This is a genomic window from Paenibacillus sp. UNC496MF (assembly GCF_900113915.1).
In the GTDB taxonomy this organism is placed as follows: domain Bacteria; phylum Bacillota; class Bacilli; order Paenibacillales; family Paenibacillaceae; genus Paenibacillus_Z; species Paenibacillus_Z artemisiicola.
On sequence record NZ_FORE01000004.1, the window covers coordinates 1 to 115343 of the forward strand.

103 protein-coding genes and 4 tRNA genes (1 of these 107 running past the window's edge) are annotated in these 115343 nt (G+C 62.9%); 91 read left to right on the top strand and 16 right to left on the bottom strand.

Going from position 1 to position 115343, the window contains the following annotated elements:
• Both BMZ79_RS00020 and cimA read right to left on the bottom strand, forming a co-directional pair.
• Nucleotides 1-277: transposase (locus BMZ79_RS00020; RefSeq protein WP_090635491.1), on the bottom strand; the 277-nt coding region annotated here is incomplete at its 3' end.
• 117 nt (nucleotides 278-394) lie between these two features.
• Nucleotides 395-2008 carry a citramalate synthase gene (cimA, locus tag BMZ79_RS00025; protein WP_090635493.1) on the bottom strand — a complete coding sequence of 538 codons (1614 nt, stop codon included), beginning with the start codon at nucleotides 2006-2008 and terminating at the stop codon, nucleotides 395-397.
• A 193-nt stretch (nucleotides 2009-2201) separates the two neighbouring features.
• Between cimA and BMZ79_RS00030 the strand changes: the two genes are divergently transcribed.
• The 8 genes from BMZ79_RS00030 (at nucleotide 2202) to BMZ79_RS00065 (ending at nucleotide 10093) form a co-directional block, all read left to right on the top strand.
• On the top strand, nucleotides 2202-3488 hold the full coding sequence (locus BMZ79_RS00030) for a DNA polymerase IV (RefSeq protein ID WP_090635494.1): 1287 nt from the start codon (nucleotides 2202-2204) through the stop codon (nucleotides 3486-3488).
• 72 nt (nucleotides 3489-3560) lie between these two features.
• On the top strand, nucleotides 3561-3797 hold the full coding sequence (locus BMZ79_RS00035; RefSeq protein WP_090635496.1) for a ferredoxin: 237 nt from the start codon (nucleotides 3561-3563) through the stop codon (nucleotides 3795-3797).
• Between the two features lie 340 nt (nucleotides 3798-4137).
• Entirely contained in the window at nucleotides 4138-5565 is a 1428-nt protein-coding gene (locus tag BMZ79_RS00040; protein WP_177221916.1) for a L,D-transpeptidase, read from the top strand.
• A 341-nt stretch (nucleotides 5566-5906) separates the two neighbouring features.
• A complete protein-coding gene (locus BMZ79_RS00045; RefSeq protein WP_090635499.1) occupies nucleotides 5907-7007 on the top strand; it encodes a quinone-dependent dihydroorotate dehydrogenase in 1101 nt (366 codons plus the stop codon).
• A gap of 15 nt (nucleotides 7008-7022) precedes the next feature.
• On the top strand, nucleotides 7023-7826 hold the full coding sequence (locus tag BMZ79_RS00050) for a GTP diphosphokinase (RefSeq protein WP_090635501.1): 804 nt from the start codon (nucleotides 7023-7025) through the stop codon (nucleotides 7824-7826).
• Complete coding sequence (locus BMZ79_RS34630; RefSeq protein ID WP_090635503.1) at nucleotides 7827-8285, top strand: DUF309 domain-containing protein; 459 nt, start codon at nucleotides 7827-7829, stop codon at nucleotides 8283-8285. It begins immediately after the preceding gene.
• Nucleotides 8286-8470: 185 nt separating this feature from the next.
• Complete coding sequence (locus BMZ79_RS00060) at nucleotides 8471-9244, top strand: pseudouridine synthase (protein WP_090635505.1); 774 nt, start codon at nucleotides 8471-8473, stop codon at nucleotides 9242-9244.
• A 48-nt stretch (nucleotides 9245-9292) separates the two neighbouring features.
• Nucleotides 9293-10093 carry a Cof-type HAD-IIB family hydrolase gene (locus tag BMZ79_RS00065; RefSeq protein WP_256252481.1) on the top strand — a complete coding sequence of 267 codons (801 nt, stop codon included), beginning with the start codon at nucleotides 9293-9295 and terminating at the stop codon, nucleotides 10091-10093.
• Nucleotides 10094-10225: 132 nt separating this feature from the next.
• Here BMZ79_RS00065 and BMZ79_RS00070 read toward each other — a convergent pair whose 3' ends face one another.
• Entirely contained in the window at nucleotides 10226-10321 is a 96-nt protein-coding gene (locus BMZ79_RS00070) for a dihydroorotate dehydrogenase (protein WP_090635507.1), read from the bottom strand.
• A gap of 252 nt (nucleotides 10322-10573) precedes the next feature.
• Between BMZ79_RS00070 and BMZ79_RS00075 the strand changes: the two genes are divergently transcribed.
• The 18 genes from BMZ79_RS00075 to queC all read left to right on the top strand — a co-directional run bounded on the left by BMZ79_RS00075 (nucleotide 10574) and on the right by queC (nucleotide 25235).
• On the top strand, nucleotides 10574-11176 hold the full coding sequence (locus tag BMZ79_RS00075) for a LysE family translocator (protein ID WP_090635508.1): 603 nt from the start codon (nucleotides 10574-10576) through the stop codon (nucleotides 11174-11176).
• Nucleotides 11177-11234: 58 nt separating this feature from the next.
• Nucleotides 11235-11819: a GNAT family N-acetyltransferase gene (locus BMZ79_RS00080; RefSeq protein WP_256252482.1), complete on the top strand. Its 585-nt coding sequence runs from the start codon at nucleotides 11235-11237 to the stop codon at nucleotides 11817-11819.
• A 125-nt stretch (nucleotides 11820-11944) separates the two neighbouring features.
• Nucleotides 11945-12442: a GNAT family N-acetyltransferase gene (locus BMZ79_RS00085; RefSeq protein WP_090635509.1), complete on the top strand. Its 498-nt coding sequence runs from the start codon at nucleotides 11945-11947 to the stop codon at nucleotides 12440-12442.
• Between the two features lie 18 nt (nucleotides 12443-12460).
• Nucleotides 12461-12940, top strand: coding sequence for a TcaA NTF2-like domain-containing protein (locus tag BMZ79_RS00090; protein WP_090635511.1), 480 nt, complete (start codon nucleotides 12461-12463; stop codon nucleotides 12938-12940).
• A gap of 100 nt (nucleotides 12941-13040) precedes the next feature.
• On the top strand, nucleotides 13041-13541 hold the full coding sequence (locus BMZ79_RS00095; protein ID WP_090635513.1) for a GNAT family N-acetyltransferase: 501 nt from the start codon (nucleotides 13041-13043) through the stop codon (nucleotides 13539-13541).
• A gap of 180 nt (nucleotides 13542-13721) precedes the next feature.
• Nucleotides 13722-14141 carry a VanZ family protein gene (locus tag BMZ79_RS00100; RefSeq protein ID WP_090635515.1) on the top strand — a complete coding sequence of 140 codons (420 nt, stop codon included), beginning with the start codon at nucleotides 13722-13724 and terminating at the stop codon, nucleotides 14139-14141.
• On the top strand, nucleotides 14138-14857 hold the full coding sequence (locus BMZ79_RS00105) for an HAD family hydrolase (protein ID WP_090635516.1): 720 nt from the start codon (nucleotides 14138-14140) through the stop codon (nucleotides 14855-14857). The genes BMZ79_RS00100 and BMZ79_RS00105 overlap by 4 nt, the downstream gene beginning before the upstream one ends.
• The gene (gene hisA / locus BMZ79_RS00110) at nucleotides 14854-15609 is read left to right on the top strand and encodes a phosphoribosylformimino-5-aminoimidazole carboxamide ribotide isomerase (protein ID WP_090635518.1); all 756 of its coding nucleotides are present in this window, start codon (nucleotides 14854-14856) and stop codon (nucleotides 15607-15609) included. The genes BMZ79_RS00105 and hisA overlap by 4 nt, the downstream gene beginning before the upstream one ends.
• A gap of 119 nt (nucleotides 15610-15728) precedes the next feature.
• Nucleotides 15729-16286, top strand: coding sequence for an AAA family ATPase (locus BMZ79_RS00115; RefSeq protein ID WP_090635519.1), 558 nt, complete (start codon nucleotides 15729-15731; stop codon nucleotides 16284-16286).
• 121 nt (nucleotides 16287-16407) lie between these two features.
• The gene (fdhA, locus tag BMZ79_RS00120; protein WP_090635521.1) at nucleotides 16408-17625 is read left to right on the top strand and encodes a formaldehyde dehydrogenase, glutathione-independent; all 1218 of its coding nucleotides are present in this window, start codon (nucleotides 16408-16410) and stop codon (nucleotides 17623-17625) included.
• A gap of 178 nt (nucleotides 17626-17803) precedes the next feature.
• Nucleotides 17804-18256 (top strand): GyrI-like domain-containing protein, encoded by a 453-nt coding sequence (locus BMZ79_RS00125; RefSeq protein WP_090635523.1) that lies wholly within the window; start codon nucleotides 17804-17806, stop codon nucleotides 18254-18256.
• 476 nt (nucleotides 18257-18732) lie between these two features.
• On the top strand, nucleotides 18733-20346 hold the full coding sequence (locus tag BMZ79_RS00130) for an extracellular solute-binding protein (protein WP_177221923.1): 1614 nt from the start codon (nucleotides 18733-18735) through the stop codon (nucleotides 20344-20346).
• A gap of 43 nt (nucleotides 20347-20389) precedes the next feature.
• Nucleotides 20390-21295 (top strand): ABC transporter permease, encoded by a 906-nt coding sequence (locus BMZ79_RS00135; protein WP_090635526.1) that lies wholly within the window; start codon nucleotides 20390-20392, stop codon nucleotides 21293-21295.
• Nucleotides 21296-21312: 17 nt separating this feature from the next.
• Nucleotides 21313-22194 carry a carbohydrate ABC transporter permease gene (locus tag BMZ79_RS00140; protein WP_090635528.1) on the top strand — a complete coding sequence of 294 codons (882 nt, stop codon included), beginning with the start codon at nucleotides 21313-21315 and terminating at the stop codon, nucleotides 22192-22194.
• A gap of 272 nt (nucleotides 22195-22466) precedes the next feature.
• Nucleotides 22467-23270: a PhzF family phenazine biosynthesis protein gene (locus tag BMZ79_RS00145; RefSeq protein ID WP_090635530.1), complete on the top strand. Its 804-nt coding sequence runs from the start codon at nucleotides 22467-22469 to the stop codon at nucleotides 23268-23270.
• A gap of 82 nt (nucleotides 23271-23352) precedes the next feature.
• Nucleotides 23353-23835, top strand: a complete 483-nt coding sequence (gene queD, locus BMZ79_RS00150) for a 6-carboxytetrahydropterin synthase QueD (protein ID WP_090635532.1) — start codon at nucleotides 23353-23355, stop codon at nucleotides 23833-23835.
• Nucleotides 23825-24535: a 7-carboxy-7-deazaguanine synthase QueE gene (locus BMZ79_RS00155; protein WP_090635533.1), complete on the top strand. Its 711-nt coding sequence runs from the start codon at nucleotides 23825-23827 to the stop codon at nucleotides 24533-24535. Before queD ends, BMZ79_RS00155 begins: the two co-directional genes overlap by 11 nt.
• A gap of 1 nt (nucleotide 24536) precedes the next feature.
• Nucleotides 24537-25235, top strand: a complete 699-nt coding sequence (gene queC, locus BMZ79_RS00160; protein ID WP_090635535.1) for a 7-cyano-7-deazaguanine synthase QueC — start codon at nucleotides 24537-24539, stop codon at nucleotides 25233-25235.
• Nucleotides 25236-25338: 103 nt separating this feature from the next.
• Here the strand turns inward: queC and BMZ79_RS00165 are convergent, their stop codons facing one another.
• Entirely contained in the window at nucleotides 25339-26532 is a 1194-nt protein-coding gene (locus BMZ79_RS00165; RefSeq protein WP_090635537.1) for a GGDEF domain-containing protein, read from the bottom strand.
• Nucleotides 26533-26676: 144 nt separating this feature from the next.
• On the opposite strand from BMZ79_RS00165, the gene BMZ79_RS00170 reads away from it, so the two are divergent.
• From BMZ79_RS00170 to BMZ79_RS00180, 3 genes are read left to right on the top strand one after another with little or no spacing between them, the layout of a single operon-like run.
• Entirely contained in the window at nucleotides 26677-27828 is a 1152-nt protein-coding gene (locus BMZ79_RS00170; protein WP_090635539.1) for a glycosyltransferase family 4 protein, read from the top strand.
• Between the two features lies 1 nt (nucleotide 27829).
• Nucleotides 27830-29182: a metallophosphoesterase family protein gene (locus BMZ79_RS00175; RefSeq protein WP_090635541.1), complete on the top strand. Its 1353-nt coding sequence runs from the start codon at nucleotides 27830-27832 to the stop codon at nucleotides 29180-29182.
• Nucleotides 29179-32493, top strand: a complete 3315-nt coding sequence (locus BMZ79_RS00180; RefSeq protein WP_090635542.1) for an AAA family ATPase — start codon at nucleotides 29179-29181, stop codon at nucleotides 32491-32493. The genes BMZ79_RS00175 and BMZ79_RS00180 overlap by 4 nt, the downstream gene beginning before the upstream one ends.
• 211 nt (nucleotides 32494-32704) lie before the next feature.
• Here the strand turns inward: BMZ79_RS00180 and BMZ79_RS00185 are convergent, their stop codons facing one another.
• Together BMZ79_RS00185 and BMZ79_RS00190 are read right to left on the bottom strand one after the other, a co-directional pair.
• A complete protein-coding gene (locus BMZ79_RS00185; protein ID WP_090635544.1) occupies nucleotides 32705-33745 on the bottom strand; it encodes a YkvI family membrane protein in 1041 nt (346 codons plus the stop codon).
• A 273-nt stretch (nucleotides 33746-34018) separates the two neighbouring features.
• Nucleotides 34019-34726, bottom strand: coding sequence for a hypothetical protein (locus tag BMZ79_RS00190; protein ID WP_090635545.1), 708 nt, complete (start codon nucleotides 34724-34726; stop codon nucleotides 34019-34021).
• Between the two features lie 177 nt (nucleotides 34727-34903).
• Between BMZ79_RS00190 and BMZ79_RS00195 the strand changes: the two genes are divergently transcribed.
• The 4 genes from BMZ79_RS00195 to BMZ79_RS00210 all read left to right on the top strand — a co-directional run bounded on the left by BMZ79_RS00195 (nucleotide 34904) and on the right by BMZ79_RS00210 (nucleotide 36484).
• Nucleotides 34904-35476 (top strand): xanthine phosphoribosyltransferase, encoded by a 573-nt coding sequence (locus BMZ79_RS00195; RefSeq protein WP_090635547.1) that lies wholly within the window; start codon nucleotides 34904-34906, stop codon nucleotides 35474-35476.
• A gap of 77 nt (nucleotides 35477-35553) precedes the next feature.
• Nucleotides 35554-35874: a hypothetical protein gene (locus BMZ79_RS00200; RefSeq protein WP_090635549.1), complete on the top strand. Its 321-nt coding sequence runs from the start codon at nucleotides 35554-35556 to the stop codon at nucleotides 35872-35874.
• Between the two features lie 128 nt (nucleotides 35875-36002).
• Nucleotides 36003-36212: a hypothetical protein gene (locus BMZ79_RS00205; protein WP_090635550.1), complete on the top strand. Its 210-nt coding sequence runs from the start codon at nucleotides 36003-36005 to the stop codon at nucleotides 36210-36212.
• Between the two features lie 185 nt (nucleotides 36213-36397).
• A tRNA-Leu gene (locus tag BMZ79_RS00210) sits at nucleotides 36398-36484 on the top strand.
• A gap of 134 nt (nucleotides 36485-36618) precedes the next feature.
• On the opposite strand, the gene BMZ79_RS00215 is transcribed toward BMZ79_RS00210, so the two are convergent.
• A complete protein-coding gene (locus BMZ79_RS00215) occupies nucleotides 36619-38229 on the bottom strand; it encodes a response regulator (RefSeq protein WP_177221925.1) in 1611 nt (536 codons plus the stop codon).
• Complete coding sequence (locus BMZ79_RS00220; RefSeq protein WP_177221927.1) at nucleotides 38204-40045, bottom strand: cache domain-containing sensor histidine kinase; 1842 nt, start codon at nucleotides 40043-40045, stop codon at nucleotides 38204-38206. Before BMZ79_RS00220 ends, BMZ79_RS00215 begins: the two co-directional genes overlap by 26 nt.
• Nucleotides 40046-40110: 65 nt before the next feature.
• Between BMZ79_RS00220 and BMZ79_RS00225 the strand changes: the two genes are divergently transcribed.
• From BMZ79_RS00225 to BMZ79_RS00350, 26 genes are all read left to right on the top strand, one after another.
• Nucleotides 40111-41571, top strand: a complete 1461-nt coding sequence (locus BMZ79_RS00225) for an ABC transporter substrate-binding protein (protein ID WP_090635554.1) — start codon at nucleotides 40111-40113, stop codon at nucleotides 41569-41571.
• 126 nt (nucleotides 41572-41697) lie between these two features.
• The gene (locus tag BMZ79_RS00230) at nucleotides 41698-47583 is read left to right on the top strand and encodes a sugar-binding protein (protein WP_090635556.1); all 5886 of its coding nucleotides are present in this window, start codon (nucleotides 41698-41700) and stop codon (nucleotides 47581-47583) included.
• A gap of 239 nt (nucleotides 47584-47822) precedes the next feature.
• Nucleotides 47823-49391 carry an ABC transporter substrate-binding protein gene (locus tag BMZ79_RS00235; protein ID WP_177221929.1) on the top strand — a complete coding sequence of 523 codons (1569 nt, stop codon included), beginning with the start codon at nucleotides 47823-47825 and terminating at the stop codon, nucleotides 49389-49391.
• 82 nt (nucleotides 49392-49473) lie between these two features.
• A complete protein-coding gene (locus BMZ79_RS00240; RefSeq protein ID WP_090635559.1) occupies nucleotides 49474-50397 on the top strand; it encodes an ABC transporter permease in 924 nt (307 codons plus the stop codon).
• 12 nt (nucleotides 50398-50409) lie between these two features.
• Complete coding sequence (locus BMZ79_RS00245) at nucleotides 50410-51366, top strand: carbohydrate ABC transporter permease (RefSeq protein WP_090635561.1); 957 nt, start codon at nucleotides 50410-50412, stop codon at nucleotides 51364-51366.
• 39 nt (nucleotides 51367-51405) lie between these two features.
• Nucleotides 51406-53478 (top strand): MGH1-like glycoside hydrolase domain-containing protein, encoded by a 2073-nt coding sequence (locus tag BMZ79_RS00250; RefSeq protein WP_090635563.1) that lies wholly within the window; start codon nucleotides 51406-51408, stop codon nucleotides 53476-53478.
• 85 nt (nucleotides 53479-53563) lie between these two features.
• Nucleotides 53564-53650: transfer RNA gene (locus BMZ79_RS00255), tRNA-Leu, on the top strand.
• 284 nt (nucleotides 53651-53934) lie between these two features.
• The gene (locus BMZ79_RS00260) at nucleotides 53935-55101 is read left to right on the top strand and encodes a cytochrome P450 (RefSeq protein WP_090637013.1); all 1167 of its coding nucleotides are present in this window, start codon (nucleotides 53935-53937) and stop codon (nucleotides 55099-55101) included.
• Nucleotides 55102-55373: 272 nt separating this feature from the next.
• Nucleotides 55374-56114 carry an N-acetylmuramoyl-L-alanine amidase family protein gene (locus tag BMZ79_RS00265; RefSeq protein ID WP_090635565.1) on the top strand — a complete coding sequence of 247 codons (741 nt, stop codon included), beginning with the start codon at nucleotides 55374-55376 and terminating at the stop codon, nucleotides 56112-56114.
• Between the two features lie 134 nt (nucleotides 56115-56248).
• Nucleotides 56249-56944 carry a response regulator transcription factor gene (locus BMZ79_RS00270; protein ID WP_090635566.1) on the top strand — a complete coding sequence of 232 codons (696 nt, stop codon included), beginning with the start codon at nucleotides 56249-56251 and terminating at the stop codon, nucleotides 56942-56944.
• Between the two features lie 4 nt (nucleotides 56945-56948).
• On the top strand, nucleotides 56949-58415 hold the full coding sequence (locus BMZ79_RS00275; RefSeq protein WP_090635568.1) for a sensor histidine kinase: 1467 nt from the start codon (nucleotides 56949-56951) through the stop codon (nucleotides 58413-58415).
• Nucleotides 58412-59626 carry a TolB family protein gene (locus tag BMZ79_RS00280; RefSeq protein ID WP_090635570.1) on the top strand — a complete coding sequence of 405 codons (1215 nt, stop codon included), beginning with the start codon at nucleotides 58412-58414 and terminating at the stop codon, nucleotides 59624-59626. The genes BMZ79_RS00275 and BMZ79_RS00280 overlap by 4 nt, the downstream gene beginning before the upstream one ends.
• A gap of 224 nt (nucleotides 59627-59850) precedes the next feature.
• On the top strand, nucleotides 59851-61296 hold the full coding sequence (locus BMZ79_RS00285; protein WP_090635572.1) for an ABC transporter substrate-binding protein: 1446 nt from the start codon (nucleotides 59851-59853) through the stop codon (nucleotides 61294-61296).
• A 25-nt stretch (nucleotides 61297-61321) separates the two neighbouring features.
• Nucleotides 61322-62776 carry an ABC transporter substrate-binding protein gene (locus BMZ79_RS00290; RefSeq protein ID WP_090635573.1) on the top strand — a complete coding sequence of 485 codons (1455 nt, stop codon included), beginning with the start codon at nucleotides 61322-61324 and terminating at the stop codon, nucleotides 62774-62776.
• Nucleotides 62769-63647, top strand: coding sequence for a carbohydrate ABC transporter permease (locus BMZ79_RS00295; protein WP_090635575.1), 879 nt, complete (start codon nucleotides 62769-62771; stop codon nucleotides 63645-63647). The genes BMZ79_RS00290 and BMZ79_RS00295 overlap by 8 nt, the downstream gene beginning before the upstream one ends.
• A gap of 16 nt (nucleotides 63648-63663) precedes the next feature.
• Nucleotides 63664-64542: a carbohydrate ABC transporter permease gene (locus tag BMZ79_RS00300; RefSeq protein ID WP_090635577.1), complete on the top strand. Its 879-nt coding sequence runs from the start codon at nucleotides 63664-63666 to the stop codon at nucleotides 64540-64542.
• 17 nt (nucleotides 64543-64559) lie between these two features.
• On the top strand, nucleotides 64560-65702 hold the full coding sequence (locus BMZ79_RS00305) for an efflux RND transporter periplasmic adaptor subunit (RefSeq protein WP_177221931.1): 1143 nt from the start codon (nucleotides 64560-64562) through the stop codon (nucleotides 65700-65702).
• Between the two features lie 108 nt (nucleotides 65703-65810).
• A tRNA-Leu gene (locus BMZ79_RS00310) sits at nucleotides 65811-65897 on the top strand.
• Nucleotides 65898-66121: 224 nt separating this feature from the next.
• Nucleotides 66122-67912, top strand: a complete 1791-nt coding sequence (locus BMZ79_RS00315; RefSeq protein ID WP_090635587.1) for a cache domain-containing sensor histidine kinase — start codon at nucleotides 66122-66124, stop codon at nucleotides 67910-67912.
• Nucleotides 67905-69323, top strand: coding sequence for a response regulator transcription factor (locus tag BMZ79_RS00320; protein WP_090635588.1), 1419 nt, complete (start codon nucleotides 67905-67907; stop codon nucleotides 69321-69323). The genes BMZ79_RS00315 and BMZ79_RS00320 overlap by 8 nt, the downstream gene beginning before the upstream one ends.
• A gap of 192 nt (nucleotides 69324-69515) precedes the next feature.
• Nucleotides 69516-70424 carry an ABC transporter permease gene (locus BMZ79_RS00325; protein ID WP_090635592.1) on the top strand — a complete coding sequence of 303 codons (909 nt, stop codon included), beginning with the start codon at nucleotides 69516-69518 and terminating at the stop codon, nucleotides 70422-70424.
• A complete protein-coding gene (locus tag BMZ79_RS00330) occupies nucleotides 70425-71057 on the top strand; it encodes a carbohydrate ABC transporter permease (protein ID WP_256252484.1) in 633 nt (210 codons plus the stop codon).
• Between the two features lie 281 nt (nucleotides 71058-71338).
• On the top strand, nucleotides 71339-73141 hold the full coding sequence (locus BMZ79_RS00335; RefSeq protein WP_090635593.1) for a right-handed parallel beta-helix repeat-containing protein: 1803 nt from the start codon (nucleotides 71339-71341) through the stop codon (nucleotides 73139-73141).
• Nucleotides 73142-73235: 94 nt separating this feature from the next.
• Nucleotides 73236-73790 carry an HAD family hydrolase gene (locus tag BMZ79_RS00340; RefSeq protein WP_090635600.1) on the top strand — a complete coding sequence of 185 codons (555 nt, stop codon included), beginning with the start codon at nucleotides 73236-73238 and terminating at the stop codon, nucleotides 73788-73790.
• A gap of 157 nt (nucleotides 73791-73947) precedes the next feature.
• A complete protein-coding gene (locus BMZ79_RS00345) occupies nucleotides 73948-74364 on the top strand; it encodes a hypothetical protein (RefSeq protein WP_090635602.1) in 417 nt (138 codons plus the stop codon).
• Nucleotides 74365-74507: 143 nt separating this feature from the next.
• Complete coding sequence (locus BMZ79_RS00350) at nucleotides 74508-75326, top strand: divergent polysaccharide deacetylase family protein (protein ID WP_090635603.1); 819 nt, start codon at nucleotides 74508-74510, stop codon at nucleotides 75324-75326.
• Here the strand turns inward: BMZ79_RS00350 and BMZ79_RS00355 are convergent.
• A complete protein-coding gene (locus tag BMZ79_RS00355; RefSeq protein WP_256252485.1) occupies nucleotides 75294-76019 on the bottom strand; it encodes an N-acetylmuramoyl-L-alanine amidase family protein in 726 nt (241 codons plus the stop codon). The two genes, BMZ79_RS00350 and BMZ79_RS00355, sit on opposite strands and share 33 nt — an antisense overlap.
• 148 nt (nucleotides 76020-76167) lie before the next feature.
• On the opposite strand from BMZ79_RS00355, the gene BMZ79_RS00360 reads away from it, so the two are divergent.
• Nucleotides 76168-76386, top strand: a complete 219-nt coding sequence (locus BMZ79_RS00360; protein WP_256252486.1) for a YqzE family protein — start codon at nucleotides 76168-76170, stop codon at nucleotides 76384-76386.
• A 45-nt stretch (nucleotides 76387-76431) separates the two neighbouring features.
• Here BMZ79_RS00360 and BMZ79_RS00365 read toward each other — a convergent pair whose 3' ends face one another.
• The 3 genes from BMZ79_RS00365 to BMZ79_RS00375 all read right to left on the bottom strand — a co-directional run bounded on the left by BMZ79_RS00365 (nucleotide 76432) and on the right by BMZ79_RS00375 (nucleotide 80262).
• Complete coding sequence (locus BMZ79_RS00365) at nucleotides 76432-77352, bottom strand: hypothetical protein (protein WP_143088856.1); 921 nt, start codon at nucleotides 77350-77352, stop codon at nucleotides 76432-76434.
• Nucleotides 77353-77500: 148 nt separating this feature from the next.
• Nucleotides 77501-78433 (bottom strand): YqhG family protein, encoded by a 933-nt coding sequence (locus BMZ79_RS00370; protein ID WP_090635609.1) that lies wholly within the window; start codon nucleotides 78431-78433, stop codon nucleotides 77501-77503.
• Nucleotides 78430-80262 (bottom strand): DEAD/DEAH box helicase, encoded by a 1833-nt coding sequence (locus tag BMZ79_RS00375; RefSeq protein ID WP_090635611.1) that lies wholly within the window; start codon nucleotides 80260-80262, stop codon nucleotides 78430-78432. The genes BMZ79_RS00370 and BMZ79_RS00375 overlap by 4 nt, the downstream gene beginning before the upstream one ends.
• A 366-nt stretch (nucleotides 80263-80628) precedes the next feature.
• Between BMZ79_RS00375 and BMZ79_RS00380 the strand changes: the two genes are divergently transcribed.
• From BMZ79_RS00380 to BMZ79_RS00410, 7 genes are all read left to right on the top strand, one after another.
• On the top strand, nucleotides 80629-81396 hold the full coding sequence (locus BMZ79_RS00380; RefSeq protein ID WP_090635612.1) for a hypothetical protein: 768 nt from the start codon (nucleotides 80629-80631) through the stop codon (nucleotides 81394-81396).
• 26 nt (nucleotides 81397-81422) lie between these two features.
• A complete protein-coding gene (locus BMZ79_RS00385; RefSeq protein WP_090635613.1) occupies nucleotides 81423-82217 on the top strand; it encodes a sugar phosphate isomerase/epimerase family protein in 795 nt (264 codons plus the stop codon).
• Between the two features lie 204 nt (nucleotides 82218-82421).
• Nucleotides 82422-83684: an alkaline phosphatase gene (locus BMZ79_RS00390; protein WP_090635614.1), complete on the top strand. Its 1263-nt coding sequence runs from the start codon at nucleotides 82422-82424 to the stop codon at nucleotides 83682-83684.
• Nucleotides 83685-83799: 115 nt separating this feature from the next.
• Nucleotides 83800-84567 (top strand): GNAT family N-acetyltransferase, encoded by a 768-nt coding sequence (locus BMZ79_RS00395; RefSeq protein WP_090635615.1) that lies wholly within the window; start codon nucleotides 83800-83802, stop codon nucleotides 84565-84567.
• A 34-nt stretch (nucleotides 84568-84601) separates the two neighbouring features.
• On the top strand, nucleotides 84602-85024 hold the full coding sequence (locus BMZ79_RS00400; RefSeq protein WP_090635616.1) for a DUF1284 domain-containing protein: 423 nt from the start codon (nucleotides 84602-84604) through the stop codon (nucleotides 85022-85024).
• Between the two features lie 224 nt (nucleotides 85025-85248).
• Complete coding sequence (locus BMZ79_RS00405) at nucleotides 85249-86151, top strand: cation diffusion facilitator family transporter (protein ID WP_090635620.1); 903 nt, start codon at nucleotides 85249-85251, stop codon at nucleotides 86149-86151.
• 165 nt (nucleotides 86152-86316) lie between these two features.
• A complete protein-coding gene (locus tag BMZ79_RS00410; RefSeq protein WP_090635621.1) occupies nucleotides 86317-87468 on the top strand; it encodes a hypothetical protein in 1152 nt (383 codons plus the stop codon).
• 197 nt (nucleotides 87469-87665) lie between these two features.
• Here the strand turns inward: BMZ79_RS00410 and BMZ79_RS00415 are convergent, their stop codons facing one another.
• On the bottom strand, nucleotides 87666-88505 hold the full coding sequence (locus BMZ79_RS00415) for an AraC family transcriptional regulator (protein ID WP_256252487.1): 840 nt from the start codon (nucleotides 88503-88505) through the stop codon (nucleotides 87666-87668).
• 189 nt (nucleotides 88506-88694) lie between these two features.
• Between BMZ79_RS00415 and BMZ79_RS00420 the strand changes: the two genes are divergently transcribed.
• Complete coding sequence (locus BMZ79_RS00420; RefSeq protein ID WP_090635622.1) at nucleotides 88695-90095, top strand: HEAT repeat domain-containing protein; 1401 nt, start codon at nucleotides 88695-88697, stop codon at nucleotides 90093-90095.
• Between the two features lie 122 nt (nucleotides 90096-90217).
• Here the strand turns inward: BMZ79_RS00420 and BMZ79_RS00425 are convergent, their stop codons facing one another.
• From BMZ79_RS00425 to BMZ79_RS00435, 3 genes are all read right to left on the bottom strand, one after another.
• Nucleotides 90218-91141 carry a ribokinase gene (locus tag BMZ79_RS00425; protein WP_256252488.1) on the bottom strand — a complete coding sequence of 308 codons (924 nt, stop codon included), beginning with the start codon at nucleotides 91139-91141 and terminating at the stop codon, nucleotides 90218-90220.
• Nucleotides 91142-91355: 214 nt separating this feature from the next.
• A tRNA-Pro gene (locus BMZ79_RS00430) sits at nucleotides 91356-91432 on the bottom strand.
• Nucleotides 91433-91478: 46 nt separating this feature from the next.
• The gene (locus tag BMZ79_RS00435; RefSeq protein ID WP_090635624.1) at nucleotides 91479-92030 is read right to left on the bottom strand and encodes a GNAT family protein; all 552 of its coding nucleotides are present in this window, start codon (nucleotides 92028-92030) and stop codon (nucleotides 91479-91481) included.
• Nucleotides 92031-92788: 758 nt separating this feature from the next.
• Between BMZ79_RS00435 and BMZ79_RS00440 the strand changes: the two genes are divergently transcribed.
• The 23 genes from BMZ79_RS00440 to BMZ79_RS00550 form a co-directional block, all read left to right on the top strand.
• Nucleotides 92789-93460 carry a PspA/IM30 family protein gene (locus BMZ79_RS00440; protein WP_090635626.1) on the top strand — a complete coding sequence of 224 codons (672 nt, stop codon included), beginning with the start codon at nucleotides 92789-92791 and terminating at the stop codon, nucleotides 93458-93460.
• Between the two features lie 158 nt (nucleotides 93461-93618).
• On the top strand, nucleotides 93619-94023 hold the full coding sequence (locus tag BMZ79_RS00445; RefSeq protein WP_090635628.1) for a DUF350 domain-containing protein: 405 nt from the start codon (nucleotides 93619-93621) through the stop codon (nucleotides 94021-94023).
• Nucleotides 94024-94049: 26 nt separating this feature from the next.
• The gene (locus BMZ79_RS00450; RefSeq protein ID WP_090635629.1) at nucleotides 94050-94556 is read left to right on the top strand and encodes a DUF4178 domain-containing protein; all 507 of its coding nucleotides are present in this window, start codon (nucleotides 94050-94052) and stop codon (nucleotides 94554-94556) included.
• A 15-nt stretch (nucleotides 94557-94571) separates the two neighbouring features.
• On the top strand, nucleotides 94572-95309 hold the full coding sequence (locus BMZ79_RS00455; RefSeq protein ID WP_090635635.1) for a DUF4247 domain-containing protein: 738 nt from the start codon (nucleotides 94572-94574) through the stop codon (nucleotides 95307-95309).
• Nucleotides 95310-95646: 337 nt separating this feature from the next.
• A complete protein-coding gene (gene lplT / locus BMZ79_RS00460; protein ID WP_090635637.1) occupies nucleotides 95647-96873 on the top strand; it encodes a lysophospholipid transporter LplT in 1227 nt (408 codons plus the stop codon).
• Nucleotides 96874-97204: 331 nt separating this feature from the next.
• Nucleotides 97205-97750, top strand: a complete 546-nt coding sequence (locus tag BMZ79_RS00465) for an acyltransferase (protein ID WP_090635639.1) — start codon at nucleotides 97205-97207, stop codon at nucleotides 97748-97750.
• 756 nt (nucleotides 97751-98506) lie between these two features.
• On the top strand, nucleotides 98507-99208 hold the full coding sequence (locus BMZ79_RS00470; RefSeq protein WP_177221933.1) for a sensor histidine kinase: 702 nt from the start codon (nucleotides 98507-98509) through the stop codon (nucleotides 99206-99208).
• A gap of 4 nt (nucleotides 99209-99212) precedes the next feature.
• On the top strand, nucleotides 99213-99881 hold the full coding sequence (locus tag BMZ79_RS00475; protein ID WP_090635649.1) for a response regulator: 669 nt from the start codon (nucleotides 99213-99215) through the stop codon (nucleotides 99879-99881).
• Nucleotides 99882-100133: 252 nt separating this feature from the next.
• Nucleotides 100134-100892, top strand: coding sequence for a YveK family protein (locus BMZ79_RS00480; RefSeq protein ID WP_177221935.1), 759 nt, complete (start codon nucleotides 100134-100136; stop codon nucleotides 100890-100892).
• Nucleotides 100873-101517 carry a CpsD/CapB family tyrosine-protein kinase gene (locus BMZ79_RS00485; RefSeq protein ID WP_090635653.1) on the top strand — a complete coding sequence of 215 codons (645 nt, stop codon included), beginning with the start codon at nucleotides 100873-100875 and terminating at the stop codon, nucleotides 101515-101517. Before BMZ79_RS00480 ends, BMZ79_RS00485 begins: the two co-directional genes overlap by 20 nt.
• A 272-nt stretch (nucleotides 101518-101789) precedes the next feature.
• Nucleotides 101790-102689, top strand: coding sequence for a UTP--glucose-1-phosphate uridylyltransferase GalU (galU, locus tag BMZ79_RS00490; protein ID WP_090635654.1), 900 nt, complete (start codon nucleotides 101790-101792; stop codon nucleotides 102687-102689).
• The gene (locus BMZ79_RS00495) at nucleotides 102673-103356 is read left to right on the top strand and encodes a sugar transferase (protein WP_090635656.1); all 684 of its coding nucleotides are present in this window, start codon (nucleotides 102673-102675) and stop codon (nucleotides 103354-103356) included. Before galU ends, BMZ79_RS00495 begins: the two co-directional genes overlap by 17 nt.
• 21 nt (nucleotides 103357-103377) lie before the next feature.
• A complete protein-coding gene (locus tag BMZ79_RS00500; RefSeq protein ID WP_090635657.1) occupies nucleotides 103378-104634 on the top strand; it encodes a glycosyltransferase in 1257 nt (418 codons plus the stop codon).
• Nucleotides 104635-104666: 32 nt separating this feature from the next.
• Entirely contained in the window at nucleotides 104667-105977 is a 1311-nt protein-coding gene (locus tag BMZ79_RS00505; RefSeq protein ID WP_090635659.1) for an O-antigen ligase family protein, read from the top strand.
• Nucleotides 105974-107191, top strand: coding sequence for a glycosyltransferase family 4 protein (locus BMZ79_RS00510; protein ID WP_090635660.1), 1218 nt, complete (start codon nucleotides 105974-105976; stop codon nucleotides 107189-107191). The genes BMZ79_RS00505 and BMZ79_RS00510 overlap by 4 nt, the downstream gene beginning before the upstream one ends.
• A 6-nt stretch (nucleotides 107192-107197) precedes the next feature.
• A complete protein-coding gene (locus BMZ79_RS00515) occupies nucleotides 107198-108241 on the top strand; it encodes a glycosyltransferase family 4 protein (protein ID WP_090635662.1) in 1044 nt (347 codons plus the stop codon).
• Nucleotides 108238-109125 carry a glycosyltransferase gene (locus tag BMZ79_RS00520; RefSeq protein ID WP_090635664.1) on the top strand — a complete coding sequence of 296 codons (888 nt, stop codon included), beginning with the start codon at nucleotides 108238-108240 and terminating at the stop codon, nucleotides 109123-109125. The genes BMZ79_RS00515 and BMZ79_RS00520 overlap by 4 nt, the downstream gene beginning before the upstream one ends.
• Before the next feature lie 30 nt (nucleotides 109126-109155).
• Nucleotides 109156-110499 (top strand): oligosaccharide flippase family protein, encoded by a 1344-nt coding sequence (locus tag BMZ79_RS00525; RefSeq protein ID WP_090635665.1) that lies wholly within the window; start codon nucleotides 109156-109158, stop codon nucleotides 110497-110499.
• Between the two features lie 19 nt (nucleotides 110500-110518).
• Entirely contained in the window at nucleotides 110519-111088 is a 570-nt protein-coding gene (locus tag BMZ79_RS35465; protein ID WP_305728336.1) for an acyltransferase, read from the top strand.
• Nucleotides 111089-111143: 55 nt separating this feature from the next.
• Nucleotides 111144-112100 (top strand): polysaccharide pyruvyl transferase family protein, encoded by a 957-nt coding sequence (locus BMZ79_RS00535; RefSeq protein ID WP_090635666.1) that lies wholly within the window; start codon nucleotides 111144-111146, stop codon nucleotides 112098-112100.
• A 17-nt stretch (nucleotides 112101-112117) separates the two neighbouring features.
• Nucleotides 112118-113488: a sugar phosphate nucleotidyltransferase gene (locus BMZ79_RS00540; RefSeq protein ID WP_090635668.1), complete on the top strand. Its 1371-nt coding sequence runs from the start codon at nucleotides 112118-112120 to the stop codon at nucleotides 113486-113488.
• A 114-nt stretch (nucleotides 113489-113602) separates the two neighbouring features.
• Nucleotides 113603-114943, top strand: coding sequence for a UDP-glucose dehydrogenase family protein (locus BMZ79_RS00545; protein ID WP_090635669.1), 1341 nt, complete (start codon nucleotides 113603-113605; stop codon nucleotides 114941-114943).
• Nucleotides 114944-114970: 27 nt separating this feature from the next.
• On the top strand, nucleotides 114971-115343 hold the 5' end (the start) of the coding sequence (locus tag BMZ79_RS00550) for a chitobiase/beta-hexosaminidase C-terminal domain-containing protein (RefSeq protein ID WP_256252489.1). The gene runs 2561 nt beyond the window's last position; only the first 373 of its 2934 coding nucleotides appear in the window; the start codon lies at nucleotides 114971-114973; its stop codon lies beyond the right edge, outside the window.

Genomic DNA, 115343 nt, shown 5'->3' on the forward strand with positions numbered 1-115343 from the left:
ACCGCTTTTTTAAGTACTCAATCTCCGCTCTTAGGTATGCCATTTCTTCCTCTACGCTGCCAAACTTTGTCTTCGGTTTACCCTTTCGCGAAGCTTCTTGTACGAAGGGCTGCCCTGCCCGATGTCGTTTGACCCATACCTCTACCTGCGTTTTGTTTTGTATTCCTAGACGCTTCGCGACCTCACGGTACGCCAAGTTGTCCTCCGTAACCAGCCTCACTGCTTCTAGTTTTAAATCTTCAGGATAACTTTTGTTCGTACGACCTATTTTCCCCATGAAAAATCCCCTCCGGCAAACAACTAGTAAGTTCATCTTAACAGATGTCTTTTTCTTGTTGTTTACCGTGAGGGGATAATACCACCCTTGGGCTCCGGCTTTTTGCGTCCGGTGCGGTTAATGATTAATGAGCCCGAGCTCTTCCCGGGGTTCGCCTAGCATTTCGATTTTGTTCTTGGTGAGCAAGGCGTAACGGATGCTGTCCACGAGCGCTTCCCAGCTCGCTTCGATGACGTTGCTCGAGACGCCGACCGTGCTCCACGTGCTCTTGAAATCGGTCGTCTCCATCAGCACGCGAACCTTGGCGGCCGTCGCGTCCTTCTCGTCGATCACGCGGACCTTGTAATCGGACAGGTGGAAATCGTTGATGCTCGGGTAGAATTGCTCCAGCGCTTTGCGCAGGGCGTTATTGAGCGCGTTGACCGGACCGTTGCCTTCGGCCGCCATGTAGACGGGTTGTCCGTCGACGTTCACTTTGACGATGGCTTCGGCGTTCATCGCGTGGCCGTTCGTCTTCTCGACGAGCATCTTGAGCGATTCCAGCTTGAAGATTTCCTTCATTTCGCCGAACGCGTCGCGAAGCAGCAGCTCGAGGGACGCATCGGCGCCTTCGAATTGATAGCCCTGGTGCTCGAGATCCTTGATCCGCTCCATGATGCGCTTCGTCTTCTCGTTGTTCGCGTTGATATCGAGGCCGAGCTCCTGCGCCTTGGAGATGATGTTGCTTTGTCCCGCGAGCTCGGAGACGAGCACCCGCTGCTTGTTGCCGACCAGCTCCGGCCGGATATGCTCGTACGTCTTGGAATCCTTCAAGATCGCGGACACGTGAATGCCGCCCTTGTGGGCGAACGCGGCGTTCCCGACGTATGGCTGGGCGACCGGCATGTGCACGTTCGCGATTTCGCTGATGTACCGCGCCGTCTGGGTCAGCGATTGAAGCTGCTCGCCGCTGACGCAGCGGTAATCCATCTTTAATTGAAGCGTCGGGATGATCGAACAGAGATTGGCGTTGCCGCACCGTTCGCCGTAGCCGTTGATGGTGCCCTGCACCTGCCGAGCGCCCGCTTGCACGGCGGCCAGCGTGTTGGCGACGGCGAGCTCGCAGTCGTTATGGGTATGGATGCCGATCGGAGCGCCGATCTCCGCGGCGACGCGGGAGACGATCGCATGAACCTCCGAAGGCAGCGTGCCGCCGTTCGTATCGCACAGGACGATCCAGTCGGCGCCCGCTTCATGGGCCTTGCGCAGCACGGCCAGCGCGTAATCCGGATTGTGCTTGTAGCCGTCGAAGAAATGCTCCGCGTCGAAAATCGCTTCTACGCCCTTCTGCTTCAGATACGCCAAAGAGTCGTAGATCATCGCCAGGTTCTCTTCGAGCGTCGTCTGCAGCGCCGTATGTACGTGAAAGTCCCACGACTTGCCGACGAGCGTGGCGGCCGGCACGCCGGATTCCACGATGCGCACCAGGCTGCTGTCCTGTTCGGCGGTGCTGTTCTTGCGCCGCGTGCTGCCGAAGGCGGTCAGCTTGGCGTTCAGCCGCAAGCCTTTCGCCCGCTGGAAGAATTCGATGTCCTTGCTGTTGCTGCCCGGATTTCCGCCTTCAATATAATGTACGCCTAACAAATCGAGCTTTTGGGCGATTTTGATTTTATCTTCTGCGGAAAGACTGATGCCCTCTCCCTGCGTACCGTCACGAAGCGTCGTGTCGAATATGGAGATCGTGTTTCCCATGAATGTAGAAGCCCCCTTCCTTTATCCCTTTAAAGCAATCATAATTTTATTATTATACCATTAGAAGAAGGGCGCGTAAACGTTCGCAGGACGAGCTTTCGGGCGGCAGGTTGACGTTCCGGCGGGACGATTGGTATGCTTGACGTACGATCATATGATCGCCTTATTCCAACCGGGAAGGATGAATGCCGCGATGACGAAGGAGCGGGATACGGCGCCTCCCAAACGCCGGGTCATTCTTCATTTGGACATGAACGCCTTTTATTGCTCCGTCCATGAAGCGGAGGAGCCGCACTTATATAAAGGAAAGGCGACGGCGGTCGCCGGCAGCGTGGAGCAGCGGCGGGGGATCATCGTGACGTCGTCGTACGCGGCGCGCGCGCAGGGCGTCAAGACGGGCATGACGGTGCGCGAAGGGCAGCGGCGCTGCCCGGATTTGATCCTGATCAAGCCCGATTTCAACTTGTACCGGACGTACTCCCGCGGCTTCATGTCGATCGCGAGGCAGTACACGCCGCTCGTGGAAGCCGTGTCGATCGACGAATGCTACCTCGACGTTACGGGTTCGTCGGCCTTCGGCGAGCCGCTGCAGATCGCGCGGGACATTCAGCAGCGGATCCGAACGGAATGGAACTTGCCCTGCTCGATCGGCGTCGCCCCGAACAAGCTGCTGGCCAAGATGGCGTCCGACATGCAGAAGCCGAACGGCTTCACCGTGCTGCGCATTCGCGACGTGCCGGAGCTGCTTTGGAGCAAGCCATGCGACACGCTCTTCGGCATCGGGCGCAAGACGGCGGACAAGCTGACGAAGCTGAACATCCGCACGATCGGGCAGCTCGCCGCGGCCGAAGAGGCGATGCTCGTCAAGCATTTCGGCGTCGTCGGCTCCTGGATGAAGGCGGCGTCGCACGGCTACGATTACGCGCCGGTCAACGCCGAGCGCGAACGGAACAAGTCGATCGGCCATACGACGACGCTGCCGAGGGACGTGACGGATCCCGAGGAGGCCCACCGCATCCTGCTCAATCTGGCGGACCAGACCGGCCGGCGGATGCGCCAACAGAAAATGATGGCGTCGACCATTCAAATCGTCATCCGGCGGCCGGACATGACGACGATCAACCGCTCGGTCACGCTGCCGGCCCCGACGGACGCCGCTTCCGACATCCACCGCGAGGCGTGCAAGCTGTTCGATAAGCATTGGAAGCGCGGAGAGCCGGCGCGCCTGCTCGGCATCACCCTTCAGAACCTGTCGCTGCAAGCGGAAACGGCCGTGCAGCTGGACTTGTTCAGCTACGGGGAACAGCCGAAAAAGGAGGCGCTGACGCGCGCGATGGACATGCTGCGGGACAAATTCGGAGAGGATGCGGTGCTCACCGCGGGCATGCTCGGGAACGATCCGTCCGCGTTAATTCGCAATAAACGAATTCGCGGGACATCCTTGCAAAGGGACGAGCATATGTTATATAGTGATGATTGAAGGTTGTATACTTGGGAAATGAAAGCACTTCCGTAAGTTTTTGAAACTTACCATTAATAGGAGGGAACCACGATGTCGAAGTTTACATGGGTTGAGAAAGATACGTGCATTGCTTGCGGAGCTTGCGGAGCAACGGCACCGGACATTTACGACTACGACGACGAAGGCTTGGCAGAGGTTATTTTCGGCAACGACGGTAACCACGGCAATACCGAAATTCCGGAAGACTTGTACGACGATCTGCAAGATGCGGCGGACGGTTGCCCGACGGACTCCATCAAAATCGCAGACACGGCTTTCAATAACTAATAGAGCGCGAACCGCGTAGAGCGGCCGGAGATCCCGTTTCCTGTTACGACAGGGGATGGGATCTTTCTCGTTTGAGGGGGAGGATAGGATCTTTATACTGAAATGATAGTGGCATTTACCGATTCTTGTACAGCTCCGCTAGAATAAACGGGAGTTTCCAATTCGCGAGGAATGGGGCGCATATGCGATGGCGGTCGCGCTCAGCGTCGTGCCGGCGAGTTGGAGACGGAATCCGACGCGAACAAGGCGCCTATTTCGGTGGAAAGAGCCGAGCGGATATTATCCGGGCGGCTCTTTTGCCGATATAGAAGCTGATGAACCCCAAGCAGGAGGGCCGCGAATGGATAACCACGACGATATGAATGACCTGAAGCGCTACGTGCAAAACCATCCTAATAACCGCATGGCCTGGTATTTGCTGGGCAAGCAATACGTGCAAGAGGGCAAGGAAGCGAAGGCGAACTACTGCTTCCTGCAGTCCGGCAGCGTCTACGACGCGTACGAGCGCAAGCAGCATCCGCTCGCGAACGAGCCGAAACAAATGATCGCGGCCTGGAACCGCAAGCGCGGCCGCCGCTTCTTGGCGCTGCGGACGGGCGGGGCGGCCGCGATTCTGCTGGCGCTGATGCTGGCGATCTCGCCGGGCGGCCCGAAGGACGAGGCCGATCCCGGGGACCCGGCCGCGGAGCCGGCGACGCTCTCCTCGGGCTTGGCGCCGGCGCCGGGTCAAGCCGCCGCGCCAGCCGGCCCGGAGGTCGTCGTCGTCAAGCCGGCCGACGGCGCCGGCGGCTTGCTCGACCAGGCGCTCGGCGCGCTGCTCGGCGGAGCCGCGCGGCCGCGCGAGGGCTTGGCCGCCGCGCTAGAGCCGGCCGGCGCTTGGCGCCTGTGGACGGGGAAGACGCGCCTGCTGGCGCAGACGGCGCGGCAGGGCCGCGGCGGCGCAGAGGTCGCGATGCTCGACGCGAGGGCGTGCGCCTGCGAGCCGGCCGACGCTTCGGCCGCGCGGGCGATCTACGCGCGCTGGAGCGCGCGGCAGGAGCAGTCCTGGACGCTCGCGAGCGCGATCGCGCATTACCGCGAGCGAACGAAGCGTTGGCCGACGTCGCTCGCCGACCTGGTCCGGCCGTATCCCGAGAATACGCTGTCGGGGACTACGAAGGAAATGAAAGCCATGTTCGAGCCGCTGCTGCGAGCAATGAAGGAGGAAGCCGCGGCGAGCGCGGATCCGGCAAACGGGGAGGCGAACGCCGCTTCAGGCGTGCCTGACGGCGGCGACGCCGCGAAGAGCGCAGCCTCTGCGGCCGGCGCTCCGGCCCCGCTGCCGGCCGGACCGCTCGCGATCGTGGTCGACAAGGACGCCCACCGGCTCGCCGTCGTGAGCGGCGACGTCATCGTCCGCAGCTATCCCGTCGGGCTCGGCGGGGCGAGGACGCCGGAAGGCGGTTTCGTCGTTCGCGAGAAGGTGCGCAGCCCGAAGGGGCGGACCCCCGGCGAGTTCGGCACCCGCGGCATGGCGCTGTCGGATACGGCATACGCGATTCACGGCACGAACGACGCGGACAGCATCGGCAAGGACGAGTCGCACGGCTGCATCCGGATGGCGCGGCAGGATATCGAGGAATTGTACGACCTCGTGCCCCTGGGGACGAGGGTCACGATAAAAAGCGGCGCCCTCCCCGCTGCCTCAGCGCCGGCCGCGGGGCGTTTCCGCCTGCAGCCGGCCGAGGACGAGACGAACCCCGCCGTGGTGTACGAGTGGCTTGATTAACCGGACCGCTTACTGGTCCACAATAAGAAGAACGGCCATGACGGCGACGATGACGACGAAGACCGATCCGATCCAGATGAGCGCTTTCTTGTTGACCTCTTCCTTTTGTTTCGTTTTCATGACGGGCGGTTTCTTTCTGGCGTGGCTCATGCGGATCAACCTTTCTCGGGAAATTAGGAATATGCCCTTATTGTAATCGTTTTCCGGCGCCGAAACAACCGCTTCGCGCGGCGCGAAAGGCGCTGCGGCAGGGCGCTAAGCGGGCGTTACTCTTTCTTTTTCGCCCCCGACTTGATAAACTGTTCGATAGAGCTTAAGACGCAGAACGGAGTGACTTCGACTTGTTGTACACGAAAATTGCAAAGCCTTATTTCTTCCGCATGGACGCCGAGAAAGCCCATCACATGGTGATCGACGGGCTGCATACGGCGCGGCGGGTGCCCGGCGTTCCCGCGGTGATGCGCGCCATGTACGGGGTAGCCGAAGCGAAGGAGCTGGAGACGAGCCTGTTCGGGCTGCGCTTCCCGCATCCGGTCGGCCTCGCGGCGGGACTGGACAAGAACGCGAAGGCCGTCGACATGTTCGCCAACATCGGCTTCGGATTCGCGGAGGTCGGCACGGTGACCCCGAAGGGACAAGCCGGCAACGAGCAGCCGCGGCTGTTCCGCCTGCCGAGCGACGAAGCGCTCGTCAACCGGATGGGCTTCAACAACGACGGCGCCGCCGCGATGGCGGAGCGGCTCGGCCGGTTGGGCCGGCACCGCATTCCGATCGCCGTCAACATCGGCAAGAACAAAACGACGCCGAACGAGCTCGCCCACGAGGATTACCGGGCCTGCTTGCGGCAGCTTTATACATACGGCGACTTTTTCGTCGTCAACATCAGCTCGCCGAACACGCCGGACCTGCGGGCGCTTCAGCACGGGGACGAGCTCAAGCTGCTCTTGTCGGCGGTCATGGAAGAGAGCGGCGCGCAGGCGGCGAAGAGCATGGCGGCTAGAAAGCCGGTGCTGGTCAAGATCGCGCCGGACATGACCGCGGAGCAGCTCGGGTATACCGTGGAGACGATCGTCGCGAGCGGCGTGGACGGCATCATCGCCACCAACACGACGATCGGCCGCGACGGTCTTCGCCATCCGAACGCCAAAGAAACCGGCGGCCTGAGCGGCAAGCCCCTTCGCGAGCGTTCGACGGAAATCGTGCGCGAGGCGTACCGGCTGACGGGCGGACGGCTGCCCATTATTGGCTCCGGCGGCATCTTTACGGCATCGGATGCATACGATAAAATTCGCGCGGGTGCAAGTCTTGTAGAAATTTATACGGCGCTCATCTACAGAGGGCCGGAGCTGCTCCGCGAACTGACGGAAGGACTCAAGGCATTATTGAAGAAAGACGGTTATACATCGATCGTGGAGGCCATTGGAGCAGATCATCGGTCTTAGACAGGAGGCGGCCGGATGGACGGAAGAGACTGGGGACTATTTTTGCAGCCATATGAGCAGGCAGTGGAAGAATTGAAGGTCAAATTGAAGACGCTCCGGACCGAACTGAAGAATCGGGAAGCGTACGCGCCGATCGAGTTCGTTACGGGGCGGGTCAAGAAGATTTCGAGCATTTTGGAGAAGGCCAAGCGGCTGTCGGTGCCGATGGAAAAGATCGATACCGGCATCGAGGACATCGCGGGCATCCGCATCATGTGCCAATTCGTCGACGACATTCACCGGGTCGCGGCGCTTATTCGTTCGCGCAAGGATCTGAAGCTGGTTTATGAGAAGGACTATATTACGAATTTCAAGGACAGCGGGTACCGCAGCTATCATATGATCGTCGAATATCCCGTTCAGACGGCCATCGGGCTCAAAAACGTGCTGGCGGAAATTCAAATCCGGACGCTGGCGATGAATTTTTGGGCGACGATCGAGCACTCGCTGAACTATAAGTATAAAGAAAGCCTGCCGGAGGACGTGCGCGACCGGCTGAAGAAAGCGGCGGAGGCGGCTTCGCAGCTCGATACCGAGATGTCGAGCATCCGCAACGAGATCTTGGACGCGCAGCGGGATTTCGAAGAGAAATCCAACATGTACTCGAGCGTGCTGAGCGACATTCAGGAGCTGTACTTCTTTCGGCGCGTCCGCGAGGCGGTTCAGTTCCAGCTGAAGTTCAACGAAGTGTGGGAGAAGGAAGACGCGTTCGCGATCCGCATGCTGTCCGACGAGATCAAGTCGGCGATCCAGCGCGCGAAGAAGGGCGGGTCGAACTGAATGGCTTCGGCGCCATCGTACGACGAGAAATTCGTCCGGTTCGTCGTGCTGTTCAACGTCGACGAGGATTACTTCGAATGCCACGAAGTCATGGAAGAGCTGTGGCTCGAGGAAGGCCGGAGCACGCTGTACCAAGGGCTGCTGCAAGCCGCGGTGGGTCTCCATCATTGGCGCAACGACAACTTCTCCGGGGCGGCGAAGCTGTTCGCCCAAGCGGAGAGCAAGCTCGCGGCTTATCCGGACGAGACGTCGGGCCTCGACCTGGGGCGGCTGCGCGCCGACATCGCGGTCAGCCTGGCGATGCTGAGGCCGTACGTGGAAGGCGCCGCCGGTACGGCTGCGGCGGTACCGCCGGCATTCCGGCCGTTCCGCCTGGGCGTGACGGACGGGGCGCTTCGGACGCTGGCGGACGCGCTCGCCGCGCTGCCGCCTTCGGAACGGCTCGGCCGCGACGAGTAGCGGGCAGCCGCCGGGTCCGGGCGGGACCGCGACGGCCGCCGATGGATTCGGAACCCCGCGACGGGACCGGATGCGTCGGCGGTTTTTTGTCATCGGGGACGCGCGTGAGCATCTCGCCGCAGAGGCCCGAAGGGTTGGTCTGGCCGCGGCTTTAAGGTACAATGAACGAGGGAGTTGAACGACGGATGGCGAAACGGATGCGGCTGGACAAGCTGCTGGCGAATATGGGCTTCGGCACGCGCAGCGAAGTGAAACGCGCGGTGAAGCAGGGCCGCGTGACGGTGGACGGCAAGACGGCGAAGGACTTCGGCATGACGCTGGATCCGGAGGCGGCGGACGTTAAGTTCGACGGCGAGGCGGTCGTGTACCGCGAGACGATCTACGTCATGCTGAACAAGCCGCAGGGGGTCGTCTCGGCGACGGAAGACGCGCGGGACCGCACGGTGATCGATTTGCTCGATCCCGATGACCGGATCCTGCAGCCGTTCCCGGTCGGCCGGCTCGACAAGGACACGGAGGGGCTGCTGCTGCTGACGAACGACGGCAAGCTGGCGCACGAGCTGCTGTCGCCGCGCAAGCATGTCCCGAAGACGTACGAGGCGATCGTGCGCGGCGACGTGGATGCCGACGATCAAGCGGCGTTCAAGCGCGGCGTGACGCTCGACGACGGCTACGAGACGAAGCCCGCCGAATTGACGATCGGGGACAAGGAATCGCGGCCGGACGGGATTCACAGCCGAATCCGGCTCACGATCCGCGAAGGCAAGTTTCATCAAGTGAAACGGATGTTCGAAGCGGTCGGCAAGCAGGTCGTCTACTTGAAGCGGGTCTCCATGGGACCGCTCCGGCTGGACGAGTCCTTGAAGCTCGGCGAATACCGCCCTCTTACGGAGGCGGAGCTGGACGAACTCTTGACCGCGCACGCCGGAGCCGGCCGCAACGCGCAACTATATAGATAACCCTTAGAGAGTTAGAGACCAACCAGGAGACGGGAGAGACTTACTGCCATGGGGAACATCAACTTTGATTTGATCGCGCTCGACATCGACGGAACGCTGCTCAACGACAGCCACATCCTGACCGCGGCCGTGCGGGGCGCCGTGCGCGAAGCGCATCGGCGCGGGGCCGAAATCGTGCTCTGCACGGGAAGAGGGCCGGTCAACGCGATGCCCGTTCTGGAGGAGTTGGGCCTCGCGGGCACGATGATCACGCATAACGGCGCCGCCACGGTCGACTCGGCCAGCCGCCGCGTGCTGCACCAATTCAGCATCGATCCCGCGGAGGTGGCGCGTTTCCGGGAATACTGCCTGCAGGGCAAGCTGCATTTCGACCTGAACACGCCGTTCGAAATGTGGATCGAGGACTTGACGCCGGACGCGGAGAAGATGTACGGCCTTTACGGCGCACGTCCCGTCCTGCGCGATCCGAACGCCCCGCTGCCGGAAGGGCTCGTCAAGTTTACGCTGTTCGGCGCCATCGCGCGGCTCGATGCCGTCGAGGCGGAGTGGAACGCGTGGACGCACGGGCTGCAGCATATCCGCAGCGGCGATTATTTCATCGACGTGCAGCATAAGGACGCGAGCAAGGGCCATGCCTTGCGGCAGCTCGCGAGCTTGAGAGGGATCGACCAGAGCCGCGTCATGGCGATCGGCAACTATTTCAACGACGTGGGCATGTTGACGTTCGCGGGCATGGGCGTGGCGGTCGCCAACTCGCCGGAAGCGGTCAAGGCGGCGGCGAACGCGCAGACCCGGTCAAACGAAGAAGACGGCGTTGCGCACGCGCTGCGCGAATTCGCGCTCGCTTGAGCCCGCGGGACGCGCGTCCCGCAAGGCGCCGCGCGCGGAATCGCGGTCCGGTCGCCGGGCCGCGGCAACATGAAAAACCGTCGAAGGAAACCCTCGACGGTTTTATCATTATCGGCTAGAGCATCGTGTGAGTTAGACCAGAACTCCGCGGGATACGATGACCAGCAGAATGAACAGTACCAGAATCACGCCAACGAAACTTCCTCCGAATCCCAATGCACCGGACATGCGAATGCCTCCCTTGAAAGGTATTTCCGGCGCCGGCTTCATATATGTCGTGTTGTTCTCGGCACCCGGTATACTGTATTGTATGAAAAAAGGTAAAAGCGGATTGGACATCCGCCCGCGTCGCGGAGAATTGGGCATTCGCTCCCGGCGAAACGACCCGGGAACGGGATGTCCGCACGCGAGGCAAGTATGGGGGAAATCCGGCCCGGCGGCGCATGCCCGCGCAACGGCCGAGAAGCGGGGATTCGATAGATGATAATCGCAGCGAAAGGCATGCTGATCGGCTTATCGATCGCGGCTCCCGTAGGGCCGATCGGCCTCTTATGCATGAAGCGCGCCTTGAACCAGGGCCGGCGCTACGGGCTGGCGTCCGGGCTGGGCGCGGCGACGGCCGACGGACTTTACGGGCTCGCTGCCGCGTTCGGCTTCGACGCGGCGACGGCATGGCTGCTCGCCGCGCAGGACGCCGTGTCGGCCGTCGGCGGCTTGTTTCTTTGTTACCTCGGCTGGCGAACGTTCCGTTCCGGCGCGGACGACGGCGGGGCAGCGGCAAGGAGCGGCAGTCTGGCCGGCGCCTATTGGACGACGTTCGCGCTGACGATCGCGAACCCGGCGACGATCCTGTCGTTTTTGGGCATTTTCGCCGGGCTCAACGTCGTGGATGCTTCCGCCTTCCGGCTGCTGACGCTCGTGGGCGGCATCTTCGCGGGTTCGGCGTTCTGGTGGCTCGGGCTCAGCCTGACCGTCGGTGCCTTACGCCGGACGCTCAAGCCCGCCGCCATGCGGCAGATTAACCGGCTGTCGGGGCTGCTGCTCGCCGGCTTCGGGCTATACGCGCTATTGCGCTTGCTGTAACGCGGCATCCGCCGCAATCGGAGACGCGCGAACTTAGAAACGAACGGAGCAACGAACCATGATGCCAATCCATGAATTGCACCGTCTGAAGCTGCGGACGAAGCGCCTCGTTCTGCAGGTCATCGACGAATCGTATGCCGCGCGGGTACTGGCGTTCGTGAAACGCAACCGGGAAGCGCTGGCCGAATGGGAGCCCGACCGCGACGAGACGTATTACACGCACGAGACGCAGCGGCAGCTGATCCGCCAGGAACTGCAGAGCATGGACGGCGGACACAGCGTACGGTTTTGGCTGACGACCGCCGAAGACCCGGACGGGGACATCGTCGGCACGGTGTCGCTCTCCAATATCGTGCGCGGGGCCTTCCAGTCCTGCCATCTCGGGTACCGGATGGATTTGCTGCACCGCAACAAGGGCTATATGACCGAGGCCGTCTCGCATGTCGCGGCGTTCGCGTTCGAGCGGCTCAACCTGCACCGGATCGAGGCCAACGTCATGCCCCGGAACGCGGCTTCCTTGAAGGTGGTCGAACGGCTCGGCTTTCGCAGCGAGGGCGTGGCGAGCGAGTATCTGCGCATCCACGGGGCGTGGGAGGATCACGTCCATATGGTGCTGCTGAATCCGTCCTGGTCGGAGCGGTAGCCGGCGCCGCGGCGAACATTAACCTTTTCTCAGGCATTTATGCGGGTTCGGGTTTCATGGTAAGATAAAAGGCGTAAAATAAAAGGCGCACCCTGGATCCGGCATTCGAAAGGAAGCGTGCAGCCATGGAGCTATCCTTCAGACGCGCGTCGCGCGAGCTGATCGCGGCGGAGCTGGCGATTTTGAACGCCAATCCGTATTTTAACCGCTTGTCCAAGGATAAAGAGCGGCTGACGGCCGCGGACGTTGAAGCGGAACATCGGGATGCCGAAGCCGCCGGCGCGGAGCGGTACGTCCTATTCGCGGACGGAGAGCCCGTCGGCATCCTTGAATTTCTGATGATCAATCCGAACGATGCCTGCGCGTGGATCGGACTGCTCGTGATCCGGTCGCAAAGCCACGGCAGGGGATACGGGAAACGGGCGCTGGCCTGGTTCGACGCTTTGATGCGCGACCGCGGCGTGACCGTCCACCGGCTCGGCGTGCTGGCGGGCAACGCGCCCGCGCACGCGTTTTGGCGCAGTCAAGGCGCCGCGGAGGTCAAACCCGCCGTTCTGCCCGACGGCAAACCGATCGTCATCTACGAACGGTTCGTCCGGGGCGAGGACGGATGCATTTCATAAAGACGGGAGATTAAGCGAATGTACAGAATAGCGATGCTCGGCGTGCTGCTATGTCTGGCCGTGCTGCTGAACGCCTGTTCGGCGAGCGAGGATACCCCACCGCAGGATCCCGTCTCGGGCGAACAGATTGATTATAGAGATTCGACGGGCGCGACCGACGTCATGAACGCCTACGAAGAATCGATGGTCGAAGCGATCAACAAGAACCGCTTCTCGCTGGTGGCGGGCCTGCTCGACCCGGAAGGACCGCTGTACAAGGAGCAGGATAACCTCGTCCGCCATCTTAGCGGCTTGAACATCAAGGAGAAGCTGATCCGCTTCCAAATCATGAACATCCAAAAAATCAACGGCGAATACAAGTTTTACATCGTCGAGAAGATCGGCATTTATTATCCCGAGGGCAAGTCGACGGTCAACGAATACCAATGGATCTACACCGTCACGCAGCATCCCGCCACGAACGCGTTCAAGGTATTCAGCATCGAACGCTGGGAATAACCGCGCCGGCGCGCGTTCAAGCCGAACCAAGCGACGGGCAGGCAGAGCCGCAGGCGGCCGTCTGCCCGTTTTGCCATCCTAGGAGCCAAGAGGTGCAGCAATGTCGAACAGAACGGCGTTTGTGCCGTACGAAGAACGGTATTTGGAGCAGGTGCGCGGAACGTATAATCATTTTGTCGCCCATACGACCGTATCGTTCGATTTACATCCCTACACGCCGGAGCAAATGAAAGCGCTGATCGAGCCGCTGTCAGACATCTACCGGTCGTACGTCGTCCTCCATGAAGGGGAATACGCGGGCTACATCATGCTGACGCAGCACAAGAAGCGTCCGGCGTTCAACGTCACCGGGGAAATGACGATCTATCTCGAGCCGGCGTTCACCGGCAAAGGAATCGGCCGGGAAGCGATGGCGTTCCTTGAAGAAACGGCGCGGGAGCTCGGCTTCCATTCGCTCATCGCGACCATCTGCACGGAGAACGAAAGCAGCGTCGCGCTCTTCGCGAAGCTCGGCTACAAGCAGGTGTCGCATTACGTGGAAATCGCCTACAAATTCGACCGATGGCTGGATTTGGTCTGCCTGCAGAAAATATTGAACTGATTCTTGCCTTCATTCGCGCGATTGCTTCGCCGCCTGGCATGAAACGCCGGCGCGCGGAATAGCCATAGTTGGAAGAGGGACGGGCGTATTTGCCGCGCAGGCGCGCCTAGTCTCACGGAAGCGATCTATCATTCGCGCCTCGTTCATGGGCCGCGAGGATCGGAGGGGCTGACGGGAACCATGAAAAAAGCGATTGCGCTCATTACGGCGGCTTACGCCTTGCTGCTCTTCTATTGGATGTTCATCGGCTTCGGACGGACGAATCCGCAGCTGCCCGGTTATAACTACAACGTCATGCCGCTGCATACGATCCGGCTGTACTTCGTTCATGCGGACAGCTTCCGGCCTGCGTATTGGGTCGTGAACATCGTCGGCAACGTCGCGGTGTTCGCGCCGTTCGGCCTGTCGCTTCCGTACTTGCTTCGGCTGCGGTTGTTCTCGTTCACGGCGTTCTTCGTCTGCGTGCTGTTCCTGCTCGAGACCTTCCAGCTGCTGCTGCAGCGCGGCAGCTTCGATATCGACGATATTTTGCTGAACACGCTGGGCGCGCTGCTCGGGTACGCGGCGCTGCAGCTCATTCGAAAGCGGGTGTCCGCATGAAGGCCTACAAGGCGATCTTATTCGACCTCGACAATACGCTGCTCGATTACGACGCCAGCGAACGGGAATCGATGCAAAGCGCGATTCGCCGCTTCGGGCTGCCGGATCGAGAAGGGTTCCTCTGGGACGCGTTCCGGGCGGCGTTCGCTCCGATCAATTGGACGTATTGGAGCGAACGGATGGCGCGGAACCTGCATATCTCGCAGGTGCTGGAATATTCGTTCCGCGATACGCTGGCGCAGCTGGGGCACGACGGCGTGCCGGCCGCGGAGCTCGCGGCGGCGTACTGGGAGCTGTTTTGTTCGTCCTGCCGTTTCATGGACGGCACGCCGGAGCTGCTCCCGCGGCTTCACGGCGCCTATGCGCTCGGCATCGTGTCGAACGGAATCGGGGAAGCGCAGCGCAAGCGGCTGGCGACCGGGGGCATCCTGCATTATTTCCCTCATGTGTTCGTATCGGACGAGGTCGGCGCCGCGAAGCCGGACAGGCTGATCTTCGACCGGGCCGTGGCTTCGATCGGCGTGCCGCGGACGGACATTCTGTTCGTCGGCGACAACCTGAAGGACGATTACGAAGGCGCCCGCGCGGCGGGAATCGACTTCTGCCATTACAATCCCGGCCGCAAGCCGGCGGACGCCGCCATTGCGCCCGACTATACGATCCATGCGCTCTTCGAGCTGGACGCCATCATTTCAAGGGAAGAGGAACAGCGATGAAATTCAGGCCATGCATTGACCTGCACAACGGCAAAGTCAAACAAATCGTGGGCGAAACGCTCGGCGACGGCAATAAGCAAGTGGTGGAGAATTTCGTCTCCGCGCACGATTCCGCCTATTATTCGGAGATGTTCCGGCGAGACGGGCTGAAGGGCGGCCATGTCATCATGCTCGGTCCCGGCAATGAAGAGGCCGCGCTGGCGGCGCTTCGGGCCTACCCGGGCGGCCTGCAGATCGGCGGCGGCATCCGCGCGGACAACGCCGCGCGGTATCTTGAGGCGGGCGCGTCGCATGTCATCGTCACCTCGTACATCTTCCGCGACGGCGAGCTCGACATGGACAACCTGCGGCGGATCGTCTCCGAGGTCGGCAAGGAGCGGCTCGTCATCGACCTCAGCTGCAAGCAGCTGGACGGCGAATGGCGCGTCGTGACGAACCAATGGAAGACGTTCAGCCGGTTCGTCGTGAACAAGGAGCATCTGCGCGAGCTGGAAGCGTACTGCGACGAATACCTCGTGCACGCCGTCGACGTCGAGGGCAAGCGGACCGGGATACTCGGCAGTCTCGTCGAGCAGCTGGCGGAGGGCGTCACGATTCCGACGACGTACGCGGGCGGCGCGCGCTCGTTCGCGGATCTGGAGCAGTTCCGCGCGTTATCCCGGGGCAAGCTGGACATCACGGTCGGCAGCGCGCTCGATATTTTCGGCGGCGAGCTCCCTTACGCGGACGTCGTCGCGTACTGCAACCGATAGCGGAACAGGTAAGATCGGAATCGCCGGCTGCGCGGATCGCGCGGCCGGTTTTTTGTTGACTCCCCTTGTACGATTCGCATCGTTAGGGGTATAATTTTCCAAATTGGGAGGGGATACCGATGAAATTCGTGCTGGTGTTCGGACCGCAAGCCGTCGGCAAAATGACGGTCGGCCAAGAGCTCGAGAAAATCACGGGCTTGAAGTTGTTTCATAATCATATGGCGATCGAGCTCGTCTACCCTTACTTTGGTTTCAGCGCGGAGGCTTGGCGGCTGACGAACCTGATTCGGATGGAAATCTTCCAAGCGGCGGCGGCCAGCGACATGGAGGGGATGATCTTCACGTACGTCTGGGCGTTCAATGAACAGGAGGATTGGGACTACGTGGACCGGATTTGCCGCATCGTCGAAGAGGCCGGCGGAGAGATGTTCTTCGTCGAGCTGGAGGCGGCGCTCGAATCGAGGCTGGATCGTAACCGGACGCCGAACCGGTTGGCGCACAAACCAACGAAGCGGGATGTCGCGAAGTCGGAGCAGGAGCTGCTCGGGAGCCTGGACCTGTACCGGCTGAACTCGAAACCCGGCGAAATTGCGCGTCCGAATTACGTGCGGATCGACAATACCGGGCTCAGCCCCGAAGAGACCGCGCTTGCCATCCGGTCGCGTTTCGGCTTGTAACGCGCCCGCGGTTGGCGTATCCGGCCCAAATCATGGATAGCTTTTCCCTATGCAAGCGATTACAATGAAGAGGTGACTGCATGTCTTCATTTAATCCATGATTAAGGGAGTGGCTGATCCAATGGCAGGAAATCGTGCGGTAGTCTATGTGGAGCCCGGCAAGGTCGAGGTGCGCGACATTTCGTACCCGGAGCTGATCTTGCGCGACGGTCCCGGCGTGAATCCGCTCAACGTCGGTAGAAAATGCGAGCATGGCGTCATTCTGAAAGTCATTACGACGAACATTTGCGGCAGCGACCAGCACATGGTCCGCGGCCGTACGACCGCGCCGAGCGGATTGGTGCTCGGGCACGAGATCACGGGCGAGGTCATCGAAGTCGGCCGCGACGTGGAATTCATCAAGAAGGGCGATCTCGTCTCCGTGCCGTTCAACATCGCGTGCGGCCGGTGCCGGAACTGCAAGGAACGCAACACGAACGTATGCGAGAACGTCAATCCGGACCGTCCCGGCTCCGCCTACGGTTACGTGGACATGGGCGGCTGGGTCGGCGGCCAATCCGAATACGTCATGGTTCCGTACGCGGACTTCCAGCTGCTGAAATTCCCGGATAAAAACCGGGCGTTGGAAAAAATTCTCGATCTCACGATGCTGTCGGACATCTTCCCGACCGGCTATCACGGCGCGGTCAGCGCGGGCGTGAAGCCCGGCTCGACGGTATACATAGCCGGCGCGGGCCCGGTCGGCCTGGCCGCCGCGCATTCCGCGCAGCTGCTGGGCGCTTCGGTCGTCATCGTCGGCGATCTGAACGCCGAGCGGCTGGCGCAGGCGAGAAGCTTCGGCTGCGAGACCGTCAACCTGCGCGAGCATCCGAACCTCGGAGAGCAGATCGAACAGATTCTCGGCGTGCCCGAGGTGGACTGCGCCGTCGACTGCGTCGGCTTCGAAGCGCACGGCCATGGCAAGGGGCACGGGGAGGCGCCGGCGACGGTGCTGAACTCGATCATGGAAGTGACGCGCGCCGGCGGCCGGCTCGGCATTCCGGGCCTGTACGTGACGGGCGACCCCGGTGCCGTCGACGCGGACGCGAAGATCGGCACGCTGAAGATCCGCTTCGGCCTCGGCTGGGCGAAGTCCCATACGTTCGTGACCGGCCAGACGCCGGTCATGCAGTACAACCGCGAGCTGATGAGCGCGATTCTGAGCGGCCGGGCGCAAATCGCCAAGGCGGTCAACGCCACGCTCATATCGCTGAACGAAGCGCCGGCCGCATACGGGGCGTTCGACCAAGGCGTCTCGAAGAAGTTCGTCATCGATCCGCACGGCTCGATCAGACGGTAATCCGTCGCCGGTCCGCAAGCCGCGCCGCCCCGCGAAGGGAGGCGCGGCTTTTGCGTGCCGCCGCTCCGCGAAATCCGGCGGCTTCGCAACAAATCCATTCCAACGGATGGAAAGACATGGTACACTGGTATCGGGTCAACCTTTTAGCAGCGAAATTGTTTGCGGGAGGTCATTCGCGATGAATAATTGCTCCACGATTACCAAGCCGGCGATGAATATGGTCGGCATCAGTTATTGCGGTCCGTATTCCACGTTTCCGGACGAAGCCATTCATCTGCAGAGTGAGTTTCTCTCCAGAAAACACGAAATCGAAGGCGATGTGAAGACGACCGTGCTGTACAGCCCGTATTTCGGCAACGAGGTGTTCGCGACGTATTGGGCATGCTTCGAGGTCCCCCATTTGGAGCAAGTGCCTCCGGGCATGGTGCAATTCACGATTCCGCAGCGGACGTACGCCATGTCCGTCTGCACGAACAAACGGATCGGCGAAGGCTACGAGCAGCTGACGGCCTGGATGAACGAAGAGAAGCTGGCGAAGCGGGAGAACGCCGTTTCCCTCGAAATCTTTTACATTGACGAGCATTTGGAAGAGGAGCAGGTCGAACTGCTGATTCCGATTGACGAACCATAACGGCAAGCGGTAAGGAATGGAAGAACGGTAACCGAGAAGAATGCGGTCCTTATCAAACACCTCGCCCGTCGGCTAACGAAGCCGGCAGGCGAGGTGTTTTTTCTTTGTGGCCGAAACGGCAGGGCTGCGGACCGTTGAACCGCGGATTCAATAGCAATTTGTATTATACATACATACAAAATGTATACAATAATTTCGTCCCAATTTTAAGGTCCTTATCGACCATTCCTGCGGGAGAAGATTGTCATTTTCTAAGTGAAAATATTTATCGTATATAAATTGTATACCAATTGTATATGTTAATGGATTGGTGTATGATAATCCCGATCGATTCGAGAGGGAGGGTGAATATGCGGGAGAAGCGGCGGATGTCGTTATGACAGCGCTGTCAATCGAGGGCGGAATCGGTGTCGCCTGATCGTCATTATTTTCAATCGGGGGAAGGGGCAATGGCCATGCGCAGGAAGCAAGCGGTTATGTCGCTGCTGGCAGCGGCGCTCATGATCGGCACGGCGGCGTGCAGCGGGGGGAACGACGGCGGGAACAACGCCGGGAACAACGGAAACGGGGTGAACCAGACCGGCAACGCGGGCGCGGACAGCGGCACGATCGACGTTCAATTCGGCAGCGGGGCGGATCCGAACGCCGAGTTTATGGCGAAGCTGCAGAAGAAGACCGGCGAGACCTGGGAGGACAACCGGTGGACGCGCTTGTACAAAGAGAAGCTAGGGGTCGTGACGCATTACAAAATGATGTACCCGTACGCGGACTACAACACGCAGCTGAAGCTGGCGATCACGTCGGGCGACCTGCCCGATATTTTTCCCGTGAACGACAAGGCGGACTTGAAGCAGCTGGCCGAAGGCGGAGCGATCGCCGACATGGGGCCGGTCTACGATAAATACGCGTCGCCGCTCTTGAAGAGCATCATCGAAGCCGAGACGAAGAGCATCTTCGATCCGGTCACGTTCGGCGGCAAAATCTACGGCATCCCGCAGAAGATGCCGTCCACCAACGGGTACAGCCATCTGTGGATCCGGGAAGATTGGCTGAAGAAGCTGAACCTGGAACGGCCGAAGACGATGGACGACGTGTACGCGGTCGCGCAGGCGTTCGCGAAGCAGGATCCGGACGGCAACGGCAAAGCGGACACGATCGGACTCGGCCTCAACAAGGACGTGCTGTATTCCACGAGAGGCTTGTTCTGGGGCTTCGGCGCGTATCCCGACTTCTGGCTGCAGGACGCCGGCGGCAAGGCGCAGTACGGAACGGTGCTTCCGGAGATGAAGCAGCCGCTGGAGCTGCTGGCGCGCATGTACAAGGAAGGCCTCCTCGACAAGGAGTTCGGCACGAAGGACGAAAGCAAGGAGATGGAAAGCGCGGTCGCTGGCAAAATGGGCATGTTCTACGGTCCGCACTGGCTGGCCTACAGCGTCGAGAAGACGTCCGAGAACGACAAGAACGCCAAGTGGATCGCGATCCCGCTCCCCGGCGAGGGCGGCAATCCCGTCCATATTCCGCTGGACAACGCGACGGACGGGTATCTCGTCGCGAACAAGAACTTCCCGCATCCCGAGCTGATCGTCGAGATGCTCAATCTGTACGTCGACACGATGTTCGGCGAGACGAACCGGTTCGAGGAGTTTTGGTCGGACGGCGACATCGATTCGCTCTGGAACATGGGTCCCGTCCATGCCCTCATGCCGTCGCTCGATCTCGTCGGGCATCAAGACATCAAGCAAGCGGTGGCCGACAACGCGACGGATCAGCTGAAGGGCGTGGCGAAAGGCTTCTACAAGTCGATGCAGGACGGAGTCGTCGGCATGTCCATGATGTTCGGCCCGACGGATACGCCGTTCGCGTTCGTGGATCAGTCGTATCCGGACGACGTGATTTGGAGCGCGTACAGCGGCGCGCCGACGCCGACGATGGTCGGCAGCTGGAGCTCGATGGGCGAACTGGAAGCGACGGCGATGACGGCCATGATTCAAGGCAAGGAGGACGTGGCGTCCGGCTTCGACAAGTTCGTCGACAGCTGGAACAAGCTTGGCGGCAAGCAGGTTGTCGAAGAAGTGAATGCGCCGCAATAATCCGGCTGCGGCGCGAACCTCCGCGGGGAAAGGAGAATTCCGGATGTTCAAACGTTACGGCGCCCGCCGCGAGCTTCCGCTTCATCTCATGCTGGTGCCGGGTCTCGTGCTGCTGCTGATCTTCGCCTACGTGCCGATGACGGGCGTCATCATCGCGTTTCAGCAATTCAATCCGGTGAAAGGGCTGTTCGGGGATCAGCGCTGGGTCGGGCTCGATAATTGCCGCACGATCTTCGCCATGCCGAACATATGGCGGGTCATCGGCAACACGGTCTTCATCGCCCTGATGAAGATCGTCCTGGGCATGCTCGTGCCGATCGTCTTCGCCCTGCTGCTGAACGAGGTGAAGCGGGCGCTGTTCAAGCGGATCACGCAGACGATCATTTATTTTCCTTATTTTCTCTCATGGATCATTTTGAGCGGCATCATGATCGACGTCCTGTCCCCGTCGACGGGACTCGCGAACGCCGCGCTCTCTTGGTTCGGGCTCGGACCCGTCTATTTCCTGGGCGAGAACGGGTGGTTTCCGTACACGATGGTCGTCTCCGACGTCTGGAAAAATTTCGGGTTCAACAGCGTCATTTATTTGGCGGCGATCACGAGCATCGATCTGACGCTCTACGAGGCCGCGGCCGTGGACGGCGCGGGCCGTTGGCGGCAAACGTGGCACGTGACGCTTCCGGGCATGCGCATGATCATCGTGCTGTTGATGGTGCTGAGCCTGGGCGGCATCTTCGACGCCGGCTTCGATCAGATTTTCAATCTGTACAGCCCGCAGGTATACGAATCCGGCGATATCATCGACACGATGATCTACCGCCTCGGTCTTCTGCAATCTCAGTACAGCATCTCCGCGGGCGTCGGATTGCTCAAGTCGGGCGTCTCGTTCGTGCTCATCACCGTATCGTATTATTTGGCGTATAAGCTGTTCAAATATCGATTCTTCTAAGGAAGGAGGCGCGAGCCATGCATGCGAAAGCGTCCGCCGGTACACGCGTCTTCCACGTCTTCAATCTGTTCGCGCTCACGCTGACCTCCGTCGTCTGCCTGATCCCGTTCGTGCATATCGTATCGCTGTCCTTCAGCGACAAAGCCGCCGTCATGGGCGGGCTCGTCAAGCTGTGGCCGGTGCATTTCACGCTCGACCCGTACAGGTACGTGCTGCAGAGAGAAGCGTTCTGGCATGCGTTCGGCACGACGCTCGGACGGGTCGCGATCGGGGCGACGCTCAACGTGCTGCTCGTGATCCTGCTCGCGTACCCGCTGTCCAAGACGGAGGGCAAGCTGCGGATGCGAACCGTATACGTATGGATTTTTTTCTTCACGATGCTGTTCAACGGCGGCCTCATTCCGAATTACATTTTGGTCAAGGAGCTGCACTTGCTGGATACGCTTGGGGCGCTGGTGCTCCCGGGCGCGGTCGGCGTCTTCAACATCGTGCTGCTGCTGAACTTCTTCCGGGAGGTGCCGGCCGAGCTCGAGGACGCGGCGTTCATCGACGGGGCGGGCCACTGGCGGACGCTGTGGCGGATCTACGTGCCCGTCTCGCTGCCGGCCATCGCGACGGTCGCGCTCTTCTGCATCGTCGGGCATTGGAATGCCTGGTTCGACGGCATGATCTACATGAAGGTCAACCACTATCCGCTGCAGACGTATTTGCAGTCGATCGTCATCAAGTTCGACTTCAACACGATGTCGCCGGAAGAAGCGAAGCGGCTGGCGAAGCTGAACGACCGGTCGATCAAGTCCGCGCAGATGATCGTGGCGGTCATTCCCGTGCTGATGGTGTACCCGTATTTGCAAAAGTATTTCGTGACGGGCATTCGGTTAGGCAGCGTCAAAGGGTAAGCGGGCACGGTCCGGATAACGCGGCGATTCGCGCGATCGGGCCGCGGCGCGAAAAATAAAAATAGCAGTTAGAAATCGCAAATCGAAATCGCAGTTAGAAATCGCAAATCGATAGAGCAAATCGAAACAGCCAAGGACCTTCCGGCAGCCGGAAGGTCTTTGGCTGTTAGTCCTTGAGCCCGGCCGGTAGGCAACCGGGAAGCCTTCCTGTACACTAGGAAGAAAGCGGGGTTGCGGCTATTTCCCGGCCAGCGCCCGAGGAGGAGAAAACAATGACGATTTCGATCGCGATCATCGACGCGTTCGCGTCCGCGCCGTTTCGCGGCAATCCGGCGGCGGTATGCCTGCTGGAGGAGAAGCGGGATGCCGAATGGATGCAGCGGGTCGCCGCGGAAATGAATTTGCCGGAGACGGCGTTCCTGCTGCGCGACGGGACGGACAGCTACGGGCTGCGATGGTTTACCCCGACGCAGGAGGTGGAGCTGTGCGGACACGCCACGCTGGCGAGCGCGCACTACCTGTGGACGAACGGCTTGCTTGCGCCGGGGCGGCAGGCGCGGTTCCATACGCTGAGCGGCATCTTGACGGCGGACCAAACGGCGGACGGGATCACGCTCGATTTCCCGGCCGAGCCCGCATTGCCCGCGACGGCGCCGGAGGAACTGATTCAAGGCTTGGGTCTCATTCCGCGCTACACGGGCCGCAACCGCATGGACTACTTGGTCGAGGTCGACAGCGAAGAGACGGTCCGCGCGCTCCGGCCGGATTTCGCCTTGATCGCGCGGGTGAACGCCCGGGGCGTCATCGTGACGAGCCGCGGGTCGGACGAAGCGGAGCCGCGCTACGACTTCGTCTCGCGCGCCTTCTATCCGGGCGCCGGCATCGACGAAGATCCCGTGACCGGCTCGGCCCACTGCGCCTTGGCGCCCTATTGGCAGCGCCGGCTGCGAAAGGACGAGCTTCGCGCCTACCAGGCGTCGGCGAGAGGCGGGGAGCTTCGCGTGTCCATCCGGGAGGAGCGCGTGCGCTTGACGGGACAAGCCGTCACGGTGCTGAACGGCCGGCTGGAGGTTTGACCGGCGGCCGACAGGCTAGATTAGCACGCCTCCTTGTGCTATAATCGAAACTTGCAGTCGTACTACGAGGAAGGTGTAAAACGTGACCTACGAGATTCCGAAGCGCACCCAGCAGCTCGGTACCGATATTGAGGAGCGGCAGCTTCGGTATCATAACCGAAGGGTGCTCGTTTCCAAAGAGTTTACTTTCGACAGCGCGCATCATCTGCATCTGTACGAAGGCAAGTGCAAGAGCCTCCACGGCCATACGTATAAGCTTCAGACGATCCTGTCCGGAACGACCGACAAGCGCGGACTGACGATCGATTTCGCCGATATGAAACGGATCGCCAAAGAACGGGTGATCGACGTGCTCGACCATCGCTACCTGAACGAGGCGCTCCCGCCGATGAACACGACGGCGGAGAACATGGTCGTCTGGATGTACGAGCAAATCCACGCGGCGCTGGTCGAGGAAGGCCACTATCCGAACGTTCGCATCGAGGAAATCCGGCTCTGGGAGACGCCGACGAGCTATGCCGCGGTCACGAGGGCATTCATGGAGGCGGACGATCATGCAGGCTGAACCGATCGAGAAGCAGCCGCGCGCGATTCGGCTGCCGATGGTGGAAATTTTCGAAACGGTCGAAGGCGAAGGCACGCGTGCCGGGTTCCCGACCGTTTTTGTGCGTCTGTTCGGCTGCAACCTGCGCTGCGTCTGGTGCGATACCAAATACAGCTATCCGCCGGCCGAAGCGGAATTCACGATGACGGTCGAGGAGATCGCCGCGAAGGTGGAGCGCGAGTACAAAGCGGAGCATATCTGCATGACGGGCGGCGAGCCGCTGCTGTACGGCGGCCGGTCCGCGGCGCTGCTCGAAGCGCTCTGCGCGATCGGGCGAATCAAGGACGTGCACGTCGAGACGAACGGCGCGATCGATCTGGCGCCGTTCCTGCGTGACGTTCGTTCGCCTAAGGCGCGGTACATCATGGACTACAAGCTGCCGGATTCCGGCGAGAACGCGGCGATGCTGCACGGCAATTTCGCCCTGCTTCGCCCGCAGGACGAAGTGAAGTTCGTCATCGCGAGCGACGCGGACTTCGATTTCGCGGTGCGGGTGCTGGCCGACTATCCGACCGAGGCGCTAGCGCTGTTCAGCCCGGTCTGGGAGAGCATGCCGCCGGCCAGACTGGTCGAGAAGATGCTCGCCGCGGGCTTGACGGGCGTCAAGCTGAACATGCAGCTGCACAAAATCATTTGGGATCCGGCCAAGAGAGGTGTTTGAGTTGACGAAAAAAGCAGTCATCATTTTAAGCGGCGGGCTCGACAGCACGACGTGCATGGGCTACGCGAAAGAAGCAGGCTACGAGCTCTATCCGATTTCCTTCGATTACGGCCAGCGCCACATCATCGAGCTGGAGAATGCCCGCGCCGTGACCGAACATTACGGCACGCTCGACCGGTACAAGGTCGTGCAGCTCGGATTCCTGCGCGAGTTCGGCGGCAGCGCCCTGACCGACGACAGCATCGACGTGCCGAAGACGGGCACGGAGCCGGTGCCGGACGAGCCAGGCGAAATTCCGGTCACCTATGTGCCGGGACGCAACCTGCTGTTCCTGTCGATCGCGACGTCGTACGCCGAGACCGTCGGGGCGGAAGCGATCTACATCGGCGTGAACGCGCTCGATTACAGCGGCTACCCGGACTGCCGCCCCGAGTTCATCGCGAAGGTGCAGGACGTGATCGCGCTCGCGACGAAGGTCGGGGTGGAAGGCAAGCCGATCTCCATCGAGACGCCGCTCATTCATCTGACGAAGGCGGGCATCGTGGCGGAAGGGCTGCGCATGGGCGTGCCGTACCGGCTGACGACGTCCTGCTACAACGGGGAGAAGGAAGCGTGCGGCGAATGCGATAGCTGCCGGCTGCGGCTGAAGGGCTTCGCCGAAGCGGGCACGACCGATCCGATTCCGTACAAGCCGCGTTAATAGGGCCATCGGAAACGAAAAAGACAGCGCCGACGGGCTTTGCCCGAACGGAGCTGTCTTTTTTTGCATGGCGCGGATAAACGGGCGCGACCGACGCGGAAAGTCAGGCTTGCGCGTTCGGCTTCGCCGCCGAATCCGTCTGGCGCGATTTGGACGCGCGCACGGAAGCGTGCAGCGTTACTTTGTTCTTGCCCGTCGTCTTGGATTGATACATGGCCTCGTCGGCCTGCCGGACGGCCTCGGCGACGGAGGAACCGTCGCGGGTCAGGCTGACGCCGACGCTGATCGTCACCATCGTTTCCTTCTCCACCCGGCTGCGGATCGTCTCGGCGACCGCTTCCGGCTTCACCCCGGGAGCGGCTACGAGCCCGAGCAGCTCCTCGCCGCCGTAGCGGCCGGCCGTGCCGATGCCCGCGGTTTCTTCCCGCAGAATGTCCGCGACTTGCTTCAGGACGCCGTCCGCCTTATGATGGCCCTGCGTGTCGTTCAGCTTCTTGAAGTTGTCGATATCGCAAAAGATGATCGCGGCCCGCTTGTTCGCCCGAAGCAGCTGTTCGGCCTTCTTCGTGAAATGGCGGCGGTTGTACAGGCTGGTCAGGCCGTCGGTGATGGACGATTGGAACGTCAGCAGCAGCCGCTCCAGGACCCATTCGAACAAGAGCAGGAACAAGAGCGTATAATAGATGACAGGCAGCAGCCGGATGAGGATGACGAGCATCGGCGCGTCCCCGTGGAACACGTAGTTGTCGGCCAGCCCGGCGATCTGGCGCATGAAGTAGACGATCAGGCTCGCCGAATAACTGAAGCGGTGGTCGATGCCGCGCACGTTGAGCAGGACGACGAGGGTCAGCGCCAGCCCGTAAAAATCGACCGCCAAAGCTTGCGCGCCCGCCGCGGGATCCGCGATCGAAGTCGTGAACGCGACCTGGCCCGCGGTGACGAGCGCGAGGCCGACGAACATGAGCAGGAACGGAAAACCTCGCAATCGGGCCGCCGGGCCGGTATATAATTTCATGAACACAAAGTTTATAATAATAAACGTAAGCAAATCCAAAAACGTCCGGGCGAGCTGCCAGTACGGCGCGACCGTCCAGGCGGAGCAGGCGATGCCGAGCGCGGCGGCGTTCTGAAGCAGCGCGACCGCGAGGATGACGACGAGCAGGAGATAGGTCCGGTTTCTCCGGTAGCTCTTGTACAGCTTGACCGCCATGAAGAGCATCAGCACGAGAATGGTCATCGCGCAGGCGGAAGCGAAAATCTGGCCGGATAAGCCGGCAAGCCAATGAATGAACGTCATGTTTGAACCACCTAGAATGAGAGTACGCACAGGGTTGATATCGGCCGGAAGAGCGCTTTCCGTGAGCTTTACAGAAACATATGTTCTAGTATATCATGTTTTTTACGAGTCGAGAAGCAAAGGCAAGGATGGGGAGGGCTTGACATGAACATTTTGCAGGCACTGTTTTTCCCCCCGGAACAGCCGGGCGGGGTGTCCTCCATGGTTCCTTACATTCAAGATCGGTTCAGCAAACTCGGCTGGCCGATGGAATTGTTCTCGCTGCCGAAGCGGGTCCGGGGCAAGGGGCTGGAGCCCGTGTCCTTCGAGACGTTCGAGCTGACGAATTACGAGGGCAACGCCATCGTCGATAAATACGTGCAGACCTACCGCGACTACGTCTGGTGGACGAAGCTGCGGATCAAGAAAAGCTACGACATCATCCACGCGCATCATCCGATCTCCGCCCTCGTCATGAAGCAGCTGTTTCCGGACACGCCGCTCGTCATGACGATCCATTCCAGCTTCGAGCGCGAGCTCATTCTGAACGGCAGAATCGTCGAAGGCGAGACGGAGCACCGCTTCCTGACGTCGATCTACCGGGAACTGGAAGCGAAGGCCGATCGGATTCTGACGCCGTCGGCTTCGTTCAGGGAGTATCTGCGCCCGTACATGAACGACGCGGACCGGATCCAAGTCATTCCGAACGGCTTCGACGAGAAGCGCTTCAAGCCGATCTCCCACGAAAACGCGGTCGTCCAGCTCATCACCGTGTGCCGCCTGGTGCCCGCGAAGGGCTTGGACGTGCTGCTCCGGGCATGCGCGCTGCTGAAAGCCAAAGGCCATCCTTTCGTCCTGCACGTCATCGGCGACGGGCCGAGCCGCGAGGAGCTCGAGCAGCTGGCGCAGAAGCTGAACTTGTACGACGACATCATCTTCTACGGGTACATGCTGCACCCGGAAGAATTCATGCCGTTCTTCGACGTGTTCGTGCTCCCGTCGCGGGCGGAAGCGTTCGGCTCCGTGTTCGCCGAGGCCGCGCTGTGCTGGCTCGCGCTCATCGGCACGAACGTCGGCGGCATCGCCGAACAGATCGACGACGGCGTGAACGGCCTGCTCGTCGAGCCCGAGAATCCGGCGGCGCTCTGCAACGCCCTCGAGAAAGTCGTGTCGGACCCGGACTATCGTTACAACATGGCCCGCGCGGCTTGGAGCAAGGCGAAGAAGGCGTATTCGCTGCAGCGCGTCATCGCGCAGCTGAAGCAGGTCTACGCGGAGCTGAACCCGGCCGCGGACGCGGCGGAGCGGGGAGAGTAGCATGGGCGTGCCCTTTCGGTTCATACACGCGGCGGACCTGCACGTCGACAGCCCGTTCCGCGGTTTGACGGACGCGCCGCCCGAGGTGCGCAAGGCGCTCCGGGAATCGACGTTCCGGGCGGCGCGCCGGCTGGCCGACGCGGCGATCGAAGAAGCGGCCGATTTCGTCGTGATCGCGGGCGACCTGTACGACGCCGCGGACCGCTCGCTGCACGCGCAGCTGGCGCTGCAGAAGGAATGGCAACGGCTGCATGCCCACGGCGTGCAGCTCTTTATTATTCACGGAAACCACGACCCGCTGTCGGGCAGGCAGGCGATACTGCGCTGGCCGGAATCCATACGGTTCTTCGGGGCGGAGCGAGTTGAACAATTTCCGGCCTATACCCGGCGCGGCGAATTGGCCGCCTACGTCACGGGCATCTCGTACGCGTCGCGTTCGGTGACGGCCAATTTGGCGGCGCGCTACGAAGCGCGGCGGGACGGCACGTACGAGATCGCGCTGCTGCACGGCAACGTCGACGGCGACGCGAGCCACGACCCGTACGCGCCGTGCCGGCTGGACGAGCTGACCGGGGCCGGCTTCCATTATTGGGCGCTCGGCCATATTCATCAGCGGGCGGTGCTGCATGCTTACCCGCATGTCGTCTATGCGGGCAATGCGCAGGGCCGGCACGCGAGGGAAACGGGCGCGAAAGGCTGCTACGTCGTCGACGTGGCGGCGAACCGCGAGACGAAGCTGCGGTTCGTGCCGCTCGATACGGTTCGCTGGGCGAATCTGGACGCGCCGATCGACGGCTTGACGTCGGAGCAGGCGCTGCTGGACGCCATGGAGCGGCGCGCGCTCGAAGCCGCCGCCGCGAACGAAGGGCGTTCGCTGATGGCGCGCCTGAAGCTGACCGGCAGAGGGCCGCTGCACGGCCTGCTGGGCGACGCGGAGCGGCTCGACGAGCTGCTCGCGGGGCTTCGGGACCGCATGGCCGAAAGCGATTACGGGACCGGCGCGGCCGGAGCCGAAGCCGGGGAAACGCCTTGGTGCTGGATCGCGTCGCTGGAATCGGCGGCCGGCGCCGATGCCGATCCGGCCGCGCTGGCGGAGGAAGACAGCTTCGCCGGGGAATTGGTGCGCGGCAGCCGGCGGATCGAGCGCGGCGAGGAGCCGCTCGAGGATGTGTTGGAAGAAGCGCTTCAGCCGCTGCTCGGCCATCCCAAGCTGCGCCGGGCGGTCCGCGAAGCGATGAAGGGCCGGGGCCCGGATTGGCTGGCACGGGCCCGAGAGCTGGCCGCAGGCCTGCTGGCCGGCGAGACGGAATCGCCGAAGCCGGATACGACGGCGCAAGGAGGGAAAGCGCGATGAGGCTGCGGGAACTGCATGTGGACGGGTTCGGCAAGCTGAGCGGTTTGGCATGCGACATGGACGCGCCGGTGACGATCGTCTACGGGCCGAACGAGGCCGGCAAGAGCACGATGCTCGGCTTCGTGCGCGCCATGCTGTTCGGCTTCGCCAACCGGGGCAATCTGACGGAACGCCGGGAGCCGGTGAACGGCGGCCGGCATGGCGGCCGGCTGACGTTCGAAGACGGCGCGGGCCGGACGTACGTCGCCGAGCGGCACGCGAGCGCGCCGGGCAAGGTGCAGGTGCGCGAAGCGGAAACGGACGGCGCCGGCCTCGCCGAAACGCTGACGCAGGCGCAGTGGGAGCGGCGGTACTTGGGCGGCGTCGGCGAACGGATCTTCCGCGAGCTGTTCGCCATCACGCTCACGGAGCTGCAGGCGATCGGGATGCTGGAAGGCGACGAGCTCGGCAGGCAGCTGTACCATGCCGGCTGGAGCGGAGGCGGCGCGATCGCGGGCGCGGAGAAGCGCCTGCAGGGCGAGCTGGACGAGCTGTTCCGGCCGCGCGGCAGCAACCAGCGCATGAACAAGCTGTTGAAGTCGCTGGAGGAGAAGGAGGAAGAGCTGCGCCGGCTGGAGGACGGGATCGACGCCTTCAACGCGGCGACCGCCGACATCGCGGCGGCCGAGGTCGCGCTTGCCGAAGCGGAGCGGGGACTCGGCCCGCTGCGGGAACGGAGCGCGCTGCTCGCGCGCGCCGCGGAGCTCCGGGAGAGCTGGCTGGCGCGTTCGGCGCTGCTGCGCGAGCGGGAGACGCTGGCGGACGCGCCGCGCTTCGCCGCCGACGCGCGAAGCCGCTGGGAAGCGCTGACGGCCGAACTGCGCCGCGCCGGCGAGGAAGTCCGAGAAGCGGAGGAGCAGGCCGCCGTGCTCGAGGGCCGGCTGGAACGGCTGGGCTTCGACGCGGAGCTGCTGGCGCGGAAGGCGGATATCGAGTCGCTGCTGCTGTCCGCCGAGCAGATCGCGGCCGCCCGGCAGTCCGCTTCCGAGCTGCAGGCGGAAGCGGCCGAGCATGGCGAGGCGGCGAAGGGGCTGCTGCGCCGGATATCGCCGGCGTGGACGGAGGCGGCGCTGCTCGGCTTTCAGGCGGGCGTCGCCGAGCGCGAAGCCGTTCGCGTCCACCGGGCGGCGCTGCAGGACGCGGAGAAGGCGCTCGGCCTGGCCGACGCCGAGCACCGCGCGGCGTCGGAACGGGAGCGGGAGGCGGCCGCGCAGCTGGACGAGCCGCGGCGCGAGGCCGCCGGCCCGGACGGCATCGGGCAGGCCGAAGCCGGCGGCGCATGGTCCGCGGAAGCGGGCGGCGAAGCGCTCGCGGCGATCTTCCGGCTGCAGCCGCAGACGGAAGATGCGCTCCGCTACGCCGCGCGCGGGTTCGAGGAGGCGTGGCGCGAGCTGGAGCTGGCGGAGCTCCGCGAGGGTCACGAGGCGGAGGCCGAGGCGGCGGGCGCGGAGGCGCGGGCCGGCCGCTTCGGCGGCGGCGTCCTCGCGTACGGGGCGGCCGCCATTGCGCTCGCGGCCGGCGCGGCGGCGCTCGCGGCCGCGGGGCAATCCGCGGCGGCGGCAGCCGTCGGCGCCGCCGCCCTGGCCTTGGCCGCGCCGGCGCTGCTGCGCCTCGCGCGGCGCTCGCGCCGGCGGCCCGGCCGCGTTGCCCGCGCCGCCGCGCCGCCGGCGGCCGGCGCGGCCGCGGCCGCGGAGCAGCGCGCGCTCGCGGCGCTCGGCGCGCTCGTCGCCGCGCCGGGCGACGCGCTGGCGCTGCTGCGGCCGCGCGCGCGCGCCGGCGCGGCCGCGGCAGCGGCGCGGCGCGAAGCCGCGGCGGCGCGCGACGGGGCCGGGGCCGGCCGCGGGCAAGCGCTGCGCGGCGGCGACGCGGCCGGCCCGGCGCGGCTGCTCGCGCGGCTGCGCGCCGCGATCGACGCGCGGCAGGACGAGCTCCGCGCGCTGGCCGACGGCGCCGCGCGCCGCGCCGAGCTGGCGCGCGCGCACGCCCGGCTGCGCGCGCGGGCGGAAGCCGCCGGCGCCGCGGCGGACGCGGCGGCGCTGGCGGCCGATGCCGCCGCGGCCGCGTGGCGCGACTGGCTGACGGAGCGCGCGCTGCCGCCGGCGCTGTCGCCGGAGGCCGCGATGGAGACGCTCGACCTCGCCGAGCAGGCGCGGCTCCGGCTGGAGGCGCGGGAACGCGCGGCGGGCAAAGCCGCGCGGCTGCGCGACGAAGTCGCCGCGTTCGAGCGGTCGGCCGACGCGCTCGCGGCCGCGTTCCCAGAGCCGGCTTCGCGGGCGCGCGGCGATGCCGCGGCCGCGCTTCGCCTGCTGCAGGCGGAAGCCGACGGCCAGGCCGCGCGCCGCGCGGAACGCGAAGCGCTGCGGGAGAAGCAGGCGGAAGCGGGCGTGCGCCTGGAAGGGCTGGCCCGGCGGATGGAAGAGCTGCGGGCGCGGCAGGAGCGGTGGTTCGCGGCGGGCGGCGTCGCGAACGAATTGGCATGGCTGGCCGCGCTGGAGCGGTCGGAGCGGCTGGCGGAGGTCGAGCAGGAGCTGTTCCGGTTGAACGCGACGGTGACCGCGGGGTTGTCGGAAGCGGAGCAGGCGCGGCTGGACGTCTGGCTGTCGGAGCTGGACGAGGCCGCGCTCCGCGCGGAGTCGGCCGGCGCGGAGCGCGCGTGGCGGGAAGCCGAGGCGGAGCGCGGCCGGCAGCTGGAGCTGCTCGGGCGCGCCAGGCAGCGGCTGGAGCAGCTGCTGCGCGACGGCGACCGGCAGCGGTTGATCGGCGAACGCGAGGCCGTCGCCGCCGCGCTGGAGGCGCTGATCGACCGGTACGCGGTGCTGGCCGTGAGCATGACGATGATCCGGCGGACGAAGCGCATGATGGAGGAGCAGCGGCAGCCGGCCGTGCTGCGCGAAGCGTCCCGGCTGATGAACCGCCTTACGGAGGGGCGTTACAACCGGATTCAGCTGCGCGAGGATGTCGGCGCGATCGCGCTCGAAGCCGCGGACGGACGCATGGTGGAGAGCGGCTTCCTCAGCCGCGGCGCGGCGGAGCAGCTGTACCTCGCGATGCGATTCGCGCTGGCCGACGAAGCGGCTGCCGCGCGCGCGCTGCCGCTGCTGCTCGACGATCCGTTCGTCAATTTCGACCGCGACCGCCAGCGGGCGGCGGCGGACGTGCTGGGCGAGCTGGCCGAACGCCGCCAAATCGTCTTCTTCACCTGCCACGACTCGATGAGCGAGCTGCTGCTGGAACGGATTCCGGCCGCCAAGCTGGTGGAGCTGGCAAGGTAGGCACCTTCGTCCATACGCTGAAAAGCCCCCTGCAAAGGGGGCCTTTTTGTTAGGCGGACGAGCATGATTCGGACAGGTCGCGGCAAACGTCAAAGGCGCACCGGAACGATGATGAACATCTACGGAGCCCTGCCCTGATTCTCTTCTAGCCGACCTCTTGGGCGGTCCCCCCGCCGATACGCCGCTGAACGCCTTCCATGCCAGACCGCCGTCAATTGCGCATCGGGAGTTTGTGGCGGATCAGCAGGATGAGCCAGCCCAGACTGATGAGGCCGAAAATCGGGTAGAGGGTGGAGAGCAGCGTGCCGAAGCCGATCTGGCTGGCCACGTAGCAGGCGGCGAGCGTCAGCGTCGTGAGCAGCGTGCGGGACAGCTTCACGCGTTCCTGCAGCTGCAGCGTCAGCCCGTAGATGTCCGCGATGAGCGTCGTGAAGATTTCGGCGAAGATCAGGAAGATGTAGATCCATTGGATGCCGTGCCCGAGCTCGCGGGCAATGCCGCCCATCGGGATGGCGAACTGCTGGATGCCGGGCATGTACACCGAGAGGGCGATATGGCCCGCGATGAGCATGAAGCCGATGCCGATGCCGCCGGTCCAGGAGCCGTACACGATTGCCTTGCGGTCCTGGATTTCGCCGCCGAGCGGCACGAGCACGGCCTGCGCCATGGACAGGTTGAACGCGGCGTACAGGAACGGGGACGCCCACACCGCGACCGGCGAGAAATCGCTCGTGAGCATCATCCACCGGCTCGCTCCCGGCGTCCGGACGGTATCGATGATGATCAGCACCGTGAACAGCAGCATGACCGGCACGACGATCGAATTCACCGTCAAGATCGCGTTCATCCCTTTGCGGAGCAACAGGAAGCAGCCGAAAATCGTGATCAGGAGGCCGGATTGGTAGGAGAAGTTCCAATTTTCGGAGAAAATCGCGCCCGCGCCCGCGAGCATGACGGCGCAAACGCCGAACAGCACCAGCTGCATGAAATGGCTGATCCACCGGCCGAACCGGTCGCCGAACAGCACCTTGTTGACGTCTTCGTACGATTTGGCCCGCACGTCGTTCGAGATGAGCATCATTTTGGCGCCGAGCCAGACGAACATCGCGGTGGCGAGCAGAATCGTCAGGACGCCGACGACGCCGAAGCGGGTGAAGAACTGCAGGATTTCCTGGCCCGTGGCGAATCCGGCGCCGACTACGGTCCCCATATAGGTAAACGCGATTTGGATGACTGTGGTGAATCGTCTCATGGATCGATCAATCCCTGCCTTTCGTGGACGGCCTCTTCTTAAAGGTATGTCCGAACGGGGACAGGCATGACTACAATCCGCGCGGCAGCGCCGGATTCACGGGAGGCGGCGGGGTTACGATCCAACCGAAAAAGGACGGAAAGCCGGTCGCGCCCGCGCGCGCCGTTTTCCGTCCTATCGTGCCGTCTTGCGGTATCCGAATGGTCTCGCTGCATTCGCGCCTTCGGAAATCCCGCGTCTTCGTGCCGGACTTTCCGCTTGCCTCGGCATCGCTTACGTCCGGTTTTCCGCGGAAGCGAACAGCTTGATCGATAAAATGCGTTCGTTGTCCGGATCCAGATCCAGCTTCAAGAGGGCGCCTTCCGCGTCGTAAGCGAGCACGCTGCCCGTATGCGTGCCCGGCTGTCCCAGCTTCTTGACCGCGGCGCTCGCCGTGTCGCCGACGCGCAGACCTCCGAGTCCCGTGGCGGCCGAGCGGCCGAAGACTTCCACGAACTTGACCTTCTTGTCGGGCGAGAAGCCGACGGAGCAGGCCGCGTATTCCTTCACGGACAGCGTGCCGCCGTCGTCGTCGAGCGGGTAGACGTCGCTCGGCTTGCCCAGCTTCGCGGAGGCGGACGCTTCGGCTTCGCCGATCGCGATGCCGAACAGCTTGGGCGCCTTGGCGTTCCAGGCTTCCTCGGTTTTGGCCGAAGGCGCGGATGTGCCGCCGGCCGACGATTCCGTCACGGCGTTCGGATCCGCATGCTCGCCGCCGTTCAGGCTGCCCGTCACGGGCGCGCCGCCGGTGTTGCTTTTGTTGTCGTAGGCCTTCTGCGGGCTGTCCGACAAGCCTTGGCCCGCGTTCCGCGCCGAGGCTTGTCCGCCCGCGTCATCGCCGGCCGACAGGCCGGCCACGCGCATTTGGCAGCCCGCTAGCGTCACGGCGAGCAGCATGACCGCCGCCGCGCTTGCGGTTCGGTTGGGGTAGCCGTTGTTCATGTCGCGGCACCTCCGTTGGAATGGTTTTGTAAGGTCTTTGTTATTACTAGACACGCCGCGAGGGCGAAAAGTTGCGGTCTTCGGCCGGCATCCTGGAATATATTCCCGCCGGTTGCGCGAATCCCCTTCCATATGGTACCTTTAACGGAAAAAGGTTTTTTGGTGGAGGGAACGCGAATGGAACTGCTTAAAGAACGCATCCTGCGCGAAGCTACAATTATGAATCAAGACGTCCTGAAGCTCGACGCGTTGCTGAACCATCAGGTCGATCCGCAGCTGACGCTGGAAATGGGCAAGGAATTCGCGCGCCTGTACGCGGAGACGACCGTCACGAAAGTCATTACCGTGGAATCCTCCGGCATTCCCGTTGCCTTCGCGACCGCCATGGCGCTGAACGTTCCGCTGGTGTTCGCGAGACGCAAAAAGACGCTGATCGCGGATTCCGACGCGTATACCGAACGGGTGCCTTCGTTTACCAAGGGCATTGTAACGGACATCATGGTTTCCCGTCAATTCCTGACGGCGGACGATACGGTGCTGTTCATCGACGATATTATCGCGAACGGGGACGCGGCGCGGGGCTTGATCAAGATCATCGAACGCTCCGGCGCGAAGCTGGCCGGGCTCGGCATCGTCGTGGAGAAATCGTTCCAGGCCGGCGCGCGGACGATCCGCGAACAGGGAATCCGGGTGGAATCGCTCGTCAAGATCGCGTCGCTCGAGGGCGGCAAGATCGTCTTCGAATCCTAGTCCCAGAATAAGCATCTTTTCGGGACCCGCTTTTTGACTTATAATGTTCATAAGTACGAGAGGGGGAGGCACTAAATATGGCGAATCTATCTGCCGAGTATTTATTAACCAAGTTGTCGGACGCGAAAAACCATTTTGAACGTGCGCTCGACTGCAAGCATACGGAGTTTGACGACTTGTATCCTTATATGATCGAACATCCCCAATTCTTTTGGTATAAACGGTACGTGGCGTGGTCGGAGCTGCTGACGCTCATCAAGTTGTCGGAGGAGCTCGAGATCGACTGGAAGAGTCAGTTTACCGAGAAGCAGGCGGAGTACGTGACGAGCCGCGTGATGTCCTCGCGCGTTCTCGACGAATGGTACGAGACGAACGATTCCAAGGAGCACGTCGGTTAAATACGCGAATTACGGAACGGGAACCTCAATGCCGCGCTGGCCGCGGCGTTGAGGTTCTTTGAGCGTTGCAGCCCGCATAGGATTGCGCCACCCGTACGCGGATGGCGCGACGGGAAGGAGAGAAACGCATGATCACGGAAGAAGAGCTGGACCGTTACCGGGTCGAAGGCACGCCGCTGCGGGTCGTCCGCGACAACATGGAAGCGAACGACGTGCTCGGGATCGTCGTCGCCTGGGACGCGGAGAGCGTCGTCATCCGGAAACGGAACCGCAGGGTCGTGAAGCTGAGCCGCGGCTATATTTACGAGCCGGTCGGCGCGCCGCGGAGCGAAGTCTAGCCGCAGGGGGAAGGCGGGGTACGTTCGCACGCCCGGGGCGGCGCAATGCCAGACGCGATCAAAAGCTAGATGCGAGCGGATATTGTTTGAAAATTTGAACTTTCTCGCGTTCCTTGACTTCGATTGGCACGGATGCTAGTATAAAGAACGTGATTGCGGCGCTTGCCGCGGTCGATCTGCCAGATGCGGTCGTGGCGGAATTGGCAGACGCGCTAGATTCAGGTTCTAGTGGTGTAACAGCCGTGGAGGTTCAAGTCCTCTCGACCGCACCAATCTTACAAGACGAACCCCTTCCTTTCGGAAGGGTTTTTTTGATTTGTCCTAAAGTTGCATAAGTTCCTGGGGTTCCTGAGGTTCCTGAAGTTCCTGAAGTTCCCGAAGTTCGCAACGCCGCGCGCGCGGACGGTCAGTCGGCCTGAAACAGCGAGCGGTATTTTTGCGGGTGCATGCCGGCGTACTTTTTGAACACGGTGCTGAAGTAGGCCGCATTCTCGTAGCCGACCATTTCGGCGACCTCGAGGATTTTCAGATCCGGCGACTTCAGCAGTTCCTTGGCGGCTTCCATCCGTACCTTCGTGACGTATTCCGTCAAGCTCTCCCCGGTTTCCTGCTTGAAGACGAGGCTGATGTAGTTCGGCGACAGGTACACCTGCTCCGACAGCTTCTGAACCGTGACGTTCTCCATGTACGATTGCGCGACGATCGCCTTGATCTTCTGAATCGTCCGTCCGTTCTTGTGCGTATGCTTGCGGGCGAAATGGGCGGCGAGCTCGCCGAACAGCCCGAGCATCGTCTCGCGCAGCCCGGACGCCTCGCGGATGCCGTAGACATCCGCCATGACGGAGGCGTAGCCCGGCGCGATGTCCCAGATGCGCTCGCCCGCCTCGGCAACGGCCTTGTCGGCCATGTTGACGAGCTCGACGCAGACGCTCCGGGCGTAACCGTCCGGGAGGAGGAGGCCGCCGCACAGCGCGTCGAACACGTACCGCACCGTCTCCTCTGCGGCGTCCTTCATCCCCTGCATCATGAAGCCGACGAGCTTGGCTTCGGCGTCGTACAGCTTCGGGAACCGCGGGCCGTCCGCGTCCGCCCGGTAATCGCTGATGTCGAGCACCGAGCTTTTCCCCGTATAGAACGTGTAGTTGATGGCCGCGAGCGCTTCGCGGTAGGAGCCGTGGAGCTCGGACGCCTTCCGCGCGGGACGGCCGATGCCGAAGGACGCGGAGAGGTTCAAGTAGTGCCGGATGCAGTTCAGCATGTCCCGGCAAATGTCCGCGACGCGCCTTCCGTCCCTTGGCTGGAAGAGGACGACGTGCTCGTTCTCGCTCATGACGAAGGCGGCTCCTCCGCTGCCGGCGGCGATCTCGTCCAGCACGTTCTGGACCGAGAAGGCGAGCAGCTGCTTGCGCGCCTCGCTGTACCGTTCGACGGCTTCCTCGTAATCGTCGATCCGCAGCACCGCCGCCGTCCAGGCTTCGTCGGCCGAGCAGGTCGGGCCATGGAAGGCGAGCCCGCTCCGAATCTCTTCCTCGTTCGCGAACATGCCCGTCGTCAGCCCCGCCAGAAACTTCTCGCGCAGCACCGGCATCGTTTCGCGCACCTGACGCTGCAGCCGTTCGGTCCGCGCGTCGCGGCTGCGCTCCGCGGCGATGGCGTCCGCGACCTTGCGGACGGTCTGCTGCAGCTCGGCCAGCTTGATCGGCTTCAGGATGTAGCCGTCCGCGTTCAGGCTGAGCGCGGTTTTGGCGTATTGGAAATCCTCCGCGCCGCTGATGATGATGATCCGCACCGGATCGCCGTCGTCCTTCAGCTTCCGCGCGGCTTCCAGCCCGTCCATCATCGGCATGCGGATATCCGTCAGCAGGATGTCGGGGCGCAGCGACCGGCAGAGATCGTACGTCTCGAGCCCGTCCGCGGCGTCCCCGACCACCTCGACCCCGAGCTCCTCCCAGCGCACGACCTCCCGCAATCCCGCGCGCACGTTGTATTCGTCATCCGCGATGATCATCTTGAGCATCTTCATTCTCCTCCCATGTCGTCACGGCCGGCATCGTCGCGATGACGACGAGGCCGGGGCCTTCCCGCCGCCGGTAGCGGATGCCGGCTTGCTCGCCGAACGTCTGCTTGAGCCGCCGGTGCACGTTGATCGTGCCGAACGCGGCATCCTCGCCGGTGCCGGAGTCCAGCCTCGCGTTCAGCGCGTCCGGATCGGCGCCGACGCCGTCGTCGGCGATTTCGATCTCGATCCGGTCGCCGCGCTTGCGGGCAACGACGTCGATGCGGCCTTTGCCGTGCCGTTTCTCGATGCCGTGAAGGATCGCGTTCTCCACGAGCGGCTGCAGCACCAGCTTGACCGTATAGTGGCCGTGAACCTCGGGATCGACCCGAATGGCGTAATCGAGCTTATCCTTGAACCGGAACTTGTGAATCGCCAGGTAGCTGCCGACCTGCCGCAGCTCGTCCTCGAGCGGGATGACGCTCCGGCCTTTGCTCAGGCTGTAGCGGAAGAAGTCGGACAGGCTCGTCACCATCTCGCTGATGTCGGGCACGTCATGGCGCAGCGCGATCCAATTGATCGAATCGAGCGTGTTGTACAGGAAGTGCGGATTGATCTGCGATTGCAGCGCCTTCAGCTCCGCTTCCTTCTTCTTGACCTCGCTGACGTACAGTTTATTGATCAACTCTTTGATCTGCATTATCATTTTATTGTATTGGCTGAACAGGTACGTGAATTCGTCTTTCCGTTTGTATTGGATCTGGATGTCGAAATTGCCATCCTGCGCGTAGGACATCGTTTTGACGAATTTGCGGATCGGCTTGGCGATGTTGTTCGAGAGCAGCAGGGCGATGAAGAAGGCGAGCGCCATGCAGGCCGCCAGCACGACGTACATGGCCTGACGGAAGGCGACCAGCTTGCCGTTCAGGTCGCGGATCGGGGACACGGAGACGATGGTCCACCCGGGATCCGCCAGCTTGCGGTAGGAGACGAGCTCGGCTTGTCCGCCGATCTCCTCGTCGAACGAACCGGCGCCGCCGCCGCGCTTCAGCAGCTCCGGCACGTAGGGCTGATCCGCCAGGCTCCGGCCGAGGAGCCCCGGATCGGGGCTGACGATGACGTTCGCGCGTTCGTCGAGAATGAAGACGGCGCTGTTCGCGGAAGGCTTGAGCTGCGCGAGCAGGGCGTTGAAGTCGGCGACGTCGGCGTCGATCGTGAGGAGGCCGACGTACGGAATCGTCATGTTCTTCAGGCCGAACAGCCGCTTCGCAAGCTTGATCGTGTACGCGGTGCCGCCGGGACCGGCTTTCGCCTGCAGGCCCGCGACGGTATAGCGGGCTTTCGGGGGAAGCGCGGCGTACCACGGCTCTTTCTCGATTTCGCTGATCGTCGAGACGTTGCGCGAGAAGTTGTACTGCACGTATTCGGGCCGGTCCAGCATGTACAGCTTCGGCACGAACCGTTTGCCGGGCCCTTCGGGCTGCGCGTAGCCGTCGAGGATTTTGTTGAAGCTGGCCAGCTCGTTGACGAAGCCGACCTGGTCGGCGGGACGGTCGGCCGAGAGCATGTCGATCATGTCGGGATTAAGATAGATGGCATCGGCGACCCCGTCCATGTCGTCGAATTTTTTGAGCAGGACCGTCTCCATCATGTTCAGATTCTTCTGCACCGAGGCGGTCATGTTGTCCGTGATCGTCCGGTACGACTGATTGTAAATCGTCACGGAAATGATCGAGGTCGGCAGAATGACGAGCAGCAAGAAATAAAGCAGCAGGCGGTATTTCAGGCTTACCCGGTTGAACGAAAGCCAGCCGGAAGCTTTGCGCAGCGTAAGCATGCGGGGGCCGCTCCTTTCCGAACGTTGTTGACAGCGGTTACAGACCATTATAAGGGGATTGCAAAATGATGAAAAGCGTCGATTCTCGTCCGGCGAAGCTGCTGCTCGCCGGCTTGGCCTTCCTGGCGGCCGCGGGCTGCGCCGGCTCCGCCGCGGACCCGGGCGCCGAGCCGGACCCGGCGGCCGCGGCGTCGGAGACGATCAAGCTCGCCGTGGAGGACTCCCCCGCGGCGAAGGACGTCGAACGGTTGATCGCGGCCTATAACGCGGAGCATCCGGATTCGCCCGCCGAGCTGATCGAGCTGCCGCGCGACCGGTACGACGAGTCGCTGAACCTGCTGATGACGTCGGGCGAGGGCCCGGACGTCTTCCAGATCGGCACCGGCTGGCTGACGAGCTATATCTACAAGAACTGGCTGCTCGACCTGTCCGAGGCCGCGCCGGACGAGGTGCGGCAGGCATATCCCGCTTGGGCGGCGGACTATACGAAGCAGAACGACCACTATTACGCGATCCCGTCCGCCATGTCGACGGTCCGGCTCGTCTACAACAAGGAGCTGCTCGCGAGCGCCGGTTGCGATCCGGACGATCCGCCGGCCACGCTGGACGAAGTGACCGCGTGCGCGGTCCGCGTGTCCAAGGCGGGCACCGGTTACCGCAAGTACGGCTTCGCGCTGCCGGCGAGCGAGGACGAGACCGGCTTCCAGCAGCCGCTCGAGACCGCGGGAACGTACAGCGGGGCGTATTATTACGATTTCGCGAAAGGAAGCTACGATTTCTCCGTCTATCTGCCCTGGTTCGAAGCGATGCTCGCGATGAAGCGGGACGGCGGCTTGTTCCCGGGCGAAATGTCGCTGAAGGCGGATACGGCGCTGACGCAGTTCGCGGAAGGGAACATCGGGATGATGATCGTGTCGAGCCGGGACATCGCCGCGCTCGATCGCCTGACGCCGGCCTCGTTCGCCTGGGGCATCGCGATGCCGCCGCTGTTCGACGCGGCCGACCGGGGCAAGGGGGCGCTCATGATCGAGCCCGAGCCGCCGTTCGCCGTCAACGCCGTGACCGCGCATCGCGACGGAGCGATCGCGCTGTGGCGGTACCTGCTGTCGGACGGCTATCTCGGCGAGCTGTACAAGGCCGGCGACGTCATCCCCGCGCGCGGGGACGTGACGGCGGACGCGCGGTACCGGCCGGAGCTGCCGGCGATGGGGCGGTTTTTGCCGGGGAGCGGGGAATCGATTTACCCGAAGGACCCGAAGTTCATTTTGAAATACGAGCCGACGCAGTTCAGCCAGCGCAATCTCGGGGATGCCGCGCGGATGAAGGCGTACCGCGACATTCTGCAGGGGCTGCGCGAGCCGAAGGAAGCGTTGGACGAGCTGAGCGCGCAGTACAACAAGTCGCTGAACGACGCCGTGTACCAGAAGCTCGTCAATCGGAACGACTACGTGATGCCGGATTTCGATCCGCTGCACCCGCTCGCGGGGACGAAAGTGCCGGCGGTGCCGGCCGACAAGAGCCGGTAGCGCGCGGAATTCGAACCGGTTCGCGATGTCGATAGAAAATTGATAGCCGCCGTAGATAATTGGATGTCGGTTCCGGATGTAAGCGTATACACTTGGAGGTGATCACACAGAAGAGGAGATGGACTAATGACTCTTTCGTCATGGCGAAGAGTGCTCGGACTTTCGCTGGCGGCGCTGCTCGCGCTCCCGGCGCTGCCCGTCAAGCCGGCAAGGGCCGCGGCTTCGGCGGAGACCGAAACGGCCGTGACCGCGGCGGCGACCGCGGCGTACGACGTCGATATTTCGGGGGACGATCAGCAGACGGTGAAGGGCTGGGGCGTGTTCCCGTCGTGGAACCGCGCGGACTGGAACCGGGATTTCACCGACAAGACGGGCGCGCAGGAGGCGTTGTTCGAGGATCTCGGCGCGACGCTGTTCCGGGTGATGATTCCGGCCGTGGCCGGGGACGGGGACGGCCATCTGATCGACGCCAAAATGCAGGAGATTTACGAGCTGATCCAGACCGGGGAGACGCGGGGCATGCACGATTACATCGTCTCGGTCTGGTCGCCGCCGGTCGGCATGAAGACCTTGCCCACCGTCAACGGCTGGACGGGCTCGGAGCATGTCCGGCTGAAGCCGGAGAAGGAAGAAGCGTACGCGGACTACCTCGTGAACGCGATCCGCTGGCTGGCGGACAAAGGCGCGAGCGTGCCGAAGGCGCTCAGCTTCCAGAACGAGCCGCTGTCGCAAATCGTGAGCGAGTGGTGCTATTGGGGCGGCGATAACGGGACGCAATACAAGCGCGTCGCCAAGCTGCTCCGCGCGAAGCTCGACGAAGCCGGGCTGACGGACGTGCAAATTCTCGGGCCGGAAGGCGCCGCGTACCACGAGAACGAGCTGCTGCTCGGGGAGAACTTCTCCGCGCTCGCCGCCGATCCGGAGCTGAACCGGGCGATCGGCGGGCTGGCGTCGCACAGCTATTTCGCGAAAGGCTTCGACAACGATGCCGTCTACCGCGGTTTCCGCGACGCGCTGGACCGGGCGCCGGACAAGGATCTCTGGCAGACCGAGTACAGCGCGCTCGTCTCCGGCGCGTCGGAGATGGACATGGCCATCAACGCCGCGGAGCGGCTGGCGGGCGACATGGCGCTGATCGAGGACAATTATTGGTTCTGGTGGCTGGGCTGGGCGAACGGCCGGCATCCGACCGACGTCGGCGAAGTGCTGCTGGACGGGGACGGGTACACGGTGACGAAGTCGAAGGCGTTCTACGTGCTCAGCAACCTGTTCAATCGCGTGCCCGCCGGCTCCAAGGTGCGCCGGGTCAGCACCGATCCGGCCTCCGGCCTGACGACGACGGACGCGGTCTGGATGGACGCCGTCGCGTTCGTGAACGGCGGGCAGACCGTCGCGCTGCTCGTCAACCCGACGAACGAAGCGAAGACCGTCAACGTGAACGGGCTGACCGGGGCGACGGCGAACGCGTACCAGCTGACCGGCGACGTGCCCAGGGGACAGGACATGACGCTGGCCGCGTCGCGGAACGTGGTCGGCGGTACGGCCGCGGGCATCGCGCTTCCGGCGCGGAGCGTGACCGTCGTCGCGACGTCCGCCGGGGACCAGGCGCCGCCGCATATCGTGTTCGATCAGGCCGGCAGCTCCGCGGTCCGCGACGCCGATTACGCGGTGCGCACGCAGGCGTACACGGTGTCGGGCCGTCTGGACGAGCCGGGCACGCTGCGGATCAACGGACAGGACGTGCCCGTCGGGGCGGACGGCGCCTTCAGCGCGAACGTGACGCTGCAGCCGGGCGGCAATACGATTACGGCGGAGGCGGCGGACGAGGCCGGCAACGCGGGCGAGCCCGAAACGCTGTTCGTCCGGTACGACCCGGCTTACTTGGGGCTGACGCTGGCGCAGAGCGGAACGCTGTACGTCAACCGCGGCGATTTCGCCGTGACGGGACGGACCAACGGCGGCGCGGAGGTGACCGTCAAGCAGACGGCCGGCGGCGAGACGGTGAAGGAGACGACCTATCCCGTCGGCTCGCCGGAGGAGGGCGGCTCGGAGGACGCCGTGCTCCGTCAGATCCTGAACGACAATTACGTATCGGCTAGCGCCGGCTTGACCGCCGCCCAGGGCGGATTCACGACGAACGCGCAGGTCGTATGGGACGCCAGCTCCGTCTTCGCGCCGGCCGAAGGGAGCCGATCGCTGCGTCTCAAATTGTCGCCGGGCTTCGCGCGCGCCGGGTTCAATTTCCTGAACGCGGCGAATCAGGCGGCGTCGGAGGATTACGCCGCCGTGGCGGGCACGGCCGAGCTGCGGTTCGACGTCTATACGAAGTCGAAGGTCGACAGCCTGTCCGCCGTCGTGGAATCGGCGAGCGGGGGAACGGTCGTCGAAGCCCGCGTGCCGCTCTCGGCTTACATCGCCGCGGCGGATTACGGCGCGAAGTGGACGCAGGCCGCGATTCCGCTTCGCGTTTTCGACGCGGCGCCGCATTACGACGCCGCGACCGGCGAAGCGACGGCGCTTCCCGTCGCGTGGAACGCGGTGCGCGCGGTCGGCTTCGCGAGCGATCATACGGTCTATTACGACCCGTACGTCGACGACCTGAAGATCGTCCAGCCCGGCATCCCGGCCGGAGACGGCGACGGCGACGAAGCGGGCGACGGCGAGCCGGCGCCGCTTACGTTCGAGGCGCCGCTAGCGCTGCGCAAGGGCGAGAACGCGATCGCCGTCACGGCGGTCAACCGGCTGAACCAAGCCGCCGCGCCGGCATCCCTCTCGGTCGTGTACGATCCCGATCCGCCGGTGCTGACGCTGCCTGAGACAGACACGACGTCCGGCACGAGCTACGTGCTGAACGGCCGCGTGAACGAAGACGCCGCCGTGACGGTCAACGGCACGCCGGCGGCCTTGAAGCCGGACCGGACGTTCACGGCGATCGTGCGCGTGGTCAAGGGCGAGAACGCGATTCAGGTCGTCGCGAAGGACCCTGCGGGCAACGTCGCGCAGGCTATCGTCGCCGTGACGGCCGATCCCGCCGAGGACGGCTCGCTGGCCCCCGGCGTCGCGCCGGCGGCCAAGGCGGACGCCCCGCCGACGATCGACGGCGACTTGTCGGAGGCGGGCTGGTCCGTCAATAACCGCGTCGAGAAACGGATCACCGGGGCTTCCGACAACTCGGTCGCGTTCGGCACGATGTGGGACGCCGACAACCTGTACGTCGCGGTGAAGGTGCTGGACGCCGATCTGATCAACGACACGGCCGGCGCGCAGACGTATCAGGACGACTCGGTCGAGATTTACGTGGACGGCGATAACGCGCGAAGCTCCGCGTACGGCACGGACGACCATCAGATCACGCTCGGCTGGCACGACGACCAGCTGTCGGTCGGCGGCGATATCGCGGGCATCGTCTTCGCCCAGCGGGACATCGCGGGCGGCTTCGCGGCCGAGCTGGCCATACCGTGGAGCGGCATCGGCATCGCGCCGCCGTCCGCCGGCGCGGTCATCGGCTTCGACGCCGCGTACAACGACGACGACGGCGGCAACGGCGGGCTGCGCGAGAGCCAGCTGATGTGGCGCGGCAACGCGGACGACTGGCGGAGCACGGCGGCGTTCGGCAGCCTGTACTTGACCGGCGGCAAGCCGGCGGCGGTCGCGGTCGAGCCGTCCGGCGCGCTGACCGTGGACGGGGCGCTCGACGAGCCGTCGTGGCAGCTTCGCGCGAGCGCCGCCAAGCCGATCACCGGGGCGTCCGATAACGCCGTGACGTTCGCTGCGCTCGCCGACGCGGAGCATCTGTACGTGGGCGTCAAGGTACTCGACGCGGACCTGCGCAACGATTCGGCGCAAGCGTATCAGGACGATTCGGTCGAGCTCTATCTGGATGCCGACCATAACGAAGGTACCGCGTATGACGCGCACGACCGCCAGCTGACGCTCGGCTGGCACGACGGCGAGCTGTCCGTGATCGGCGGCGCCCCGGGGGACGTCCAATACGCCCAGCGGGATATCAGCGGCGGCTATACGGCCGAATTCGCCATCCCATGGACGTCGCTGAACGTCAGCCCCGCCCGCGACATCACGCTCGGGTTCGACGTCGGCAACAACGACGACGACGGGGGCAGCGGCGGCAACCGCGACAGCCAGCTCATGTGGAACGGCACGGGGGACAATTGGCGGGACACGTCCCGGTTCGGCGAGCTGCTGATTCATAACCTGAGCCTGCCGCTGCCGGCGCGCGAGACGCCGGAGCCGGACGGACTCGAGGCGTTCGCGGACGACAACGGCGATCTGAGCAAACTGTTCGCGAAATCGGCGCACATCGTCAATGCCGCCGGGCATCCGGAGAATTTCGCGGACGACGGGACCCGGATCGCGCACAACATCGACAATCCGGCGGAGCCCGAATACGTCGTGTACCGCTCGCCGGCCGGGGATATCTATTCCTTCGACGTCACGACGGGGCTGTTCTCGAATACGCCGCCATTCTCGTTTTACGGTTCGGCGGACGGCGTGCGGTACGTCAAACTCACGGCGGCTTCGACGCTGATCGGCGGCGCGAACGGCTACGGCGTGTTCCGCAATGCCGCAAGCGGGCTGCCGGCCGGCATCAAATATTTGAAGATCGAATTCCCGGGCCTCGAGAATTGGAAGGAACAGCTGATGAACGTCGCGTTCAAGCATTTCGGGGAGACGGCGCCGCCGAACGAAGGCGAAACCGCGACTTTCGTTGACGAGGCGGGCGATCTGAGCAAGCTGTCGGGCAAGTCGGGGCATATCGTCAACGCGCTCGGCGGGCAGTTGGAGAAATACGGCGGCGACGGCACCCGGATCATCCACGCGAACGACGACAGCCTGGAGCCGGAGTACGTCATCTACGCGTCGCCGGGCGGGGACTTCCGATCGTTCGAGGCGAACGTCACGAACTGGACGGGATTGCCCGACGCCTTGCAGTTCACGGCCTACGGCTCGGCGGACGGCCAAAGCTTCGCGGCGCTTCCGGTAGGCGCGCAAATGCTGAGCACCGCGGCCGGGTACGACACCCTGCTCGTCGGCGCCGACGTCATGCCGGCCGGAACTCGGTACTTAAAGCTCGTCTTTCCGTACGGCGACCCGGCGTGCGACAACTGGACGAGCACGATTAACCGCGTGTCGTTCGTCTACGACGCCGATGACGGTTCGGCCGCAGGTCCCGTCGCCGCATCGCCGGCCTTGAACGGAGCGGCGTCCGTCGCGGCCGGCGGGACGTACGCGCTGACGTACGGGCTGACCGGCGTGGAGGGGGTTATCGCGGCGGAAGAGCTGACGCTGCATTACGACCCTGCCTTGTTCGAGTTCGCGACGGCGGAAGCGGCGAAGCCCGGCTTCGGCATCGCCGGCCAGACGGCGGCGCCGGGCGCGGTGCGCTTCGTGCTCGCCGCGGCGGGCACGGAGAACGCGGTGACGGCGGACGGGGACGTGCTGCGCGTGACGCTGCGGGCGAAGACGCAGGGGGCGTCCGCGTCCGCCGCGATCGCGGCGACGGATCAAGTCGCCGCGAATCCGGCCGGCGAGGAGACGCGGCTCGCGGACGCGGAGCTGCGCGTCCAAGTCGCGGTCGTGGACAAGTCCGCGCTGACCGCGCTGCTCGCCGCGGCGGGCAGCAAGCTGGACGCCGCGGCGGAAGGCACGCATCCGGGGCAGTACCGGGCGGGCGCGAAGGCAGCGCTGCAGGCCGCGATCCAGGCCGCGCAGGCCGTCGCGGACGATGCCGCCGCCGACCAAGCCGGCGTCGACGCGGCCGTTCCGCCGCTGCAGGCGGCGCTGACGGCGTTCGACGGGCTGCTCGTCCGGGACGGCGACCTGAACGGCGACGGCCGGATCGGCGCCGGCGACGTCGCCATGGCCGCGGGCTATTACGGCAAGACGGCGGCCGACGCCGGTTGGGCCGAAACCTACCGCTACGCGGACCTGAACGGCGACGGCAGGATCGACCAAGCGGATTTCGCCGCGATCGCGGCGCTGATCCTGGCGTAAGCCGGCACTCGTAAGCCGGTACTCGCAAGGCGGCAAGCGCAGCCGGCACGCCTAAGCAGGCGGAAGAAGGACGGCTCCCGCGAACGGGGGCCGCCTTTTTCGTCGTGAGGGTTCGGCCCGATCCGATAGATTTTCAAAGGCCGCCGTAGATAATTGGATTCAGCCCGGCGGCGAAAGCGTCTACAATGAGAACTGTCACCACCATTCATGCAGGCTTCATACACAAAAGGAGGGTTTCCATGCAGCGCAAATCCAAACTCGCCGCGACGCTGCTCGTCTTGGCGATGGGCTCGTCGCTCGCGCTGACGGGATGCGGGAATTCGAACGGCAGCGGCAACGGCAACGAAACGAACCAGGCGGCGAACGCCGCGGAACCGGCGAACGGCGGAGGTTCGAACGCGCAGACGGCGAACGGCGGCGGCGCGGCCGGGGACAAGCCGGCGCTGGATCCGGTCGAGCTGTCGATCTATTACCCGGGCACCGAGCAGAAGGACGTCGCCGCGGTCGAGGCCGAGCTGAACAAGCAGCTGAAGGACAAGATCAACGCCACGGTCAAGATCAACGCGGTCGACTGGGGCAACTGGAGCCAGAAGATCAACCTGATGGTCGCGTCCGGCGAGCCGTTCGATCTGCTGTTCACGGCCGGCTGGGACAATTTCAGCGGCAACGTGGCCAAGGGCGCGTTCCTGGACGTAACCTCGCTCATCGACGAGTACGCCCCGGAGACCAAGGCGCAGATGAATCCCGAGCTGCTGACGGGCACGGCGATCGGCGGCAAAAACTATGCGGTGCCGGTCGAGAAAGAGATGGCGAGCGAATTCGGCATCGTGCTGAATAAGGATCTCGTCGACAAGTACCAATTCGACGTGAGCACGATCAAGTCGTACGCCGACCTCGAGCCGATGCTGCAGACGATCAAGGAGAAGGAGCCGAACGTCGTGCCGTTCTGGGGCGGCAAGAACACGATTTCCCTCATTCCGTTCGAGCAAATCGGCGCGGTGCCCGGCGCGATCAAGCAGGACGGCACGACGACGGTCGTCGATCAGTGGGAGACGCCGGAGATGCAGCAGATGCTGAAGCTGATGCGGAATTGGAACCTCAAGGGCTACTTCCAGAAGGATCCCGCCACGCAGAAGGACGCGGGCCCGTCCAACAAGGCCGGCACCGTGTTCGCGCAATGGCAGCAGCTGACCCCGGGCAAGGACAAAGTGCTGAGCCAGCAGTGGGGCCATCCGATGGTACAGGTCGTCCTGACGCAGCCGTACACGACGAGCGGGGACCTGAACGGCGCCATGACCGCCATCTCCAGGACGTCCAAAAATCCGGAGCGCGCCATGATGCTGATCAATCTGCTGCATACGGACGCGCGGCTGCTGAACACGCTCGTCTACGGCGTCGAGGGCACGCATTACGTGAAAGCGGCGGACAACGTCATCAAGCTGCCGGACGGCGCGCAGGCCGGACAGAGCGGCTACGCGCCGGGCAACAACTACATGTTCGGCAGCCAGTTCCTTAATTACCTGTGGGATAACGAGGATCCGCAGAAGTGGGACGCGTACAAGGCGTTCAACGCGTCGGCGAAACCGTCGCCGATCGTCGGCTTCAGCTACAACGCGGAGCCGGTCAAGAACGAAGAAGCCGCCATCACCAACATTTACAACGCGTATATCGACGGCCTCAGCACCGGGGTCATGGATCCCGACAAGGAGCTGCCGGTCTTCATCGACAAGATGAAGAAGGCCGGACTCGACAAAGTCATCGCCGAGAAACAGAAGCAAATCGACGCGTTCCTGAGCGGCAAGCAGTAGCGCGACCCCATGCAGCGACACCAGGAGGCCGGCGCCGCCACGCGCCGGCCTCTCTTACTCGACGCCGAAAGGAGCGGAGCGCATGCGCCCCCGTGCCGGACTGATCCACAATCTCGTGAAGTACCGCGCCTTGTTCCTCATGGTCGTGCTGCCGGCCGCGGTGCTGATCTTCAACAATTACGTGCCGATGTTCGGCCTCATCGTCGCCTTCAAAAACTACAATTTCGAGGGCGGCATCCTGGGCAGCCCTTGGGAAGGCATCGATAATTTCCGGTATTTGTTCCAGACGCCGGACGCCCTAACGGCGACCCGCAACACGGTGCTGTACAACGCGGTCTTCATCGTCGTCAATACGGCGATCGCCATCCTGCTGGCCGTCGGGCTGAACGAGCTGCGCAGCCGGAAGCTGGCGAAATTTTTTCAAAGCAGCCTGCTGTTTCCTTATTTCCTGTCCTTCGTGGCCGTCAGCTATTTGGCGTACGCCTTCCTCGGCGGATACGGCTTCATCAATAAGTCGATCCTGGAGCCGCTCGGCTTCCAGCCGGTGTCCTGGTACACCGAGCCCGCGTATTGGACGGTCATTCTGCCGCTCGTCAACCTATGGAAAAACGTCGGGTACGGCATGGTCTTCTACTTGGCGGCCATCGTCGGCATCGATCAAGAATATTACGAGGCGGCCCGCATCGACGGCGCCTCCAAATGGCAGCAGATCCGCGGCATCACGATTCCGCTGATCGTGCCGGTCATCGTCGTGCTGGTCATTCTGCAGATCGGCCGCATCTTCAACGCGGATTTCGGCTTGTTCTACCAAGTGCCGCTCAACACCGGCGTGCTGTATCCGACGACGAACGTCATCGACACGTTCGTGTACCGGTCGCTGCTCGTCAGCGGCAACGTCGGCATGTCGGCGGCGGGGTCCTTTTACCAGTCGGTCGTGGGCTTCGCGCTCGTGCTGCTGACCAACTTCGCCGTGCGCCGCGCAAGCCGCGAAAACGCGCTCTTCTAGGAGGAAACGGAAATGAACGCACATGTCGACGCGCAGGTCTCCGGGGGCCGGCCCAAGACGGGTCGCGCGGCCAAGGGCCGCCTGGACAACGGGCTGCCGGCCGTTCCGAACGCGCTCTTGATCGCGGTCTTCGCGCTGCTCAGCCTGGTTTGCCTGTATCCGCTGCTGCTCGTCGTCGCGGTCTCGTTCACGGACGAACAGGCGATCGTGACGGGCGGCTACAGCATCATCCCGGCGCGCTTCTCCTTGTACGCGTACCGGTACTTGTTCGAGGACGCGGCGCAGATCTTCCGCAGCTACGGCGTCTCCATCCTCGTGACGCTCATCGGCACCGTCAGCAGCACCCTGCTGACCGCGCTGCTCGCGTTCCCGCTGTCCCGGCGGGAAATGCCGTATCGCGGCGCGCTGGCGTTCGGCGTCTTCTTCACGATGCTGTTCAGCGGCGGCCTCGTGCCCTGGTATCTCGTCTATAACGCCGCGGGGCTCAACAATACGCTCTGGGCGCTCGTCGTGCCGCATCTCGTGGCGCCGCTCAACGTCATCGTGATGCGGACGTTCTTCGCGAACACGATCCCGCAGCCGCTCATCGAATCGGCGAAGATCGACGGGGCGGGGGAATTCCGGATTTTCGCCGGGATCGTCCTGCCGCTGTCGTCGCCGGTGCTCGCGACCGTGGGTCTGTTTCAGACGCTGGCATACTGGAACGACTGGTTCACGAGCTCGGTGTTCATCAGCGACAACAAGCTGGTAAGCCTGCAGTACCTGATGTACAAGACCATTTACAACATCCAATATTTGAACTCCGGCTTGGTCGACGCCACGGTCGCCGGCAACGCCGCGGCCGCGATTCCGACCGAGACGGTGCGCATGGCGATGGCGATCGTCGGCATCGGCCCGATCGTCTTCGTGTACCCGTTCCTGCAGAAATATTTCGTGAAAGGCTTGACCGTCGGCGCCGTCAAAGGCTAAGGCGACGCGTCAAGCCGCCAGAAGGAGGCTGTTCCGAACGTGAACGACCCGTTGGATCCTTACGCGCTCGACTTGCGCAAAAGCACGGCGCCGCCCGAGCATATCGCGGCGACGAGCCTGTACAGCGTCGCGGCGCCCCGCCACGGCACGGTGACGGGGGTGAGCGGCTGCTATTCCCCGCCGTACGCGGCGGGCGCGCTCGTCCTGCGTCTCGATTTCGCCGCCGGCGGCATGCCCGTCGAGGATACGGGCAATCTGGGCAAACGCGACTGCGGCCTGCTGTTCGCGGGCGCGGCGTGGCGGCCGGACCGGATCGTCCGGCGCGGCACGTACCATTGGCTGAAGGCGCGGGGGCTCGTCTCGTTCGCCGTCGTCAGCGACCTGGTGCCGCTCACCGGACGCGCCGGCTTTGTCCTGACCGTGCGCGTCGCGAACCGGAGCGGCAGCAGCCTGGAGATCGACCTCGCGCCGACGCTCGCACCCGGCCCGGTTCGCCGCGTGCCGCTCGGCGAGTGGAGGTTCAGTCCGCCGGCGGGCGGGACGGTCCCGGCGCGGCTCGCCGGCGCGGATGCGTGGGAGAACGAAGAAGTACGGATCACGCTGCTGCACGACGGTCTCTCCGCGGTCCTGGGGGACGGCGAGGAGGCGGCGTTCCGAATCGCCGTCGTGCTCGGCAAAGCCGGCCGCGAGGTCGCGGCGCCCGCGAGCCTCGCCGTCTGGGAAGCGGAGACGGCGACGCGCTGGCGGTCGCGGATCGCGCGCGCCGAAGCGGCGCTGCCGCGCGTCGAGACCGACATTCCCGGGCTCGAAGCGTACTATAACCGCTCGCTCATCAGCGGGCTGATCTGCTTGTGGGACCACCCGGACTTCGCGATCCGGCCGTTCCCGGCCACGTCGGGCATCGACGGCGGCGGCATCAACAACTATCCGTGGGACGCGGCGGGCTACGTCGGGCAGACGCTGGCGATGCTGCTCGGCGAGGAAGGCTCGCGCGCGTATCTGCGCTTCATGGAAGAGGGCGGCATCGACCGGCACATCAGCTTCGCGCCGGACGGCACGGGCGACGAGCCGTTCGCGTACTCGTACAGTCTCTGGGCGTTCGTGCACTTCGCCTGGTCGTACTGCTGCCAGTACGGCCCGCTCGAGGAGCTGTATCCCGTGCTGCGCAAGGTGCTCGACACCGACGAGCGCCGGCTGGCGCGCCGGGGCGAGCTGCTCGATTACGGCAGCCATCATCATCTCCTCGAGATGCGCGGCAGCGGCTACGAGCATGTCGTGGCCAGCCCGAACGCGGAGCGGGCGTGGTGCTACGACCGGCTGGCGGACTTGGCGGAGCTGCTCGGATGGGAGGAGCATGAAGACTGGCGGGGCAAAGCCGCGGGCATCCGGCTGGCGATCCGGTCGGAGCTGTGGGACGGCGAAGCGGGCTGGTTCCGCAGCTTGTACCCCGAGGGCCGCAGCGAGATCGTCTACTCGGTGCAGGCCTTCGACGCGCTGCGGATGGGCGCGTGCACGCCGGAGATGGAGCGCGCGCTGCTGTCGCATCTGCGGGACGGCGCGTTCCTCGGCGATTGCGGGGTGTCCAGCATTTCCGCGGAGGACGCGCTGCATTACGAGGTGAACGACCCGGATTGGTCGGGCGGCGGCAGCTTCGGCGGGGAAGGCCCGATCCTGGCGCAGACGCTGTGGGAGATCGGGCGGCCGGAGCTCGCCTGGGACGTGCTGAAGCGCCACTTCTGGATCGGCGAGCGGCTGCCGTACGTGCCGCAGGAGCATTATTGCGACCGGCCGATGTCGCCGGCGCACAAGCGCGCGAACAATATCTCCGGCATGGCCGGCGCCCAGGCGGTCGTGTTCGGCATGGCGGGCATCCGTCCGCAGCCGGACGGACGGCTGCGGATCGCGCCCCAGCCGCCGGAGAGCGGCCGCGTGTCGATCGTCGGCTACGAATACCGCGGCCGCCGGTACGACGTGCACATGGAACCGGGCGGCTGCCGGATCGTCCGCGACGGCGCCGAGCTGTATGGGGGCGCTCCGGCACGGCTGACGATCGATGCGGAAGGAGCCGTCTCCGTCCATAGGGAGGACGCGGAGGCTCGTTCAATGATTTGAAAAAGAAAATGTTGACATGCCCGCAATCTTCATGGTATCTTAATAAACGTTGCTCCTGACATACGGGATGCGGCTTCTGCCAGATGCGGTCGTGGCGGAATTGGCAGACGCGCTAGATTCAGGTTCTAGTGGTGTAACAGCCGTGGAGGTTCAAGTCCTCTCGACCGCACCAACTTCTAACAATCGCAAGAAGCCTTGATCCCGGATCAAGGCTTCTTTTTTGCGTATCGGGCTTGCATGAATCCCGGAACCCGCGCAAATCCTACCAATCGGGAAGTCACGCGAAGCCGGGCTTCGTTTCGTTTCGGCCCTTTGTGTCCAGAAAATTCAGACGTAAGACACTTCAAGACCGAACCGAGCAAGGTTACAGTGGATGGAGACGGGTTCATTTGCTATCCGCTTGCCTTGAGAAGCTTTAAGGAGGGAACTGGGTTGAACAATGCCAAATACGCCAACATGCTGCTGATGCCCGAGCTCGACACGACGTCGAAACGATTGCTGCCGTTCGGGATCTTATCCCGTCTGCGCGAGGAAACGCCCGTCCGATACGATAAGGTCCGTAATTGCTGGGACGTGTTCGGCTACGATCACGTCCACCGCGTGCTGAAGGATTACGCCCTGTTCTCGTCCGTCCGCGGCGCGAGCGCGGGCACGAGCATGCTCTATACGGATCCGCCCAAGCACGCCCAGCTTCGCGATCTCGTCAACAAGGCGTTCACGCCGCGCGAGATCCAAGCGTTCGCGCCGCGCATCGAAGCGATCGCCGGCGATCTGCTCGACCGGGCGCGCGGCGGCGCCATGGACATCGTGCATGATTTCGCGACGCCGCTGCCCGTCATCATCATCGCCGAGATGCTCGGCGCGCCGCAGGAAGACCGCGAGCGCTTCAAGCACTGGTCGGACGTGCTCGTCGAGAGCGCGGCGGACGATTCCGACGAGGCGTTCCGCGCCGTGATCGAACGCCGGCAGCAGGCGATCGCCGAGCTGACCGACTATTTCGCGGCCTTGCTGGAGGAGCGGGCCAAGCAGCCGCGGGAGGATCTGATCTCCCTGCTGCTCGCGGCCGAGATCGACGGCGAACGGTTGACGCCGCGCGAGCTGATCAGCTTCTGCATCCTGCTGCTCGCCGCCGGCAACGAGACGACGACGAACCTCATCACGAACGGCGTCCGCCTGCTGACCGAACGGCCCGAGCTGCAGCGCGAGCTGCGCCGGCAGCCCGAGGCGGTGCCCGACTTCGTCGAGGAGACGCTGCGGTATTACCCGCCGATCGTCGCCGTAGGGCGCGTCGCCAAGGAGGATACGGCGATCGGAGACGCGGCCGTCAAGGCAGGCGACCAGATCATCGCCTGGGTCGGCGCGGCCAACCGCGATCCCGCGAAATTCGACGATCCCGAATCGTTCGTCCTCGGACGGAAGCCGAACGCGCACATGTCCTTCGGCTTCGGCATCCACTTCTGCCTCGGGGCGCCGCTCGCGCGGCTGGAGGCGAAGCTCGCCCTCGGCGCGCTGCTAGCGCGCACCGGGGAGATCCGCGCGCTGCCGGACGCGGAATTGACGCCGATCCCGAGCTCGTTCGTGTTCGGGGTCAAAAGCCATCCGGTGACGTTCGAGGCGCGCTGACCGGCTCCCTGCCGCCTTGCCGCTTTTCCTGGCCCTTCCGCCGCGGAAGGGCTTTTCGTCGTCGAAAGGCCTATTGCGCGCTGCGTCCGCCGGTCACGGGGACGGCTTGATTATTCGGACAATTCCCGCGATTGCCGCAATTCCTGCAATTCCCGTCTTGACGTTCCTCCGGCACGATCGGATACAATTTGTTGACAACTTCTAGACGTTCCCGCGACACGCGCGCGGTACACTCGAATGGCACAAGCAGGCTTTACACCCGGGAGGATACCATGACGACGAACACGAGATTAAAATATATCATCGGCTTTATCGCCGCGTTACTCGTCTTGCTGGCGGCGGGACGCTCGCTGCTCGCGCAGATCGGCGGGGAGCCGGACGGCGCCAAATCGCTGACCGGCTCGCCGCGGGGCGAAACGGGGGCGCCGGAGGAGTACGAATCGTCCGGCGGACGGTTCAAAATCGTCATCGACCCGGGCCACGGCGGCAAGGATCCCGGCTCGGCAGGAGCGAGCGGACAGTGGGAGAAGGACAGCAATTTGGCGCTCGCCATGAAGCTGTACGAGCTGCTCAAGGGCGACCCGCTCTTCGAGCCGCGGCTGACCCGCACGGACGATACGTTCGTCGAGCTGGCCGACCGGGCGCAGGTTGCCGACGGCTGGGGCGCGGACGCCCTGATCTCGATCCACGGCAACGCCTTCGAGGATGCGTCGGTGGCCGGCACGGAGACGTATTACACGCATCCGGACAGCCTGGGACTGGCGGAAGCGATTCACGGGAAGGTCGTCGCGGCGCTCGGCTTTCCCGATCGCGGCGTGAAGGAGGAGAAGCTGAAGGTGCTTTCGCTCAGCGAGATGCCGGCGGTGCTGGTGGAGCCCGGCTATTTGACGAACGCCGCGGAGGAAGCCTTCATGCTCGGAGACGACGGCCAGCGGACCGAAGCGGAAGCGATCGCGGACGGGCTGCGGGCGTATTTCGCGGGAGGCGGGGCCGACCCGTCGGCGGCCGGCTAGCGGAAGGCGCGGTACCCGCGGGCGCCGCGCGCGGACAAGCCCTGCGGCCGGGGCATTTTATGTACGGCCGGCATTTATGCTACGATCGCTATAGGCAAGACCGCGATCCGAACTCGGATAGATTGGAGCCCAGCATGGACAAAACGAAAATCCTCATCATCGAGGACGAAGAAGCGATCGCCGATTTGCTGGCCTACGGCCTGAGCCGGGAAGGCTTCGAGACCCGGACGTCGGGAAACGGGACGGACGGCTTGAAGGAGCTGGAACGGTTCCGCCCGGACCTGCTCGTGCTGGACTGGATGCTGCCGGACCGGAGCGGCCTCGATATTTGCAAGCAGGTAACCGCGCGTTATAATTTGCCGATCCTCATGATCACGGCGCGATCCGACATCACGGACAAGATTCTCGGCCTCGAGGTCGGCGCGGACGACTACGTCACGAAGCCGTTCGACCTGCGGGAGGTCGTGGCCCGCATCCGGACCATCCTCCGGCGCCTGGCGCAAGCCCAACCGGCCGCGGAGGAAGCCGCGCCTCCGGCGATCCGCTTCCGGAACATCGCCGTTTCGCCCGACGAGCGGCTCGTGACGAAGGAAGGGACGCCGGTCGAGCTGACGCCGAAGGAATTCGACCTGCTGATCGCGCTGCTCGGCGCCCGGGGCAAAATCTTCACGCGGACGGAGCTGCTCGATTTCGTCTGGGGCTACGATTTTCCCGGCGACACGCGCACGGTCGACACCCACATCCAGCGGCTGCGCAAGAAGCTCGACGCGGCGGACCTGATCACGACCGTGTTCGGGGTCGGCTACAAATTCGAGAAGCGGACGGACTGACGGCGTGCTTCGGACGATTCGGGCCAAATTCGCCGTCGGCTTCCTGCTGATCTTCTGCCTGTCGTTCCTCCTGCTGAACGTCACGCTGAAGGAGTACATCCGTTCCAGCAACCGGACCATCATTACCTCGGACCTCGTCGAGCTCAAGAACAACGGCAACGTCTACGTCCGCCAGGCCTTCCTGATCAATCATTTCACGAACAACGATCTGTATTTCGGCCAGATGGCCGAGGAGATGGTCGGCGACCTGCGCCGCGCCACCTCCAGCGACGTGAGCGCCTATACGGTCGACGGCGTCCTGCTCTACTCGTCCGATCAGACGAAGTTCGCGGGCCGTTCGACGTCGGACCTGAAGCTGGCGCTCGCGGGCAAGACGGCGTACACGATCACCTACGCGGGCAGCGCGGGGTCCGTGCTCTATTCCTATCCGGTCGTCATCGACGGCGTGAAGGTCGGCATTCTGCGCTTCGCCAAGGATTTTTCCTCGCTCTACGAGCAAACGGGACGCATTCTCAACATTCTCTTCTACCTCGCGCTCGCGATCTTCGCGGCGGCGTATCTGTTCTCGTACATGCTGTCCCGGCAGATCACGATTCCGCTCGTCAAGCTGACGCGCGCGTCCACGGAGGTCATCCGGGGCAATCTCGACGTCCGCATCGGCATCCGGCGCAGGGACGAGATCGGGCGGCTTGCGGCCAACTTCAACGACATGATCGGCCGGATCGCCAGCCAGATCGCGACGATCGGCCGCGACCGCGACCGGCTGAAGGCGCTGCACGAGCAGGAGAAGCGCTTCTTCGACAACGTCACGCACGAGCTGAAGACGCCGCTCACGTCGATTCTCGGCTATGCCGAGATCATCCGGGAGAACGGCGAGGCCGACCGGGCCTTCTTCGAGAAAGGGATGGCGCATATCGTGGACGAGAGCCGGCGCCTGCACGGCATGGTGCTCAATCTGCTCGAGGTGTCGCGGCGCAGCGCCGCCAAGGACGAAGCCGCGCTCGTCGACGCGGGCGCGCTGCTGCGCGACGTCCGCGACGCGATGGAGCTGCGGGCGAAGCGGTACAAGAAGCGGATCGCGCTGAACGCGGAGGACGGGCTGTACGTGCTCGGCCAGTCGGACAGGCTCCGCCAGCTGTTCATCAATCTGCTGGACAACGCCATCAAGTACAGTTCCCCGCAAGCGGAGATCGCGGTCGTCGCGGAGACGGACCCGGCGGCCGGTCTCGTCCGCTTCGCGTTCGCCAATCCGGGCGTGACGCTGTCGCCGGGCGATGCGGAAAAGGTGTTCGAGCCGTTTTATTCGGGCGACCGGACGTTCAAGGAGGAAGGAAGCGTCGGGCTCGGCCTCGGCATCGTGAAGGCCATCGTCGACGACCACGGCGGCACGATCAGCATGGATGGCGGAGACGGCCGGACGACCGTGCGCGTCGCCTTGCCCGCGGCGGGAAAGGAGGAGGGAGACGCATGAGAAGGCCGGATGCGAAGACAAGCGCGGAGCCGCGGCGGACGATCAGATCGCGGACGACGCTTCGCGCCTTGTCCGCCGCGCTCGCGGGCGCGCTGCTTCTCCTGCCGCTCGCCGGCTGCATGGGCGATCCCCGCTCCGAGACGATCGTCATTCCGGGCACGGAGGATGAAGGGCCGGCCGGCGAAGCCGGCTCCGGCACGCCGTTCCAGGTGAAGACGATTTATCCGCTGCCGGTTGCGGAGAAGTACAAGCTGCCGGTGCTCGGCTGGGCGGCCGGGGACGCGCTCGTCGGCTATTTCGCCGCGGGGGACGCGCCCGAGGCGTCGTCGACCTTCGGCCTGCAGCGGCTCGACCCGCCGTACGAGCGGCCGAAGCCGCTCGCGGGGGCGATGAACCTCGATACGGAATACGGCGCGCTGTCGCCGGACGGAAAGACGATCGCCGGGTTCGCGAAGGCCGCGAACGGCATCGGGCTGGCGCTCTTCCCCCTGGACGGCGGCCAGGTCGAGCAGGTGTCCGAAGCTGCGCGGAAGCAGCGGCCGCTGTATTCGCGCACGCTGCAGTGGTCGGGCAACGGCCGATACTTGTCCTATCTTGCGTACGGCGAAGCCCGGGGCGAGCTGCGCGTCGCGGTCTACGACGAGAAGAGCGGCAAGCTCGGCCAATTGCCGCTCGCGGGCCTGCAGGATAGCGGCAGCGAAGCCACCGTCGTGCTGACGGACGACGGCAGCGGCGCGCTGATCGAGGACGGGAAGACGATCGCCATGGCCAAGCGCGAGGGCGGCGGCTTCAAGGTGCGGTACGATCATCCGTCGGGCATCGGCCCCGGCGTTTGGGTGGATAACGAGCGGTTCGCGTTTCTGGGCGCGGACGGCACGTTGTTTCAGTACGACGGCCGAAGCGGGGAACTGTCCGTGCTGCTGGAGAAGGTCGCGTATTTCAGCCTGTCGCCGGACCGGAAGGCGATCGCGTATACGCGCAACGACCCGGACGACGTGTCCGTCTACGCCGGGAAGCTGCAGGGGAACAACGTGCTGTCCCAATCGGCCGTCTTCCAGGGCGTCATTCCGTTCCAAATGGCCTGGAGCCCGAGCGGGAGCGCGCTCCTGATCGACGGCGGCAAGCCGTACGCGAGCACGGCGCAGGAGACCGCGCCGTCGGCGGTGGCCGGCGACGGCCGGCGGCAGACGTTCGTGATTCGGTTCCGATAGCGGCGATCGGCCGCGCGAGCAACGAAGCCAATTAGGTGCTTAACGGCGGCAGGCCGGACGAAGTTTCGTCCGGCCTGCCGCTTTTTTATTCGGATTTCGGAGACATTTTGTTCACATCCGGATGAAGGTTTGGCGACATCTCCTCTTTATAGTGTGGAAGAGCCCGGTCAGCCCGGCCGGACAATCGAAGCGAAATCGAAGCGACACGCGAAGGAGAACGGAGCATGATCAAATACGGACTTGGCCTGGCCGCGGGCTGCCTGCTCGCCGCGGCATTGGCCGGCTGCGACGCCGGCGGCGGAACCGGCGGGGACGCGGTTCCCTGGAGCAACGCGCCCGGCGCGAACGGCGGCGCCTCCGGCGGAGAAAGCGGCGGAGGCGCGGCAGCCGAAACCGGCCGCGCTTCTGCCGGCACCGGCAAGACGACGATCGTCTTCTCCACCTTCTGGCACGATCCCAAATACCAGGCGGCGAAGAAAGCGTACGAAGCGCTCCATCCGGACGTCGAGATCAAGCTGGAGGACGTCGACTACGCGAACGAAACGCTGGAAGCGGATATCGAGAAGTACGTGACGGCCGCGAACGCGGCGCTCCTGGCGGGCAAAGGGCCCGATCTGATCGAGATGGACCTGCTGCCGGCCGACAGCTACGTCAAGCACGGCCTGCTGGCCGATCTGAGCCCGATGATGGCGCAGGACAAGGATTTCAAGCGGAGCGATTATTTCACGAACGTGCTGGACAACGTCCGCGTCGGCGACGCGCTGTACGCGATGCCGCTTTCCTTCTTCCTGATGGGCTTCGCCGGCGACGAAGGCGCCATCGCCAAGACGGGCGCCGCGTTCGACGATCTGTCGTGGTCGTGGAGCGAGTTCGCGAATACGGCGGAAGCGATGACGGCGAGCGGCGGACAGCGGACGGCGCTGTCGTACGAAGGACCCGAATATTTGCTGGGCGAGATGGTGAGCGACAATTACGGGCTGTTCCTGGATCCCGGCGGGCGCGAAGCGCATTTCGATTCGGCTTCGTTCACGGGGCTGATGAAGCAGGTGAAGACGATGTTCGACGACGGCGTCGTTTCCAAGATCGGCCGCGGCGTCAACGCGTACTTCAACAGCATCCAGATCAATTCGCCGAAGGATTACCTGGAATCGATGGCGGGCTTCAGCCTCGGCGCGAAGATGGCCGACAAGACGGCGGGCGATCGCGCGAAGTTGTACGCCAAGCCGCACGCGCAGGACACGGCGGCCGGCGGCTACTTCAAGACGTACCGGAGCGTCGCGATCGCGGCCGGCTCCAAGGTGCAAGCGGCGGCGTGGGATTTCGTGAAATTCATGATGTCCGAGGAGATGCAGGCGCCCGCGACGACGACGGGGTTCCCGATCAACAAAGCGGCGTACGCGGAGCAGACGGCGGCGCTCAAGAAGGAAGGATCGTTTCGGTCGGTTCAAGAAGGGCCGCTGCATGGGGCGGCGATTCAAGTGGACGAGGCGATGCTGGACGGACTCGGCGCTTACGTGGACGGGGCGGTCCATCCTTCCCGGGATTCCAAATCCGATCAGGTATGGAACCTGGTCGTCACGGAGTCCAAAGCCTTCTTCGCGGGGCAAAAGTCCGCCGAGGCGGTCGCGAGCCTCATCCAGAACAAAGCGATGACCTTCCTGAACGAATGACGATGGATAAAGGAGCTTGATCGATATGAAAACAATCGGACTTACGCTGCTGACGGTCACGCTGACGGCGCTGACTTTGGCGGCCTGCGGCGGGAACGGCGGAAGCGGCGGCGATGCGGCGAACGGCGCGGCCGGCGGAAGCGCCGGGAATCCAGACGCGGCCGGCGCGAATCAGGAGGCGGGCGAGTCGAACGGCCAAAACGGGACGACGGACGCGGACAAGGGAGGGAATCCGCCGTCCTCCGGGGGCAAGCAGACGATCGTCTTCTCGGTCTTCTGGCCGAACAAGCACTACGAGGAGGCGGCGAAGGCGTACGAGGCGGCTCATCCGAACGTGGATATTCAGCTGAAGTACGGGCTTAGCCGGCCCTATAGCGACGACGGCGGCGACGGAGGGCAAACGGATGCCGACATCGAGAAATTCACGACGGCCACGAACGCGGCGATGCTGGCCGGCAAAGGGCCCGACCTGCTCGACTTGCGCTACTTGGCCGCCGAGGATTACGAACGGCATCGTTTGCTGGAGGATTTGGGAGCGCGAATGGAGGAGGACAAGTCGTTCCGGAAGTCCGATTATTTCGCGAACGTGCTTGGCGCCGGACAAAGCGGAGCCGGCCCGTTCAGCATTCCGCTGACCTTCTCTCTGAGCGGACTGGTCGGCGACCGGGCCGCGATCGCCGCGACCGGCGTGAAGATCGACGACGGCGCTTGGACGTGGGACGATTTCATGACGGCGGGACGGCAGCTCGTCGCCGCGAAGGGCAAGTACGATTCCGCCATCGTCAGCGGGGAAGGCATGATGGTCGGCGGGCCGGATTATTTCGCGCGCGGCGTCGTCGCCGACAACTACGGCTCGTTCGTGGACGAAGCCGGCCGCAAGGCGAGCTTCGATTCCCCCGCCTTCACCGGTCTGCTGGAGCGGATCAAGGCGATGATCGATGAAGGCGTCGTCGGCTCCGGCGGCCGGGCTTACTTCACGAACGTGACGATCCAATCGCCGACCGATTACCTGACCAGCCTGCGGACGTTCGGCGACGATACGGCGTTCTACGTGAAGCCGCACGCGGACGGGGCCGGGAAGGGCGCTTCCTTCGAGACGGGCTCCGATATCGGGATCAACGCCGGCTCCAAAGCGAAGGACGCGGCGTGGGATTTCCTGCACTACATGATGGACCATACGGCGATCGGCCTCCCGGTCAACAAGGCGCGCTTCCGGGACGCCGTCGCGTCGCTGAAGCGGCAGGGCACGATCACGCCCGACGCGCTCGGTCCGCTGAAAGGGACGCCGTTCAAGGTCGACGGCGCCAAGCTCGACCAGCTCGAAGGATTCGCGGAGGGAGCTGCCCGCAAGAAGCGCGATTCCGGCAAGGTGCTGGATATCGTCGCGGCCGATTCGGCAGCCTTCTTCGCCGGGCAGAAATCCGCGGAGGACGTCGCGAAGCTGATCCAAAACAAAGCGACGACGGTGCTGCATGAGTAGCCTGCGCCTGCCGCGGCCGCGCGGCGACGCCGCGGCGGCGATGCTTTTCCTGGCGCCGAGCCTGACCGGCTTCGCCGTGTTCTACCTCGTCCCGTTCGCGCTCGGCTTCTACGAGTCGTTCACGGACGGCGCGCTCGGCGGCCGGTTCGTCGGTCTCGGCAATTACGCGGAGCTGCTTCATAGCGCCTCGTTCCGCAAGGCGGCGGGCAACACGCTGCTCTTCACGGGCGCGGGCGTGCCGCTGCTCGTCGCGCTGTCCTTGGCGCTCGCGGTCCTGCTGAACCGGCCGCTCCGGCTGCGCGGGCCGATCCGTACGTCGATCATGCTGCCGCTCGTCGTACCCGTCGCGTCCGTCGTGACGGCGTGGCAGATTTTTTTCGACTGGAACGGAACGCTAAACGCGTGGCTGCACGCGCTCGGGATCGCGCGGATCGATTGGATGCAGTCGAACTGGTCGTTGAGCATCGTCGCCGTGATGTACATCTGGAAGAACATCGGCTACGACATGATCCTGCTGCTGGCCGGCCTGCAGTCGATCCCGAAGGATTATTACGAGACGGCTTCGCTCGAAGGCGCGGGCCGGTTCCATCAGTTTCGCCATATTACGCTCGTGTATTTGACGCCGACGTTGTTCTTCGTGCTGCTCATCTCGATCATCAATTCGTTCAAGGTGTTCCGGGAGACGTACCTGCTGGCCGGCGATTACCCGTACGACCGGCTGTACATGCTGCAGCATTACATGAACAACATGTTCTTCGAGCTGGACGTCCAGAAGCTGACGGCCGCGGCGACCCTCATGGTCGGCTGCATCGTCGTGCTGACCTCCGGACTGCTCCGCGCCGAACGCCGGTTTCGGGAAAACACGGAGTAGAGAGAGGAGGGAGACCATGCGCATCCGTTCACGGCTGCACGGACTGGCGCTGACGGCGCTGCTCGGCGCGTTCGCAGCCGCCATGCTGTTTCCGATCGGATTGACGCTGGCGGATTCGCTCATGTCGGAAGCGGAGATCGGGCGCAATTACGACTTGATCGGGAAAATGGTCGACGCCGCGAACGGCGGCAAGGACGCGTTCGTCAACCTGAAGCTGCTGCCGGATTGGCTCACGTTCGGGCAGTACGCGCAGGTGCTCATCCTAAGCCCGAAATTCCTGCACATGTTCTGGAATTCGGCCGGGCTCGTCGCGCCGATCGTCGCCGGCCAGACGCTCGTCGGCTCGCTGGCCGCGTATGCGTTCGCCAAGCTGCGGTTTCCGGGACGGGACAAGCTGTTTCTCGTCTATCTGATGACGATGCTCATGCCGTTCCAGGTGACGCTCGTCCCGAACTACCTCGTCATCGACATGCTCGGCTTGATGAACCGTTCGGCCGCGATCGTGCTGCCCGGCATCTTCGGCGCCTTCGGCGTGTTCATGATGCGCCAGTTCATGGCCCATATTCCGTACGCCCTGACCGAAGCCGCCAAAATCGACGGCGCCGGGCAGTGGACGATATTCGCGCGGATCGTCCTGCCGCTGGCCAAGCCGGGCCTCGCGGCGCTGACCGTGCTGCTGTTCGTGGATTACTGGAACATGATCGAGCAGCCGCTCATCTTCCTGCAGGACGCGGCCAAGCAGCCGCTGTCGCTCTACTTGGCCCAAATCAACGAAGCGGCGCGGGGGATCGGCTTCGCCGCTTCCGCGCTGTACATGGCCCCGATGGTGCTGCTGTTCCTGTACGCGGAGTCGTACTTCGTGGAGGGCATCCAGCAATCGGGCATCAAAGGATGAATTCAGGAGTGATCGTCATGGAAGAACGGACGTCCCGGTCCCGCAAACGCAAGCTGCGCCTCGCGGCAGGCGCGTTCCTCGTCCTGCTCGCGGCCTGCATGCTGGCGGGCAACACGCTGCGCGGCCTGTCGCTGCCGAAGGTGGCGACCGCGGTCGCGGCGAACGGTTCGATCCCGCACGACTTCGAAGGCAGCGCGACGGTACAGCCGGGGCAGACGCGGGACATCGCGAATCCGGCGGGGTGGAAGGTGAAGCGCGTGCTCGTCAAGGAGGGCGACCGGGTAAGCCGCGGCCAGACGCTGGTCGAATACGATGACGGCGAACCGAAGCAGCAGCTCGCCGACATGCAGGCGGAGCTGAAGAAGCTGAACTTGTCCATGGACCAGCTGCATGCCAATTACATCCTCGCGGCGAACGGCGGAGACGAGAGCGCGAAGGCCGCCGCGAAGACGGCGATCGAGTCGGCCGAGCTCGACGTATCGACGCAGCAGCAGCATATCCAGAGCCTGCAGAAGAGCATCGCCGAAGGCCGGTCGGCCGCGGCACCGTTCGACGGCGTCGTGACGCGGGTCGGCGCGGTCGAAGGCTCCGGTCCCGGCGGCGAGCCGGACGTCGTGCTGGCGAATGCCGCCCAAGGGTACGAAATCCGGCTGCTCGTGCCGGGCGACGTCGCCGCGCTGCTCGAGCCCGGCGAGACGCTGGATCAGATTACGCTGACGGGGAAGGACGAGCGGCAGCTGACCGGCACGATCGCGGCGCTCGACGACGAGGCGCCCGCGGACGCGTCGCTGCCGCCGGCGGACGGCGCTTCCGGCGCCAACGCGCCCGCGCCGCCGCCGAGCCGCGTCACCGTCGCGATCAAGGACGGCGCGCTGAAAGGCGGGGAGCGGGTGCGGGTGAAGATCGCGAAGCCGGGCGGCGAGCAGACCGTGACGGTGCCGAACGAAGCCGTCCATCACGACGCGCGCGGCGCGTACGTATTCACGCTGCGGGCCGACGAAGGGCCGCTCGGCAGCGCGTATTACGCCGTGGAGACGCCGATCAAGATCGCGGATTCCAACGCGTACGTCACGGCCGTCGCCGACGGGCTGTTCGAGCAGCAGGAGGTGGTGGTGAACGCCACCGGCTTCCTTATGGACGGCACGCGCGTGAGGCGGTAGCCGCCTTCGGGTTCGAGCGTTGAAAAATCGAGGGTTGACTTTCTATTTTCGGCTGTGGTATATTACTTCTTGCCGCTTCTCGAAAGCGAAGCGACTTCTGCCGAATGTGCGGTCGTGGCGGAATTGGCAGACGCGCTAGATTCAGGTTCTAGTGGTGTAACAGCCGTGGAGGTTCAAGTCCTCTCGACCGCACCAACTTCTACAATGAACAAGCCTTGCGAAAGCAAGGCTTTTTTGCTGTCTTTACGGCCGTTCGCGCCTGCGGGCGCGGCCTCCCGCAGGCGCGCATCCGCTTTTCTGCAGGCAGGGCGCGACGCTGGCGGCAGGGCGCGGAAGTACATTGACGATTTCGCGGAGGAACCGTCATAATAGGCATGGAGAACGCATTCGACAAATTACGCAGACGGGACTGAGCGCCGGTGGCTTTCCTGAGAAAACTGTCCATTCGTTCGCAGCTGTTCATTCTCGCGGCCTGCACGATTAGCGTGATGCTCGTCGTCATTCTTCATACGTATTCCATGATGTCGGGCATGATCACCCGCAGCCACGAGGAATACGTCAAACAAACGGTGTCGGAAATCAAGAAGAACGTCGCGTCCAACCACGACGTCATCTACCGGATCATGCAGGATATCTCGTACAACCAGGACGTGCAGGACTATCTCGTGGAGACGGACAAGCTGGTCCGCTACGACAAGTTCACGAAGCTGAACAAATATTTGAACGGCCAGAAGGATTTGAAGGAAGGGATCCAGGACATCATCATCTCCGGCAACAACGGCACCTGGATCGACCTGTACGGCGGCAACCGGTACGTCGTGCCCCTGCGGATGCAGCTGTCGGGCAAAAAGGTGAACGGCTATTACGCCGGCATGCAGCAGTTCGGCGTCCTGTACGGTCCGGACGAGAAGCTCGTCTTCGCGACCGCGATCACCTACAGCCAGCAGGGGGCGCTCTTCAACCGCAACATCGGCACGGCGTTCTTCGTCGTCGACGCCTCCGCCATCGTCAGCGAGCAGGATTACTCGTCGAAGGCGACGGGCACCCAAATTTATGTGCTGGACCGGTCGCGCCGGGTCATCGCCAGCAACGCGTCCGTGAAAACTGGAAGCGATTTCAAAGGCATCGAGCTGGGCAGCGCCGACGCGGGCAGCCGGATCGTCGACTGGAACGGGCGCAGCTACGTCGTCGAGACGGAAGCGCTGCCCGACATCGACGGGACGATCGTGAGCATGGCGCCGGAGAACGAGCTGTTGCGGGATCTGCTCGGCATCCGCAAGCAGGAGCTCAGCATTCTCGGCATCGCGCTGCTCGTGCTGGCGGTTCCGTTCATGTTCATCATCAACAACATTTTGCGGCCCCTGAAGCGCCTCATCTTCTTCATCACGCGCATCCGGCGCGGCGATCTGCTGCAGTTCAAGAAGCGCATCGCGCTGGACGGCTACATGGAGATCAGCATCGTGGCGACGGAGCTGAACAGCATGCTCGACGAGATCGACCGGCTGACGCTCAGCCTGGTGGAGACGAACACGCGGCTGTACGGCATCGAGCTGGAGAAGAAGAAATCGGAGCTCGCGTTCCTGCGCAGCCAGATCAATCCGCACTTCCTGTACAACACGCTGGAAGCGATTACGGGCATCGCCGTCGTGGAAGGCCAAGACCGGATCAAGACGATGACCCGCGCGCTCTCGAGCATTTTCCGCTACAGCGTCAAGGGTTCGGGGGAAGTGCCGCTCGGCGAGGAGATCCGCATGATCGAGTCGTACGTCCGCATCCAGCAGATCCGGTTCGCCGACCGGTTCGCCGTCCGCTACGAGCTGACGGACGAGGCGCTGGCGTACCGGGTGCCGAAGATGATCCTGCAGCCGCTCGTCGAGAATTCCGTCTATCACGGCTTCGAGCCGACGCTGCGGCAGGGCGAGCTCTGGATTCGCGGACATGTCGACGGCGAAGGCGCGCTGCGGATTCGGATCGCGGACAACGGCGTTGGCATGCCCCCGGGCGTGCTGGACGGGCTGCGGCGCATGCTCGCGGCGCCGGGCGCGGGCCCGCGGGAGCCCGCGGAGCAGAAGAGCATCGGCGTGGTCAATGTTCATAACCGGATCCAGCTGATGTTCGGCCCGGGCAGCGGCCTGCGGCTGGAGAGCGTTCAAGGCGAAGGAACGACGATCGAAATGACGATTCGAGGGGGGAGCGAAGCGCATGCATAAAGTACTGCTGGTGGACGACGAGAGCTGGGTCGTGGAGAGCTTGAAGGACCTGGTCGACTGGGAGCGCCACGGCTTCGAGGTCGTCGGGCAGGCGTACAAAGGCGCGGACGCGCTGACGCTGATGAAGGCGCTGAAGCCCGACGTCGTATTCACGGATATCCGGATGCCGGAGATGAACGGGCTGGAGCTCATTCAGCGGGGCAGAAGCCTGGATCATCCGGTCCAGTTCGTCGTCGTCAGCGGCTACGCGGAATTCGCTTACGCCCAGAAGGCGATCGCCTACGGCGCGGTGGCGTACTGCCTGAAGCCGTTCGACGAGACCGAAATCACCGGCGTGCTGGCCAAGCTGGACAAGCTGCTGACGGCCGCGAGGCCCGCACCGGCGTCGGCGCTGCTCTATTACCTCGAGGAGCCGAGCGACGCGAACCGGCTGAGGCTGCTCGCGGAGCTGGACGGCAAGGGCTTCGGCGACTGGCGGGCCGACGGGCTCGTGCCCGTCGTGGCCGTCGGCGCGGGCGACCTGCCGATGCCGGGCGCCAAGGCCGCGAGGCTGAAGACGGGCGCGTCCAAGACGGCCTATCTGCTGCCGGCCGCCCGGGCGGACGAGCTGGCGTCGGCATGGCGGGAGCCGGTCCCGCTCGGCCTGTCCGGCATCGGCGTCGGCGGTCCGGTCCGCGACTTGAGCGAGATCAGGGCCGGCATCGACGCCGCGGACGCGCTCGCGCACCAGTTCTTCGTCACGCGCGAATGCGGCGTCTACGCGGCGCAGCCGTTCCGCCAGGACGAGCTGAACCGCCTCATGGCGGACATGAGCCGGGCGATCGCCGCCCAGTCGGCGGGAGCGGTTCAAGCGGCGTTCAAGGGCATCGTCGAGCTGTTCGCCGTTCGTTCGCTGTCCGTCCTTCACGCCTTCCAGGTCTACAACATGACGGTGGCGTTTCTGTTCAAGCTGGGCCAGACGGAGGAGACGCTGTACAGCTACGAGCAGCTCATCCAGTCGTACCGCGACGTCTTCGACATGCTGAGCGCGCTGGAGGCGCTCGTCGCCCGCGATTTGACGCCCGTCGCCGATCCGCAGCTCCCCGAGTCGAAGAACCGGAATTTCAACGGCATCCTGCAGTACGTGACGCAGCATTTCCGCGAGGAGCTGTCGCTGCAGAGCTTGTCGGAGCAGTTCTACATGAACCCGAGCTACATCAGCCAGCTGTTCCGCAAGGAGGTCGGCGAGACGCTGACGGGCTACGTCGCGCGGCTGCGGATCGAACACGCCCGCGAGCTGCTCGGCGGCGGGGAGCTGACCATGCAGGAAATCGCCGAGCGGATCGGGTACCAGGACTATTTTTATTTCACGCGGCTGTTCAAGAAAATGACCGGCAAGACGCCGACGCAGTACCGCAGCGAGCGGCAGTGAAAGCGCAGACAATGGATCGGTTTTAGATCCGCTATGGACGATTTTTAGAAAACTTTCGCCGAAAGTTTTCTTTTTTTATGTTCGGCATTTAGAAGTGCTTTCCTTTTCGATAAATCGCGTGCATACCCGAGCCGGGCGATCGGCGCGATAATGGGGACAGTTCGGTTGGCAACGCTTACGAGGAGGATCGCAATGGGAAAAACAATCGGGAAGGACCTGTACAAACACCGCTACCTGTATCTGCTGCTCCTTCCTACCGTGCTCTTCTACGTCTTGTTCCAGTACGTGCCGATGTACGGCGTGCTGCTCGCGTTCAAGGAGTTTCACATCCGGGAGGGCATCCTGCGGAGCCCTTGGGTCGGATTGGACAATTTCAAGGAGCTGATCGCGCAGAGCGATTTTTGGCGCGCGTTCTGGAACACGCTCTATATCAGCTGCGGCCGGATCGTGTTCGAGTATCCGATCGCGATCGTGCTGGCGCTCCTGATCAACGAAGTGGCGCGGGAGAAGCTGAAGAAATTTTATCAAACCGTCTATACGTTCCCGCATTTCATCTCTTGGGTCATCATCAGCGGCATCATGTTCAACTTCCTGGGCAACACCGGCGTGCTGAATCAGATCATCGCCTCGCTCGGCTTCCACAAGGCGACGTTCCTGACCGATCCCGGGCTGTTCCGGGCGATCGTGTTCCTCTCGAACATCTGGAAGGAAGTCGGCTGGAGCGCGATCATCTACCTGGCGGCGATCGCCGGCATCAATCCGGAGCTGTACGAAGCCGCTTACGTCGACGGCGCGGGACGGTTCCAGCAGCTGAAATCGGTCACGTGGCCTTCGATTCGCGGCACGGCGGCGATCCTGCTGATCCTGGCCGTCGGCAACGCGATGAACGGCGGGTTCGACCAAATCTTCAACCTGTACAATCCGGGCGTCTATTCGACCGGCGACATCATCGACACGTACACGTACCGCTCGGCGTTCGCGGACGGCCTCAGCTTCGGGGTCACGACGGCGGTCGGCCTGTTCAAGGCGGTGCTGAATTTCGGCCTGCTCTATCTGGCCAACTACATCGTCAAACGACTCGGCGGGGAGGGACTCGTGTAAATGGAAACCGCAACGACATCCGCCGCCGTCCGGCAAAGCCCGGGCAGGCGCGGCAAAAAAACGAGCGTCGCCGACCTGATCATCCACGCGGTGCTCATCGTGCTCACGATCGCGACCCTGCTGCCGTTCTACAACGTCGTCCTCATGTCGTTCAGCAACACGGTGGCGGTCTCGAAGCAGCTCGTCTATCTCGTTCCCACCGTCTTCGACCTGTCGGCCTACAGCTACATCCTGCATGAGCCGCGATTCTTCAAGGCGCTGCTGGTCACGCTGTTCGTTACCGGCATCGGGACCGCGGTCAACATGCTCGTCACGGTGACCGGCGCCTACGTGCTGTCGAAGTCGGGATTCCCGGGACGCAAAATCGTCATGAGCGGCATCGTCTTCACGATGTTCTTCAACGGCGGGCTCATTCCGTTCTACCTGACGATGAAAAACTTCCACCTGATCAACAACCTGCTGGTCATGGTGCTGCCGGTCGCGGTCAATACGTTCTACATGATCATCTGCATCGCCTTCTTCCGGACGCTGCCGGCGGGCCTCGAGGAATCGGCGAAGATCGACGGGGCCAACGATCTGCAGGTCCTGTACAAAATCGTCGTGCCGATTTCGATGCACGGGTCAGCGGGATAGCTGCGATGACGGCACATGAACGAGCAGGAAGGCGGCGCTAAGCCGCCTTTTGATTGAAGAGAAACCCATGGAAGGCGTCGCTAGCCGCCTTCCGATTAAAGAGAAACCCTTTTAAGGCGGCGCTAGCCGCCTTCTGATTAAAGAGAAACCCTTTTAAGGCGGCGCTAGCCGCCTTTCTTGCTGTCCGGAACAGAATTCGATATTGAACCGGCGGCCGTTTCGTTGTATGGTAGGTTAAGCGCTTAACCTATCTCGGCGAGGAGATGAAGAGGAGGAAGACGATGGAGACCGCATACGGGGTTACGGGAGGAATCGCGCGCTTCCGGCTGACGGATTACGGCGCGGAGCCGGATTCGGGCCGCGATGCGCTGCCTGCCATGCGGCGGGCAATCGAAGCGGCGGGGAAGCATGACGGGCCGGCGGTGTTGGAATGTCCGCCGGGGAGGTACGATTTCTATCCGGACGAGGCTGCCCGGGAACCGTATTACATCACGAACACGGCCAGCGAGGAGGAGAATCCCGACGTCACGAAGACGATCGCGATTCTGCTGAAGGGGATCGGGCGGCTGACGCTGGACGGGCAAGGCTCGCTCTTCCTGTTCCACGGGCGGGTCACCATGCTGGCGCTGGACGGCTGCGACGACGTCGAGATCCGCAATTTGCATCTCGATTACGCCCGCCCGACGGTGGCGGAGATGACGGTGACGGCCGCCGGGACGGACTATATGGACGTCGAGGTGCATCCCGATTCCCGGTACGAGGTGCGGGGCGGGAAGGTGCATTGGACCGGCGACGGCTGGCGCTTCAACGCCGGCCCGATGCAGGCGTTCGACCCGGTCCGCAACCGGACGTGGCGCATCGACAATCTCGGCGAAGCGGCGCTCGCCGAGGAGCTGGCGCCGATGCGGCTCCGCTTCCGTCTGGGCAGCGCGCCCGGCGAACCGGCGGGCCGCGTCCTGCAGGTGCGCGACGGTCTGCGCGACCAGGTCGGCGTCTTCATTCGCCGCAGCCGGAATATCCGGTTCGCCGACGGCGGCATTCATTTCATGCACGGCCTCGGCGTCGTCTGCCAGTATAGCGAAGACCTGCGCTTCGCGGAGCTGGACTTCTCGCCGCGGCCGGAGACGGGCCGGACGGTGACGGCGTTCGCCGACTTCATCCACGTCTCCGGCTGCCGCGGCCGGGTCGAGATCGAAGGCTGCCGGTTCGTCGGCGGCCACGACGATCCGATCAACGTCCACGGCACGCATTTGCAGCTAATCGGCATGCCGGAGGCGAACCGCGTGCTGCTGCGCTTCATGCATCCCCAGACGTACGGCTTCCAAGCCTTCTTCCCCGGCGACGAGATCGCGTTCGTCAAGCGCGAGACGCTTCTTCCGTACGCCCCGGGCAAGGTGCTTGCGGTCGAAGCCGTCAGTCCGCGCGACTGGCTGCTGACGCTGGACGCGGACGCGCCGCCGGACGCCGAGCCGGGGGACGCGGTCGAGAACGTCACGTGGAACCCGGAGCTGCGCGTGCGGGGCAATTATTTCGCCCGCATTCCGACGCGGGGCGTGCTCGTGACGACCCGGCGCAAGGCGGTCATCGAAGACAACGTCTTCGACGGCACGACGATGAGCGGCGTGTTCGTCGCCGACGACGCGGAGAGCTGGTTCGAGTCCGGGCCGGTCCGGGACCTGACGATCCGGGGCAATCGGTTCGCCGCGTGCGGCAGCGCGGAGCATCCCGTCATCTTCATCGCGCCGGAGAACCGCATCGCCGACGCCGCCCGGCCGGTGCACGAAGGCATCGTCATCGAGGGCAACCGGATCGAGACGAGCTTGGCGGCGGCGCTGGGCGCGAAGAGCGTCCGCGGGCTGCGGTTCGCAAATAATGAGGTCGTACCGGCGGAAGGGGCCGCGGAGGACGGCGCGCCGGCGGCCGCGAGCCTGATTCGGCTCGACGCTTGCAGCGGCGCGGCCATCGAAGGCAACGCCTTCGCCGAGGGCGGCATGCCGGCGAACGTCGCCGCGTTGAAGCGGATGGCGCCGGACGGCTTGCGGATGGGCAAGGGCCAGCGGCTTCGCGTCGAGGCGCGGGACTGACCGGCGGGGGGGCGGCAAGCAGAGCGGCAATCAATCGACAATTAATTCAAGCGGCAATCGAATGGAACGTGCAAAAGGAGAGAGGAGCGCAACAATGAATAGCGAACGCAAATTAATCATTTTCCTCGACAGCGGGGATACGATCATCGACGAATCGACGGAAATCCGCGACGAGGAGGGCATCGTCGTCACCGCCGAGGTCATTCCCGGCGCCGACGTCATGGTGAAGACGCTGTACGAGCGGGGCTACACGCTGGCGCTCGTCGCCGACGGCGACGCGCAGTCGTTCAAGAATATGTACAAACGGCTCGGCCTGTACGACTACTTCACGACGATGATCTATTCGGAGACGATCAAGGCCGTCAAGCCGAGCCCGCGCATGTTCCGGGCGGCGGCCGGCGCGCTGGAGCTGAACGAGGCCGACTTCGGCCGCATCGTCATGGTCGGAAACAACCTGAGCCGCGACGTCAAAGGGGCCAACGCGCTCGGCATCGTGAGCGTCTTCCAGAGCTGGACGACGCGGTACCCGCACGAGCCGGCCGACGAGAGCGAGCGCCCGGCGTATACGATCCGCGAGCCGCTGGAATTCCTGGAGCTCGCGGATCGGCTGGACGAGCGGCTCCGCGCCGGCAACGTGCCGTTTTATTGATATTCCCAAGTAGAAATTCGCTGCCGTCATTACGCTGAGAAACGAAACGATAACACCCAACGTAAAAAATCCGCCCGAGATAGAAACTCGTCCATACCAACGCATTTCCGTTTTCATAGAATGGAAGCATCTGGTAGGAAAGGAGTTGACTATCTCCATGGCACAATTAATCGATTACAACGTCAGCGTTCCCGCCGTCGTCACGAACCAAGTGGCGATCGAATTGCCGCTCACGCCGAACAAAGCGATCCTGTCGCAGCTCGGCATCTTCGTCCTGCCGCAATTCGCGCACAACAACCGCGTCCAATTGGTCGCGACGTTCGGCGGTCAAGGCACGTCCGGCATTCCGAGATTCCTGTTCCGCGTATTCCGGGACAACCAAGAGATCTACTATATCGAGCAAGGCTTTGAAACGGGATACGAGCATTTCGGCATCGCCACGTTCCAAGTCATCGACATCAACGTCCCAGCCGGCGCGCATGCGTACACGTTCTACGTGGAAAACCTGCAACCGGGCGCGACGGGCCAAATCATCGGTCCGATGAACGTCAGCGCGGCCGTTTACGCGGTCTAACCGATCGTTCGCGCATCGCGCGGCGGCCTAGCGCCGCAAACCCGCAGAAAGGACGAGCAGCCCCGCTGCTCGTCCTTTTCGTACATAATTTTTCCTCTTTCCACAAACAATGTAACCGATGCAGCGGAAAGAAGGGATTAGAGATGAAGAAGAAACGAAGCCGGACGGCGCTAACGGCGGCGGTACTGGCGCTCTCGCTATGCCCGTGGAACGCGCCTTCGGAGCGCGCGGCCGCGGAAGGAACGGACGCATCCGCCGGGCAGCGCCAGGTCGCGATCGTCATCGACGATTTCGGCAACGGCATGGCGGGGACGCCGGAGATGATGAAGCTGCCCGTACCGTTCACGACGGCGATCATGCCGTTCATGCCGACGACGAAGCAGGACGCGGAGCTCGCGCACAAGCTGGGCGACGACGTGATCGTGCACATGCCGATGGAGCCGGTGAAGGGCAAGCCCGAATGGCTCGGACCCGGCGCCATCACGACGGCGATGGACGATGCCGAGATCCGCAAGCGGGTGGAGGCGGCGATCGACGACGTGCCCTACGCGGTGGGCATGAACAACCACATGGGCTCCAAGGTCACGGCCGACGAGCGGGTCATGCGCGTCGTGCTGACCGTCGTGAAGGAGCGGGGGTTGTTTTTCCTCGACAGCCGGACGACGTACAAAACGGTCGTGCCCAAGCTCGCCGCCGAATTAGGCGTACCGCTTCTGTCCAACCACGTGTTTCTCGACGACGTTTACTCGACGAGCCATATCGTGAAGCAGATCGGCCTGCTGCGCAAGCATCTGGAGAGCAACGCCAGCTGCGTGACGATCGGCCACGTCGGCCCGCCGGGCAAGCTGACCGCCGCCGCGTTGAAGGACGCGATCCCGCGCCTGCAGGGCAGCGCGCGGTTCGTCCGGCTGAGCGACATGCTCGGCCCGTCAGCGGAGCAGGATATAGTTCCGCACTCCTGACGCGATGGCGGCGGCAAGCTCGGTTTGCTTGTCCGGATTCGTCAGCATGAGCCGGTCGCCTTCGTGGCTGATGAAGCCCATTTCCACGATGACGGCCGGGTGCTTGACGACGTTGAGCAGGTAGAACGGCTTGCCGACGCGGGGAAGCCCGCGCGTATTCTGCCGGCGGTTCAGCGCATCCTGAATGCAGAAGGCGAGCAGCGCGCTCTCGCCTTCGTTCTGATGCAGCACGAGCGGCCCGTACTCCGTCCGGTCGGGCGCCCAGTTGACGTGTATGCTGACCAAGATTTGCGTATTGATCTCTTTCGTCAGCTGGCTGCGCTGGGACAGATCCCGGCGATGACGCGAGGCTCTCCCGTTCCAGCGGTTATCGTCGCTGAGCGCGTAGTCGCCGTTCCGGTTCAGGACGGTCCGGATGCCTTGGGCTTGCAGCATGGCGTACACTTTTTTGGCGACCGCCAGGTTGATGTCTTTCTCCAATATATGCTCGTGGTGAGCGCCGCCGTCGATGCCGCCGTGGCCGACGTCGATCAGTACCTGCGCCGTCGGAAGGGCGCGGCTGTAGTCGGTCGGCAGCTGGCTGTCGAGCAGGGATTGCGCCGAAGGGGCTTCCTCCCAAGATTCCCCGGGCGCCGCCAGGGACGTTCCCGCGCTGCAGAAGCACAGCAAAGCGGCGCCGGCCAAAAGCGCCAAGCCCGTGCGAAACGGGCGACGCCGACAAAATCGTTCGCGCATCGTTATCCTCCTATGCCAACATAATCATCCATAGCGTGGCTCGGACCAAGGGAACTCATTCATGTTTGAAAGGCATCGATCGCGGGGAAACTGGAGAATGAAGCTTATGAATTCGAGCGAAGGGGAGATCCGCAGCATGGAGAAAAAGACGGAGGAATATATCCGGTATATGACCGACCGGGTGGTCGATTACATGGAGACGCCGCAGGCGCAGCGCAAGGAGAACCGCAAAAAAGCCAAAGCCGCAAGAGAGCCTTGGCTGACGCGATGGTTCGGGCTTGGCGGGTTCGCGATCTCGCAATGGATGCGTTCGTCCCGGGATTAACGAAGCTTGGGAACCGCGATGCTGACCGGCTTCGGGCCGTGTCGGCTAGCGATAAAAATGGCCTTCGCGGTCGAGCGCGTCCACGGGAACGTAACGGGTGCCGGGAAACGCCTGATCGAAGGCGACGTAGAGCGGGCCGCCGTTCCAGCCGTGGTAGCCGACCGCGGGGAGCACCTGAAGCACGGAAGCGTTAAACAGCTCGGCGGTGTACCGGATTTGCTGAAGCTTGTCCAGCATGCCGGCGAGCCCCTGCACCTGCTTCGCGGACAGCGGGGAGCTCGTCAGCCACGGCATGCGCTCGAACGGATCGAACGCGCGGTTCGACCTGACGGCGGTCAGCTTGCTCGGCTGCGGCGCGCCGGAGCTGCCGGCCGTCGTTACCGTACCCGGCGTACGCTTCGACTGTTTCTGCCAAGCCGCGTCGTCGACGGGCATCGCCTCGCCGGTCCACGCGTCCAAATAATACGTCTCGCCGCCGGCGGCCGACCATTTCCAGGCCGCCAGCACGGGAGACAGGTAAAGCCGTTCCAGCCGGAGCGGCTTTTTTGCGATTTCGGCGTAGCTGCCGACCAGGCCTTGCCGGATCAGCGCGTTATACAGCGTGACGGGATAGAAGGCGGGATGCGCGCCGACGCCGTATTCTCCGAGCCGGTATCCGCCTTCGGGCGTCGCGTTCACGATCATATAGCCGACCGGCTTGCCCGCGGCGGCGAAGGTCACGAGCCAGCCGTGCGTGCCGGGGCCGAGCGGGGCGATCGTCCGTTCGGCGGACGTCCACGAACGAAAGGCGGGCTGCTTCGACAGCGCGTCGGTCCACGTCCGGACATGCTGCCGCAGCGCCGATTCGGCCGGCGCGGACGCGGCGGAAGCCGCCGGAGCGGCCGAAGCCGCCCGTCCGGGGAACCCGGCGCCCAGCGCCAGCATCGCCGCCAAGACGGCGGCGAACATCGCGGTCCATTTGTTCATAAACGGCATCACCTGCAGTTTCTGTAGAATGGTTGACGGAGGGCTGACAGTACCTGACAACGCCATTGTAGCGCAACGCGCGCGGAGAAGGTGTTGGTTCCTGTCAGGGAAGCGGGACAAGCCGGCTTCTAATTTTGCCGGATTTTCGCTAACCGATGCCCTGCAAATAAAAAATGCCGCAGTTTATGGCGGAGACTTGGACGCGCGGCTCGTACTGCCAGCGAATCTCCGCCTGGCGCCGGTCGTACTGCTCCGCGACGGCCGGACGCGTCTCTTCGTCGGCGCCTTCGATCAGCGGCTCGTAATAGTGCCGGATCGTGGCCAGCTCGTCGTCCAGCCGCCGCGCGGCCGCGTCCGCCCAGCCGTAATCGTAGCCCCTCAGCTTCCGCTCCAGCGTTTGCTCCGCGATGGAGGCCGCCTTGGCGAGCGTGAAGGCGTTTTTGGCCGTGTGCACGTTCGGCGGCAGCTTCGGCGTCATCCGGTGCTGCAGCAGCCGGTCGTTGAACTGCTCCACGCATTGGCCCGTCGCGAGCGAGATGCCGAAGGAGTGGAGTTCCTCCCGCTTCATGTCGCACAGGAACTCTACCTTCATATTAACCCCCAGCCAGGCGCTGTAAGCAGTGGAGTGGAGGGGGTGGCTGCTGCGCTTATCCGGCTCTTGGAACAGGCAAAGGTAGCTGCCGCTCTGCCGCGAGGACTGGAACAGCTGCTCCAGCCGGCGCGAGCCGAAATAGAGATCCTCCCTCGGCACGCGCGCGTTCGCGTTAAGCGAGCCGTGGACGTACCCGAGGGAGCGGCCCAGCGCGGCGTCCGCGGCCGCCTGCGCGGCGGGCTTGGGCGCCGGCGGCGGCGGCGCGGTCTCGTCGTACTTGCTCTTGTCCGTCACGAGCAGCATGGACATCGTCTCGGGTTCGGCGCCGGTACGGTCGACGAAGCTCCAATAGTAGGAACGGTTCGTCAGGTCGCGGTCCGCGCGCGGCGAGAGCTTCACCTGAAAGTGCGCCGGCGACTTCTCGACGATCCGGCACTCGGTCGCCTCCAGGTAGCGCTGGACGAACTTATGGATCTGGCGTTCATTCATGGTCTCACCTCGATCGATTGTCCGACGGCGTTCAGGACGGCGTCGACCGCGCCGAGCTCGCCGGTCTCCTCCGACTCGACCTCGTCCCGGATGCGGCTGAGCGAATCGCCCAGCTCGTCGATGCCGCGCCGCAGCTCGTCCTTGTCCGTGCCCGATTCCATCACGAGCCGGGCCAGCCGCTGCTCCAGCGTCTCGTTCTTCTCGAACCGCTCGAGAATATGGTCCAGTTCGCCGATGACGAGCTCGAACAGGTTGATCTTCTCGTGCAGCAGGCCGACGATATGCTCCTCGATCGTGCCGACGGTGCACAGGTTGTAGATCTGCACGTCGTTCGTCTGTCCGAGCCGGTGCACGCGGCCGATCCGCTGCTCGACGCGCATCGGGTTCCACGGCAGGTCGAAGTTGATCATATGGTGGCAGAACTGCAGGTTGATGCCTTCGCCGCCGGCCTCGGTCGCGATGAGCACCTGCGCGCGCCCGCGGAACAGGTCCATCATCCAATCCTTCTTGCCGCGGTTCATGCCGCCGCGGTAAGGGACGGCCACCAGGTTGTGGGACCGGAAGTACTGCAGCAGATACTCCTGCGTCGCCCGGTATTCCGTGAAGATGATGACCTTGTCGTTCTCCTTCATCGCGCGGACGAGCTCCATCGCCTTCTCGGCCTTCGAGTTGGCCGTAATGCCGCGGATGACTTCGACGAGCTTCCAGATCTTCGCGCGAATCGGGGAATCCTCGGCCGTCTTCTTGAACATGTTCACGAGGGTCAGGAAGACCGCGTCTCGGCTGCTGCACACTTCGCGCTGCAGCGTCACGAGCGACAGCATGCTCGTCCAGTCGCCTTGATTCTCCTCGTAACGCTCCTTCACGAACGCGGTCACGGCGTCGTAGAGCGCCTGTTCCTCCGTCGACAGCTGCAGCGGGATGTTCTTGACGATCCGCTTCGTGAAGTGGATGCCGCCGTCCCCGCGGCGGTTCCGGATCATGACGGCCTGCAGCGCTTCCTGCAGCTGGTCCTCGTTCTTCGGCAGCCGCTTGTCCACCACGAAATTCGCCGCGAATTCGCTCTGGCCGCCCAGTTGGCCCGGCTTCAGCAGCGTGATCAGGTTGTAGAGCTCGTCGAGGTCGTTCTGCACGGGCGTCGCCGTAAGCAGCAGGCAATATTTTTTGCGCATCGCGTTGACGAATTGGTAGTTGGTCGTCTTCTTGTTCTTCAGCTTATGCGCCTCGTCGATGATGAGCATGTCGTAATCCTGGTTCAGCAGCCGGTCGCGGTGCGGATCGCGCTTGGCCGTGTCCATGGACGCGACGACGACGTCGTAGCCCCAGGAATGCTCCTTCTTCTGGGCGACCGCGGCGATGCCGAATTTGGCGTTCAGCTCCCGCACCCACTGCAGGACGAGCGAGGCCGGCACGAGCACGAGCGCGCGCTTGACGAGTCCGCGGACCATGTATTCCTTGAGCACGAGCCCGGCTTCGATCGTCTTCCCGAGGCCGACCTCGTCGGCCAAAATCGCCCGGCCGCTCATTTCGTGCAGCACTTTGCGGGCGGTGCTGATCTGGTGGGGCATCGGCTCGAACGCCGGCAGGCTGCGCAGGCACTGCAGATCGTCGAAGCTGCCGATCAGCTTGGACTGCTCCGCTTCGACGGCCAGCTGATAGAGCGTCCAGTCGTCCCATGGGCCGTTGCGGTCCATGCGGTCCTGAAGCTGGTGGAGCCAGGTGCGGTCGAAATGCAGGTCGACGCTGGGATGCAGCTTGCGCTTCGCCGTCACGCTCGCGGCGGAAAGGGGCTGCGGTTCGGTTTTGGCAGAATCGTTACCCGGTTGCATGGAGAACGGAACTCCTTTCATGTGAGATTCCGACAAAATGAACGGAAGCTATATGTCGCTAGTATGACCCTCGAAACGGGAATTCATAAGGCGCCGCGCGAAAAGGAGCGGCGGCAGTTTGCGGGCGGCCCGCGCGGCGCGCTTCTCGTTCGGCTATGAAATGTCCGGAGCGCAAGCGCGGAATTCCGGCCGATGGCGCAGGGGCGCCCGAGCGAAAAGGAATTCGTAGGGTCGGGCGCGAATAGGGCACATATGGAATTGGGAACCGATTGCCTGCTACTAGAACGGGAGGATGCGGAACATGAACATGATGCTGAATAGGAAGCGGCCGGAGCGCGGCGCGGCGATAGCCGGGGGGGAGGGCCGATGAGAGCTTCGTCCGATATTTTGGCGGTTTGGCGCGCCTTCGACGCGTTTCCGATGGAAACGCTGACCAAGGCCTGGCACTTCCGGTCGGGAAACGAGCCCAAGCAGCGCAGCGTCGAGCTGATGCGGCTGCACCGCGAGCGGTACGGCTCATCGGGCAACTGCTTCGATCTCGCGCTGTGGCTGATCGACGCGTTTCGGCGGGAGGGGATTCCGGCTTACGCCGTCGGCCACGATTTGCTGACGCCGAACGCGCATGTCGCGGTCGCGGCGCTGGACGAACGGGGACGCGCCTATCTATGCGATCTCGGCGACCAATGGATCGAGCCGATTCTGATCGATGCGGAGAGCGGCGACTTTACGGACGAACCGCTCGCCGGGTTCGTGTCCGGCGCGCGCGTCGCGCTGTCCGTCCGGGAAGGCTGGCTGCACGTCGCCTACCTGCGGCCGAACGGCAAGCGGAGCGAGCAGGCGTACGACCTGCGTCCGATCGCGCCGGACGCGCTGCTGGCGGCGGGCGAATACTCGCAGCGGCTGCTGCGCAAGCCGCTGGTCGAGCGCCGGATCTATACGGAGGCCGAAGTGCTGCATTGGGAGCTCGGCGACGGCACGAGCTTCTTGAGCGGGGACCGCGGACGGACCGAGGAGGCGCCGATGCGTTCGCAAGCGGATCGGGTGGAACGCATTCGCCTGCATACCGGCATGGACCGGCAGGTCATCGAGCAAGCGTTGGCCGTCTACGGAACCGTCTCGATCGAAGTCGAATAGAGTCAAAGGAATACGAAGGGGACGCGATGAAGCTGGGCATGCCGGCTCTGCTGGAATGCGGCTCGCTCGAGGAGAACGCCCTGCTCTGCGCGGCGCTCGGGCTGGATTTTATCGAATTGAACATGAATCTGCCCTTGTGCATGCCGGACAGGCTGGATGCCGGGCTGGTGCGAAGGATTAGCCGGGAGACGGGGATCGGCTTTACGCTGCATTTGCCGGAAGAGCTGGAGCCGGCGTCGTTTCACGCGGCCATCCGTCGGGGGCATCTGGCCTGCTGCCTCGACGCGATGGACTGGGCGGCCGCCGCGGGCATCGGGCTGTTGAACATGCATGTGCACAACGGGGTCTGCTTCACGCTGCCCGGCGGAAGGACGTGGATCAATGAGGCGCACGAAGCCGAGTACGCCGCGCTGCTGCATGAGGCGTTCGCGACGATGTACGAACGGGCGTCCGCGCTCGGCCTCTCGCTGTGCATCGAGAATACGTGCAATTTCCAGCTGCCGTTCGTGCGGAAGGCCGTCGACGCGCTCGCCGGATTCGCGCCGTTTCGCTTGACTTGGGACGCCGGGCACGACGCCAGGACCGGATACCTGGAAATGCCCGTCCTGATGGCGCACGCCGATCGCATCGCCCATATGCATCTTCACGATTGCGCGAACGGTTCGGATCACCGGCCGCTGTATACGGGAGAGGTCCCGATCAACGAACGGCTCGCGTTCGCCCGGGCGCGCGGGCTGTCCGTCGTCATCGAAGTGAAGACGGAAGAAGCGCTTCGCGCGTCCGTCGAACGGCTGCGGCGCGAGCGGCTTCAGGGAGGCTGACGTGCCGTCTCCTAAATGGAAGATTCTTTTAGCATAAAGGTAAAAATACGTCGATAAAACGAAACGTTGTTCGCTGCAGCTGCAGAGTTTTCATTGTTTTTTATACAAGATTGGGAAGTCTTAACTGGATCTTAACATCGCCCATACATCCGCTTAATAATCTCGTTCTATGATGCTAGAGAAAAGAGATTAGGAGGCGTACACATGAAATCCGCGATTGGATGGAAGACTTCGGTAATCGGTATTACGGCAGCGGCGCTCGTCGTGACGAGCTTCGTCGCGGCGCAAAGCAAGAATGAAGTATCCGCTGCATCGAAACAAGCGAAGAACGTCATTCTCTTTGTCGGCGACGGCATGGGCACGGCGCAGCGCGACGCGATTCGCCTGGCTACGGTCGGCGAGAAGGGTCAACTGGCCATGGACGCGATGCCTTACGTCGGCTTGATTCATACGGGCTCCACGGTTCCGGTCACGGACTCCGCGGCTTCCGCTACGGCTTACGCCAGCGGCGTGAAAACGTACAATGGCGCCATCGGCATGGACGCCAACAAAAAAAGCGTAAAAACGATTTTTGAATATGCAAAAGGGTTGGGCAAATCCACGGGTCTCGTCACGACGAGCCAAATCACGGACGCTACGCCCGCCGCGTTCGCTTCCCACGTCGAAGACCGGGCGAAGCAAAGCGACATCGCGCTCCAATACCTGACGAAAACCAAAGTCGACGTTCTGCTCGGCGGCGGCGAAGATTTCTGGTTCCCGGCGGGTCAAGCCGGCGCGTTCAAGGACGAGCCCGCCGAAGATCCGTCCGAGAAGAGCAAAGGCACGCAGGGCAACCTCGTCGACAAGGCGAAGTCGCTCGGCTACGCGTACGTCAAAACGAAGGCCGACATGCAGAAAGCAAAAGGCGGCAAGCTGCTCGGCCTGTTCGCGAACGAAGAAATGTTCCAACAGCGTCCGGAAGGCGAAGGCGATCTCTACAATCCGATCGTTCCGCTGCCGGACATGACGAAAAAAGCGCTTGACACGCTGTCCGCGAACAAAAAAGGCTTCTTCCTGATGGTCGAAGAAGAAGCGACGGACGAAATGGCGCACAACAACAACGCGAAGCTGACGATCAAGGCCGGCCAAGAGCTGGACAAATCGGTTCAAATCGCGAAAAACTTCGCAAAATCGCATCCGGACACGCTGGTTCTCGTCCTCGCCGACCACGAAACGGGCGGCTTCTCGATCGAGGAAGTCGACGCGAACGACGAGTCGGGCGACGCGATTTCCAAAGAAGACGGTCCGTTCCAGATCGCGAAATCGAAGAAAAACTTCGTCGTCGACTGGACGACGTCCGGCCACACGGCCGTCGACGTGCCGGTAACGGTCATGGGCACGGGCGCCGAGCTGTTCTCGGGCGTTTACGAGAACACGGGCATCTTCACGCGCCTTGCGCAAGCGATGGGCGTCAAGCTGCCGAAGTAAGCCACGACAACGCGAAAAGCTGCCTCCGCATGCGGAGGCAGCTTTTTTGTATTGAATGTTCATACTATTCTGTGTATATTAATACATAAAAAATCCGTGATAGGGGGCTTGGCTTATGGCCGTTTCCATCGAAGAATTAACCATGAACGCATGGCCCGCGCAGCAGACGGTCGTGCACGGCGGCTGGCTGTTGCGCTTGGCGGAAGGCTACACCAAACGCGCGAATTCCGTTCATCCGTTCTATGCGGGCGACGAATCGGAAGCGGCGCTGAAGCGGAAAATCGAAGCCTGCGAAGCCTTCTACTGCCGCGCCGGGCAGGATACGATCTTCAAGCTGACGCCTTTCGCCCCGGCTGGACTCGACCGGCTGCTAGAATCGCGCGGGTACGTGCTGGAATCGCCGTCCCGTGTTATGCTGTTAACGGACTTTGCGAACCTTCGCAAGCCGCCCTATCGGCGGTCCGAAATCACGATCGAATGCGAGGACCGGCTCTCCTACTCCTGGCTCGACCACATGTGCGCCTTCAGCGGCATTCCCTCCTGTCACGAAGGCGCCGCCGCGCGGATCATGCACGCCATCACGATGAAAACGGGCTTTTTTACGCTATGCGTCGACCGCGAACCCGCCGCGTGCGGCCTCGGGGTCCTGGAAGGCGAATATGTCGGCTTGTACGATATCGCGACCGCGACGGCCTTCCGCGGCCGGGGGCTCGGCGAGCGCTTGATCCGCCGCATGCTGCAGTGGGCGGCGGGAAGCGGTGCTACGCGGAGCTATCTCCAAGTCGCGCAGAGCAACGGAGCGGCGAACCGGCTCTACGCGCGGCTGTCGTTCGAGGAGCTGTATCCGTACTGGTATCGGATCAAGAAGCGCCCGAATGGCTGATTATCATCTTATAGGAAGAAAGGGGCGCCCGCTTATGACGATCCGGCTTCGCGGTCATCATTTGTTATGCCTGCTCGGCTTCCGAGGCATGGGTTACTCGGCGGCGTATGCCGCCAATATGGCGCGCGTCTACAACCGCCTGAAGGACGAACCCCACACGCCGGTGACGATCGTCGCCGGCCCCGACGAGCTGTGCGCCTGCTTTCCCGCGGATGAAGAACCGCATTGCGAGAACGCGTCCGTCGCCCGGCTCGATCGCGACGCGCTCGCCAAGCTGGACTTGCGCTTCGGCCTGACGCTGCCGTGGTCGGCCGTGATCGCACGGGTGCGCGCCGGCGTGGAACCGGAGGACATCGGCACGCTCTGCCGCACCTGCCAGTGGCGGTCCTACGGCGTCTGCGAAGCCGGCGTGCGCACGATCAAGGAAGGCGGCCGGCTGCCGCCGCTTCCGGAGTGATCTGGCTTCGCCGCCCGCGGAACCGCCTGACCGGCCGGACGACGCAGCGCCGCCAAGGCAACGGCCCCGAACGCCGCCGGCGAACTTCGCGTATGCTAATCAGGTCTGGCCCCGCAAGGCGGCAGGGCCTGATTTTTTGCCGTGGCGTGAACGGGCGGGCATTTGATTTTCCATGGGCGAGAATGGTAAGATTCCTCTACGAGAAATGCGCCGGGCAGAAGGAGATGAGGAGAGACTTCTTGGAAAATCGTGCATCGGTCGTCGCGATGTGGGTCTCGCTGCTCAGCAACGTGTTGTTGACGGGCATCAAGCTGATCGTCGGCATTTTGTTCGGCAGCCAGGTCCTCGTCGCGGACGGCATCCATAACGCGGGCGACATCATCGCCACCGCGACCGCGTACAGCTCCATGCGGGTATCCGGCAAACCGCCGGACGAAGACCATCCGTACGGGCACGGCAAAGCGGAGGTGCTGGGCGCCGGCATCGTCGCGTTCATCCTCGTGCTCGCGGCGCTGTACATGGGCTACCACGCCGTGCTGGCCTTCTTCCATCCGCCGGGCAAAGCGCACGTAATCGCGCTCTTCGCGGCCATCGTCTCGCTCGTCGTGAAGCAGGTCTTGTACCTCTATACGAAGCGGGTCGGCCAGTCGATCAACAGCAAGGCGCTCATGGCGACGGCGTACGACCACTTGGCGGACGTGTACGCGTCGCTGGCGGCGTCCGTTGGGATCTTCCTCGCATGGATCGGCGAGCGCGCGGACATCGCTTGGCTCAGCTACGGGGACCCCGCGGCGGGCGTGATCGTCTCGTTCCTCGTGCTGCGGCTCGGCATCGAGATGTCGCGCGAAACCGTCGACGTGTTGATGGACAAAAGCCTCAGCCCCGACAAGATCGAAGACATTCTCGAGCATCTGCGCGAGGTGAAGGAAGTGAAGCGGATCGACCGGCTCCGGGCGCGGGAGCACGGGCATTACGTGCTGGTGGACGCGCGGGTGGCCGTGCTCGGAACGCTGACCATCCAAGAGGGGCACGACATCATCCGCAAGATCAAGAAGAAGGTGCAGGACGCGCATCCCGAGGTGGACGAAGTGCTCGTGCATCTGAATCCGTGGTACGAGAACGAATAGCGGCGACCGGCCGGCATGGGCAACCATGCCGGCCTTTGCATGCCCGAAGCTGGGCCTTTGGTCGCAAAAACGCATCCGCTGCAACCTTTTTCGGAATCCTGCCGTCAAGGGGCATGTAAGATCTTACAACCCCACTACGCGACGATTTGGAAGGAGCAGAAGATTATGAACAAGAAGAAAGTCATTATCGCGGCAACGCTCGTCGGCCTGATGGGCTCGGCGGTCGCTGCGGAAGCGTCTAGTTTTTTCCAAAAGGTCAACGGTTTCGTACGCAGCGACATCAAGGTCATCGTCGACGGCGAGAAAACGTCCATGAAACCGGTCTTCATTAACGGCCAAGCCTATCTGCCGGCGAAGAGCGAAGCGGACGCGCTCGGATACGACGTCAAGTATAGCGCGAAAGACAGAAGCCTGACGCTGACGTCCCGCGATCAAGGCAACGAAGGCGGCAACGGCGGCGAGGAGGCACAATTAATGATGCTGTCCGGCGTCGTGCAAAGCGCGACTCCGCTCGACAACGGCGCGTACCGTCTGGACGTCGTCGGCCGCGGCACGAACAGCTGGGTGCTGCTCACCGTCGACAAGGACACGAAGCTGACGGACGCGAACGGCAAGCATGTCAACGCCAAGGACCTGAAAGCCGGCACGGAAATCGTCGCCGAATACGGTCCGGTCATGACGATGAGCTTCCCGGGACAATCCCACGCGGTGAAAGTCACCGTCGGCAGCCAGCGCCTCGTCAAGGAAGACGTCGTCACGAACGTCAAGCATACGGATGACGGCTGGCAGGTGACGATCGGCCAAGCGAAGGACGGCAACGGCCTGTCGCAAGTCGTGCTGAACGCCGGCAAAGAGACGAAGCTCATGAACGCCCAAGGCTCGTCGATCGAATGGGAAAGCCTGAAGCCGGGCACGAAAGTCGTCGCGTACTACGGTCCGGAAATGACGAAGAGCCTGCCGCCGATCAGCCCGGTATACTACCTCGTGGCGCTGACCGACAAGCCGGCCCAAGACACGCTGGCTCCGGCCGAAGTAAGCGAATTCCGCGCGCTCGCGTGGAGCAAGCTGCCCGACGGCCAAGCGTCCCACGTGAAGACGAAGAAGGACGAAGCGGCCGTCGAGGTCGTGAACGCGTCCGAGTCCGGCGTGCTGGCGACGACCGACGACGCGAAGAAGCTGCTGCAAGCCGTGAAGGACAAAGGCGGCAAACTGGTCACGGTCACGTACGAAACCGACCAAGACCAACTGCTCGGACCGCTGACGGTCGTATTCGACCTGGAAAGCAAAACGTTCATCGGCTACAACGCGCGCCGATAAGCATCGCGAACGTCAAAAAAGAACGCCTCCGGCATGAATGCCGGAGGCGTTTTTTTTTGCATGGACGAGAGCGGCGGATCCGGCGGTCGATTGTTAGCTTCCGCGCGATTCGGCGGCTATGCCATGGTAGCTTCAGCTTCGCGCCGCGGCATGCAGGCGCCAAGCGGAGCCGCTTCATCCGCCGAGCCGCGCGGCGTTCATCCCCCGTGCAGCGCGCGGTATTCGGACGGACTCTGCCCCGTCTCCTTGCGGAAAAACTTCGCGAAATGGTTCGTTTCCTTGAAACCGGTCTGATCCGCGACGTCCTTGATGCTAAGCGACGTGGTCGACAGCAGGATCTTCGCCTTGTCCGCCCGCCGCCGGCTGATGTACTTGAGCGGCGGAACGCCGAACTGTTTTTTGAAATACGCGATGAAATAGTTGGGATGCAGGTGGGCGGCCTTCGCCAAGTCCTCGACCCGCAGCCCGCTTTCCATGTGCGTGTCGATGTACGATTGAATGAATTGTATCCGCTTCAGGTCCTCCGAGCGGTGCTGCAGAATCGCGATCGGCACGTGCTCGAGGTAGCGCGAGATGATCTCGAGCAGCACCGACTTCTCGCGCAGCCGCGCCACCACGGAGGCGTTGCCGTACGAGCCGACGAGCAGCTTGAACAGCGCCGTCATTTCCTCGCGGTCGGCCACGGGAATCGCGAGCGGCACGCCGATCCATTGGAACAGGTCGAACGGACCGATCGAGGCCGTGAAATGGCACCAGTATTTCAAGTAGGGGGGACGGTTCTTCAGCGTCGCGTAGGACTGGTTGACGTAGGCGGGCAGCAGGCACAGGTCGCCCTGGACCGGCCGCAGCTCCGTATCGCCGGACTTGACCCAGCCTTCCCCTTCGAGAATGTAGTAGAGTTTGTTGTATTCGGGCACGAAGTCGTAATCCTGCCACTCGTGGGTCACCTGCGTCCGGTAGGCGACCTGCAGGTCGATTTGCAGCGAATGCAGCAGATCGGTCAAGGCGCCGTGCTCGCGTTTCATGTTCATGCTCATGCGGGAATCTCCTCACTGAGGCCCGAACGGCGTCGTTCGGAAGCGTATGGATTCATCATAGACGATTTGGGCGGCCGTGAAAACGGATACCTTAACTTTGGCACCTTCATTCTTAGCCCTAGCCATTTGAATGCGCTCGGCCGGATCCTATAATGGGGAGGAAAAGAGAACCGAGGAGGACGATGGGCCATGACGCAGCGCCAGCCGCTTTTGCTGACCGACGAACAAATGAAATCGTTTATCGTGAACGGATTTTTGATTTTGAAGACGGATTTTCCGAAGGAATTCCATGAACGGCTCGTCGGGCAGCTGAACGAGATCTACGATAAGGAAGGCAACCCGGGCAACAATATTTTGCCGCGGATCCGCGACCTGCAGCGGGTGTTCGAGCATCCCGTCGTGACCGGCGCGCTGACGAGCGTGCTGGGGCAGAACTACCTGCTCCATACGCACCGTCACGGCCACTACAACGCCGTGCCGAAGCCGGGCGCGTGGCATAAAGACAGCTACTGGGGCTACGATCGGCTCCGCAACCATCACCCGTGGTGGGCGATGATCATGTACTTCCCGCAGGACACGCCGCAGGAGCTCGGACCTACGGGCGTTCTGCCGGGCACGCAGTACGAGGACGGCCGCAACTTCGCGTCGGACGAGATGGATGAGGAAGCGACGGCGAAAGGGGAAGCGGGCACGTTCGCGCTCATCCACTACGACATCTGGCATCGTTCCACGCCGAACCTGCTCGGCAACCCGCGCTTCATGCTGAAGTTCGAATTCATGCGGACGCAGGCGCCGACGGCCCCGTCCTGGGATAACCGGACGGCGGATTTCGCTCAGGTGGCCGGCGGCGAGCCCTTCGCTCACCGCGAGATCGCCGAGGACGTCTGGAACTGGTTGTCCGGCCGCACGGCGTCCCGCGCGGGCACGAAGCCGGGCGACGCGGCATCGGTCGAAGCGCTGGCGGCGCGGCTGAAGGAATCGAAGGAGCCGGACGCTCTCGCGGCGTCGTACGACCTGGCGGCAAGCGGTCCGGCCGGCATCGAAGCGCTGTTGGCCGCGCTGAGCGGCGGTTACAAGAAGCGCGCGCGCATCGCGTCGTACGGCTTGTCGACGGCCGGCGCCGACGCCGTGCCGGGACTGACGGCGCTGCTCGGCAGCGAGGACGAGACGGCCGTGAATAACGCCGTCTTCGCGCTCTCCGAGCTGCGCGGCTTCGCCGACGGAGCCGTGCCGCGCGTCGCGGCGCTGCTGGATCATCCGGCCGCGGAGGTACGGCGCACGGCCGTGGAGGCGCTCGGCATCATGAGCGCCGACGCGGGGGCCGTCGTTCCGGCGCTGGTCAAGGCGCTGTCGGACGCGGACACGCAGGTGCGCTTCACGGCGGGCTTGTCGCTCGTGCGCGTCGGTCCCGGCGCCGCGGATGCCGTGCCGGCGCTGGCGGGCGTGCTCGAGGACGGGAACCGCTACGTGCGCGGCCACGCGCTGGAAGCGCTGCGCGCGATCGGCACGCCGGAAGCGCACGAGGTGCTGATGCACGAGCTCTTCAATACGCGCTGGTGCTCCGACACGACGCCGGCGAGCACGTTCTAAAACGAGTCGGCCGGACCGGGTCCGGCCGCGAACGCGCAAAGAGGCGATGCTTATGCATCGCCTCTTTGTTTTGCGCGCCAATTGAGGGCGCCTAGCCGCGCCAGCCTAACCGCCGCGGCGGCTTACCCGAGCTCCGCCATCGTCGGCATGCCGTCCTGCGCGCCGAACACGGTCACGGAACGGGACGCGGCCTTGACGGCCAGCGGCAGCGTGTCCTCGAGAGGCCAGCGGGCGGCGAGGCCGTAACAGAGCGCCGCGTTGAACGCGTCGCCCGCGCCGGTCGTATCGACGACATCCACGATCGGCGCCGGGACCGTGACGGGCTCGCCGCCGTCCGGCGCGAGGCAGGAGATTCCGTGCTTGCCGCGCGTCACGATCAGCGTCTGGCGGGGATGGCGGTCGCGCCACGCACGCATCCGGGCGAACAGCTCGTCCTCGTTCGCGGCGGGGCTGCCGCAGTAGTAATCGAATTCCGTTTCGTTGGGCGTAAAATAGTCGCCGAGCGCGATCTGCTCGTCCGTCAAGGCGGCCGCCGGCGCGGGATTGATGATCGTGCGGACGCCGGCCTCGCGAGCGATCCGCAGGGCCGTTTCCACCGCGGGCAGCGGAATTTCGAGCTGCACGATCAGCGCGTCCGCGCCGGCGATGACCGCCCGGCGCGCCTCGATCATGTCCGGCGTGCAGCGTCCGTTCGCGCCGGGCACGATCACGATGCAGTTGTCGCCCTCGGTATGGAGAATCGTGGCGGTGCCGGTCGCGGCGTCTTTCAATTCGGCGATCGCCGCCGTATCGACGCCGAAACCGCTCATCCGCGCCAGGATTTGCGCGCCGAACGCGTCGCCGCCGACGGCGCCGACCATGCCGACGTCCGCCCCGAGACGCGCGCAGCCGACCGCCTGGTTCGCGCCTTTCCCGCCGGAAATATAGTGAATGCTGTCCCCTTGGAGCGTTTCGCCCATCCGGGGCATGCGCTCCATCGTGAGGACCAAGTCCATGTTCAAGCTGCCGACAACGGCGATTTTCGGCTTCCGCGCCATCCGAATCATCCTTTGGCTTTGAATTTCGGCACCGGGTAGCGTCTGGTACCGTTTGCAAATGATCTACCGCGACTATAGCACGGTCCGAAAACGACCGTCAATTCCGGCGCGAACCGTTACCCGGACGGCAATAAAAAAAAGCCCGGGCGGCGCCCGAGCGTTTGATTACAACCGATTGCGTGTGTAGGAGATGAAGCATTAGGCTCCGAAATCGGAGTATGGATGGTCGGGACGACACGATTCGAACATGCGACCTCCTGGACCCGAACCAGGCGCTCTACCAAGCTGAGCTACGTCCCGTTAAGTAGAGAAATCGATAAGCACAAGAGGAATATTATCATAATCTTCAAAAAGGATGCAAGTCCTTTTTTTCGGCCCGTTTCGCATACCAGAACCGGAATCCCGGCTTCGGAGCGGCAGGACGTTCCGAAGGCGCAGGGCGGTATCGCGGGTTGTCCCACCGCAGCCGCATATCGGCATCGACGGCGAAGCCGAACTTGCCGTAAAAGTGCCGCAGCCGCTCCGCGTGGTCCCGATGCTCGGCCTGCTGCAGCCGGCCTTCGATGCGGGCGACGTTCCCGCGTTCCGCGAGCGCCAGCAGCTGCTTCATCATCAGCGAGCCGTAGCCGCGGTTGATCTTGTCGCCAAGGATGCGGATATACTGCAGGCTCCACGCGTTGCCGGTCCCGCCTGCCGGCGTTACGTGCATGACCGGATCGTTGAGATGGCGCTTCGTGGCAATACCGCTCGCGTAGACGATGCGCGCATGGATGTCGAGGCGGTCGGGCGGCGAGTACAGAATGACCGTGTCTCCGGTCCGCGACGCGGCGACGTCGTGCACGGCGCACCGGTCGGCGCGGAGCAGCTCGAGCTGGCGCTTGACGATGGCGTCTTCCATCGGAGTCCCTCCTTAAATCGCGGCATGGCGGCCGCCGTTTGTACAGCTTATTACCACCGCCGGCCGCTCATGACGCCCGCCCGTCGCGAAATGCGCATTATAAGCGCCGCCTTCGCTTCGGGTCACAGGCGGAGGTTGGCTGCCTCACGGACTGCATCGTTGCCCTACCTTTATAAATAGAGGCGCGGCGTGCGAACGGTCGCTAGCGAACATGCGGCGTCGTGGTATATATGGGCCGCGGAGCGAAGAATCTATACACGTTATGGAAGCCGCTCGGCGACATCCGGCTTGGCGAAACGGCGGCGCTGCCGGGCGGCAGACGGGTACGAAGCACTACCGCGGTTTTCCGGCCGCCGCTGCTCTTAGGCATGGCTCGAATCCGGCTTGCCGCCCGGGCTCCGGGACGCATGAGGGGCTTTTCGGGGCGGATTCGCCGCGAAAGGCTCTTTTCTTGGTTCGGTTTTGTATGGTAAATTAAGGGTAACCAATGGCAAGGAGGGAGAGACTTGCCCGCGACGGAGGCCTGAAACTCCTTCGCGGCGTTTCCCGCGGATGGGACCGCATGCCCATCCCGACCATTCGCGCGTCGGCCCGCCATCAAGGCAGGCAACGGCGTCCCCGGCGTCTTGGGAGCGGGAGCCGGAAGGGTTCGAGGAAGTCCCGTCTTCGCGATTTATTTTTGAAACGCATTCTCTCCCGCGGCCGTAATAGGTAACATAAACGCTGACGAACAGCATACCCAAGGAGGAAAAAGAACCATGTCTGTATTCAAACGCCTGCGCGACCTTACGTTGTCCAACGTGTACGCCCTGATCGAGAAAGCCGAAGATCCGATCAAGCTGACGGACCAATATATCCGCGACATGCAGGAGGACCTCGAGGACGCCGAGAAGGCGGTCGCCGCGCAAATCGCGATCGAGAAACGGTTCAAGCAATTGTACGAGGAGCAGGACGCGCTCGTGGAGAAGCGCTCGGAGCAAGCGCACACGGCGGCCTCCATGCAGAACGTCGAGCTCGCGCGCCGCGCGCTGGAAGAGAAGAAAGCCGCCGAGCAGAAGCGCGACGAATACAAGATCAGCTACGATTCGAACAAAGCGTCCGCGGACAATCTTCGCGCGAAGCTGAGCGAGATGCGCGACCAGCTGACGGAAATGAAAAACAAACGGGAAACGCTGGTGGCCCGTTACAAAGCCGCGAAAGCGCAAGCCGACATCAACAAGTCGATGGCGGGCTTCAGCTCCGACTCGGCAACGTCCGGCCTGAAGCGGATGGAAGAGAAAATGCTGCAAGCCGAAGCGCAAGCCGAAGCAAGCAACGAAATGAACAGCAAAGCCAAATCGCTCGACGACGAGTTCGAGTCGCTCGGCCGGAACAAAGCCGTCGACGACGAACTGGCGGCGCTCATGAAGCAATACGAGAAAAAAGAATAAGCTCGTAGTATACTACAAGTAAGTACCGCAGCAGCCAGCTCATGGAAAGAACGTCTGCCGGCATGGACCGCAAGCTTTGCGCGCTTCCATGCGCGAGGACGTTTTTTCTTTGGTCTTGCGGCCGCTGCGGCAAAATAGACGATGGAGGCTCTTGACGAATGACACTTGACCAGATGCTCGGCATTCTCGTATGGACCGGAGCCGGCGCGGTGCTGCTGATCGTGCTGATGGCGATCGACTCGCTGTTTACCCGGTACAAGGACTTGGAAGAAATCAAGAACGGCAACGTGGCGGTTACGACCCGCTTCATCATGAAGCTGATCGCGCAGGCCTTTATTCTCTCGCGCTCCATCGCGACGTCGGACGACCTCTGGGAAGCGCTGGTCGTGTCGGCCATCTCGTTCGTGATTCTGCTGCTCATCGAGAGCCTCGTCGAGTTCGCGCTCCGGGCGATGGCGGGACTGGACTTGACCGAAGGAACGCGGAAGAACCAGATCGCCTCGGCGCTGTTTACGGGTTCGCTGCATTTGGCCGGCGCCCTGATCATCGGAGCCTGCCTGTAATCAAGAAATCGTAAGGAGCGATCGCCATGGGCATTTTCTCACGTATCAAAAACATTATCGCGAAGCCTGAACCGCCCCGCGCGGAGAAGAGCATGCTGACGATCGGACCGGGCGACGTCTGCGAGGTGTCGCTCGTGACCTACGAGGTCATCGGCCGCTTGCAGAACCGCCAGCGCAACCTTATCGTACTGACGCTGCGCGACGGCTCGTCCATCCGCTACTTGACGATCGAGGAACGCGAACGGACCGTCTACGCGCTGTACGAACCGATCGACGGCCGGCTCGATTCCGTGGAGGAAGTTCCGACGGAGCTTGAATTGGACGACCGGACCTACCACCTTGAAGAACAATATTCCGGCTTCGTCGCCGCCGTCGGCAAGACGCCGTTCGTCCAGGGCGGCGAGCAGTACGTGTGGCAGTACCAGTCCGACGACCAGAAGCTGCTCCGCATCGAATGGCAGGACGGGCGGTTCATGCTGTACGAAGGCGATAGCGTGCTTCCCGCCGATGTCCGCGTGCTCCGCGGGACCTAGGAGAGGATGAGGAGGATGCGCAGCAAAGGCTCTTATTTACTCAAATTCCTGCTGGTCTTCACGCTCGTCTTCCCGCTGCTCGCCGCCTGCGGCGTCAATCAGAAGATCGAGGAGCAGTACCCGCTCGAATCGGTGAACGGCAGCGGCGCCAGCACGTCGTACGTCTATCGCGCGGCCGGGGTCAGCGTGCCGGAGGTCGCGAAGGCGCTCGTCGATCAGCAGAAGCCGCAGCAGGAATCGGCCGAGGCGAAGGATCATATGTTCCTCGTCTACAACGACCGGATCATCCATCTGCAGCAGGATACGGAGAAGCCGGAAGACACGCTGATCGAAGTCGACTCGCAGGAATACGTCCGGCAGAACTACAGCTCGAGCTTCCTGGAAGGTTATCTGCTGGCGAGCTTCCTGGGCAACCTGTTCGACAACGGACGCTACGGCCACGGCTCGTACCGCGGCTACGACGACCGGGGGACGTACAAGCCGACCGGCGGCAGCTACCACGCGCCGACGGCGCAGGAGAAGAAGGCCGTCCCGCCGATGACCGTCACGCGCACGGGCTCGATCTTCAAGCGGTCGAAGAACGCCGATACGACGAGTCCGTCCGGCGCCGGCAGCGTGACGAGCAATCCGTCCAAAGGCAAGATCACGCGCGATACCGACGGCGGCAAGAAGTCGGGCAGCTGGCTGACGCCGCGCAAGTCGTCCAAGCCGAAGACGCGGGTCGGCTTCGGCCGGGTCAGCCGAAGGCGATGACGCTGCGAGCCGAGTTCAAGACGAGGCTGCTTATAGGAAAGCATTCGGATAAGCCGGGCGAAATGAGACCGCGAACCGGTCGCGCAAGGGCAAAGAACGGTATAGCAATTGCGCGAAACGGCCATGAAACGGCATATAAACGGTTTAGAAATGGCATTGAATTGGCACAGAGTTGGCAAAAGTACGGTAAAGAACGGCGAAGAACGGATGAACGAGCCCGGCGGGCTCGTTCATCCGTTCTTTTTTGTTGGCCTGAAGCTCTTCCGGCGGAAGTCCTCATACGGTATGATAGGTAGGTTATGGTCGACGAGGGTACAAGCATGGAAGGGGAAACGAAATGAAACGTTTGCTGTCGCCGCTGAATACGGTCGTGCTTACGCAGTTTTTGAGCGCATTCGCGGATAATTTGAATTTCTTTCTGATCGTGGGCATGGTGAAGCGCCAAGGGGCGGCGAATCCGGACATCGCGGTCAACTATATCCAGATCGCGTTCTTGGCCGCATACATCGTCCTCGCGCCGATCGTCGGCGCGTTCGCGGACAAGAAGGCGAAATCGAACGTGCTGCTGCTCGGCAACGCGCTGAAGGCCGCGGGTATCGCCATGCTGCTGTTCGGCCTGCCGCCGGCGCTCTGCTATGTCTTCGTCGGCATCGGGGCGGTCGTGTATTCGCCGGGCAAATACGGGATCTTGACGGAGCTGACGACAACGGAGAGCGAGCTGCTGCGGGCGAACGCGAAGGTGGAGGGCTCCACGATTCTGGCAATTCTGCTCGGCACGGTCGCGGGCGGCTTCCTGGCGCAGAATTCCGACTTGCCTGCCGTTGTCGCCTGCCTTGCCGTGTATGTGCTGTCGCTGCTGATGACGTTCCTCATTCCGGCCAAGCCCGGGAACGCAGACCTGCGCTACGGGAAGGAAGCGATGCAGTTCCTCCGCGACTTCGGCACCATGTTCCGTAATCCGCGGGCGCGGTTCTCGCTCATCGGCACCGGTTCCTTTTGGCTGACGGCCGCCGTGCTGCGCATTGCCTTGATCGCGTGGCTGCCGCTGAACCTCGGCATTACGGACACGGACCGGCAATCCATGATGATCGGCATCACGGCGATCGGCGTCGTCGCGAGCGCGTTTCTGACGCCGAAGCTGGTGCCCGCGGGCAAGCTGCATCGCGCCTTCTTCTACGGGCTGTTCATGGTGGCGGCGGTCATGCTGGCCACGATGACCTACGTCCTTTGGCTGACCGTCGCGCTGCTCTTCCTGATCGGCGTGTTCGGCGGCATCTTTGTGATTCCGCTCAACACGATGCTGCAGGAGGAGGGCAAGACGACGATCGGCTCCGGCAAAACGATCGCGGTGCAAAATTTCAGCGAAAACGTGCTGACCGTCACCGGGCTGCTTATCTACCTGACCTTGAGCCAGATGCACGTCTCCGTCAATGGCTCCGTCATCGGCATCGGCCTGGTGCTGCTGGCGTTCATTCTGTTTCTCGCGACGCAGCTTCGCGCCATCGCGGGGACGAAGCGGCAGAGCCAAGCGGGCCGCAGCGGGCAGACGTCGAAGCAGGGCTGACGGCGAGCGGATTGTTGCGTTATTATTAATAGAAGAAACACGTTGCCGCGGAGGCGGGAGAGGGAACGGCGGCCGGTCCATCGGTCGAGTCACGATTGCCTCTAGGTTGAAGCGTGGAGCAATGAACGGATGCTTGCCGAATGCGAAGAAAATATAAATTTTTACTAAAAATTACCTTAACGATCCTTTCGCTTTTGACGTCCTTTCGGGCGCGGCGAAAGGGTTTTTTTGCTAGATTAACTTTTTTTAAGCATCCTAGCTGTTTCGTTCGGGCGCTCGCGAGGGTAAAATGATTGCCGGATACCAAACTGGGTATGGAGGGCAATCATTGATGCTGGTCAACACGTTTCGAAGGCTGAAATGGATGCTGCGGCACGGCAAGGGCGGGCGTCCGCTGCGCGAGCTTCCATGGATCAAAGGGAAATTGTACGTCAATCAAGGCGGAACGCTGCGCGTGGGCAACCGGGTCCGGTTCGTCGGCAAGCCTTGGGCGTCGCAGCTGACCGTCGAGAAAGGGGCGGTGCTGGAGATCGGCGACCGCACGTTCATCAACGCCGGCGTCGGGATCGCCTCCCGCAACCGGGTGACGATCGGGCGCGACGTGAAGATCGGGCCGCGCACGAGCATTCTGGACAGCACGTACCATCAGCTGGACGCGAGCGATTCCCCGGGCGGGAGCAAGCCGGTCGTGATCGGCGACAACGTCTGGATCGGCACGCGCTGCACGATTCTTCCGGGCGTTACGATCGGCGATAATGCGGTCGTGGCCGCCGGCAGTCTCGTCAACAAGGACGTGCCGCGCAACGCGCTCGTCGCCGGGACGCCGGCCCGCGTCATCCGCGAACTCGATATTCCGGCAGGATGGATTCGGGAGTAGCGCGAACGCGGATGCCGTAATCCGTTCGGAGCGACGCGATCGGACGCTTGACCGGGCGAATAACCGAACGTTCGGGCCTCTCATAAATCTCATGGCGACCCCGTTTCGTCGCGCGAAAGGACCATGGGCGATACCCCAACCTGAGTAGCTTCTGGTATTTTTAGGTTGTTTTACTAAACAATAGAAGGAAAATGGTTGGTTGCGGTGGCTTGTTTATCCGGAAAATGTGTCTAAGTTGTGAATGGAAAAGACTGCCGGCGGCGACGGACGTGGTCCGAAGCCGAAAAATGCCCGCGAGAAACCGGGATCCGCCTGGGTAGAGAGGCCCGTGGTCCTGCCACATTCCGTCGCAACGAAAAAGGGATGTTCTGAAACGCTTTCAATTCTTACAGATTTCTTTCAGATCCGGCTTTTCGAGCGTTTTTCGCTTCGGCTCCGGAAACGGTTCGAAGCCGGCGAAAAAAGAAACCGGTCGACAAAATCTCCGAATGCGAATTGAGACCAAGGTCACTGTTAAAGCGCGGACGACCAAGGATTAAATTCAGTACTCCTGATGTATGTCCATGTCCATTTCTTCGCGGTATGTTGGGAATATAGAGCGCTGTCCGATTTTGAGGATAAATGCCGAAAACATTAAGAGTTTCTCATACTTCCCGCAGAACGTCAGGTCGTTTGCGGAACGGATCAGGTCAACTGTCGCGCTGATCGCATAACCGGCTATTGTGTTGAACGAGGGCAAGAAAGGTGATGATAGCGATGGCAATTCAGATCGAATCAAAACGGCTTCTTATCGAGGAACGCAACCGGATCGCCGAAGAGCTTCACGACCGCGTTTCCCAGCATTTGTTCGGCATCATTTACGCGATTCATTCGATGACGTGCGGCTGGAAAGACCTGACGGATCAACAAAAACTGGAACAGATGAAGGAAATTCAGCAGGCGGCTTCGACGGCTTCCGGCGAGCTGCGCGCGACGATTCACAGCTTGAGCTCGTCCAAGGGCGGGAACGACTCCTGGATCGGCCTCGTCCGTTCGCATCTGGCCAACCAGGCGAAGCTGAGCGGCGTCAATATCGCGTTCAGCGCCGCGCAGACGGTCGGCCAGCTGGCCCTGAACCTGCAGAAGGCGCTGTACCGCATCATTCTGGAAGGCGTGGGCAACGCGATTCGCCACGGCGCCAGCCAGTGCGTCAACATCGAACTCACCGTCAAGCAGGGCGCCGTCCGGCTGACGATCGAAGACGACGGAAGGGGCTTCGACGTCCGGGCGAAGACGGTCAAGACCGGCTCGGGCTCCGGCTTCGGACTGTCCAATATGCGCGCGCTCGCCGTATCGCTCGGGGGCACCTTTGATATCGAAAGCAAGATAGGAAGCGGAACGCGGATCCTGATCTGGCTGCCGCTCGCCGATATTGCCGGCGTAAGCGAAGGCACTACTCAAACTACGAAAAGCGGGTGATAGCATGCGGGTCGTTATCGTTGACGATCATCCATTGGTCCGCAAAGGACTGATTGCCGTACTTGAAAGCGAAAAAGAAGTCGAAGTCGTGGGCGTATCGGAGTCCGTCGAGGACGCCATGACGCTCATCGCGCAAACGGAGCCCGATCTCGCCATCGTCGATATTCGGCTCGGAGACCGGACCGGATTCGAATTGGTCGAGCATTTCGGCGACATGCCGTGCCGGTTCATCATGCTGACCTCGTCCGCGGCGGAGTTCGACGTCCGCAGGGCCGAGGAGAGCGGCGCGCTCGGCTACGTACTGAAGGATTCCATGCCCGAGGAACTGCTGCTCGCGATCAAAATGGTCGACAGGGGCCGCAAGTATTTCGATCAAGGCTTGATGGAAGTGTTGATTCGGAAGGAAGCGGACGATCCGCTCGAGAAGCTGACGCCGAAGGAGCGGGAAGTGCTGATCGCGCTCGGCGAAGGGTTGTCGAACGGCGCCATGGCGAAAAAATTGACGATCAGCGAGTTCACGGTGAAGAAGCACGTCAGCCGGATCTTTCAGAAACTAAACTTGAACGACCGCACGCAGGCCGCGCTGTACGCGCAGTCGCGGGGCATGACGGCCTATTCGCCGCCGGACGACCGGAAGGAAGAAAATCTGGATCCGACTGGTACGAAAGTGTAACAAGGGATGGCTAATTGGCGGTAGGGTGAACTACGACGGGAGTAGATTTAAAATCATCCTGCCGCGTAATAGTCTTGTAAGGCTTTGTCGCTATAGAATGAAAATAGCGCAAATGACTTGCAGAAATTTGATGAAATTACGGGCGCCAATGCGAAAAACGACCAACTGAACTGTCATCATAAGTCAGAATATTCAGAAAAAATTTACATTTCGTTCGTACTACGCGAACGAAATCGGTATGGAGGATGCATCTTGGAACTGCTGCGATATTGGCGTTTTATTAAGAAAAGGCTGTGGCTGATCGCCCTGATCGTCATCGTCAGCTGCACCGCCGTCGGCTATTACACGAACCACTTCCTGCAGCCTCAGTATCAAGCTACCGCCCAGCTGATCGTAAGCGGCCAACTGACGGATCCGAAAGCGGACGCCACGAACGTCGACATCGGCGCCATCAACTCCAACATCGCGCTGATCAAGACGTACAAAGCGATCGTCCGCACGCCCCGCATCATGTCGAAGGTCGCCGAGCGGTTTCCCGATCTGCATGCCAGCGCGGACGAGCTGATCGCTAGGGTATCCGTCGGCTCCGTCAGCGACACGCAGGTCATGACGATTTCCGCGACGGACACGAACTACACGCGGGCCGCCAAAATGGCGAACGCGGTCTCGACGGTGTTCCAGCAGGAAGTCAAAACGCTGATGAAGCTCGACAACGTGTCGATCCTGAACCCGGCCGACACGACGAAGCATCCGGGCCCGCTCTCCCCGCACCCGACGACGAACATCATGGTCGCGTTCATCGTTTCGGTGCTCATCGGCATCGGCATCGCCTTCGTGCTCGACCAGCTCGACAACACGGTGAAGACCGAGGAAGACGTCGCGGAGCTGCTCGGCGTGACCGCGCTGGCGGCGATTCCGAAGGCGAAGCGCCATAACCTGGCCGACCGCCGGCCGAAGGCGCAGATTACGAATTTGGCAGGAGGGAAAGAAAATGTCTCGTTCGACGCTTAACCGCAGCCTGATCGTCGAAACGCATCCGGGCTCCGCGATTTCCGAAGCGTTCCGCGGCCTGCGGACGAACCTGGAATTCTCGGGCGGCGGCGAAGAATACCGAACCGTCTCGGTCACGTCCTCCCTGCGCGGCGAAGGAAAAAGCACGACCGCGGCCAACTTGGCCGTGACGTACGCCAAGGCGAACCGCCGCGTGCTGGTCGTCGACGCGGATCTGCGCAAGCCGGCGCTGCACGAGCTGTTTGGCTTGCCGAACCGGCTCGGGCTCAGCAACGCGCTGATGAAGCACGGCAAGCTGGACGAAGTGATCCAGCGCACGAACGTGCCGAATCTCAGCGCGGTGACGGCCGGGCCGATCCCGCCGAATCCGTCGGAAATGCTCGATTCGGACGCCTTCTCGGCTTTGCTGCAGGCGGCGAAGGAGCAATTCGACATCGTCATCGTCGACACGCCGCCGGTAACCGATCTCTCGGACGGGCTGGTCGTGGCGAGCCGCTGCGACGGCGTCGTCCTGGTCATGAAGGCGGGCAGAGTGAAGAACGAAACGGCGCTGAAAGCGAAAGCGGCGCTCGACTACGGCAAAGCCAAGATCATCGGCGCGGTTCTGACGAACGTCAATCGATAACCGGAGGGGCGCGCCGCCCGGCCGGCTGTCAGGAAATGTCTCCTGTTCCTTTATCATCGGAGGCACTCGGTCATGCTGTGGGTCAACCGACCTTAGACGTTCATCGTCAAGGGTATGACGTGAGGACGGGTTGAATGCCCGGTGCTCTATGATCGATCTAAAAGTACGAGCTATGTTTACTCGTCACAAGAGAAAACATAGCTCGTGTTTTTAGCACCATGATAGACAAAACACATAGAACACATAGAAAAAAAACGGATAGGGTGAGACATATGAAAAAAGTGAGAAAAGCGATTATCCCAGCGGCCGGACTCGGCACACGGTTCCTGCCCGCAACCAAAGCAATGCCGAAGGAGATGCTGCCGATCGTCGACAAGCCGACCATCCAGTACATCGTGGAAGAGGCCATCGCGTCCGGCATCGAGGACATTATCGTCGTCACGGGCAAAGGGAAACGGGCTATCGAAGATCACTTTGACATTGCCTTCGAGCTCGAACAGTCGCTGCTGGAAAAAGGAAAACTGGACATCTTGAAGAAGGTTCAGCAATCCTCGAACGTGGAGCTCCACTATATCCGTCAGAAAGAAGCGAAAGGACTGGGACATGCCGTATGGTGCGCGCGGAACTTCATCGGCGACGAGCCGTTTGCGGTATTGCTCGGCGACGACATCGTGCAGTCCGACATACCTTGCACGAGGCAGCTTATCGAGCAATACGAGCAAACGGGAAAATCGGTCATCGGCGTCCAGACGGTCGGGCCGGAACAGACGGACCGCTACGGGATCGTGGATCCGCTGGAGAAATTCGAACGGCTTTACAAGGTGAACCGCTTCGTGGAGAAGCCGCCGAAGGGACAAGAGCCGTCGAACCTGGCGATCATGGGCCGGTACGTATTGACCCCTGAAATCTTCGAGTACCTGGGCAGGCACGAGACCGGATCGGGCGGCGAGATTCAGCTGACCGACGCCATTCAGAAGTTGAACGAAGACATGGGCGTGTACGCGTACGATTTCGAAGGCATCCGCTACGACGTCGGCGAGAAGCTCGGCTTCATCAAGACGACGATCGAGTTCGCGCTGCGCAACAGCGAGCTCCGTTATACCCTCATCGAAGAATTGGAGGGAATACTCGAACGCGAGAAAGTGAGTGAACAACATGGCCCAACGGTATGACCGCGAGGCGGTCGTGACCGATTCCGATTCGTTCCGGCTTGCGCTGACGAAGGAGAGCGATCTGTCCTACCTCGTGGTCAAGCGCGTCATCGACATTGCGGGCGCGCTGTTCGGCCTCGTGTTCTTCCTGCCGCTCTTTCTGCTCGTCGCCCTCTGCATCAAGCTGGAGGATCCGAAGGGTTCGGTGTTCTTCTACCAGACCCGGATCGGCAAGGACGAGAAGCCCTTCCGCATGTTCAAGTTCCGTTCCATGGTCTCGAACGCGGAGGAGCGGCTGAAGGAACTGCTCGCCAAGAACGAAATTCAGGGCGCGATGTTCAAGATGAAGGACGACCCGCGCATCACGAAGGTCGGCAAATTCATCCGCAAAACGAGCATCGACGAGCTGCCGCAGCTGATCAACGTGCTGCGCGGCGACATGTCGCTCGTCGGACCGCGGCCGCCGCTGAAGCGCGAAGTCGCGGAGTACACGGAATACGACAAGCTGCGTTTGACCGTGACGGGCGGCTGCACCGGCCTCTGGCAGGTGAGCGGCCGCAACGACCTCAGCTTCGAGCAGATGGTCGAGCTGGACCTGAAGTATATCCAAAACCGCAGCATCGCGGGGGATATGAAGATCATATTCAAGACATTCAAGCTCCTCGTCGGGGCGAAGGACGCTTTTTAAACGAATGGGACGGGAGTTATCATGAAGAAAATCATGTTTATTACGAACCGGCTGCCATTCCCGAACACGGACGGACGCAAAAACATGCTGCTGCAGTACATCCGTCAGATGAAGGAGCTTCATCCGGGCAGCGAGCTCGTGAATCTGTCGTTCGTGGACGACGTGAAGTACTTGAAGGACCGGCCGGAAGAGATCGACGAGCTCGTCTGCATCGAGCTGCCGGGCTTGCCCGAGAAGCTGTTCAATATCGCGGTGTACTCGCTGCTGCTGCGCAAATGGCCGCTTCAAGTGTCCGTCTACTATTCCCGCAAGACGCACCGCAAGGTCAAGGAGATCGTGAAGGCCCAGAAGCCGGAGGTTATCCTGTACGACATGGTGCGGGTCGCGGAATACGCGACGCATAGCGGCGGGCAGCACGTCATGAGCTACGACGACCTGCTGTCGCTGCGGTATAAGCGGCAGCTGGAATGGTTCCAGTACATTCCGTCGATCTTCGGCGGCTTCGCGAACAAGCTGCCGGGCAGCATGAAGAAGCTCGCGGACATGAAGTTCGTGCAGAAATGGCTGATCGAGTTCGAGAGCCGGTTGTTGGACAAGTACGAGAAGAAGGTGGCGCCGCGCTTCGATCATCTCGTCTTCACGTCGCCGGTCGAAGCGGAGAACTTCCGGAAGACGACCCGCCACGAATCGTGCTACGGCATTCCGATGAAGTTCGAGCCGGACCATGCGCGGGGCAAGGGACCGCGGCGGTACGACCGCAACAAGCTGGTGTTCGTCGGGAAGATGGACATCCCGCATAACAGTTCCGCCGTCGTGTACTTCTGCGAACGGGTATGGCCGAGCATCAAGCGGCAGGCGCCGGACACGACGTTCTACATCGTCGGGAAAAATCCGACCCCGCAGGTGCTGCGGCTCCAGGAGGCGTATCCGGGCGTCGTCGTGACCGGGGAAGTGGACGACGTGAAGCGGGTCGTCGGCGACTCGGCGCTCATGATCGCGCCGATGCTGTTCGGGACGGGCATCAAGACGAAGATCGTCGAGGCCATGTCCTGGGGCGTGCCGGTCGTTACGAACCACATCGGCATCGAAGGGATCAACGCGAGTCACGGCGAGGACCTGTTCGTCTGCGATTCGGACGACGACATCGTGCGCAACGTGCTGCTGCTGCTGAACAACGACGAGCTGAACGAGAAGGTATCGCGCAATTCGGTGCGTTACGTGGCCAGCAACTTCAGCAGTTCCGCGACGCGCAAAAACATGGAGCTGATCTTATCGTAACGCCGTATATTGCCAGCAGAGCGAAAGCCGACATGGTTCGAAAGCTCATCATCGTGCTGTTTCTCTTCTCGATCGCCGTCATCTCGTACGATAGTTTGCCGTATTTCCACTTTTCGGTCTACCGGCCGCTTTCGATGTTTTCGATGTTCGCCGCCTCGTTTCTGCTGCTGTTTACCGGCTATCGGTTCAAGACGGGCGATTATTTCCTGGTCGCGTTCGCGATGTACAGCGTCGCCCATTCGCTCATCGTCTCCGTGGGCTACGGAGACACGGGAAGCAGCTTCAAGCACGTCATAACGCTTCTGTTCGGGCTAAGTATGTACCGAACGTCGGTTTATATCGCGGAGCAGACGAAGGAAGATCCCGAATTGATCGGCTGGATCGCCAAGAGCCTGATGGTGGCGTTCATCCCGCCGCTCTTCGCCGGGTTCCTGCAGCTGATGGACTCGCTGGTCCTGCACAGCGGCTTCTCGATGCCGTTCACCGGGCTGTTCTCGGAGAAGGTGTACAAGGGCCGGATCCAGCTGCTGTCTGGCGAGCCGTCATGGGGCGCCATCCACATGCTGAGCGGCGGCCTGCTGATGTTCTTCCTGTACAAGCGCGGCTTCCGCAAGCAGCTGCCGCTCCTGATCGGCACCGCCGTGCTGCTGGTGCTGTCGTTCTCGGCGTACGCCTACAGCGTGCTGCTGACCGCGATGCTCATCTACGTGCTCATCGCGAACAAGAACCGCGGGAAGATGCTGCTCGTGCTGGGCGTCTGCGTGCTGGTCGTCGCCGTCGGCGTGCCGTATCTGCTCGAGACGTTCCACGTCAGCGGCTATTTCACCGAGCGGTTCCAGTTTAACTTCAATCACTTGATCAAGACGGACAACTCCATGTTCATCCGGGTTTATTTTCCGGCGATCGGGTTCATCGAGTTTGCGCAGCATCCCGTATTCGGCGTCGGCGGCGGGTTTTACTACCGGGAATTCGCGGATCTGCTGCTCCGGCATTTCAGCGACGGGCTGAAGTTCAAGGAAGTGGCCGATCTCGTATTCGACCGTCCGGACATGGCGACGTCGCGGAACCTGCTGGCCAAAGTATTCGCGGAGGAAGGATTGATCGGCGCGGTGCTGATCGGCGGCTTCATGGCCACGATCCTGAAGAGCGCCGGAAGGAGCCCGTACGCCAAGTTCGCGTTCGCGCTGTGCGTCGCGCTCGTCATGAATTTCGATTCCTATTCCTTCGTGAACTTCTGGCTGCTCATCGGGTTCATCCGCGGCGGGTTCTTCCAGGAACGGCCGGCCGTCCTCGCGGCCGCAACGGATACGCAGAGCATGAAGGGAATGAAACGGATCGCATGAAAATCGTCATCGTTAACAGTCTGTACACGCCGCATATCATCGGCGGCGCGGAAATCTCGACGCAAATTCTGGCGGAGACGCTCACGGCTGCGGCGGAGGTGCACGTGCTGACCGTCGGCCCGCAGCGGAAGCACGCGGGGACCGAAACGGAGGTCATCAACGGCGTCAACGTGCACCGGCTCCCGTACAATAACCTGTACTGGATCGGCGAAGGCGGCGGCGCCGGGACGCTGAAGAAGACGGTGCGCCGGCTGATCGACCTGTACAATCCGGTCCAAATCCGGACGGTGCGCGGGCTGCTCGAGCGGATCGGCCCCGATCTGATCCACACGCAGAACCTGTCGGGCCTCGGCGCGGCGATCTGGACGGCGGCGAAGCCAAACGTGCCGATCGTGCACACGCTCCGCGATTACTCGCTTCTCTCGCCGGTCAGCTCGCCGATCTCGAATCCGGCGCTGGCGCGGACGTACCAAGCGAGCTCCCGCGGCGTCAGCAAGCGGGTGGCCGCGGCCGTCGGCATCTCGTCGCACATTCTGCGGCGCCATACGGACGCCGGGCTGTTCCCGAACGCCGCGCGGCTGGTCATCCCGAACGTCGTGGACGGCGAGATCGCCGGCCAGGCGAAGGACTTCGACCGCAAGCCGCTGCGCCTCGGCTACTTCGGCCGGATCGAGCCGGAGAAGGGCGTCCGCGAGCTGGCCGAAGCGGTGCTGGCGCTGCCGCGGGAAGCCGTGGAGCGCGTCGTGATCTGCGGCGAAGGCGGCTTCCGCGAGAAGCTCGCGGAGCTGTGCGGCGGCGACGACCGGTTTCAGTTCACCGGCAAGGTGACGCCGAAGGAAGCGCGCGCGTTCATGGGCCAGGTCGACGTCACGTTCGTGCCGTCGATCTGGGAGGAGCCGTTCGGCCGGGTCATCATCGAATCGTACCAGGTCGGCACGCCGGTCTACGCCTCGGAAGTCGGCGGCATCCCCGACGCGGTCTGGAACCCGGCCTCGTACCTGTTCAAGCCGGGCAGCGCGGAGGCGATCAAGGCGAAGATCCTCGAGTACCACGCGCTGACGGGCGAAGAGAAGCGCCGGGTGCAGGCGGAATGCCTGAAGCACTGCGGCGGCTTCACGAAGGCGTCGCTGCTCGAGAAGCATCTCGGCCTGTACGCGGGCCTCGCCAAGCAGAGCGGCCGGGCGTTCGCCCTTGCGGCCGCGGACGGGAGGTAGCCGAGCATGGGCAACCCGACCGTGTACATGTGGCCCAAGCACAGCCCGGACAACAAATACAGCGAGCTGCTCACCCGCTCGATCGAACGGAACGGACTGACGGTCGAGCACTACGACCAGAAGGCGGCGTTCAAGCCGCGCAGGGGCGACATCGTCCACATGCACTGGCCGAGCAACTCGTATACGGCGTCGGCCTTCCCGCTGACGATGGTGAAATCGGTCTTCTTCGCCCTGCTGCTGCTGTTCTACCGCGCGAGAGGCATCCGGCTGTTCTGGACGGTGCACAACGTGTGGCCGCACAGCGGCAAGACGCGCTGGGACCGGGTCATGCGGAAGTTCATCCTGTCCGTCTGCCAGAAGGGCTTCGTGCTGAGCGAAGCCGTGAAGACGGAGGTTGCCGAGACGTTCGGCGTGTCGCCCGGCAAGCTCGTGGTGACGCCGCACGGCCATTACGTCGACGCCTACGCCAGCAAGGGCACCGACATTCGCAAGCGGTTCGGCATCGCGCCCGATACGTATCTGTACCTGTTCATCGGGCGGATCAACCCGTACAAGGGCGTCGACAAGCTCGTCGACGCGTTCGCGGCGCTCGGCGAGGCGAACAGTCAGTTGCTGATCGCCGGCAAAGTCGACAAAGGCTACAGCCTCGACTTCATCGACCGCGTGAACGACGGCCGGATCCATGTGTATCCGCAGTTCGTGGACGACCACGAACTGGCCGACTACTTGGCGGCGGCGAACGTGATCGTGCTGCCGTACAAGCAAATCTCGACCTCCGGCAGCGCGATCCTCGCGCTGTCCTATAAGAAGCCGGTCATCGCGCCGAGGCTCGGCGCGCTCGGCGAATACGTCTCCGACGGCTGCGGCATCTTGTACGATCCGGACGATCCGGACGGCCTGCGCCAAGCGCTTCGCGCCTCGATGGCGATGGACGCGAAGGAGACGGAGCTGCACATCGCGGCGAAGCTCCGGGAATTGGACTGGGGCCGGATCGCCGGCAAAATGATCCAGGTATATACCGGCACGAAGAGGTACGAGGTGAACGCATGAAAGCAAGCATAGCGATTTGCACGCATAACCGGGCGGCGGACGTGAAGGAAGCGCTCGTCAGCCTGATGAAGCAAAATTTCGACGGTCCTTTCGAGGTCATCGTCATCGACAACCGGTCGACCGACAACACGCGGGAGGTCGTCGAGGAGTTTCGCAAGATGGTCGATATCCCGGTCCTCTACGTCTACGAGGAGCGGCTGGGCCTGTCGGTCGCCCGCAACCGCGCGATCCGCGAAGCGAAGGGCGAGTACATCCTCTTCCTGGACGACGACGCGGTCGCGTCCCCGGACTGGATCCGCTGCATCGTGGCGCTGTTCGAGCTCGACAAGCGCATCGGCGTCGCCGGCGGCAAGATCGAGCCGGCCTGGGAAGGCAGCGAGCCCCAGTGGCTGCCGGAAGAGAACCGGACGCTGTACACGATTCTGGACTACGCGGACGAGATCGTGGAGATGAAGAAGCCGCACATCCCGTTCGGCGCCAACGTCGCGTTCCGCATGTCGGTGTTCGGCGAGACGGCGCCGTTCCGGGAAGATCTCGGCCGGGTCGGCAGCAACCTGCTGTCCAGCGAGGAATCCGAGCTCATCGAGCGGATCCGCGAGAAGTACACCGTGTTCTACACGCCGCACGCGTCGGTGCTGCACAAGATTCCCCGCAGCCGAATCAGCCGGAAGTGGCTGCTGCGGCGCATCTACTGGCAGGGCGTCAGCCGGGCGGTCTCCTCGAACAAGAAGTCGGGGCTTGTCCTGCACTCGCTCGTCAGGCTGCCGGTATTCGCCGTGCTTACGATCGTATTCGCCTACGACAAGCGGAAGATCTTCCGCAACGTCAGCAAATTATTTTACAACAACGGGTTGCTCAGAGGCGTGCTGAAGATGCACCAATGAAGCGATACGCGCAAGAAGGATGTCGAAGCCATGGGTAAACTGCAAGCCGTCCTGAAGCGGCTCGCCGGACGCGGATCGTTCAAAGCGATTCTGCACACCAGCGCCGCCAATCTGTTCATCATGGTCCTGAGCACGCTGACCTCGATCGTGACCGCGCGCCTGTTCGGCGTCGTGGGGAAGGGCGAATTCTCGGCCATCCTCTTCTGGCCGACGCTGCTGTCCGGTCTCGTCAGCTTCGGACTGCCGACCTCGCTGATCTTCAACATGCGGACGGACAAGCGCCTTGCGCCCGAGTTCGTCCGGGCCGGGTTCCTGTTCCAGATTCCCGTCAGCATCGTCGTCGGCATCGTCGCCTGGATCTTCCTGCCGATCTGGCTCGGCAACTATTCCGACGCCGTGGTCGAAACGGCCAGGTGGTACACCGTGCTGACGCTGCCGATGCTGCTGGCCGTCAATTTGCTGGCCGCGCTGACGCAGAGCCTGGACAAGTTCACCTTGTACAACGGGCTGCGCCTGTACGTACCGCTCTCCAATCTGGTCGGCCTGCTGCTGCTGTGGGCGATCGGCAAGCTGACGATTCCCTACGCGTCGATCGCCTACTGCGCGACGAGCCTGATGGTCATTTTCTGGGCGCTCTTCCGGCTGCGGCGCGAGCTGACCTTCAACTGGATCAAGCCGTTCAAGGACAAGCTGGTGTTCAGGGGACTGTTCGGCTACGGCGGCCGGGTGTTCGGCGTCGAGCTGCTCGGCACGCTGTACGGCCAGTGCGACAAGCTCATCATCCTGTCGCTGCTGACGCCGCGGGACTTCGGGCTGTACACGGTCGTCTACACGCTGTCGCGGGTGTTCAACGTCGTGCAGATGGCTATCTCGAACGTCATCTTCCCGAAGGTGACCGGCATGGACAAGGACAAGATCATCGCCACGGTCGGCCGGGCGTTCCGGCTTTCGTTCCTGCTCATGACCGCCGCGGTCGTGCCGGGCATGATCATCGGCCGCTTCCTGCTCGGCTTGCTGTTCGGCTCGCAATTTCTGGAAGCCGGCACGGCGTTCTACCTGCTCTCGCTCGAGTGCATTCTCGGCGGCGGCTCGTGGATACTCGCCTCGTCGTTCAACGCCATGGGCCGTCCCGGCCTGGTGGTGATCCGGCAAGCCGTCGCGCTTGCGATTACGGTCGGCCTGTTCTTCGTCTTTACGCCGCTGTACGGATTGAACGGCATCGCGTTCGCCCTGCTGCTCGGCGCTGTCATCCGGATCGTCATCACGATCGCGGCCATGCGGGTCGTGTTCAAGGTAAGAATCGCCGACATCGTGTTCGACAAAGACGATCTCCGTTTTCTCTTCAAGCGGTTCTCGCGCAGCATGCCATCCTAGAAGAACGGAAGGAATCGATGTGAAAAATAACGTGGCTACGAACAAACGGAAGCGAAGCGTCAAGGATTACGCCAAATACGGGTATCGCCTCGCGCTCGGCCTGTTGTTCCGGCGGAAGGTCGACCGCTGCGGAAGGCTGCTGCGGGTCGCGGGCGGCGTGACGGTCTCGAAGGCCAGGAACGCCAAGCTCATCATCGGCGACAACGTGCTGCTGTTCCGGAACACGGGCTTTTACCTGGATTCCAGCGAAGCGGTCATCGAGATCGGCGACCATACCTTCATTAACCGCAGGACCGAGATCATCTGCAAGAAGCACGTCAAAATCGGCAGCCATTGCGCCATCTCGTGGGACGTCGCCATCATGGATACCGATACGCACCGCATCGAAGGCATGTCGGAAACGAAGCCGACCGTCATCGGCGACCGCGTGTGGATCGGCAGCAAGGCGACCATCCTGAAGGGCGTGACGATCGGCGAAGGCGCCGTCGTGGCGGCGGGCTCGCTCGTGTCGAAGGACGTGGCCCCTTACGCGCTCGTCGCGGGGGTTCCGGCGAAGCCCATCCGGGAGAACGTGAGCTGGGAGATTTGAACGGGCCTGGTCCCGGAAGAGAGAAGATACGCCCACAGGAGAAGGAGACGGATTGATGGAAACCGTACAGTTCGCTCATCCGATGGATGAGCTCAAAAATCGGCTTCGGCACATTTTGAACGTGATCCCGCCGCATTCGAAGATTTACTATATCGATTACCCGGTGCACGGGAACGGCGGCGATCTGCTCATCATGAAAGGAACCGAAGCGTTTTTCAGGGATCACCGCATCCACGTTCAGGCGCGGTACAGCGTGCTGGATTTCCCGGACGGCCTCGCGATTCCGAAGGACCATATCCTCGTGCTGCACGGCGGCGGCAACTTCGGCGACTTGTATCCGGCGCACCAGAAGCTGCGCGAGAAGATCGTGGCCGACTACCCCGGGCACCGGGTGGTGATGCTGCCGCAGACGATCTTCTACAAGAGCCAAGCCGAGTTCGACAAGACGGCCGCGGTGTTCAACCGCCACAAGGATCTGCACCTGTACGTCCGCGACACGCTGTCCCAGGAGATGGCGAAGGCGCGCTTCAAGACCTGCCAGGTTCACCTGTCGCCGGACATGGCCCACCAGCTGTGGCCGATCCGCGCCAAATCCGCGCCGGACAAGGAGCTGCTCTGCTTCCTGCGCACCGACATCGAGAAGACGGCGGAGCAGGAACGGCTGGAGGCGTCCGGCAAGGGCGATTACTTGGACTGGGGCACGCTCTTCAACACCGTGGAGCACAAGTCCATCCGCGTGTTCAACAAGATGATGCAGAAGGGCAGCGGCAAGCTTCCGCTCAGCTCGTTCTGGGGCAAGTACACGGACTATCTCGTGAACAAGGCGGTTAACCGGTTCAGCAATTACAAGACGGTGCAGACGTCCAGGCTCCACGGCCATATCCTCTCGTGCCTGATGGACAAGCCGAACATTCTGCTCGACAACTCGTACGGCAAGAACGCCAGCTACTACCGCACGTGGACCGGCGGAATCGCCTCGGCGACGCTGATGGCGGATCCCGCGGGCAAATAGAATGGAGGAAGAATCGTATGAAAATCGTACTTCTTTCGGGCGGATCGGGCAAAAGGCTCTGGCCGTTGTCGAACGACTCCCGTTCCAAGCAGTTTCTGAAAATCCTCAAGAACGGCGACGGCAAGCTGGAATCGATGATCCAACGGGTCTGGGGACAGCTGGAGAATGCGGGACTGCAGCGTGACGCCTACGTCGCGACGAGCAAGCCGCAGGTCGAGATGATCTACAGCCAGCTGGGCAGCGAAATCAACCTCATCGTCGAGCCGGAGCGCAGGGACACGTTCCCGGCGATCGCGCTGGCGGCGACGTACTTGTACGCGATCGAGGGCGTATCGCTGAACGAGACGATCGTCGTCATGCCGGTCGATCCGTACGTCGAGGATTCGTTCTTCGAATCGCTGAAGCGGCTCGAGCACGTGCTCGGCCACTCGGACGCCGACCTGGCGCTCATGGGCGTGAAGCCGACGTATCCGTCGGAGAAGTACGGTTACATCATGCCGAACGGCGAGATCAGCGCCGAGCAGCCGTTCGTCGACGTGCTGAGCTTCCGCGAGAAGCCGCGCAAAGAGGACGCCGAAGCGATGATCCGGCAGCACGCGCTGTGGAACTGCGGCGTGTTCGCCTTCAAGCTCGACTTCCTCATCACCATCCTGATCGCGAACGAGCTGCCGATCCAATACGAGGAGATGCTGAAGCGTTACGGCAATCTGCCGAAAATCAGCTTCGACTACGAAGTCGTGGAACGGGCCAACCGCGTCGCCGCCATTCAATACGACGGGCCGTGGAAGGACCTTGGCACGTGGAACACGCTGACCGAGGAGATCGAGACGCCGCTGATCGGGAAGGGCATCATCACGGAAGGCTCGGTCAACACGCACGTCATCAACGAGCTGGATCTGCCGATTACGCTGATGGGCCTCTCCGACGTCATCGTGGCGGCGAGCCCGGACGGCATCCTCGTCGCCGACAAAGCGTCGAGCCCGCAGATCAAGGAAGTGATGAAGCATTCCGACCAGCGTCCGATGTACGAGGAGCGGCGCTGGGGACGGTACCGGGTGCTGGATTACATTCGCTACCCGAACGGCCGCGAAGTGCTGACGAAGCGGATCTTCATCTCGGCGGGCAAAAACCTGAGTTACCAGTACCACAGCCTGCGCGACGAGGTGTGGACGGTCGTCTCCGGCAGCGGGGACATGATTCTGAACGAGAACCGCTTCTCCGTCAAGGAAGGCGACGTCATCTCGATTCCGAAGGAAAACAAGCACAGCCTGCGGGCGGAGTCGGACATCGAGATCATCGAAGTGCAGACCGGCTCGCAGCTGATCGAAGAAGATATCGTGCGGCTCGAGCTCGACTGGAGCGAAATCGTGCAGCTCTGCCGCGTATAGCGAAAAAAAGCCAAACCAAAAGCCTATGCTTACGAAGTCGCGTTTTCATCGAAAACGCCAGCTTATGCTTACGAAGATGCGTTTTCAAAGAAAACGCTGAGGAGTGATCAGTCCATGAACATCACAGTCATCGGCACCGGCTACGTCGGGCTCGTCTCGGGCATCTGCTACGCGGAGCTCGGACACCGGGTCGTCTGCGTCGACAAGGATCTCGCGAAGGTCGAGACGCTGCAAAACGGGGGCATCCCGATCTACGAGCCGGGCCTGCAGGAGCTGTCGGTCAAGAACATGGCGGCCGGACGGCTGAGCTTCACGGGCGACCTGCGCGACGCGGTCGGCCAGTCGGAGTTCGTCATCATCGCGGTCGGCACGCCTTCGCTCCCGAACGGGGAAGCGAACCTCGCCTACATCGACGGGGCGGCGACCGAAATCGCCGAAGCGATGAACGGCTACAAGATCATCGCGGTCAAGAGCACCGTGCCCGTCGGCACGAACGAGCGCGTCGCGAAGCTGATCCGGAGCCGGACGCCGGAACGGTTCGACAGCATCTCGCTGCCGGAATTCCTCCGCGAAGGCTCGGCCGTCCAGGACACGATGCATCCCGACCGGATCGTGATCGGCGCCGATTCCGAAGCCGCGGCGGAGACGCTTAAGCAGCTGCACCTACCGCTGACCGACAACATCGTCGTCACGGACATCCGCAGCGCGGAGATGCTGAAGTACGCGTCGAACGCCTTTCTCGCGACGAAGATTTCGTTCATTAACGAAATCGCGAACATCTGCGAGAAGGTCGGCGCCGACGTGACCCGCGTCGCGGAAGGCATGGGGTTCGACAAGCGGATCGGCCACGCTTTCCTGAAGGCGGGCATCGGCTACGGCGGCTCCTGCTTCCCGAAGGACACGCGGGCGCTCATCCAGATCGCCGGCAACGTCGATTACGAATTCAAGCTGCTGCGCGCGGTCGTCGAAGTGAACCAGGATCAGCGGATGAGCGTCATCCGCAAGCTCGAGTCGATCTTCGACGGCGAGCTGCAGGGCAAGACGATCGCGATCTGGGGCGTGGCGTTCAAGCCGAACACCGACGACGTCCGGGAATCGCCGGCGCTCGAAATCATCCAATACTTGATCCGCAGCGGGGCGCATGTCAAGGCGTACGATCCGATCGCGATGAAGAACTTCCGGACCATGTACGGCGATAACGGCGTCATGTGGTGCGACGAGGCCCTCGAGGCCGCGGCGGGCGCCGACGCGCTCTGCCTGCTGACGGAATGGGAAGAATTCGTCCGGACGGACCTCGGACAGCTGCAAACGATTTTGCGCAAGCCGATTCTGATCGACGGACGGAACGTGTTCAAGGAAGCGGACGTGGCTGAAACCTCCTTCATTTATTACTCCATCGGCCGGCCGCGTTTGAACCAAGGCGTCAAGGAGGAATTGTCGGCCCTGATCAACTAAGGGCCCTTGAATAAAGGAGAACCGATCGTGAAAAAAAAGTTGGTGTGCCTGGCGGCGCTCGGCTTCCTCGCCGGTATGATTCCGGCGCATGTGCTCGGAGACGCCGTCCCGCCCGCCTATGAAATCGAAGTCGATTCCTTGCAGAACTGGAACGCGGTTTACGCCTACTCGCCGTCGCTCAGGCTGCAGAGCCTGCCGGGCGACGCCCGGGACACGACGCGCGTCGCCCCGAGCGGCGCGGCCGGCGAGTATATGAGCTACCGGACGAAGGAGAAGAGCTATCTGCGCTCCTTCTCGATCTACGCCTACTTCGGCGAGAGCGGCGAGCGCGTCCATCCGGTCGTCTCGATCTCGGCCGACGGGAAGACGTACAAGACGATCACGCCGGACATCCACGACC

Excerpts from the sequence above, each read along its gene's own strand:
- BMZ79_RS00190 (WP_090635545.1), bottom strand. The coding sequence starts at position 34,726 with ATGAACAACGGCTACCCCAACCGAACCGCAAGCGCGGCGGCGGTCATG.
- BMZ79_RS00180 (WP_090635542.1), top strand. The coding sequence starts at position 29,179 with ATGAGGCTGCGGGAACTGCATGTGGACGGGTTCGGCAAGCTGAGCGGT.
- BMZ79_RS00105 (WP_090635516.1), top strand. The coding sequence starts at position 14,138 with ATGAAGGCCTACAAGGCGATCTTATTCGACCTCGACAATACGCTGCTC.
- BMZ79_RS00320 (WP_090635588.1), top strand. The coding sequence starts at position 67,905 with ATGCATAAAGTACTGCTGGTGGACGACGAGAGCTGGGTCGTGGAGAGC.
- BMZ79_RS00135 (WP_090635526.1), top strand. The coding sequence starts at position 20,390 with ATGTTCAAACGTTACGGCGCCCGCCGCGAGCTTCCGCTTCATCTCATG.
- BMZ79_RS00290 (WP_090635573.1), top strand. The coding sequence starts at position 61,322 with ATGAAAACAATCGGACTTACGCTGCTGACGGTCACGCTGACGGCGCTG.
- BMZ79_RS00235 (WP_177221929.1), top strand. The coding sequence starts at position 47,823 with ATGCAGCGCAAATCCAAACTCGCCGCGACGCTGCTCGTCTTGGCGATG.
- BMZ79_RS00345 (WP_090635602.1), top strand. The coding sequence starts at position 73,948 with ATGGCACAATTAATCGATTACAACGTCAGCGTTCCCGCCGTCGTCACG.
- BMZ79_RS00375 (WP_090635611.1), bottom strand. The coding sequence starts at position 80,262 with ATGCAACCGGGTAACGATTCTGCCAAAACCGAACCGCAGCCCCTTTCC.
- BMZ79_RS00065 (WP_256252481.1), top strand. The coding sequence starts at position 9,293 with ATGGGGAACATCAACTTTGATTTGATCGCGCTCGACATCGACGGAACG.
- BMZ79_RS00230 (WP_090635556.1), top strand. The coding sequence starts at position 41,698 with ATGACTCTTTCGTCATGGCGAAGAGTGCTCGGACTTTCGCTGGCGGCG.
- BMZ79_RS00040 (WP_177221916.1), top strand. The coding sequence starts at position 4,138 with ATGGATAACCACGACGATATGAATGACCTGAAGCGCTACGTGCAAAAC.
- BMZ79_RS00050 (WP_090635501.1), top strand. The coding sequence starts at position 7,023 with ATGGACGGAAGAGACTGGGGACTATTTTTGCAGCCATATGAGCAGGCA.
- BMZ79_RS00295 (WP_090635575.1), top strand. The coding sequence starts at position 62,769 with ATGAGTAGCCTGCGCCTGCCGCGGCCGCGCGGCGACGCCGCGGCGGCG.
- cimA (WP_090635493.1), bottom strand. The coding sequence starts at position 2,008 with ATGGGAAACACGATCTCCATATTCGACACGACGCTTCGTGACGGTACG.
- BMZ79_RS00505 (WP_090635659.1), top strand. The coding sequence starts at position 104,667 with ATGGTTCGAAAGCTCATCATCGTGCTGTTTCTCTTCTCGATCGCCGTC.
- hisA (WP_090635518.1), top strand. The coding sequence starts at position 14,854 with ATGAAATTCAGGCCATGCATTGACCTGCACAACGGCAAAGTCAAACAA.
- BMZ79_RS00535 (WP_090635666.1), top strand. The coding sequence starts at position 111,144 with ATGGAAACCGTACAGTTCGCTCATCCGATGGATGAGCTCAAAAATCGG.
- BMZ79_RS00450 (WP_090635629.1), top strand. The coding sequence starts at position 94,050 with ATGGGCATTTTCTCACGTATCAAAAACATTATCGCGAAGCCTGAACCG.
- BMZ79_RS00285 (WP_090635572.1), top strand. The coding sequence starts at position 59,851 with ATGATCAAATACGGACTTGGCCTGGCCGCGGGCTGCCTGCTCGCCGCG.
- BMZ79_RS00305 (WP_177221931.1), top strand. The coding sequence starts at position 64,560 with ATGGAAGAACGGACGTCCCGGTCCCGCAAACGCAAGCTGCGCCTCGCG.
- BMZ79_RS00215 (WP_177221925.1), bottom strand. The coding sequence starts at position 38,229 with ATGCTCAAGATGATCATCGCGGATGACGAATACAACGTGCGCGCGGGA.
- BMZ79_RS00340 (WP_090635600.1), top strand. The coding sequence starts at position 73,236 with ATGAATAGCGAACGCAAATTAATCATTTTCCTCGACAGCGGGGATACG.
- BMZ79_RS00195 (WP_090635547.1), top strand. The coding sequence starts at position 34,904 with ATGGAACTGCTTAAAGAACGCATCCTGCGCGAAGCTACAATTATGAAT.
- BMZ79_RS00485 (WP_090635653.1), top strand. The coding sequence starts at position 100,873 with ATGTCTCGTTCGACGCTTAACCGCAGCCTGATCGTCGAAACGCATCCG.
- BMZ79_RS00420 (WP_090635622.1), top strand. The coding sequence starts at position 88,695 with ATGACGCAGCGCCAGCCGCTTTTGCTGACCGACGAACAAATGAAATCG.
- BMZ79_RS00435 (WP_090635624.1), bottom strand. The coding sequence starts at position 92,030 with ATGGAAGACGCCATCGTCAAGCGCCAGCTCGAGCTGCTCCGCGCCGAC.
- BMZ79_RS00415 (WP_256252487.1), bottom strand. The coding sequence starts at position 88,505 with ATGAGCATGAACATGAAACGCGAGCACGGCGCCTTGACCGATCTGCTG.
- BMZ79_RS00095 (WP_090635513.1), top strand. The coding sequence starts at position 13,041 with ATGTCGAACAGAACGGCGTTTGTGCCGTACGAAGAACGGTATTTGGAG.
- BMZ79_RS00175 (WP_090635541.1), top strand. The coding sequence starts at position 27,830 with ATGGGCGTGCCCTTTCGGTTCATACACGCGGCGGACCTGCACGTCGAC.
- BMZ79_RS00145 (WP_090635530.1), top strand. The coding sequence starts at position 22,467 with ATGACGATTTCGATCGCGATCATCGACGCGTTCGCGTCCGCGCCGTTT.
- BMZ79_RS00260 (WP_090637013.1), top strand. The coding sequence starts at position 53,935 with ATGCTGCTGATGCCCGAGCTCGACACGACGTCGAAACGATTGCTGCCG.
- galU (WP_090635654.1), top strand. The coding sequence starts at position 101,790 with ATGAAAAAAGTGAGAAAAGCGATTATCCCAGCGGCCGGACTCGGCACA.
- BMZ79_RS00140 (WP_090635528.1), top strand. The coding sequence starts at position 21,313 with ATGCATGCGAAAGCGTCCGCCGGTACACGCGTCTTCCACGTCTTCAAT.
- BMZ79_RS00370 (WP_090635609.1), bottom strand. The coding sequence starts at position 78,433 with ATGAATGAACGCCAGATCCATAAGTTCGTCCAGCGCTACCTGGAGGCG.
- BMZ79_RS00245 (WP_090635561.1), top strand. The coding sequence starts at position 50,410 with ATGAACGCACATGTCGACGCGCAGGTCTCCGGGGGCCGGCCCAAGACG.
- BMZ79_RS00365 (WP_143088856.1), bottom strand. The coding sequence starts at position 77,352 with ATGAACAAATGGACCGCGATGTTCGCCGCCGTCTTGGCGGCGATGCTG.
- BMZ79_RS00470 (WP_177221933.1), top strand. The coding sequence starts at position 98,507 with ATGGCAATTCAGATCGAATCAAAACGGCTTCTTATCGAGGAACGCAAC.
- BMZ79_RS00400 (WP_090635616.1), top strand. The coding sequence starts at position 84,602 with ATGACGATCCGGCTTCGCGGTCATCATTTGTTATGCCTGCTCGGCTTC.
- BMZ79_RS00440 (WP_090635626.1), top strand. The coding sequence starts at position 92,789 with ATGTCTGTATTCAAACGCCTGCGCGACCTTACGTTGTCCAACGTGTAC.
- BMZ79_RS00335 (WP_090635593.1), top strand. The coding sequence starts at position 71,339 with ATGGAGACCGCATACGGGGTTACGGGAGGAATCGCGCGCTTCCGGCTG.
- BMZ79_RS00115 (WP_090635519.1), top strand. The coding sequence starts at position 15,729 with ATGAAATTCGTGCTGGTGTTCGGACCGCAAGCCGTCGGCAAAATGACG.
- BMZ79_RS00525 (WP_090635665.1), top strand. The coding sequence starts at position 109,156 with ATGGGTAAACTGCAAGCCGTCCTGAAGCGGCTCGCCGGACGCGGATCG.
- BMZ79_RS00475 (WP_090635649.1), top strand. The coding sequence starts at position 99,213 with ATGCGGGTCGTTATCGTTGACGATCATCCATTGGTCCGCAAAGGACTG.
- BMZ79_RS00240 (WP_090635559.1), top strand. The coding sequence starts at position 49,474 with ATGCGCCCCCGTGCCGGACTGATCCACAATCTCGTGAAGTACCGCGCC.
- BMZ79_RS00270 (WP_090635566.1), top strand. The coding sequence starts at position 56,249 with ATGGACAAAACGAAAATCCTCATCATCGAGGACGAAGAAGCGATCGCC.
- BMZ79_RS00130 (WP_177221923.1), top strand. The coding sequence starts at position 18,733 with ATGTCGCTGCTGGCAGCGGCGCTCATGATCGGCACGGCGGCGTGCAGC.
- BMZ79_RS00495 (WP_090635656.1), top strand. The coding sequence starts at position 102,673 with ATGGCCCAACGGTATGACCGCGAGGCGGTCGTGACCGATTCCGATTCG.
- BMZ79_RS00360 (WP_256252486.1), top strand. The coding sequence starts at position 76,168 with ATGAATTCGAGCGAAGGGGAGATCCGCAGCATGGAGAAAAAGACGGAG.
- BMZ79_RS00425 (WP_256252488.1), bottom strand. The coding sequence starts at position 91,141 with ATGATTCGGATGGCGCGGAAGCCGAAAATCGCCGTTGTCGGCAGCTTG.
- BMZ79_RS00165 (WP_090635537.1), bottom strand. The coding sequence starts at position 26,532 with ATGACGTTCATTCATTGGCTTGCCGGCTTATCCGGCCAGATTTTCGCT.
- BMZ79_RS00300 (WP_090635577.1), top strand. The coding sequence starts at position 63,664 with ATGCGCATCCGTTCACGGCTGCACGGACTGGCGCTGACGGCGCTGCTC.
- BMZ79_RS00395 (WP_090635615.1), top strand. The coding sequence starts at position 83,800 with ATGGCCGTTTCCATCGAAGAATTAACCATGAACGCATGGCCCGCGCAG.
- BMZ79_RS00035 (WP_090635496.1), top strand. The coding sequence starts at position 3,561 with ATGTCGAAGTTTACATGGGTTGAGAAAGATACGTGCATTGCTTGCGGA.
- BMZ79_RS00385 (WP_090635613.1), top strand. The coding sequence starts at position 81,423 with ATGAAGCTGGGCATGCCGGCTCTGCTGGAATGCGGCTCGCTCGAGGAG.
- BMZ79_RS00155 (WP_090635533.1), top strand. The coding sequence starts at position 23,825 with ATGCAGGCTGAACCGATCGAGAAGCAGCCGCGCGCGATTCGGCTGCCG.
- BMZ79_RS00455 (WP_090635635.1), top strand. The coding sequence starts at position 94,572 with ATGCGCAGCAAAGGCTCTTATTTACTCAAATTCCTGCTGGTCTTCACG.
- BMZ79_RS34630 (WP_090635503.1), top strand. The coding sequence starts at position 7,827 with ATGGCTTCGGCGCCATCGTACGACGAGAAATTCGTCCGGTTCGTCGTG.
- BMZ79_RS00405 (WP_090635620.1), top strand. The coding sequence starts at position 85,249 with ATGAGGAGAGACTTCTTGGAAAATCGTGCATCGGTCGTCGCGATGTGG.
- BMZ79_RS00265 (WP_090635565.1), top strand. The coding sequence starts at position 55,374 with ATGACGACGAACACGAGATTAAAATATATCATCGGCTTTATCGCCGCG.
- BMZ79_RS00060 (WP_090635505.1), top strand. The coding sequence starts at position 8,471 with ATGGCGAAACGGATGCGGCTGGACAAGCTGCTGGCGAATATGGGCTTC.
- BMZ79_RS00225 (WP_090635554.1), top strand. The coding sequence starts at position 40,111 with ATGATGAAAAGCGTCGATTCTCGTCCGGCGAAGCTGCTGCTCGCCGGC.
- BMZ79_RS00080 (WP_256252482.1), top strand. The coding sequence starts at position 11,235 with ATGATGCCAATCCATGAATTGCACCGTCTGAAGCTGCGGACGAAGCGC.
- BMZ79_RS00185 (WP_090635544.1), bottom strand. The coding sequence starts at position 33,745 with ATGAGACGATTCACCACAGTCATCCAAATCGCGTTTACCTATATGGGG.
- BMZ79_RS00445 (WP_090635628.1), top strand. The coding sequence starts at position 93,619 with ATGACACTTGACCAGATGCTCGGCATTCTCGTATGGACCGGAGCCGGC.
- BMZ79_RS00170 (WP_090635539.1), top strand. The coding sequence starts at position 26,677 with ATGAACATTTTGCAGGCACTGTTTTTCCCCCCGGAACAGCCGGGCGGG.
- BMZ79_RS00325 (WP_090635592.1), top strand. The coding sequence starts at position 69,516 with ATGGGAAAAACAATCGGGAAGGACCTGTACAAACACCGCTACCTGTAT.
- BMZ79_RS00390 (WP_090635614.1), top strand. The coding sequence starts at position 82,422 with ATGAAATCCGCGATTGGATGGAAGACTTCGGTAATCGGTATTACGGCA.
- BMZ79_RS00515 (WP_090635662.1), top strand. The coding sequence starts at position 107,198 with ATGGGCAACCCGACCGTGTACATGTGGCCCAAGCACAGCCCGGACAAC.
- BMZ79_RS00465 (WP_090635639.1), top strand. The coding sequence starts at position 97,205 with ATGCTGGTCAACACGTTTCGAAGGCTGAAATGGATGCTGCGGCACGGC.
- BMZ79_RS00030 (WP_090635494.1), top strand. The coding sequence starts at position 2,202 with ATGACGAAGGAGCGGGATACGGCGCCTCCCAAACGCCGGGTCATTCTT.
- BMZ79_RS00070 (WP_090635507.1), bottom strand. The coding sequence starts at position 10,321 with ATGTCCGGTGCATTGGGATTCGGAGGAAGTTTCGTTGGCGTGATTCTG.
- BMZ79_RS00410 (WP_090635621.1), top strand. The coding sequence starts at position 86,317 with ATGAACAAGAAGAAAGTCATTATCGCGGCAACGCTCGTCGGCCTGATG.
- BMZ79_RS00100 (WP_090635515.1), top strand. The coding sequence starts at position 13,722 with ATGAAAAAAGCGATTGCGCTCATTACGGCGGCTTACGCCTTGCTGCTC.
- BMZ79_RS00330 (WP_256252484.1), top strand. The coding sequence starts at position 70,425 with ATGGAAACCGCAACGACATCCGCCGCCGTCCGGCAAAGCCCGGGCAGG.
- BMZ79_RS00545 (WP_090635669.1), top strand. The coding sequence starts at position 113,603 with ATGAACATCACAGTCATCGGCACCGGCTACGTCGGGCTCGTCTCGGGC.
- BMZ79_RS00500 (WP_090635657.1), top strand. The coding sequence starts at position 103,378 with ATGAAGAAAATCATGTTTATTACGAACCGGCTGCCATTCCCGAACACG.
- BMZ79_RS00350 (WP_090635603.1), top strand. The coding sequence starts at position 74,508 with ATGAAGAAGAAACGAAGCCGGACGGCGCTAACGGCGGCGGTACTGGCG.
- BMZ79_RS00200 (WP_090635549.1), top strand. The coding sequence starts at position 35,554 with ATGGCGAATCTATCTGCCGAGTATTTATTAACCAAGTTGTCGGACGCG.
- BMZ79_RS00280 (WP_090635570.1), top strand. The coding sequence starts at position 58,412 with ATGAGAAGGCCGGATGCGAAGACAAGCGCGGAGCCGCGGCGGACGATC.
- fdhA (WP_090635521.1), top strand. The coding sequence starts at position 16,408 with ATGGCAGGAAATCGTGCGGTAGTCTATGTGGAGCCCGGCAAGGTCGAG.
- BMZ79_RS00125 (WP_090635523.1), top strand. The coding sequence starts at position 17,804 with ATGAATAATTGCTCCACGATTACCAAGCCGGCGATGAATATGGTCGGC.
- BMZ79_RS00220 (WP_177221927.1), bottom strand. The coding sequence starts at position 40,045 with ATGCTTACGCTGCGCAAAGCTTCCGGCTGGCTTTCGTTCAACCGGGTA.
- BMZ79_RS00540 (WP_090635668.1), top strand. The coding sequence starts at position 112,118 with ATGAAAATCGTACTTCTTTCGGGCGGATCGGGCAAAAGGCTCTGGCCG.
- BMZ79_RS00205 (WP_090635550.1), top strand. The coding sequence starts at position 36,003 with ATGATCACGGAAGAAGAGCTGGACCGTTACCGGGTCGAAGGCACGCCG.
- BMZ79_RS00380 (WP_090635612.1), top strand. The coding sequence starts at position 80,629 with ATGAGAGCTTCGTCCGATATTTTGGCGGTTTGGCGCGCCTTCGACGCG.
- lplT (WP_090635637.1), top strand. The coding sequence starts at position 95,647 with ATGAAACGTTTGCTGTCGCCGCTGAATACGGTCGTGCTTACGCAGTTT.
- BMZ79_RS00075 (WP_090635508.1), top strand. The coding sequence starts at position 10,574 with ATGATAATCGCAGCGAAAGGCATGCTGATCGGCTTATCGATCGCGGCT.
- BMZ79_RS00520 (WP_090635664.1), top strand. The coding sequence starts at position 108,238 with ATGAAAGCAAGCATAGCGATTTGCACGCATAACCGGGCGGCGGACGTG.
- BMZ79_RS00510 (WP_090635660.1), top strand. The coding sequence starts at position 105,974 with ATGAAAATCGTCATCGTTAACAGTCTGTACACGCCGCATATCATCGGC.
- BMZ79_RS00085 (WP_090635509.1), top strand. The coding sequence starts at position 11,945 with ATGGAGCTATCCTTCAGACGCGCGTCGCGCGAGCTGATCGCGGCGGAG.
- BMZ79_RS00090 (WP_090635511.1), top strand. The coding sequence starts at position 12,461 with ATGTACAGAATAGCGATGCTCGGCGTGCTGCTATGTCTGGCCGTGCTG.